General features: G+C 52.4%; 95 protein-coding genes, 2 tRNA genes, 3 rRNA genes and 10 pseudogenes (2 of these 110 cut by a window edge). 67 read left to right on the top strand and 43 right to left on the bottom strand.

The annotated features are described in order from the left end of the window. Positions 1-526: the end of a TRAP transporter large permease gene (locus ACQ29O_RS22010; protein ID WP_020937221.1), read on the top strand. The gene continues 782 nt to the left of window position 1, outside the view; only the last 526 of its 1,308 coding nucleotides appear in the window; its start codon lies off the left edge, out of view; its stop codon occupies positions 524-526. Between the two features lie 157 nt (positions 527-683). Here the strand turns inward: ACQ29O_RS22010 and ACQ29O_RS22015 are convergent, their stop codons facing one another. Continuing rightward, positions 684-1,367 (bottom strand): oligogalacturonate-specific porin KdgM family protein, encoded by a 684-nt coding sequence (locus ACQ29O_RS22015; protein WP_000378721.1) that lies wholly within the window; start codon positions 1,365-1,367, stop codon positions 684-686. 618 nt (positions 1,368-1,985) lie between these two features. Between ACQ29O_RS22015 and rhaT the strand changes: the two genes are divergently transcribed. Next, on the top strand, positions 1,986-3,020 hold the full coding sequence (gene rhaT, locus ACQ29O_RS22020; protein WP_000063533.1) for an L-rhamnose/proton symporter RhaT: 1,035 nt from the start codon (positions 1,986-1,988) through the stop codon (positions 3,018-3,020). Here the strand turns inward: rhaT and rhaR are convergent. Together rhaR and rhaS are read right to left on the bottom strand one after the other, a co-directional pair. Next, positions 3,017-3,865 (bottom strand): HTH-type transcriptional activator RhaR, encoded by an 849-nt coding sequence (rhaR, locus tag ACQ29O_RS22025; protein WP_020937222.1) that lies wholly within the window; start codon positions 3,863-3,865, stop codon positions 3,017-3,019. The genes rhaT and rhaR overlap by 4 nt on opposite strands. Before the next feature lie 152 nt (positions 3,866-4,017). Beyond that, on the bottom strand, positions 4,018-4,854 hold the full coding sequence (gene rhaS / locus ACQ29O_RS22030; RefSeq protein WP_000217111.1) for an HTH-type transcriptional activator RhaS: 837 nt from the start codon (positions 4,852-4,854) through the stop codon (positions 4,018-4,020). Positions 4,855-5,141: 287 nt separating this feature from the next. Here rhaS and rhaB point away from each other — a divergent pair, with 287 nt between their 5' ends. From rhaB to rhaM, 5 genes and pseudogenes are all read left to right on the top strand, one after another. After that, complete coding sequence (gene rhaB, locus ACQ29O_RS22035; RefSeq protein WP_000143967.1) at positions 5,142-6,611, top strand: rhamnulokinase; 1,470 nt, start codon at positions 5,142-5,144, stop codon at positions 6,609-6,611. Then, positions 6,608-7,867 (top strand): annotated as a pseudogene (locus tag ACQ29O_RS22040) (L-rhamnose isomerase). The gene rhaB and the pseudogene ACQ29O_RS22040 overlap by 4 nt, the downstream one beginning before the upstream one ends. Before the next feature lie 142 nt (positions 7,868-8,009). Further along, positions 8,010-8,837 carry a rhamnulose-1-phosphate aldolase gene (gene rhaD, locus ACQ29O_RS22045; RefSeq protein ID WP_001179690.1) on the top strand — a complete coding sequence of 276 codons (828 nt, stop codon included), beginning with the start codon at positions 8,010-8,012 and terminating at the stop codon, positions 8,835-8,837. Positions 8,838-8,963: 126 nt separating this feature from the next. Next, on the top strand, positions 8,964-10,112 hold the full coding sequence (gene fucO / locus ACQ29O_RS22050) for a lactaldehyde reductase (RefSeq protein WP_001747147.1): 1,149 nt from the start codon (positions 8,964-8,966) through the stop codon (positions 10,110-10,112). Then, a complete protein-coding gene (gene rhaM, locus ACQ29O_RS22055) occupies positions 10,109-10,423 on the top strand; it encodes an L-rhamnose mutarotase (protein ID WP_000619470.1) in 315 nt (104 codons plus the stop codon). Before fucO ends, rhaM begins: the two co-directional genes overlap by 4 nt. Positions 10,424-10,511: 88 nt before the next feature. Here rhaM and ACQ29O_RS22060 read toward each other — a convergent pair whose 3' ends face one another. Continuing rightward, a complete protein-coding gene (locus tag ACQ29O_RS22060; RefSeq protein WP_001517951.1) occupies positions 10,512-11,060 on the bottom strand; it encodes a helix-turn-helix domain-containing protein in 549 nt (182 codons plus the stop codon). Positions 11,061-11,160: 100 nt separating this feature from the next. On the opposite strand from ACQ29O_RS22060, the gene ACQ29O_RS22065 reads away from it, so the two are divergent. Beyond that, positions 11,161-11,820 (top strand): AzlC family ABC transporter permease, encoded by a 660-nt coding sequence (locus ACQ29O_RS22065; RefSeq protein ID WP_000683586.1) that lies wholly within the window; start codon positions 11,161-11,163, stop codon positions 11,818-11,820. Continuing rightward, entirely contained in the window at positions 11,820-12,143 is a 324-nt protein-coding gene (locus ACQ29O_RS22070) for an AzlD domain-containing protein (protein WP_000527677.1), read from the top strand. The genes ACQ29O_RS22065 and ACQ29O_RS22070 overlap by 1 nt, the downstream gene beginning before the upstream one ends. A 355-nt stretch (positions 12,144-12,498) precedes the next feature. Here ACQ29O_RS22070 and ACQ29O_RS22075 read toward each other — a convergent pair whose 3' ends face one another. Next, complete coding sequence (locus ACQ29O_RS22075; RefSeq protein WP_000828038.1) at positions 12,499-13,599, bottom strand: YiiG family protein; 1,101 nt, start codon at positions 13,597-13,599, stop codon at positions 12,499-12,501. Positions 13,600-13,781: 182 nt separating this feature from the next. On the opposite strand from ACQ29O_RS22075, the pseudogene ACQ29O_RS22080 reads away from it, so the two are divergent. Next, positions 13,782-14,802, top strand: a pseudogene (locus ACQ29O_RS22080) (YiiG family protein). Positions 14,803-15,069: 267 nt separating this feature from the next. Here ACQ29O_RS22080 and fdhD read toward each other — a convergent pair. Continuing rightward, entirely contained in the window at positions 15,070-15,906 is an 837-nt protein-coding gene (fdhD, locus tag ACQ29O_RS22085; protein WP_001059743.1) for a formate dehydrogenase accessory sulfurtransferase FdhD, read from the bottom strand. Positions 15,907-16,100: 194 nt separating this feature from the next. Between fdhD and fdnG the strand changes: the two genes are divergently transcribed. From fdnG to fdhE, 4 genes are read left to right on the top strand one after another with little or no spacing between them, the layout of a single operon-like run. Next, positions 16,101-19,151 carry a formate dehydrogenase-N subunit alpha gene (gene fdnG / locus ACQ29O_RS22090; RefSeq protein WP_077950080.1) on the top strand — a complete coding sequence of 1,017 codons (3,051 nt, stop codon included), beginning with the start codon at positions 16,101-16,103 and terminating at the stop codon, positions 19,149-19,151. Positions 19,152-19,163: 12 nt separating this feature from the next. Then, the gene (gene fdxH, locus ACQ29O_RS22095) at positions 19,164-20,066 is read left to right on the top strand and encodes a formate dehydrogenase subunit beta (protein ID WP_020937225.1); all 903 of its coding nucleotides are present in this window, start codon (positions 19,164-19,166) and stop codon (positions 20,064-20,066) included. After that, entirely contained in the window at positions 20,063-20,695 is a 633-nt protein-coding gene (gene fdoI / locus ACQ29O_RS22100; protein ID WP_020937226.1) for a formate dehydrogenase cytochrome b556 subunit, read from the top strand. The genes fdxH and fdoI overlap by 4 nt, the downstream gene beginning before the upstream one ends. After that, positions 20,692-21,621, top strand: a complete 930-nt coding sequence (gene fdhE, locus ACQ29O_RS22105) for a formate dehydrogenase accessory protein FdhE (protein ID WP_000027739.1) — start codon at positions 20,692-20,694, stop codon at positions 21,619-21,621. Before fdoI ends, fdhE begins: the two co-directional genes overlap by 4 nt. Before the next feature lie 46 nt (positions 21,622-21,667). On the opposite strand, the gene ACQ29O_RS22110 is transcribed toward fdhE, so the two are convergent. Next, complete coding sequence (locus tag ACQ29O_RS22110; protein WP_000362050.1) at positions 21,668-21,958, bottom strand: helix-turn-helix domain-containing protein; 291 nt, start codon at positions 21,956-21,958, stop codon at positions 21,668-21,670. Then, positions 21,959-22,270 (bottom strand): annotated as a pseudogene (locus tag ACQ29O_RS22115) (type II toxin-antitoxin system RelE/ParE family toxin). It abuts the gene before it with no gap. Between the two features lie 217 nt (positions 22,271-22,487). Between ACQ29O_RS22115 and ACQ29O_RS22120 the strand changes: the two are divergent. The 3 genes from ACQ29O_RS22120 to ACQ29O_RS22130 all read left to right on the top strand — a co-directional run bounded on the left by ACQ29O_RS22120 (position 22,488) and on the right by ACQ29O_RS22130 (position 24,257). Beyond that, complete coding sequence (locus tag ACQ29O_RS22120) at positions 22,488-23,417, top strand: alpha/beta hydrolase (protein WP_000171444.1); 930 nt, start codon at positions 22,488-22,490, stop codon at positions 23,415-23,417. An 85-nt stretch (positions 23,418-23,502) separates the two neighbouring features. Further along, entirely contained in the window at positions 23,503-23,814 is a 312-nt protein-coding gene (locus ACQ29O_RS22125) for a type II toxin-antitoxin system HigB family toxin (protein ID WP_000558168.1), read from the top strand. Further along, a complete protein-coding gene (locus ACQ29O_RS22130; RefSeq protein WP_001259009.1) occupies positions 23,811-24,257 on the top strand; it encodes a helix-turn-helix domain-containing protein in 447 nt (148 codons plus the stop codon). Before ACQ29O_RS22125 ends, ACQ29O_RS22130 begins: the two co-directional genes overlap by 4 nt. Before the next feature lie 14 nt (positions 24,258-24,271). Here the strand turns inward: ACQ29O_RS22130 and fabY are convergent, their stop codons facing one another. From fabY to ACQ29O_RS22160, 6 genes are all read right to left on the bottom strand, one after another. After that, positions 24,272-25,213 carry a fatty acid biosynthesis protein FabY gene (gene fabY / locus ACQ29O_RS22135; protein ID WP_001518251.1) on the bottom strand — a complete coding sequence of 314 codons (942 nt, stop codon included), beginning with the start codon at positions 25,211-25,213 and terminating at the stop codon, positions 24,272-24,274. Between the two features lie 44 nt (positions 25,214-25,257). Next, positions 25,258-25,695 (bottom strand): D-aminoacyl-tRNA deacylase, encoded by a 438-nt coding sequence (gene dtd, locus ACQ29O_RS22140; protein ID WP_000560968.1) that lies wholly within the window; start codon positions 25,693-25,695, stop codon positions 25,258-25,260. Continuing rightward, entirely contained in the window at positions 25,692-26,564 is an 873-nt protein-coding gene (locus tag ACQ29O_RS22145) for a virulence factor BrkB family protein (RefSeq protein WP_000921423.1), read from the bottom strand. Before ACQ29O_RS22145 ends, dtd begins: the two co-directional genes overlap by 4 nt. Beyond that, on the bottom strand, positions 26,558-27,157 hold the full coding sequence (yihX, locus tag ACQ29O_RS22150) for a glucose-1-phosphatase (protein WP_000965695.1): 600 nt from the start codon (positions 27,155-27,157) through the stop codon (positions 26,558-26,560). Before yihX ends, ACQ29O_RS22145 begins: the two co-directional genes overlap by 7 nt. Positions 27,158-27,347: 190 nt before the next feature. Beyond that, positions 27,348-28,151 carry a DeoR/GlpR family DNA-binding transcription regulator gene (locus tag ACQ29O_RS22155; RefSeq protein ID WP_000059693.1) on the bottom strand — a complete coding sequence of 268 codons (804 nt, stop codon included), beginning with the start codon at positions 28,149-28,151 and terminating at the stop codon, positions 27,348-27,350. A gap of 33 nt (positions 28,152-28,184) precedes the next feature. After that, positions 28,185-29,081 (bottom strand): sugar kinase, encoded by an 897-nt coding sequence (locus ACQ29O_RS22160; protein WP_001520529.1) that lies wholly within the window; start codon positions 29,079-29,081, stop codon positions 28,185-28,187. Positions 29,082-29,245: 164 nt separating this feature from the next. Between ACQ29O_RS22160 and yihU the strand changes: the two genes are divergently transcribed. The 14 genes and pseudogenes from yihU to ACQ29O_RS22230 all read left to right on the top strand — a co-directional run bounded on the left by yihU (position 29,246) and on the right by ACQ29O_RS22230 (position 44,228). Continuing rightward, complete coding sequence (gene yihU / locus ACQ29O_RS22165; RefSeq protein ID WP_000268248.1) at positions 29,246-30,142, top strand: sulfolactaldehyde 3-reductase; 897 nt, start codon at positions 29,246-29,248, stop codon at positions 30,140-30,142. Positions 30,143-30,164: 22 nt separating this feature from the next. Further along, positions 30,165-30,581 (top strand): annotated as a pseudogene (yihT, locus tag ACQ29O_RS22170) (sulfofructosephosphate aldolase); the annotation flags it as partial. Positions 30,582-30,635: 54 nt separating this feature from the next. Continuing rightward, positions 30,636-31,877, top strand: coding sequence for a sulfoquinovose isomerase (gene yihS, locus ACQ29O_RS22175; protein ID WP_000870888.1), 1,242 nt, complete (start codon positions 30,636-30,638; stop codon positions 31,875-31,877). Positions 31,878-31,880: 3 nt separating this feature from the next. Next, positions 31,881-32,738 (top strand): annotated as a pseudogene (locus ACQ29O_RS22180) (aldose-1-epimerase). A gap of 43 nt (positions 32,739-32,781) precedes the next feature. After that, positions 32,782-34,818 (top strand): alpha-glucosidase, encoded by a 2,037-nt coding sequence (locus ACQ29O_RS22185; protein ID WP_001087039.1) that lies wholly within the window; start codon positions 32,782-32,784, stop codon positions 34,816-34,818. A gap of 45 nt (positions 34,819-34,863) precedes the next feature. Then, positions 34,864-36,253: pseudogene (locus tag ACQ29O_RS22190) on the top strand (MFS transporter). A gap of 45 nt (positions 36,254-36,298) precedes the next feature. Continuing rightward, entirely contained in the window at positions 36,299-37,720 is a 1,422-nt protein-coding gene (locus ACQ29O_RS22195) for an MFS transporter (protein ID WP_020937230.1), read from the top strand. A gap of 67 nt (positions 37,721-37,787) precedes the next feature. Continuing rightward, a complete protein-coding gene (ompL, locus tag ACQ29O_RS22200) occupies positions 37,788-38,480 on the top strand; it encodes a porin OmpL (protein ID WP_000838828.1) in 693 nt (230 codons plus the stop codon). A gap of 156 nt (positions 38,481-38,636) precedes the next feature. Next, complete coding sequence (locus tag ACQ29O_RS22205) at positions 38,637-39,485, top strand: STM4015 family protein (protein WP_001042089.1); 849 nt, start codon at positions 38,637-38,639, stop codon at positions 39,483-39,485. Positions 39,486-39,497: 12 nt separating this feature from the next. Next, a pseudogene (locus tag ACQ29O_RS22210) lies at positions 39,498-40,523 on the top strand (STM4014 family protein). Next, positions 40,516-41,391 (top strand): STM4013/SEN3800 family hydrolase, encoded by an 876-nt coding sequence (locus ACQ29O_RS22215; RefSeq protein ID WP_000282799.1) that lies wholly within the window; start codon positions 40,516-40,518, stop codon positions 41,389-41,391. Before ACQ29O_RS22210 ends, ACQ29O_RS22215 begins: the two are co-directional and overlap by 8 nt. 1 nt (position 41,392) lies before the next feature. After that, positions 41,393-42,634 carry an STM4012 family radical SAM protein gene (locus ACQ29O_RS22220; protein ID WP_001062069.1) on the top strand — a complete coding sequence of 414 codons (1,242 nt, stop codon included), beginning with the start codon at positions 41,393-41,395 and terminating at the stop codon, positions 42,632-42,634. Next, a complete protein-coding gene (locus tag ACQ29O_RS22225; protein ID WP_001576425.1) occupies positions 42,631-43,509 on the top strand; it encodes an STM4011 family radical SAM protein in 879 nt (292 codons plus the stop codon). The genes ACQ29O_RS22220 and ACQ29O_RS22225 overlap by 4 nt, the downstream gene beginning before the upstream one ends. After that, positions 43,494-44,228: a Cof-type HAD-IIB family hydrolase gene (locus tag ACQ29O_RS22230; protein WP_001270595.1), complete on the top strand. Its 735-nt coding sequence runs from the start codon at positions 43,494-43,496 to the stop codon at positions 44,226-44,228. Before ACQ29O_RS22225 ends, ACQ29O_RS22230 begins: the two co-directional genes overlap by 16 nt. A 54-nt stretch (positions 44,229-44,282) precedes the next feature. On the opposite strand, the gene typA is transcribed toward ACQ29O_RS22230, so the two are convergent. Then, complete coding sequence (gene typA, locus ACQ29O_RS22235) at positions 44,283-46,106, bottom strand: ribosome-dependent GTPase TypA (protein WP_000572064.1); 1,824 nt, start codon at positions 46,104-46,106, stop codon at positions 44,283-44,285. 375 nt (positions 46,107-46,481) lie between these two features. Between typA and glnA the strand changes: the two genes are divergently transcribed. The 4 genes from glnA to ACQ29O_RS22255 all read left to right on the top strand — a co-directional run bounded on the left by glnA (position 46,482) and on the right by ACQ29O_RS22255 (position 50,856). Beyond that, positions 46,482-47,891: a glutamate--ammonia ligase gene (glnA, locus tag ACQ29O_RS22240; RefSeq protein ID WP_001271699.1), complete on the top strand. Its 1,410-nt coding sequence runs from the start codon at positions 46,482-46,484 to the stop codon at positions 47,889-47,891. 274 nt (positions 47,892-48,165) lie between these two features. Beyond that, on the top strand, positions 48,166-49,215 hold the full coding sequence (gene glnL / locus ACQ29O_RS22245; protein WP_000146192.1) for a nitrogen regulation protein NR(II): 1,050 nt from the start codon (positions 48,166-48,168) through the stop codon (positions 49,213-49,215). Positions 49,216-49,223: 8 nt separating this feature from the next. Then, entirely contained in the window at positions 49,224-50,633 is a 1,410-nt protein-coding gene (gene glnG / locus ACQ29O_RS22250) for a nitrogen regulation protein NR(I) (protein ID WP_001188783.1), read from the top strand. 112 nt (positions 50,634-50,745) lie between these two features. Further along, positions 50,746-50,856 carry a YshB family small membrane protein gene (locus tag ACQ29O_RS22255; protein ID WP_001578131.1) on the top strand — a complete coding sequence of 37 codons (111 nt, stop codon included), beginning with the start codon at positions 50,746-50,748 and terminating at the stop codon, positions 50,854-50,856. A gap of 89 nt (positions 50,857-50,945) precedes the next feature. Here ACQ29O_RS22255 and hemN read toward each other — a convergent pair whose 3' ends face one another. The 3 genes and pseudogenes from hemN to ACQ29O_RS22270 form a co-directional block, all read right to left on the bottom strand. After that, a complete protein-coding gene (gene hemN / locus ACQ29O_RS22260) occupies positions 50,946-52,319 on the bottom strand; it encodes an oxygen-independent coproporphyrinogen III oxidase (RefSeq protein WP_000003529.1) in 1,374 nt (457 codons plus the stop codon). A gap of 188 nt (positions 52,320-52,507) precedes the next feature. Continuing rightward, positions 52,508-52,999: pseudogene (gene yihI / locus ACQ29O_RS22265) on the bottom strand (Der GTPase-activating protein YihI); the annotation flags it as partial. Between the two features lie 123 nt (positions 53,000-53,122). Beyond that, the gene (locus ACQ29O_RS22270) at positions 53,123-53,347 is read right to left on the bottom strand and encodes a hypothetical protein (protein ID WP_001541209.1); all 225 of its coding nucleotides are present in this window, start codon (positions 53,345-53,347) and stop codon (positions 53,123-53,125) included. Positions 53,348-53,586: 239 nt separating this feature from the next. Between ACQ29O_RS22270 and yihA the strand changes: the two genes are divergently transcribed. After that, positions 53,587-54,219 (top strand): ribosome biogenesis GTP-binding protein YihA/YsxC, encoded by a 633-nt coding sequence (yihA, locus tag ACQ29O_RS22275; protein ID WP_000183331.1) that lies wholly within the window; start codon positions 53,587-53,589, stop codon positions 54,217-54,219. A 333-nt stretch (positions 54,220-54,552) separates the two neighbouring features. Here the strand turns inward: yihA and polA are convergent, their stop codons facing one another. After that, positions 54,553-57,339 carry a DNA polymerase I gene (gene polA / locus ACQ29O_RS22280; protein ID WP_000249966.1) on the bottom strand — a complete coding sequence of 929 codons (2,787 nt, stop codon included), beginning with the start codon at positions 57,337-57,339 and terminating at the stop codon, positions 54,553-54,555. A 387-nt stretch (positions 57,340-57,726) separates the two neighbouring features. Here polA and ACQ29O_RS22285 point away from each other — a divergent pair, with 387 nt between their 5' ends. Then, positions 57,727-58,635, top strand: a complete 909-nt coding sequence (locus ACQ29O_RS22285; RefSeq protein ID WP_000196894.1) for an acyltransferase — start codon at positions 57,727-57,729, stop codon at positions 58,633-58,635. Positions 58,636-58,647: 12 nt separating this feature from the next. Here ACQ29O_RS22285 and dsbA read toward each other — a convergent pair whose 3' ends face one another. From dsbA to ACQ29O_RS22300, 3 genes are all read right to left on the bottom strand, one after another. Continuing rightward, positions 58,648-59,271: a thiol:disulfide interchange protein DsbA gene (gene dsbA / locus ACQ29O_RS22290; RefSeq protein ID WP_000725364.1), complete on the bottom strand. Its 624-nt coding sequence runs from the start codon at positions 59,269-59,271 to the stop codon at positions 58,648-58,650. A gap of 16 nt (positions 59,272-59,287) precedes the next feature. Continuing rightward, a complete protein-coding gene (locus tag ACQ29O_RS22295) occupies positions 59,288-60,274 on the bottom strand; it encodes a serine/threonine protein kinase (protein WP_000999264.1) in 987 nt (328 codons plus the stop codon). Positions 60,275-60,350: 76 nt separating this feature from the next. After that, positions 60,351-60,620 carry a YihD family protein gene (locus tag ACQ29O_RS22300; RefSeq protein WP_000649861.1) on the bottom strand — a complete coding sequence of 90 codons (270 nt, stop codon included), beginning with the start codon at positions 60,618-60,620 and terminating at the stop codon, positions 60,351-60,353. Between the two features lie 69 nt (positions 60,621-60,689). On the opposite strand from ACQ29O_RS22300, the gene mobA reads away from it, so the two are divergent. Next, complete coding sequence (mobA, locus tag ACQ29O_RS22305) at positions 60,690-61,274, top strand: molybdenum cofactor guanylyltransferase MobA (protein ID WP_001046894.1); 585 nt, start codon at positions 60,690-60,692, stop codon at positions 61,272-61,274. Continuing rightward, complete coding sequence (gene mobB, locus ACQ29O_RS22310; protein ID WP_012543414.1) at positions 61,271-61,786, top strand: molybdopterin-guanine dinucleotide biosynthesis protein MobB; 516 nt, start codon at positions 61,271-61,273, stop codon at positions 61,784-61,786. The genes mobA and mobB overlap by 4 nt, the downstream gene beginning before the upstream one ends. Positions 61,787-62,088: 302 nt before the next feature. On the opposite strand, the gene rrf is transcribed toward mobB, so the two are convergent. The 5 genes from rrf to ACQ29O_RS22335 form a co-directional block, all read right to left on the bottom strand. Further along, a 5S ribosomal RNA gene (gene rrf / locus ACQ29O_RS22315) occupies positions 62,089-62,204 on the bottom strand. 196 nt (positions 62,205-62,400) lie between these two features. Continuing rightward, positions 62,401-65,389: ribosomal RNA gene (locus ACQ29O_RS22320) — 23S ribosomal RNA — on the bottom strand. A gap of 182 nt (positions 65,390-65,571) precedes the next feature. Further along, positions 65,572-65,647 (bottom strand) — tRNA-Ala (locus ACQ29O_RS22325). Between the two features lie 111 nt (positions 65,648-65,758). Continuing rightward, positions 65,759-65,835 (bottom strand) — tRNA-Ile (locus ACQ29O_RS22330). A gap of 69 nt (positions 65,836-65,904) precedes the next feature. Next, positions 65,905-67,446, bottom strand: a 16S ribosomal RNA gene (locus tag ACQ29O_RS22335). Together the 16S, 23S and 5S rRNA genes with 2 tRNA genes alongside form the textbook arrangement of a ribosomal RNA operon. A gap of 483 nt (positions 67,447-67,929) precedes the next feature. On the opposite strand from ACQ29O_RS22335, the gene ACQ29O_RS22340 reads away from it, so the two are divergent. Together ACQ29O_RS22340 and mdtD are read left to right on the top strand one after the other, a co-directional pair. Then, positions 67,930-68,634, top strand: a complete 705-nt coding sequence (locus ACQ29O_RS22340; protein WP_001131148.1) for a FadR/GntR family transcriptional regulator — start codon at positions 67,930-67,932, stop codon at positions 68,632-68,634. Between the two features lie 11 nt (positions 68,635-68,645). Beyond that, positions 68,646-70,068 (top strand): annotated as a pseudogene (gene mdtD, locus ACQ29O_RS22345) (multidrug transporter subunit MdtD). On the opposite strand, the gene rbsR reads toward mdtD, so the two are convergent. From rbsR to kup, 7 genes are all read right to left on the bottom strand, one after another. Next, entirely contained in the window at positions 70,034-71,032 is a 999-nt protein-coding gene (gene rbsR, locus ACQ29O_RS22350) for a ribose operon transcriptional repressor RbsR (protein WP_000224486.1), read from the bottom strand. The pseudogene mdtD and the gene rbsR sit on opposite strands and share 35 nt — an antisense overlap. A 3-nt stretch (positions 71,033-71,035) precedes the next feature. Continuing rightward, positions 71,036-71,965: a ribokinase gene (gene rbsK / locus ACQ29O_RS22355; RefSeq protein WP_000844728.1), complete on the bottom strand. Its 930-nt coding sequence runs from the start codon at positions 71,963-71,965 to the stop codon at positions 71,036-71,038. A gap of 132 nt (positions 71,966-72,097) precedes the next feature. Next, positions 72,098-72,988, bottom strand: a complete 891-nt coding sequence (gene rbsB / locus ACQ29O_RS22360) for a ribose ABC transporter substrate-binding protein RbsB (protein ID WP_001056264.1) — start codon at positions 72,986-72,988, stop codon at positions 72,098-72,100. Positions 72,989-73,012: 24 nt separating this feature from the next. Beyond that, positions 73,013-73,978: a ribose ABC transporter permease gene (rbsC, locus tag ACQ29O_RS22365; RefSeq protein WP_000211345.1), complete on the bottom strand. Its 966-nt coding sequence runs from the start codon at positions 73,976-73,978 to the stop codon at positions 73,013-73,015. A gap of 5 nt (positions 73,979-73,983) precedes the next feature. Continuing rightward, positions 73,984-75,489, bottom strand: a complete 1,506-nt coding sequence (gene rbsA / locus ACQ29O_RS22370) for a ribose ABC transporter ATP-binding protein RbsA (RefSeq protein WP_024143628.1) — start codon at positions 75,487-75,489, stop codon at positions 73,984-73,986. A gap of 7 nt (positions 75,490-75,496) precedes the next feature. Next, on the bottom strand, positions 75,497-75,916 hold the full coding sequence (gene rbsD / locus ACQ29O_RS22375; protein WP_000715944.1) for a D-ribose pyranase: 420 nt from the start codon (positions 75,914-75,916) through the stop codon (positions 75,497-75,499). Positions 75,917-76,132: 216 nt separating this feature from the next. Then, positions 76,133-78,001 carry a low affinity potassium transporter Kup gene (gene kup / locus ACQ29O_RS22380; RefSeq protein ID WP_000102338.1) on the bottom strand — a complete coding sequence of 623 codons (1,869 nt, stop codon included), beginning with the start codon at positions 77,999-78,001 and terminating at the stop codon, positions 76,133-76,135. Between the two features lie 343 nt (positions 78,002-78,344). Between kup and ravA the strand changes: the two genes are divergently transcribed. Beyond that, positions 78,345-79,841, top strand: coding sequence for an ATPase RavA (gene ravA / locus ACQ29O_RS22385; protein WP_000940970.1), 1,497 nt, complete (start codon positions 78,345-78,347; stop codon positions 79,839-79,841). Then, a complete protein-coding gene (viaA, locus tag ACQ29O_RS22390; RefSeq protein ID WP_000956588.1) occupies positions 79,835-81,286 on the top strand; it encodes an ATPase RavA stimulator ViaA in 1,452 nt (483 codons plus the stop codon). The genes ravA and viaA overlap by 7 nt, the downstream gene beginning before the upstream one ends. 4 nt (positions 81,287-81,290) lie before the next feature. Here viaA and asnA read toward each other — a convergent pair whose 3' ends face one another. After that, positions 81,291-82,283, bottom strand: coding sequence for an aspartate--ammonia ligase (gene asnA, locus ACQ29O_RS22395; protein ID WP_000845123.1), 993 nt, complete (start codon positions 82,281-82,283; stop codon positions 81,291-81,293). Between the two features lie 150 nt (positions 82,284-82,433). Here asnA and asnC point away from each other — a divergent pair, with 150 nt between their 5' ends. The 16 genes and pseudogenes from asnC to glmS all read left to right on the top strand — a co-directional run bounded on the left by asnC (position 82,434) and on the right by glmS (position 98,557). Next, positions 82,434-82,892, top strand: a complete 459-nt coding sequence (gene asnC, locus ACQ29O_RS22400) for a transcriptional regulator AsnC (protein WP_000433016.1) — start codon at positions 82,434-82,436, stop codon at positions 82,890-82,892. A gap of 89 nt (positions 82,893-82,981) precedes the next feature. Next, entirely contained in the window at positions 82,982-83,425 is a 444-nt protein-coding gene (mioC, locus tag ACQ29O_RS22405; protein ID WP_001576449.1) for an FMN-binding protein MioC, read from the top strand. A 378-nt stretch (positions 83,426-83,803) separates the two neighbouring features. After that, a complete protein-coding gene (gene mnmG / locus ACQ29O_RS22410; protein ID WP_000499874.1) occupies positions 83,804-85,693 on the top strand; it encodes a tRNA uridine-5-carboxymethylaminomethyl(34) synthesis enzyme MnmG in 1,890 nt (629 codons plus the stop codon). A gap of 102 nt (positions 85,694-85,795) precedes the next feature. Next, positions 85,796-86,419, top strand: coding sequence for a 16S rRNA (guanine(527)-N(7))-methyltransferase RsmG (gene rsmG, locus ACQ29O_RS22415; RefSeq protein WP_001519938.1), 624 nt, complete (start codon positions 85,796-85,798; stop codon positions 86,417-86,419). Between the two features lie 615 nt (positions 86,420-87,034). Continuing rightward, positions 87,035-87,416 (top strand): annotated as a pseudogene (atpI, locus tag ACQ29O_RS22420) (F0F1 ATP synthase subunit I). Positions 87,417-87,424: 8 nt separating this feature from the next. Further along, positions 87,425-88,240 carry a F0F1 ATP synthase subunit A gene (gene atpB / locus ACQ29O_RS22425; protein ID WP_020937233.1) on the top strand — a complete coding sequence of 272 codons (816 nt, stop codon included), beginning with the start codon at positions 87,425-87,427 and terminating at the stop codon, positions 88,238-88,240. 46 nt (positions 88,241-88,286) lie between these two features. Beyond that, complete coding sequence (gene atpE, locus ACQ29O_RS22430; RefSeq protein ID WP_000429386.1) at positions 88,287-88,526, top strand: F0F1 ATP synthase subunit C; 240 nt, start codon at positions 88,287-88,289, stop codon at positions 88,524-88,526. Between the two features lie 59 nt (positions 88,527-88,585). Then, positions 88,586-89,056 (top strand): F0F1 ATP synthase subunit B, encoded by a 471-nt coding sequence (gene atpF / locus ACQ29O_RS22435; protein ID WP_001052213.1) that lies wholly within the window; start codon positions 88,586-88,588, stop codon positions 89,054-89,056. Between the two features lie 14 nt (positions 89,057-89,070). After that, a complete protein-coding gene (atpH, locus tag ACQ29O_RS22440; RefSeq protein ID WP_001288957.1) occupies positions 89,071-89,604 on the top strand; it encodes a F0F1 ATP synthase subunit delta in 534 nt (177 codons plus the stop codon). Positions 89,605-89,616: 12 nt separating this feature from the next. After that, the gene (atpA, locus tag ACQ29O_RS22445) at positions 89,617-91,158 is read left to right on the top strand and encodes a F0F1 ATP synthase subunit alpha (protein ID WP_020937234.1); all 1,542 of its coding nucleotides are present in this window, start codon (positions 89,617-89,619) and stop codon (positions 91,156-91,158) included. A 50-nt stretch (positions 91,159-91,208) separates the two neighbouring features. Further along, positions 91,209-92,072 (top strand): F0F1 ATP synthase subunit gamma, encoded by an 864-nt coding sequence (gene atpG, locus ACQ29O_RS22450; protein WP_000896505.1) that lies wholly within the window; start codon positions 91,209-91,211, stop codon positions 92,070-92,072. Positions 92,073-92,098: 26 nt separating this feature from the next. Then, positions 92,099-93,481 carry a F0F1 ATP synthase subunit beta gene (gene atpD / locus ACQ29O_RS22455; protein ID WP_000190499.1) on the top strand — a complete coding sequence of 461 codons (1,383 nt, stop codon included), beginning with the start codon at positions 92,099-92,101 and terminating at the stop codon, positions 93,479-93,481. Positions 93,482-93,501: 20 nt separating this feature from the next. Next, a complete protein-coding gene (locus ACQ29O_RS22460) occupies positions 93,502-93,921 on the top strand; it encodes a F0F1 ATP synthase subunit epsilon (RefSeq protein WP_001251971.1) in 420 nt (139 codons plus the stop codon). Positions 93,922-94,150: 229 nt separating this feature from the next. After that, the gene (locus ACQ29O_RS22465) at positions 94,151-94,849 is read left to right on the top strand and encodes a Bax inhibitor-1/YccA family protein (protein ID WP_000009908.1); all 699 of its coding nucleotides are present in this window, start codon (positions 94,151-94,153) and stop codon (positions 94,847-94,849) included. Positions 94,850-95,168: 319 nt separating this feature from the next. Continuing rightward, on the top strand, positions 95,169-96,539 hold the full coding sequence (glmU, locus tag ACQ29O_RS22470) for a bifunctional UDP-N-acetylglucosamine diphosphorylase/glucosamine-1-phosphate N-acetyltransferase GlmU (RefSeq protein WP_020937235.1): 1,371 nt from the start codon (positions 95,169-95,171) through the stop codon (positions 96,537-96,539). Positions 96,540-96,727: 188 nt separating this feature from the next. Continuing rightward, positions 96,728-98,557 (top strand): glutamine--fructose-6-phosphate transaminase (isomerizing), encoded by a 1,830-nt coding sequence (gene glmS, locus ACQ29O_RS22475; RefSeq protein ID WP_000334110.1) that lies wholly within the window; start codon positions 96,728-96,730, stop codon positions 98,555-98,557. Positions 98,558-98,707: 150 nt separating this feature from the next. On the opposite strand, the gene ACQ29O_RS22480 is transcribed toward glmS, so the two are convergent. Then, positions 98,708-100,465, bottom strand: coding sequence for an SgrR family transcriptional regulator (locus ACQ29O_RS22480; protein WP_000213167.1), 1,758 nt, complete (start codon positions 100,463-100,465; stop codon positions 98,708-98,710). Between the two features lie 94 nt (positions 100,466-100,559). Between ACQ29O_RS22480 and ACQ29O_RS22485 the strand changes: the two genes are divergently transcribed. From ACQ29O_RS22485 to phoU, 7 genes are all read left to right on the top strand, one after another. Next, a complete protein-coding gene (locus tag ACQ29O_RS22485; protein ID WP_000166715.1) occupies positions 100,560-101,378 on the top strand; it encodes a shikimate 5-dehydrogenase in 819 nt (272 codons plus the stop codon). 48 nt (positions 101,379-101,426) lie between these two features. After that, positions 101,427-102,800 (top strand): fructose-specific PTS transporter subunit EIIC, encoded by a 1,374-nt coding sequence (locus tag ACQ29O_RS22490; RefSeq protein WP_000162541.1) that lies wholly within the window; start codon positions 101,427-101,429, stop codon positions 102,798-102,800. 165 nt (positions 102,801-102,965) lie between these two features. Continuing rightward, complete coding sequence (gene pstS / locus ACQ29O_RS22495; protein WP_253336253.1) at positions 102,966-104,006, top strand: phosphate ABC transporter substrate-binding protein PstS; 1,041 nt, start codon at positions 102,966-102,968, stop codon at positions 104,004-104,006. 135 nt (positions 104,007-104,141) lie between these two features. Continuing rightward, positions 104,142-105,101 carry a phosphate ABC transporter permease PstC gene (gene pstC / locus ACQ29O_RS22500; protein ID WP_000741630.1) on the top strand — a complete coding sequence of 320 codons (960 nt, stop codon included), beginning with the start codon at positions 104,142-104,144 and terminating at the stop codon, positions 105,099-105,101. Next, positions 105,101-105,991, top strand: coding sequence for a phosphate ABC transporter permease PstA (gene pstA / locus ACQ29O_RS22505; RefSeq protein ID WP_000212197.1), 891 nt, complete (start codon positions 105,101-105,103; stop codon positions 105,989-105,991). The genes pstC and pstA overlap by 1 nt, the downstream gene beginning before the upstream one ends. 86 nt (positions 105,992-106,077) lie before the next feature. Next, positions 106,078-106,851: a phosphate ABC transporter ATP-binding protein PstB gene (gene pstB, locus ACQ29O_RS22510; protein WP_000063118.1), complete on the top strand. Its 774-nt coding sequence runs from the start codon at positions 106,078-106,080 to the stop codon at positions 106,849-106,851. A gap of 14 nt (positions 106,852-106,865) precedes the next feature. Next, positions 106,866-107,591 carry a phosphate signaling complex protein PhoU gene (gene phoU / locus ACQ29O_RS22515; RefSeq protein WP_000377800.1) on the top strand — a complete coding sequence of 242 codons (726 nt, stop codon included), beginning with the start codon at positions 106,866-106,868 and terminating at the stop codon, positions 107,589-107,591. A gap of 94 nt (positions 107,592-107,685) precedes the next feature. Here the strand turns inward: phoU and yieH are convergent, their stop codons facing one another. After that, complete coding sequence (gene yieH, locus ACQ29O_RS22520) at positions 107,686-108,351, bottom strand: 6-phosphogluconate phosphatase (protein ID WP_000078087.1); 666 nt, start codon at positions 108,349-108,351, stop codon at positions 107,686-107,688. Positions 108,352-108,519: 168 nt separating this feature from the next. Between yieH and adeP the strand changes: the two genes are divergently transcribed. Beyond that, complete coding sequence (adeP, locus tag ACQ29O_RS22525; RefSeq protein WP_001521829.1) at positions 108,520-109,857, top strand: adenine permease AdeP; 1,338 nt, start codon at positions 108,520-108,522, stop codon at positions 109,855-109,857. Between the two features lie 44 nt (positions 109,858-109,901). Here adeP and ACQ29O_RS22530 read toward each other — a convergent pair whose 3' ends face one another. The 6 genes from ACQ29O_RS22530 to yidC form a co-directional block, all read right to left on the bottom strand. After that, positions 109,902-110,486 carry an NADPH-dependent FMN reductase gene (locus tag ACQ29O_RS22530; protein ID WP_001576451.1) on the bottom strand — a complete coding sequence of 195 codons (585 nt, stop codon included), beginning with the start codon at positions 110,484-110,486 and terminating at the stop codon, positions 109,902-109,904. After that, on the bottom strand, positions 110,486-111,241 hold the full coding sequence (locus ACQ29O_RS22535; RefSeq protein ID WP_000190678.1) for a 4'-phosphopantetheinyl transferase family protein: 756 nt from the start codon (positions 111,239-111,241) through the stop codon (positions 110,486-110,488). Before ACQ29O_RS22535 ends, ACQ29O_RS22530 begins: the two co-directional genes overlap by 1 nt. Before the next feature lie 157 nt (positions 111,242-111,398). After that, positions 111,399-112,358 carry an HTH-type transcriptional regulator YidZ gene (yidZ, locus tag ACQ29O_RS22540; protein ID WP_000749365.1) on the bottom strand — a complete coding sequence of 320 codons (960 nt, stop codon included), beginning with the start codon at positions 112,356-112,358 and terminating at the stop codon, positions 111,399-111,401. Further along, positions 112,327-113,514 carry an MFS transporter gene (locus ACQ29O_RS22545; RefSeq protein WP_000819602.1) on the bottom strand — a complete coding sequence of 396 codons (1,188 nt, stop codon included), beginning with the start codon at positions 113,512-113,514 and terminating at the stop codon, positions 112,327-112,329. The genes yidZ and ACQ29O_RS22545 overlap by 32 nt, the downstream gene beginning before the upstream one ends. 182 nt (positions 113,515-113,696) lie before the next feature. Next, positions 113,697-115,061, bottom strand: coding sequence for a tRNA uridine-5-carboxymethylaminomethyl(34) synthesis GTPase MnmE (gene mnmE, locus ACQ29O_RS22550; protein ID WP_000019081.1), 1,365 nt, complete (start codon positions 115,059-115,061; stop codon positions 113,697-113,699). Between the two features lie 141 nt (positions 115,062-115,202). Next, on the bottom strand, positions 115,203-115,343 hold the 3' portion of the coding sequence (gene yidC, locus ACQ29O_RS22555) for a membrane protein insertase YidC (protein ID WP_000378277.1). The gene runs 1,506 nt beyond the window's last position; only the last 141 of its 1,647 coding nucleotides appear in the window; its start codon lies off the right edge, out of view; its stop codon occupies positions 115,203-115,205.

Below are 115,343 nucleotides of genomic sequence, written 5' to 3' on the forward strand. Positions count from 1 at the left end.
GGTGTTTTACCGCACGCTGAAAATTAAGGATTTGCCTTCGATTTTGCTCCAGACAGTGGTAATGACCGGGGTCATCATGTTCCTGCTGGCAACCTCTTCGGCGATGTCCTTCTCGATGTCGATCACCAATATTCCTGAGGCGCTGAGCGATATGATCCTCGGTATTTCCGCCAATAAACTGGTTATCCTGTTAGTCATTACCGTCTTTTTGTTGATTATCGGCGCATTTATGGATATCGGTCCGGCCATTCTGATTTTTACCCCGATTCTGCTGCCGATCATGGCTAAACTGGGCGTCGATCCGGTGCATTTTGGCATTATCATGATCTATAACCTGGCGATTGGCACCATTACGCCGCCAGTTGGCAGTGGTTTATATGTCGGGGCGAGCGTCGGTAAGGTCAAAGTTGAGGAAGTGATTAAACCGTTGCTGCCTTTTTACGGCGCGATTATCGGCGTTCTGTTATTAATTACCTACATTCCGGAAATCACACTGTTCTTACCCCGTCTACTGGGCATCATGTAAGCGCATAGTTTCCTGCACATCTCGTTGCCGGATGGCGATTCGCGTCTTATCCGGCCAACGCACGATAATAATTATCCGCAGGTCATCACCAGGTAAAAAAAACCGGCTACCTATAAAGTAGCCGGAAAAGGGAATAAATAATAAACAGGGATAATGATTAGAATGTGTAGCCTATACCCACGCGGAAACGGGTTTGTCTTTCATCGCTGTTGCTATTGACGGAAACATTACCTACCTCAACGAATGGCGACCATTGATCAATAATATAGGCAGTTCTGAAGTTATATTCATAGTTATCTTTGCCGCCATCGTAAAGATCATATTTATCAGCTTTCTTATAAATTCCTTCGATTGTCCAGTCAAAGTTGTTCCATTTATAACCCGCCCAGACATCCATACGATTGATGGTATCATCATCACGGATATCAGAAGAACGGCGTACATATTCAAAACGATAGCGCGCACCAACCCACCAGCTTTCATTTAATGTCCACGTCGCGCGGAAGTAAGGCTTATAGGTAGAGTAACCGTTGCCTGTTTCCAGCACGAAACCCGGTTGCCAGGCGACATCACCGGTTTTAAATTGGTAGCTTATCGTATATTCGTTGCCCTGTGTTTCCAGGTCATTAAACGCTTTATTGGTGTCATCCCCGCCTGATTTTGAGATAGCTTCTATCGCAAAACCAACACCATTCGCAAACCGATGAGAAATATACGCACGGTCATAGTTAGCTTTACTATCATCAAGATATTCATGACGAACATCGACATATACTGCATGCGCATTTGTTACAACAAGAGGTAATAGTAAGAAAAGAGATTTTCTCATAACAGAATCCATTTAATTTAAAATTAAAACGTTGTTTCATGTCAGACCATTACAACCATAATACGCAATGTGAATGGCGACAATATAGACAAAGATCTTTAATTTAAAATTGGGATAATGTTCAAAAAGCAAAATAAAATAAATGAAATTCATATTCGTCATATAAAATAAAAATCAAAACTCCATCAACAACGCCAATATAGGGATTTCCTTATATTTATATTTCATTGATTCCTAACGTTAATTTCAATATATTTAAATTGTAAATACAAATAAAACAACTAAATAATTACTGTATAACTACCCTTTTATCAAACGGTAAGTCAGACTATTCCCATTATGTGATCTCACGCAGCGTTTTCTTTGCATTACTGCCAGCTAAGTCGTTTCGTGTCGTTATGATGAAGGTATTTTAGAAAAAAAATATTATCCACTGATTTAAATAACATCCAGACGGTCACGATGCGCTCCGACTTTTTTAAAACGTGAAGTTAATCACTTCATTAACGTGCTGATTGCCAGAATACACCCAACGGCGGCAATCGTTATAAGGTTACCAGGCTGCGTAATTTTTAAACTCATGCAAACGGAAGGGGTATCCCGTCCATAAAAAATAATGAGGAACATGTCATGAGTAACGCGATTACGATGGGTATTTTCTGGCATTTGATAGGGGCGGCCAGTGCAGCCTGCTTCTATGCCCCGTTCAAGCAAGTGAAACAGTGGTCATGGGAAACCATGTGGTCAGTGGGCGGCATCGTCTCATGGCTTATTCTGCCGTGGGCAATTAGCGCTCTGTTACTGCCTGATTTCTGGGCCTATTATGGGCAGTTTAACCTCTCCACCCTTTTACCGGTTTTTCTGTTCGGCGCCATGTGGGGCATCGGCAATATTAATTACGGTCTGACCATGCGTTATCTCGGGATGTCCATGGGTATCGGCATCGCTATCGGCATTACGCTTATCGTCGGCACGCTGATGACGCCTATCATCAACGGTAACTTCGATGTATTAATCCATACCGAAGGGGGACGCATGACGCTACTTGGCGTTTTTGTCGCGCTGATCGGCGTCGGGATTGTGACGCGCGCCGGACAGTTAAAAGAACGCAAAATGGGCATTAAAGCGGAGGAGTTCAATCTGAAGAAAGGGCTTCTGCTGGCAGTGATGTGCGGTATTTTCTCGGCGGGGATGTCTTTTGCCATGAACGCCGCGAAACCGATGCATGAAGCTGCTGCCGCGCTTGGCGTTGACCCGCTCTATGTCGCGCTGCCGAGTTACGTGGTGATTATGGGCGGCGGCGCGCTGGTTAACCTCGGTTTCTGTTTTATCCGCCTGGCAAAAGTACAAAATCTGTCGATAAAAGCCGACTTCTCGCTGGCAAGACCGTTGATTATCAGCAATATTCTGCTGTCCGCGCTTGGCGGTCTGATGTGGTATTTGCAGTTCTTTTTCTATGCCTGGGGTCACGCGCGCATTCCAGCGCAATATGACTACATGAGCTGGATGCTGCACATGAGCTTCTATGTGCTGTGCGGGGGGCTTGTCGGTCTGGTGCTAAAAGAGTGGAAAAATGCTGGCCGCCGTCCCGTTGCCGTATTAAGCCTCGGCTGCGTGGTAATTATTATCGCGGCGAATATTGTCGGTTTAGGCATGGCCAGTTAATCTCTTTGATTACTGAGATGGCGCCATTGGCTCGGCGTCATCCCGGTTTCCCGCGTGAACACCACTGAAAAATAATTACTATCTTCAAAACCGCACTGCATCGAAATCTCGCTAATCATCAGCGGGCTATGCTGAAGCAGATACTGCGCGTGGCAAATACGGACCTGGCGTAAATATTGATTAATCGTCATCCCGGTTTGGGCGCGAAACTGCTGCCGCAGCACCCGTTCGCTGCATTGTTCCTGCTGGCAAAACGCATCCAGCGCAAAGGGACACTCAAGGCTATTAGCCAAAGCGGTAATTAATTTATCCAACAGGGTTTCTCGGGAGGTTGCCGGAAGATCGTCGGTCGCGTAGCGATGCCGTTTTAACGTCATCACCAGTTGACCAAACAGCAATTCCGCCATCTCATTCGCCAGCGGATCGCGTCCATTACTCTCATGTTCAAGCTGGTCAATGACCTGCCGCGCCTGATTCATTCCCATACTGCCCAGCCGCCAGTGAGGATGCCACTGCGCTCCCTGAAAGCCGGGAATCATCGCCTGCCAGTTTACATTGAGTTTCAAACGCTCCGGGCAGTAAATGATATTTTGCAGCACCAGATCGTTAACGGAGGTATAGGAGTGTTTGTCTTCAGCACGAATGTAAAACAGATCGCCGCGGGTAATTCTGTATGGGCGCTCATTAAGAACGTGTAGGCCATTGCCCCGCCAGACCATCACCAGTTCACAAAACTCATGCGTATGTTCCGCAAAAACATCCTGTGGATAGCGATCGGCAACCGTAACGGCCTGCTGCTCATCAGTAAAAAAATCTTTTTTCAAAAGGATTAACTGATTTGCCACCGCAGCACCTCATGTTGAATGCTTGCCGGATGGCGCTACGCTTATTCTGTCTACCGCTCGCCGCCGTAGGCCAGGTAAGGCGCAGCCGCCATCCGGTATTAAAGGGTATAATTATCAGCATATTGGCGACGAAAACGTTGATAGCGTTCGCGTTACTGGATTATCGCATCGCGTCCCTGACGGATATCCCGCGGCGACCAGTTAAATTCTCGGCGAAACAGAGTCGAAAAGTGGTTACTGTCGCCAAAACCGCAGCGGTACGCGATTTCTGTCACGCTATGAGCGCTATGGCGCAATAAATGCCGGGCTTTGATCAAACGCAGGCGATTAAGGTAACGTTGCGGCGTCAGCCCGGTATGCTGTTTAAGCTGACGATGCAGCGTGCGTAGCGACAGCGAAAACTGTTCAGCTACCGCCTCCCAGCAGACCTCCTCCGCAAAATGGTCTTCCAGCCATGCCATCAGTTGGTTGAGTTTGGCGTCGTTATTGGTCGCGCCTTCCATCAGGCTACTGCGGCGTAACAACACCAGTAGTTGCATAAACAAAATTTCGCGATTCGCCACGGCAGGCGCATCCATGCCGTCTCCGGCGCGCTCCATCAGACCGACCAACTGGCGCACCTGCTGCAACACACTCTGATTCACCCGCCAGTGAGAAGGATAGTAACCATCCTGCTCCTGCGGCAGCAATTGATCCAACCCCGCCAGAAACTGGAAGGCGTCCGGTGAACGCCACAGTACATTCGTCAGGCATAGGTTGTCGGTATGTTCATATAAATGCCGGTCGTGATCGCGAACAAAACACACGGTACCGCCGCTGATGGTATACGGCTGCCCGTTGAATACATGAATGCCCGTACCGTGTTCCACAATCACGATTTCATGAAAATCATGATGATGTTCAGGGAAAGCGGCTTGCGGCAGACGAGGTTCAATCGCCACGGGCGCTTTACCTGATGGAAAAAAATCCACGCTATGCAGTACGGTCATGGTTGCTTCCTCCTGAATTCAACATGTCCGAATAGTAATTAAGGGTTATCGGCCTCACCTTAAATTTTTGACGCTAAAGCGCGCAAACATGGTCTTTTTTTCAAGAAAAGGCGGGAAAAAGCGGGAAATGCGGACGACATCACACCGGCCTATTAGTAGAAACTGTGAACGCTATCACGTTCATCTTTGCCTTGTTGCCAGCGGCTCATTTTCCTGTCAGTAACGAGAAGGTAGGTCTTTGAGGGCTTTTTTAGACTGTGCGCAATGACTCTAAGAAGGACCTGATTATGACTTTTCGCCATTGTGTCGCGGTTGATCTCGGCGCATCCAGCGGGCGCGTGATGCTGGCGCGTTACGACAGCAAACACCGTACCCTGACGCTACGTGAAATTCACCGTTTTGTGAACTGCCTACAAAAAACAGACGGGTTTGACACCTGGGACATCGACAGTCTGGAAAAGGATATCCGTCTTGGTCTGAAGAAAGTCTGCAATGAAGGCATTCTTATCGACAGCATCGGCATCGACACCTGGGGCGTCGATTATGTCCTGCTGGATAAACAAGGTCAGCGTGTCGGCCTGCCGGTCTCCTACCGCGATAACCGTACCACGGGCATCATGCCGCAAGCGCTGGTCCAGATCGGCAAAAGCGAAATCTATCGCCGCAGCGGGATTCAGTTTCTGCCGTTTAACACCATCTATCAGCTACGCGCGCTGACGAAACAACAGCCTGAGTTAACGGCGCAGGTCGCTCATGCGCTGCTGATGCCCGATTATTTCAGCTACCGCCTGACCGGTGAAATGAACTGGGAATACACCAACGCCACGACCACCCAGTTGGTCAATATCAATACCGATGACTGGGACGATACCCTGCTGGCGTGGACCGGCGCGAAAAAGAGCTGGTTCGGCCGCCCCTCGCACCCTGGCAATGTTATCGGCGACTGGATTTGCCCGCAGGGCAACCGTATTCCGGTGGTAGCCGTCGCCAGCCACGATACCGCCAGCGCCGTTATTGCCTCTCCGCTGGCAAATAAACATAGCGCTTACCTGTCTTCAGGCACCTGGTCATTGATGGGTTTTGAAAGCAAAATGCCCTACACCACTGATGAGGCGCTGGCCGCCAATATCACCAACGAAGGCGGCGCGGAAGGGCGTTATCGGGTACTGAAAAACATTATGGGTTTGTGGCTGCTCCAGCGTGTGCTGAAAGAACGGCGCATTACCGATCTGCCTGCGCTTATCGCCCAAACAGAAGCGCTGCCGGCCTGCCGTTTCCTGATTAACCCGAATGACGATCGCTTTATCAATCCTGACGATATGCGCGCTGAAATCCAGGCCGCCTGTCGCGAGACCGACCAGCCCGTTCCCGTCAGCGATGCCGAACTGGCGCGCTGCATTTTCGACAGTCTGGCGCTTTTGTATGCCGACATTCTGCACGAACTGGCAAATCTGCGTGGTGAAAAATTTACCCAACTGCATATTGTCGGCGGCGGATGCCAAAACTCGCTACTCAACCAGTTGTGCGCCGATGCATGTGGCATTCGCGTGATGGCCGGGCCGGTTGAAGCCTCCACCCTTGGCAATATTGGTATTCAGCTTATGACCCTCGACGAATTAAACAACGTCGATGACTTCCGTCAGGTCGTCAGCGCTAACTACGACCTGACAACCTATATCCCTAATCCTGATAGTGAAATTGCCCGCCACGTTGCGCAGTTTCAACCCAAACGACAGACAAAGGAGCTTTGCGCATGACCACTCAACTGGAACAAGCCTGGGAACTGGCAAAACAACGTTTCGCCGCAGTAGGTATTGATGTCGAGGAGGCGCTGCGCCAGCTCGATCGCCTGCCGGTTTCCATGCACTGCTGGCAGGGCGACGATGTTGCCGGATTCGAGAACCCGGAAGGTTCGCTGACGGGCGGAATTCAATCGACCGGCAACTATCCGGGCAAAGCGCGTAACGCCACCGAACTGCGCGCCGATCTGGAACAGGCGCTGCGTCTGATCCCAGGCCCAAAACGGCTGAACCTACACGCCATTTACCTTGAGTCGGATACGCCGGTTGCTCGCGACCAGATCAAACCGGAGCATTTTAAAAACTGGGTGGAGTGGGCGAAAGCGAACCGGCTGGGGCTGGATTTCAACCCCACCTGTTTTTCTCATCCACTGAGCGCTGACGGTTTTACCCTCTCTCATCCCGACGCGAAAATTCGCCAGTTCTAGATCGATCACTGCAAAGCCAGCCGCCGCGTCTCGGCATACTTTGGTGAGCAGCTCGGTACGCCGTCGGTGATGAACATCTGGATTCCGGACGGCATGAAAGACATTACCGTCGACCGTTTAGCCCCGCGCCAGCGCCTGTTGGAAGCGCTGGATGAGGTCATTAGCGAGAAATTCGACCCGGCGCACCACATCGACGCCGTTGAGAGCAAACTGTTTGGCATCGGCGCGGAAAGCTACACCGTCGGCTCCAATGAGTTCTACATGGGCTACGCCACCAGCCGTCAGACCGCGCTGTGCCTTGATGCGGGCCACTTCCATCCCACCGAAGTGATTTCCGACAAAATTTCCGCCGCCATGCTCTACGTGCCACGGCTGCTGCTGCACGTCAGCCGCCCGGTACGCTGGGATAGCGACCACGTGGTGCTCCTGGACGATGAAACCCAAGCAATTGCCAGCGAGATCGTCCGTCATAACCTGTTCGACCGTGTGCATATCGGCCTGGATTTCTTCGACGCCTCTATCAACCGTGTCGCCGCGTGGGTTATCGGTACCCGCAACATGAAAAAAGCGCTGCTGCGCGCTCTGCTGGAACCCACAGATCAACTGCGTCAGCTTGAGGCCAGCGGCGATTACACCGTGCGTCTGGCGCTGCTGGAAGAGCAAAAATCCCTGCCGTGGCAGGCCGTCTGGGAAATGTATTGCCAGCGTCACGACACGCCGACTGGCAGCCAGTGGCTGGACAGCGTTCGCACCTACGAAAAAGAGATCCTGAGCAAACGTAGCTGACAGCGACACCTGATCTGTAGGCCGGATAAGACGCCCGCGTCGCCATCCGGCAATAAATGAAACACGATTGCCGGATGGCGCTGCGCTTATCCGGCCTACGTAAGACCCGAATAACCTTCGGGCAATAAATGGGAACACGAACATGCAAAATATTACCGATTCCTGGTTTGTCCAGGGCATGATTAAAGCCACGTCTGATGCGTGGCTGAAAGGGTGGGACGAACGTAATGGCGGTAACCTGACGCTGCGTCTGGATGAAGCCGATATCGCGCCTTTTGCGACTAATTTCCACGAAAAACCACGCTATATCGCGCTAAGTCAACCCATGCCGCTGCTGGCGAATACGCCGTTTATCGTTACCGGTTCCGGCAAATTCTTCCGCAACGTGCAGCTCGATCCGGCAGCCAATTTAGGCGTGGTCAAAATCGACAGCGACGGCGCAGGCTACCACATTCTGTGGGGCTTAACCCACGACGCGGTACCCACCTCTGAACTCCCGGCGCATTTCCTTTCCCACTGCGAACGCATCAAAGCCACCCACGGCAAAGACCGCGTCATTATGCATTGCCATGCGACTAACCTGATCGCCCTCACCTACGTACTGGAAAACAACACTGCGCTGATCACCCGCAAACTGTGGGAAGGCAGCACCGAATGTCTGGTGGTATTCCCGGACGGTGTCGGCATTCTGCCGTGGATGGTGCCAGGCACCGATGAAATCGGCCAGGCCACCGCGCAAGAAATGCAGAAACATTCGCTGGTGCTGTGGCCGTTCCACGGCGTGTTCGGAAGCGGACCTACGCTGGATGAAACCTTCGGTTTGATAGATACCGCAGAGAAATCCGCTGAGGTATTAGTCAAAATCTATTCGATGGGCGGTATGAAGCAGACCATCACGCGCGAAGAACTGGTCGCACTCGGCAAACGTTTTGGCGTGACACCGCTGGCCAGCGCCGTAGCGCTGTACTGATACCTCCCAACTCAACGCCGGATGCGGCTTTGCCTTATCCGGCCTACAGGTCGGTGCGCATTTTACCGTAGGCCCGATAAGCGTAGCGCCATCGGGCAACAGGGAATTTTTTTAAGGAGAATAGTGATGAGCTTTATGTTGGCACTGCCAAAAATTAGCCTGCATGGCGCTGGAGCGATTGCCGATATGGTGAACCTCGTGGCGAATAAGCAATGGGGCAAAGCGCTGATCGTTACCGATGGTCAACTGGTAAAGCAGGGCCTGCTGGATAGCCTGTTTAGCGCACTGGATGAACATCAAATGTCTTACCACCTGTTTGATGAGGTGTTCCCAAATCCGACAGAAGAGCTGGTGCAGAAAGGTTTTGCGGCGTATCAGAGCGCAGAATGTGACTACATTATCGCCTTCGGCGGCGGCAGCCCGATCGATACCGCAAAAGCGGTGAAAATCCTCACCGCCAACCCAGGCCCATCTACCGCCTACTCCGGCGTCGGCAAAGTGAAAAACGCCGGCGTACCGCTGGTAGCGATTAATACTACGGCAGGTACCGCGGCAGAGATGACCAGCAACGCGGTGATTATCGACTCTTCCCGTAAGGTCAAAGAGGTAATCATCGACCCGAACATCATCCCGGATATCGCCGTGGATGACGCCAGCGTCATGCTGGAAATCCCGGCGTCTGTGACCGCCGCAACCGGCATGGATGCCCTGACCCATGCGGTGGAAGCCTATGTCTCCGTTGGCGCGCATCCGCTTACCGACGCTAACGCGCTGGAAGCGATTCGCTTAATCAATTTGTGGCTACCGAAAGCGGTTGACGATGGCCATAACCTCGAAGCCCGTGAGCAAATGGCATTCGGCCAGTACCTGGCGGGTATGGCGTTCAACAGCGCCGGTTTGGGGCTGGTTCACGCGCTGGCGCACCAGCCGGGCGCAACTCACAACCTGCCGCACGGAGTCTGCAACGCTATCCTGCTGCCAATTGTCGAGAGCTTTAACCGTCCGAACGCCGTCGCGCGTTTTGCCCGTATCGCACAGGCGATGGGCGTAGAGACGCGCGGTATGTCTGACGAAGCCGCAAGTCAGGAAGCGATTAACGCTATCCGTACGCTGAGCAAACGCGTCGGCATTCCAGAAGGTTTCAGCAAGCTGGGCGTCACAAAAGAAGATATCGAAGGCTGGCTGGATAAAGCCCTCGCCGACCCGTGCGCGCCGTGTAACCCGCGCACCGCCAGCCGCGATGAAGTTCGCGGGCTGTACCTGGAGGCGTTATGATCCGCAAAGCCTTTGTGATACAGGTAAATGCCGACGCGCACGAGGAGTATCAGCGTCGTCATAACCCAATCTGGCCGGAGCTGGAAGCCGTATTAAAATCTCACGGCGCGCATCACTACGCGATTTATCTCGATCAGGAGCGCAATCTGCTGTTCGCCACCGTTGAGATTGAATCCGAGGAGCGCTGGAACGCCGTTGCCAGCACCGACGTTTGCCAGCGTTGGTGGAAACATATGCGTGACGTTATGCCCGCGAATCCGGATAACAGCCCGGTCAGCGCAGAGCTAAAAGAGGTGTTCTATCTGCAGTAAGTCGTGTGCCCGGTGGCGCAAGCTTACCGGGCCTACGGTTTTATTTTTTGTAGGCCGGATAAGGCGGTTACGCCGCCATCCGGCAATTTCAATTCTGCTCCGCTACCAGGATAGCCTGAGTATCCGGTTCCAGCGCTTTAAAGATATGCGCCTGATCGCCGGGATAACAAATGTAATCGCCCTCCGCCAGCTCTTCCGGCGCCTCGGTTAAGCCGACGAGGGCTTTTCCCTGCGTAACAATAATATGTTCCACCGACCCCGGCGGATGCGGGTGAGAGATCCGGTCGGCCCCCGGCTGCGTCAACAGCAGATAGATATCACGCCGCGCGCCGGGCGGACATGCCGCCAGTAATATCGCCTGATAATGCGCCTGCTCCGCCACCACTTTGGTGCCTTCTCCGCGGCGAATCACCTGCGTTTTTTGTACCTGCGGCTCCAGCAGCCTGGCAAAGGGAATGTCGAGCGCGACGCATAGCGACCATAACGTCTCCAGGCTGGGGTTGCCGTTCCCTGCTTCCAGTTGTGAAAGCGTAGATTTAGCGATGCCTGCGCGCCGCGCAATCTCCGCCAGCGACAGTCCGGTTCGCTGGCGTTCGCGTACCAGACTTCTGGCAATGACGCTAATAGGTTGTGTCATAAAGCATCCAACGTTCACTATAACGAACGAAATGTTCGTCTTGTAAAGCAAATCTGTTCCGTTCATTATAATGAAAATTCGTTCGATATGACTAAAGAAGATGAAACACTATTTTTCCTGTCTCAAGGGAGACACGATAAAAGCGATATTTTTAGTGTGCCTGGCCGTGGGCGTCGTCGGCATGTCCTATGGCTCACTGGCGATGGCCTACGGTTTCCCACTGTGGGTGCCGTTTGTCCTCTCTATTTTTGTGCTGGCGGGCGCGTCCGAATTTATGTTTATCGGCATTGTTGCCAGCGGCGGCAATCCGTTAGCGGCGGCGGCGGCAGGACTGCTGGTGAATGCGCGCCACGTGCCGTTTGGCGTAACGGTGCGCGATTTGGTTGGCACCCGCGCCGCCAGCTTTTTCGGCTGCCATATTATGAATGATGAGAGCGTGGTGTTCGGCCTGTCGCAAAAAACACCCGAACAACGTAAAGCCGCCTACTGGCTATGCGGTCTGGGCGTCGCCCTATTCTGGCCGATTGGCACACTGATTGGCGCTGGTGTCGGCAAACTGCTTCCGGCCCCAGAAACCATCGGTCTGGATGCCGTATTCCCGGCAATCTTACTGGCGCTGGTGATCCCGGCGTTTAAAAACCGCACCACATTGATTCGTGGTTGCAGCGGCGCCGCGCTGTCGCTTGCCGCCGTTCCCTTTGTAGCTGCCGGATTGCCGGTGTTGCTTTCGCTGCTTGGCCTACTGGCGAGGAAAAAATAATGGGCAATATGACGCTATTTATTATCGGTATTGCTCTTTTGTCTGCGGGAACCTATTTGATGCGCCTCGGCGGCGCTAAACTTGGCAGCCGTCTGGCGCTGTCTGAGCGTTCACAGGCGCTGCTCTCGGATGCGGCAACGGTGCTACTATTCTCCGTCGCGCTGGCGACCACCTTTTACGAAGGCGAACATTTTGCCGGAATGGCGCGCGTTCTTGGGGTTGGCTTCGCCGTATTTTTAGCCTGGCGTAAAATGCCGCTTATTGTGGTGATTATCGCCGCTGCGGTGGTGACCGCGTTATTACGAATGGCGGGTATTAATTAACGTCTTACCGAACAGTTGGACGTGACACCCTATAAGTGATGAAGGCTGGGCCGCCCTATGCTGAAGTGGCTCAGAATTTTCGCATCAGACGGGATAAATGCTTTCCATATAAATGCCGATCCTCAATGACACTACCAGTACCTTCCAGCGTGACGTCAACATCTTGTGATAGCTTCAGATTACTGGTTTTTCTAATAGCTCTCTTTAGTTAATGTTTACGTCAGCTATTTTTACGGATATTGCCTGATGAAGAATACATGAACGAAAAAAGCGCCTGATCGGCGCTTTTTATTGGCGTTATAGCGTAATTTTATAGGCACTTGCGCCAGCCTGTGCGCAGTTAATGTGCCGTCACTCAACGCAGGCGGTTATAATCATCCACCATCTCGTTATAACTTCTCAACGACGCCGGATAAGAATCCGCAACCATCCATCCTGTTGCAGGGTCCTGCACCCGTTTCTTTTCAAAATCAGAATACTCAACATTGTCTCTGATGCGACGAATATATTTTTTAGCTTGTAGCTGATAATCAGCCGCAGAGCTGATGAAAGAAGAATTACGGCCATCAGTATTCACTTCTTTCAATTGTGCAATCATTGTTTCCAGTTCCGCGACTTTTTTCATCATCGCTTCGGCATCAAAGGTATCGGCAGAAATAACCTTGTTGATCTGCTTTGCCGAAATCATGACAGCCAGAGAATAATAGTTAAATGTTTTACCTTCCGCTTCTTCTATTCTCTTCAACTGTGTCAATTGCCGCCTGTCATTTATTTCCTGAATAGCCTCATGATATTTTTCCGAGACGGGTTTAAAATCCTCGATATTCTTCAGTAATGTCTGATGCAGCGCCTTACCTTTAGCAAAGGCATCATCTTTATAGTTTTCCTGGGTATAATATTTTTCCATTTCGTTAATGGTATTACCCAGCGCGGCGGCGCTATCAATATAGCTAACGGCAACGCCATCAATAGGCTCAAGTAATGGCGTTAAGGCGGCCACCTGTTTCATCTCTTTCTGGCAATTCGTTATGTAAGACTCCGTAATACCATAAATGCCATAAACCAGGCTCTCTTTCCCTGTCGGACCTTTTTTAAAGTCTTTCACCCAATCCGCGTAACGCGCCAGACTGTGCTGAACGGGCAATTGAAGTTTATTAAAACAATCGATATAGACATCCATTTTTTCACTATAAACTTCTTCAGCGTCAACCTCCGGCTGAGCTGGCGTTTCTGGCTTCGCCGCCGGGGGCTGAGTTGCCGTTTCTGGCTTCGCTGCTGAGGGCTGCGCTGGACTTTCGTCAGATTGCGTTTCCGGCGTCTGAGAAGGCGCTGGCGTCGCAGGCTGACTGCTGGCGGCCGGCGTCGCCTCGGTTTTAACATTATTGTCATCACATCCTGTTGCGCCCAGGGTCATTAGCGCAATGATTATCGCTGAGGATAATAAATTCCTTTTCATTTAATTGCCTTTTGTATATTTACGTTGGGGTTCTCTTATTTTAACGAACACATTGATATTGATAATGTTAATTATAATGAAATATGGATTAAGTATTTTTTGTGTTGAATAAATCACATACCTGTTTTTTTTCATTAAAATGAATCTGTAAATTTCAATGATATTATTTATAGGTTATTCTAATGAAAAAGGATTTGTTATCATCAATTATTATCGCTATGCTGATGACTGCCGGGCTAAGCGCTTGTGATGAAAAAAAAGCGGACGAACAACCTGTAGCTCAGAGTGCGGACTCATCAGCGAGCAATACACAATCCACATCAGCGGAAAGCGCAGATGCGAACGATGTTCTTAACCAAAAGCTAAATGTTTACATTGATTGTTATAATAATCTCCAGGCAGGTATTTACCGCGCTGTAAATCGTTATGCTAACACATTCGACGATTTCCGCACCGGTCCTACCGGTAAGGAAGACGATCCCTCTCCGCTGGTTCCTGTGTATCCTGCACTTATCCAGGACTGCCGGAAAGACATCAAGGCGGCGGCTGAATTAAAGCCGGCGTTTGCCTCTCTGGATAGTGCTGCTCTGGCATTTATTAATGCGGCTGGACTACTAGCTGAAACAATCAATAGTATGAATAAATACTATGATCAAGATAACTTCAAGGATGATGCCTTTGCTGGCGCTAAAGCGTTCCATAAAACGTTTATAAAACAGTTCGATGAGTTTGATCCCATTGCGCGCCGAGATTACCATTATGAGTGGGCAGCATGCGGCTAATGAAATTAAGGCGACCGAGAAGAAAGAAGGTAAATCCATTAAGTACTATACGCTTTTGACGATGCAGGAAGCCGAGACGCTTAATGACGCTGTAGCTGATGATTCTTTTGATGTGGCGGCAGTAAGCAAACAGCTCGCTGATTTTGAAGAGCATACTCAGAAGCTAAACGAGAAGATCAACGTTGATATAGATAAACATCGTAGCTTCCCTGGTTTTATTTCTGAGCTGGAAAAATTCCAGGGCAAGGTGAAAAAACGCATTCGGCGCGTGCGCGATAACGTGGCGTATACCTCGCATGAGCAGGACTACCTCAATAGCGGCAGCGGTGATATGGTAGATGGTTCTTATGAGGCTGTGGTTAAAGCTTATAACGAGCTCATCGATACCTATAATGGCTATCATCTTGAGCGTGAGTTCTAAGCTTTTCACGCTGCAAATCGCGTGCATATGACCGCTAAACTGAACAAATAAGTCGTTAGCGACTGTCGAAAGAGCGCCCCAGGGGCGCTTTTTTCGTTCGAAGTATTACCGGGTAGCAAGCGCCTCGTGAATGGCTGGAATAAGCTGCGGCCCAGCATAAAAACGATTAAAACCTGTATGGCCTCGCCACTATACGTGATTCCGTTATCAAGAGAGGCTGTAAAATTGAGAAAATATATATTTTACGCAAATGTAGAGGGTACTATTTTAGTCTGCGATTAACCGCTGCGGATGGGTATAAATCGTCGCCCGACCCGGCTTACAGAACCCCACCAGCGTAAGATTACACCGTTCAGCGACGTCAACCGCGAGCGTGGTAGCAGCAGAAACCGCAAACAAAATTTCCACACCGCACATCGCCGACTTCTGCACCATTTCGTAACTCGCACGACTGGAAACCAGCGCCGCGCCTTGCCGCCATTCCTCACCTTCCGTAGCGCGGCGGCCGAGCAGTTTATCCAGCGCAACGTGGCGTCCGACATCTTCATGGCCCCCCGCCAGTTCACCCGACGGCATGACCCACGCCGCAGCGTGCGTACAACCCGTCAGCTTACCCGTCGGTTGAAAATCATTCAGATGTTTTAACGCGCGATCAAGGTTACCGAGATTAAACGTTTGGCTAAACGGCAGCGGTTGCACCGGCTTACCGATGTCATTGAGCTGTTCCACGCCACACACGCCGCAACCGGTTCGTCCGGCCAGCGCGCGACGACGCGCTTTCAGCCCCATAAATCGACGGCTGGAAAGATCAATCTGCACTTCAAGTCCGTTACAGGACGGTACAACGTCCATGCCATAGATTTCACGCGGGCTGTCAATGATCCCTTCCGACAGAGAAAACCCCATTGCGAAATGCGTCAGATCTTTCGGAGAGGCCATCATAACAACATGCGAAATGCCGTTATACACCAGTGCCACAGGCACTTCCTCGGCAACATCATCAAGTTGGGGGGACTGCAAATCCTCGCGTTTCCAGAGAGTCAACTGGCGTGAGGTTGTGAAATCAGTCACATTTAGGACTTCTTCAGACAGTATATTGTTCACTTTCTTTTAACCATATAAGAACACACACACCAACATTATGGTATTCTGTTACAACTCCTCCCGGATGGAGGAAAATTTATCCAATTCTGAACCTTTGCGGGCCCGTCCGCAAAGAAAAATAACAACCACTCCCTGAGCGTTTCAGATAGAGAAATGTGAAAGAGAAGTGACAATGTCGAAACAAGGAGCAAACCATGCAGGTCAGCAGAAGGCAGTTCTTTAAGATCTGCGCTGGCGGTATGGCAGGCACCACGGCGGCGGCACTGGGCTTCGCGCCCGGCGTAGCGCTAGCGGAAACACGGCAATATAAACTGCTGCGCACCCGCGAAACCCGTAACACCTGCACCTACTGTTCCGTTGGCTGCGGGCTGTTGATGTACAGCCTCGGCGACGGTGCGAAAAACGCCAAAGCATCTATTTTCCATATCGAAGGGGACCCGGATCATCCGGTAAGCCGTGGCGCGCTGTGCCCGAAAGGGGCCGGTCTGGTGGACTTTATCCACTCTGAAAGCCGCCTGAAATTCCCGCAATACCGCGCGCCGGGTTCAGATAAGTGGCAACAGATCAGTTGGGAAGAAGCGTTTGACCGCATCGCTAAACTGATGAAGGAAGATCGCGACGCCAACTATCAGGCGCAGAACGCCGAAGGCGTTACCGTTAACCGCTGGCTCACCATCGGGATGCTGTGCGCTTCCGCATCCAGTAACGAGACGGGTTATTTAACGCAAAAATTCTCCCGCGCGCTGGGTATGCTCGCGGTCGACAACCAGGCGCGTGTCTGACACGGACCAACGGTAGCAAGTCTTGCACCAACATTTGGTCGCGGTGCGATGACCAACCACTGGGTCGACATCAAGAACGCTAACCTCGTCGTGGTGATGGGCGGTAACGCCGCAGAAGCTCACCCGGTCGGGTTCCGCTGGGCGATGGAAGCCAAAATTCACAACGGCGCGAAGCTGATTGTGATCGATCCGCGCTTCACGCGTACCGCGTCGGTGGCCGATTTCTATGCGCCAATACGCTCTGGTACTGACATTGCCTTCTTGTCAGGCGTGATGCTGTATCTGCTGACCAACGAAAAATACAACCGTGAATACACCGAGGCCTATACCAATGCCAGCCTGATCGTGCGTGAAGATTTTGGCTTCGATGATGGTCTGTTCACCGGCTATGACGCAGACAAGCGGCAGTACGATAAAACCAGTTGGCACTATGAGCTGGACGAAAACGGTTTTGCCAAACGCGATACGACACTGCAACACCCGCGCTGTGTCTGGAATCTGTTGAAACAGCATGTCTCGCGCTATACGCCGGACGTGGTAGAAAATATCTGCGGTACGCCGAAAGCGGACTTCCTGAAAGTGTGCGAGTACATTGCAGAAACCAGCGCAAAAGATAAAACCGCGTCGTTCCTGTACGCGCTGGGCTGGACGCAGCATTCCATCGGCGCGCAGAACATCCGTACTATGGCAATGATCCAGCTTCTGCTCGGTAACATGGGGATGGCCGGCGGCGGCGTTAACGCCCTGCGCGGTCACTCCAATATTCAGGGACTGACCAACTTAGGACTGCTGTCGCAAAGTCTACCGGGCTACCTGACGCTGCCGAGCGAAAAACAGACCGACCTGCAAACCTATCTGGCTGCCAATACGCCGAAGCCATTGTTGAAGGATCAGGTCAACTACTGGGGCAACTATCCGAAATTCTTCGTCTCGATGATGAAGGCCTTCTTTGGTGATAAAGCGACAGCGGAAAATAGCTGGGGCTTTGACTGGCTACCGAAGTGGGACAAAGGGTACGATGTACTGCAGTACTTCGAGATGATGAAACAGGGCAAGGTCAACGGCTATATCTGCCAGGGCTTTAACCCGGTGGCCTCATTCCCGAACAAAAACAAAGTGGTCGCGTCGCTTTCCAAACTGAAGTACCTGGTGACTATCGATCCGCTCAACACCGAAACGTCCACCTTCTGGCAAAACCACGGTGAGTCGAACGACGTTGATCCCGCAAAAATCCAGACCGAAGTGTTCCGTCTGCCTTCCACCTGTTTTGCCGAGGAAAATGGTTCCATCGTTAACTCCGGTCGCTGGTTACAGTGGCACTGGAAGGGCGCGGACGCCCCGGGAATTGCCATGACCGACGGCGAAATCCTCGCCGGTATCTTCTTACGCCTGCGTAAGATGTACTCTGAACAGGGCGGCGCCAACCCGGAACAGGTGCTGAATATGACCTGGAACTACACCAAACCATACGAACCCGCCTCTGAAGAAGTGGCGATGGAAAGTAACGGTAAAGCGCTGGCCGATCTTATCGACCCGGCAACCGGCGCGGTGGTGGTGAAGAAAGGTCAACAGCTCAGTTCGTTCGCGCAACTGCGCGATGACGGTACGACGTCCAGCGGCTGCTGGATTTTCGCCGGTAGCTGGACGCCGGAAGGCAACATGATGGCGCGTCGTGATAATGCCGACCCGTCTGGTCTCGGCAACACGCTGGGCTGGGCATGGGCATGGCCGCTTAACCGCCGCATCCTCTATAACCGCGCCTCCGCCGATCCGCAGGGTAATCCCTGGGACCCGAAACGTCAGCTACTGAAATGGGAAGGCGGCAAATGGGCCGGATGGGATATTCCGGACTACAGCGCCGCCGCGCCCGGCAGTGACGTCGGACCGTTTATCATGCAGCCGGAAGGGATGGGTCGCCTGTTTGCTATCGATAAGATGGCGGAAGGGCCGTTCCCGGAACACTACGAGCCGTTTGAAACGCCGCTGGGCACTAACCCGCTGCACCCGAACGTTATCTCTAACCCTGCCGCCCGTATCTTTAAAGACGATGCCGACGCGCTGGGTAAAGCGGATAAGTTCCCGTATGTCGGAACCACTTACCGTCTGACCGAGCACTTCCACTACTGGACCAAGCACGCGTTGCTTAACGCTATCGCCCAGCCGGAACAGTTTGTGGAAATTGGCGAGAAGCTGGCGAATAAGCTCGGCATCGCGCATGGCGATACCGTGAAGGTCTCCTCGAACCGCGGCTATATCAAAGCCAAAGCAGTGGTGACCAAGCGTATTCGCACGCTGAAAGCGGACGGCAAGGATATCGATACCATCGGTATTCCTATTCACTGGGGCTACGAAGGCGTGGCAAAAAAAGGCTTTATCGCCAATACGTTAACGCCTTTCGTCGGCGATGCGAACACGCAAACGCCGGAGTTTAAATCCTTCCTTGTGAACGTGGAAAAGGTGTAACGGAGACGACCTATGGCTTATCAATCGCAAGACATCATTCGTCGTTCCGCCACTAACGGTTTCACCCCCGCGCCCCAGGCGCGGGACCACCAGGAAGAGGTGGCGAAACTCATCGACGTCACCACCTGTATCGGCTGTAAAGCGTGTCAGGTGGCGTGCTCCGAGTGGAACGACATCCGTGATGAAGTGGGCAATAACGTCGGGGTGTATGACAACCCGGCGGACTTAACTGCGAAATCCTGGACGGTGATGCGCTTCTCGGAAGTGGAACAGAACGACAAACTGGAGTGGCTGATCCGTAAGGATGGCTGTATGCACTGCGCCGATCCCGGCTGCCTGAAGGCCTGTCCGGCGGAAGGGGCGATCATTCAGTACGCTAACGGTATTGTCGACTTCCAGTCCGAGCAGTGTATCGGCTGCGGCTACTGTATCGCTAGCTGCCCGTTCAACGTGCCGCGCCTCAACCCGGAAGACAACCGCGTCTATAAATGTACGCTGTGCGTTGACCGTGTGGTGGTCGGCCAGGAACCGGCCTGCGTGAAGACCTGTCCAACCGGCGCCATTCATTTTGGCTCGAAAGAGGATATGAAAACGCTGGCGGGCGAGCGGGTGGCGGAACTAAAAACCCGTGGTTATGACAACGCGGGTCTGTACGATCCGGCGGGCGTAGGCGGTACGCATGTCATGTACGTGCTGCATCATGCCGACAAGCCGAATCTGTATCACGGTCTGCCGGAGAACCCGGAAATCAGCGAAACCGTTAAGTTCTGGAAAGGCGTCTGGAAACCGCTCGCCGCGTTCGGTTTTGCCGCGACCTTTGCCGCCAGCGTCTTCCACTATGTCGGCGTCGGCCCGAACCGTGCGGAAGAGGAAGATGACAACCTGCATGAAGAGAAAGACGAGGTGCGCAAATGAAACGACGTGACACCATCGTGCGCTATACGGCGCCGGAACGCATCAACCACTGGATCGTCGCCTTCTGCTTCGTGCTGGCGGCGGTGAGCGGGCTGGGCTTTTTATTCCCATCCTTCAACTGGTTGATGCATATCCTGGGCACCCCACAACTGGCGCGAATTCTGCACCCGTTTGTGGGCGTGGTTATGTTTGCCTCGTTCATCATCATGTTTTTCCGTTATTGGCACCACAATCTAATCAATCGGGATGATATCTTTTGGGCGAAGAATATTCGTAAGATCGTCGTCAACGAGGAAGTGGGTGACACCGGGCGTTATAACTTCGGCCAGAAATGCGTATTCTGGGCGGCGATTATCTTCCTAGTGCTGCTGGTGAGCGGGGTAATTATCTGGCGTCCGTACTTTGCGCCTGCTTTCTCAATCCCGGTGATCCGATTCGCGTTAATGTTGCATTCTTTTGCCGCAGTAGCGTTAATTGTGGTTATCATGGTGCATATCTACGCCGCCCTTTGGGTGAAAGGCACCATTACCGCGATGGTGGAAGGCTGGGTAACCCGGTCGTGGGCGAAGAAACATCACCCACGCTGGTACCGAGAAGTCCGCAAGACAACGGAAAAAGAAACTGAATGAGTATTCGCATAATCCCGCAAGATGAGCTGGGGTCGAGCGAGAAACGTACGGCGGATATGATTCCGCCGTTATTGTTCCCCCGACTCAAAAACGTCTACAACCGCCGCGCCGAACGTCTGCGCGAGCTGGCTGAAAATAACCCGCTGGGCGATTACCTGCGCTTTGTCGCGCTTATCGCGCACGCACAGGAAGTGGTGCTGTACGATCATCCGCTGCGGATGGACCTCACCGCGCGCATTAAAGACGCGAACGATCAGGGCAAACCGCCGCTGGATATTCACGTTCTGCCGCGCGACAAGCACTGGCATACGCTGCTGCACTCGATGATTGCTGAACTGAAGCCGGAAATGAGCGGCCCGGCGCTGGCGGTTATCGAAAACCTGGAGAAAGCCTCCGAGCAGGAGCTGGAGCAGATGGCCAGCGCGCTGTTTGCCTCGGATTTTGCCTCCGTCAGCAGCGATAAAGCCCCGTTTATCTGGGCCGCGCTCTCCCTTTACTGGGCGCAAATGGCCAGCTTGATTCCAGGCAAAGCCCGCGCGGAATACGGTGAAGCGCGCCAGTATTGCCCGGTGTGCGGTTCGATGCCGGTCTCCAGCATGGTGCAGATCGGCACCACGCAGGGGCTGCGTTATCTGCACTGTAACCTGTGCGAAACCGAATGGCATGTCGTGCGCGTAAAATGCAGTAACTGCGAACAGAGCCGCGACTTACACTACTGGTCGCTGGAAAATGAGCAGGCTGCGGTGAAAGCCGAAAGCTGCGGCGATTGCGGGACTTACCTGAAGATTCTCTATCAGGAAAAAGACCCGAAAGTGGAAGCCGTGGCCGACGACCTCGCCTCGCTGGTGCTGGACGCGCGCATGGAGCAGGAAGGGTTCGCCCGCAGTTCCATCAACCCGTTCCTGTTCCCGGGGGAAGGGGAATAAGTTCTCTGGTATACCAGCTAGCAATCTACGTTAGCCGGATCATTGCTCAATAACGCAATGCTTGTATAACGTTTCTCGGGTCGTTGGCAATGGCGCGAAGTAACGCTTTGGCTGGCCCTGTCGGTGAACGTCTTCCTTGCTCCCAGTTGCGCAGCGTATCCACGTTGACCGAAATCAGTTCTGCAAACTTAGATTGCGACAACCCAGATGCCTGCCGTATTTCTTTAATCTTCATTGCATCAATATGAAAGGTACGAGAAGGCTCACGGGTCCCTTCAATGATTTCATTCATTTGAGACATACTTTGAGTTAATCGCTCAAATAACACTTTATCCATCTACCACCTCTCATTCAGCATACGAAGCACCGCTTTTTCCTGCGGCGTGAGATCATCTTTAATGCCTTTTTGATAAATCAGAAGCAAGCGAATCTCATACCGTTGACTACGGTGAAAATAGATAATTCGCACGCCACTACGCTTTCCTTTGCCTCGCGCTCCCCAGCGCATTTTTCTCAGGCCGCCCGTTTACTGAATGACATCACCACAATCTGGATGCTGAGCCATAAAAACCTGAAGCTTATGGTATTCATCCTCATCGAGCAGTTTTTTAACATCTTCAGTAAAGAGTTCCGTTTCTATAAATTGCATATTCCATACGCCATTGGCTTATAGTAGTGAAAATAATCTATACGTCAATGGCGTATAGCATCATCATTTCACAGTACAAAAATTAAAAACCCAGCGCCAACCGCATTCCATTTTTTGCGAACCTCTATCCAGAATCATCATCCCCTCGTTTCACCACTTTCCATCCCCAACGAACCAGGTTATAAACTGTACATACATACAGTCAAAGGAGCGTTATATGACACTGGAAAAAGGAATTGCCGAACTGGTCGCTGGGTTTATCGCCGCGGGACGCCCCTCTTCTCGCGAACAGAATATTGATGACCGGAGGGCGGGCTACATCGCCAGCACGACGCTGGCAGGAGAAACAGAAACCCGCGTCCAGGTTGAAGATATTGAACTCGATGCCATGACGTTTCGCGTGGTTTCGCCGCTCAATGCCACAGGGAAATTACCCTGCATCATTTATTATCATGGTGGCTGCTTTGTCAGCGGCGGTTTTGCCACTCACGATAACCAGTTAAGGCAGTTAGCTTTTTACAGCCGTTGTCGCGTGATTGCGGCACAGTACCGACTTGCACCAGAGCACACCTTCCCGGCCGCACATAACGATGCCGAAACCGGAGCTAATACTATCTGGAAATATGCCCAGAAACTGGGGATAGATCGCGAGAACATTACGCTTGCCGGTGACAGCGCGGGTGGGCATCTGGCGCTGGTCACCGCGCTACGCCTGAAAGCCGCCCGTCAATGGCAACCTGCACAGCTGATTCTGATCTACCCCATGCTGGACGCAACCGCCAGGTTTGCGAGCTACACCTGTAATGGGCTGGATTACATTATCACGCGTGACACGCTGCTTTCAGGCTACGAGATGTATATGCCGCGAACCGATCCACTGCATCCTGAAGCCAGTCCGCTCTGGCGTGAGGACTTCGCCGGACTGCCATCCACGCACATCATTACTGCCGAATTCGACCCACTGCGCGATGAGGGCGAGGCCCTGTATCAACGGTTCCAGGAACAGGGTGTGGAATGCACTTGCCAGCGCTATCTCGGTGTCATCCATGGCTTTTTCCAGCTAGGAGGCGTGAGCCAGGCGGCACGAAGCGCCATGCGAGATGTGGCCTGGCGTGTTGTAAGTCCATCAACAGGCAAAATGACCTAAAATTCAATTTTGTTTTCAACTTGAAAACTGGATAACGTTGCGCTAAATTGTTTTCAGGTTGAAAACTTTGTAATGGAACTACATTGTGCATGTTATCAGCCGAAAACCGTTCAATGAAGCGATGCTCATGTATCCAAACCATGAGCTTGCTCTCACTGAGTTGCTGAATGTTCTGGAGAAAAAAACACTCACTCAGCCTGAAGAGATGAAGCGGTATATTCCTTCACTGGATAATTTTAAGCACAGAGATAAATGGTGGGTGATTGATGTTTCTGGTAACAGCCTGAGACTCATTTCCTACATAGATTTCAGGTTACATAAGATATTTGTGAAACATATCGTTTCCCATGCCGAATATGACAAACTGACCGCATATGATCGGGGTAATAAAGAATGAGAACTCATCGTCAGATGGATGCAACCAGCGCAAAAAAGATCGTTGATACCTTCAGCGATGCGGTAAAAAGCGTCCCACTGATGGGGGAAGACCGAAATGACAATGAGTATCGCAGGGCACTAGCGCTAGTGGAGTTTCTGGTCGACCACGACGATCTTGAAAATCCACTATTTGAATTGCTCTGTGCCCGAATCAGTGAATACGAAAAACATGCGCCGGAATTCAAAGCACTCAACCAACACCTGGAGAAAACGCCCCCTGGCGTTTCAGTATTGCGAACGCTCATGGATCAATACGGTCTCAAAGCAGCAGATCTTGCCAACGAACTTGGTTCTAAATCGAACGTCAGCAACATCTTAAATGGCCGCAGAGCACTAACGGTTAATCATATTAAAGCGCTTACACAACGCTTCAAACTACCAGCAGATGCCTTCATCGAGTAGTTGGAGATGTCCAGCTACTCCTCCTCATTCCCGCCCTCTTCATACGGGCCGAACGGTTTCGCAGGTAGTACGATATAAATGCCTTCGAAAATTGCCCCAGCGGTCTCGCCGCCCAACAGTTCAACCTGCAACTGGACACGCGCTTTTTTACCCCGCGCCAGCCTGTCCAAATCACCGCTTAGCGACCCCAAATCAGCCACGGCGTTTGGCTTTCCGCTAATGGGTTTACTGTAGCGAATATGGGCGTCAGCAAGAATAATCGTCCCGCCCAGGTGGCGTTCACGGAGCATCAGCCAGATAAGTCCCCATCCGGTCAGCGTCGCCAGGGAGAACAAGCTGCCGGCAAACACCGTGTGATGCGGATTTTGATTACCGGTTTCCGGCATCGTGGTGATAAATTTTTGCCCGGTGTACTGCTGAATGCGCACCCCCATCTTTTCACTCAATGGAATGTGCTCATACCAGGCCTGCTGAAGCTGCCCGCACCAGTCGCCGCGATGCAGGATATCATCCAGCGATGCTACCGGTTTAATCATCAGAAAATGGCGGATTGGCGTGGTTGTGGGCGTAGTAATCTCCCCCTGATTGACAAACCCGAGTTTGGCAAAGAACTCAACCGCATCTTCGCGCGCACTGCAGGTGACGCGCTTAACGCCCTCCTGGCGGGCAACAGACTCCAGGGTCATCGCCATTAATGTCCCCAGCCCTTTATCCTGTACCGAGGGATGTACAGCCATAAAACGGATAGACGCCTCGTTATCTGCATTGATATACAGGCGGCCCACTGCAACTAAATTTCCTTCTTCGTCCACCACCATTTGATGGTGCGCCAACGCATCCCAGCCATCCCGCTCCGACCCTTTCGGCTGGTGCAGCGGTTTACGCAGCATCTCCCAGCGAAACTGGTAGTAACGTTCTAATTCTTCTTCTGTTTGCGGAACTCGAAGGTGATACATAGCCGTACTCTCTCTTGTTATCCGCGGCCACGCCGGAAGCTGACTCATACCTGGAGCCAGAATGTCACGGGGCCGTCATTAACCAGCTCAACCTGCATATCGGCAGCGAAGCGTCCGGTTTGCGTGTCTATCGCCTGCTGGCGGCAGCGTTCGACAAAATATTCATAAAGCGCCTGAGCGCGATCCGGCGCAGCCCCGCCGGAAAAGCTTGGTCGCATACCACGCTCGGTATCTGCCGCCAGCGTAAACTGCGACACCACCAGCACGCTGCCGCCAGCCTGTTGTACATTCAGATTCATCTTGCCGTCAGCATCGCTGAAGATACGGTATCCCAGCACGCGCTCGCACAGACGATTCGCTTTTTGTTCGTCATCTTCTTTTTCGACACCCAATAACACCAAAAGTCCCGGGCCGATTTCACCCGTCACCTCGTCCTCCACGGTGACGCTGGCACGGGTTACGCGTTGAATTAATGCAATCATGGTTGGTCAGCTTCTTCTTGTTCTGCGGCTTGTTTGAGTTTTCGGTATTCCCCGAGAGTGACAGTTATTTCTGCGCCAAGCAAGACTATACACCAGGTCCAGTATACCCAGACAAACAGGATAGGGATCACTGCCAGTACGCCATAAATGAGCTGATATGACGGGAACATGGTGATATAAAGCGCGAAACCTTTCTTTCCGGCCTCGAACAGCAACGCTGCGACAAACGCGCCGACAAGGGCGTCACGGTTCGGTACGCGAGTTGTTGGGACAATACTGTAAAGTAACCAGAATGAGATCCACGAGAGCAGCAGCGGAAGGATGCGCAATACATTGTCGATGACCGTATTCAGATCGCTGGCCCAGCGTAAAGAAAGCAGGTAGGAGCTGATCGCCAGGCTGGCACCGGCGAGAAGCGGGCCGAGCGTGAGGATCATCCAGTATACCGCAAAAGAGTACACTTTTGGCCGTGTGCGTTTGCTGCGCCAGATAGTGTTTAAGGCGCTATCAATGGCGTACATCAACAGCAATGCCGTCACAATCAGTCCACAGGCGCCCACCGCCGTCATTTTGTTGGAGTTAGCGACAAACTGCTCAATATAGCGCTGAATCACGTCTCCGGTGGCTGGCATAAAGTTAGCAAAAATAAAATGGCGTAACTGAATGCTGACATCAGAAAACATCGGAAAAGCAGCGAAAAGGGCAAAAACGACGGCAATGAGCGGTACTAAGGAGAGTAATGAGACATAAGCGAGATTTCCCGCCAGAGTCGTCATATTATCCTCATCGATACGCTGCCATAATAGCTTGAGCCAGGCCCGAACAGGGCGCGTATGGCGTCCAGCTTTTTGGTGAACGGTTTTTAGCATAACAGCTTCGCGAAATAGTCAGGGATGGTGGCTTTATCCTTCACCAGAATGCTGGTGATCCCCAACTGGTTGGCCCCTTCTATATTATCGGCATTGTCGTCGAAAAAGACCGCATCGGCAGCAGAAAAACCTTCTTTCTGCAGGACGTGCTGATAAATACGCGCTTCCGGCTTACGCATTCCCAAATCCTGGGATAAATAAATATGGTCGGCGGCAGCGCGCACCTCCGGATATTCTTCCGGCCAGAAGTGGGTATGCAGTCGGTTAGTATTGGATAGCACCACCACGCGATGCCCCTGCTCGCGCAGTTTATGCATGATAGCAATCACTTCGGGCCGTAATCCGACAAATACCGCCTGCCAGCCGTGCGCAAATTGTTCATAACTGAGCGATAACGCCATTTCATGACAGAAAGCTTCAGCAAACGCTTCGTCCGTTATCTCACCGCGTTCATGTTGGTGAAAAGTCTCGCCCATCGTAAATTTTTGCTTCAGCGAAGCCAGCGGTACTCGACTCAGGTCGCTCCACACACCTAATACGCGGTTAAAGTCGATGTCGACAATCACATTACCTAAATCAAAGATGTAGAGCATGTCATTCTCCTTGCTAACCGGGGATGAATAACTGTAGCGGGAAAGGAGAAGTTTGACTATGTATCCCTTTATAAATCAATTAACAAAAAGACAATAGAAACGCAGACGATGTTCAATATCGCCTGCATCACAGCGCCGTTTTATTGGCTGGATAAAGCGCTGACGCGACCATCCGGCACAAGGGCGCTTGTCACGCTGAAACGGCGTCGTCCAGCGAAGGACTCACCTGAACCACTTCGATTTGCTGGGATTGAAGTAAATTCTGTAATGCCGGACCGGGATACTCGTCCGTAAACAGAGCGGTAATCTGTGACACATTGCCGATCTCAACCGCCGCAGAAGCATGGTATTTCGTATGATCGGCGGCCAGCAGAATATGTCGCGAGTGGGCCATCATGGTTTTCACTACGCTGGCTTCGTTGACATCAAACTCCAGTAACGCGCCATCGCTCTCTATCGCGCCTACGCTGGTGACGAGATAGTCCGCCCGGAACCCCGCCACAAACGCCGCCGCGGATGGCCCGATAATGCCGCTATTATGCGGGCGCAGCGTGCCGCCAGGCACCATCACTTCAAAGCGAGGGTTATTATAAAGAATGTGCGCGACGCGCAGGCTATTGGTGATAATGCGCAGATGATTATGGTTGAGCAGCGCGCGCGCCACCTGCTCAACCGTCGTTCCAATCGTGATAAATATCGTGGAGCCATCCGGAATATAGTCAGCCACGGCTTCCGCAATGGCTTTTTTCTCTTGCGTCCAGGAGACCTCTCGCTGCTCAAAGGCGGTATTGACCACACTGGACGCTCTGCCAGCGCCGCCGTGATGACGCGTAATCAGCCCCTGCTCGCTTAATTTACGAATATCGCGGCGAACCGTCTGGGTAGAGACCTCCAACAAACTGGCTAACTCATCGATATTCATATAGCCGCGCTCATCAATTAGCATTAACAGCCGATCGTGTCGCGGATTACCGGTCAGTTCGGTAAGACTCATGAGCATTCCTCTAAAAGCTTCCTACTGCTCATATTATACAAAAAGTGACAAGAAAGATCGGGTTTGCTCACAATCAGGGATACCCGCCCGGCCACCCGGGCGCGTACACTTCAGCGCGGCAACGCCGCTGGCGAATCTGACAGCCTCTTCGATGGCGTATCCGCTTGCCAGGCCAAATGCCAGTGCGCCATGAAAAACATCGCCCGCGCCAGTAGTATCCACCACCTCCACGGTAAAACCCGGTTGGTGGCGTACCGCCGCTTTTTCCAACCAGTTGCAGCCTTCGCTGCCTCGCGTGACATAGACATGTCCATTTGTGAGCATTTGTGCTTTTTTTAGCGCATCAATGGCTTCGCTCATCCCCGTCAGGCGTGCCAGCCCTGGCTCGGAGAAGGCGGCGTGGTCGCTTAACGCCACCAGCTCGCTAATATCCTGCGGCGTAATATCGCCATCAAGAACAGTCATGACGCCAGCCTGACGCGCCAGCGTAAACGCCTGTTTTGCGCCGTCATGCCAGCGCACATCCGCCAACACCACATCCCACTGCGAAAAATCGATGTCGTTAAGCCAGTCGGCGTCAGGTAATAAATCCGGGCTGGGATAATTAACGATAATCCGCTCTCCTTTGGCATCCACCATAATCGCTGACTGCGAGGACATGGCCTGCGTGTAGCGGCGGGTATAGCGGGTATTTACCCCCAGGGATTCCAGTTCCGCCAGCAGGCTGTTTCCGGTGTCGTCATCGCCCACACGGCCAATAAAGTCCACCTGCGCGCCCAATTTCGCCGCAGCCACGGCAGCGGTCGCCGCAGGCCCGCCGCCCACTTCCGTATAGCGCTTCGCCACATATTTACCCCCTTCTGTCGGTAATCCTTCCACGTAATAGATGCGATCCATCACGGTAATACCTACACAAGCAATACGAACCATGGTCATTCCTCAAGCATTTTCGATGTGATCATTTTAATTTCACGAAATGTTTAAAAAGTGACGGCTGTCAATTTTTTGACTATAAATTACAAATACGATCACAAACAGACAGAAAAAGGCTCATTAATGACAAAAAATGACACCACCGTGTTCAGGAGAACGATATGGCAGTTATAGCATTTATCGGGTTGGGACAGATGGGCTCCCCTATGGCGAGCAATCTGCTAAAGCAGGGCCATCAACTCAGCGTCTTCGATGTTAATCCCGACGCCGTACAGCGTCTGGTAGACAAAGGCGCGCAACCTGCAAGCAGCCCGGCTCAGGCAACCATCGGCGCTGAATTTGTTATCACCATGCTCCCGAACGGCGATCTGGTTCGTTCCGTTTTGTTTGGCGAGCAAGGCGTTTGTGAAACTCTTTCCCGTGAAGCGCTGGTCATTGATATGTCCACTATTCATCCGTTGCAAACCGATAAGCTGATTGCCGACATGCAGAGCAAAGGGTTCAGCATGATGGATGTGCCGGTAGGCCGGACATCCGACAACGCGATTACCGGCACATTGTTGCTGCTGGCAGGCGGTACGGCGGAGCAAGTAGAGCGTGCTACCCCTGTTCTGATGGCGATGGGTAATGAGCTGGTCAACACCGGCGGCCCGGGAATGGGTATTCGCGTAAAACTGATCAACAACTACATGAGTATTGCGCTAAATGCGCTCTCCGCCGAAGCCGCCGTGCTGTGTGAAGCGCTGGGGCTTTCCTTCGACGTGGCTTTAAAAGTGATGAGCGGCACTGCCGCAGGCAAAGGGCATTTCACCACCACCTGGCCGAATAAAGTGATGAAAGGAGATCTGTCTCCCGCCTTCATGATCGATCTGGCGCACAAAGATCTTGGCATCGCGTTGGATGTCGCCAATCAACTGCACGTACCGATGCCGCTCGGCGCCGCCTCCCGTGAAGTTTATAACCTGGCGCGGGCCGCAGGCCGCGGTCGGGAAGACTGGAGCGCCATCCTGGAACAGGTGCGCATCAGCGCCGGGCTGACCGCCAACGTAAAAAAGTAACGACTGTATAAAGGAAAATTGAATGAACAACTACACCATCAAAGACATTACGCGAGCGTCCGGCGGGTTTGCCATGCTGGCTGTCGATCAGCGCGAGGCGATGCGTTTAATGTTTGCTGCTGCTGGTGCGAAAACACCCGTTGCCGATAGCGTGCTGACGGATTTCAAAGTGAATGCGGCGAAAATTCTTTCCCCGTATGCCTCTGCCGTTCTGCTGGATCAGCAGTTCTGTTATCACCAGGCCGTAGAACAAAACGCGGTCGCTAAAAGCTGCGCCATGATCGTCGCGGCGGATGATTTCATCCCGGGCAACGGTATTCCCGTTGATAACGTGGTCATTGATAAAAAAATTAATGCGCAGGCGGTAAAACGGGATGGCGCGAAAGCCTTAAAACTGTTGGTGCTGTGGCGCAGCGATGAAGACGCGCAGCAGCGTCTGGGCGAGATCGTCGATGAAATGATGGCGAAACGTCGTTAATACGAGGATGAAAGAATGAAATGGTTTAACACGTTGAGCCACAACCACTGGCTGGAGCAGGAAACCGACCGCATCTTTAATTTCGGTAAAAACGCCGTGGTGCCGACAGGCTTCGGCTGGCTGGGAAATAAAGGGCAAATTAAAGAAGAGATGGGCACCCATCTTTGGATCACGGCGCGTATGTTGCACGTTTATTCCGTGGCGGCGTCGATGGGCCGACCGGGCGCTTATGATCTGGTCGATCATGGCATCAAAGCCATGAACGGCGCGCTGCGCGATAAAAAATACGGCGGCTGGTATGCCTGCGTTAACGATCAGGGCGTGGTGGATGCCTCTAAACAGGGCTATCAACACTTCTTCGCCTTGCTGGGCGCGGCCAGCGCCGTCACGACCGGGCATCCTGAAGCCAGGAAATTGCTGGATTACACCATAGAAGTGATTGAGAAATACTTCTGGAGTGAAGAAGAGCAGATGTGCCTGGAGTCCTGGGACGAAGCCTTCAGCCAGACGGAAGATTACCGTGGCGGTAACGCCAATATGCACGCCGTCGAAGCGTTCCTGATTGTTTATGACGTTACCCATGACAAAAAATGGCTGGATCGCGCGCTGCGTATCGCGTCGGTAATTATTCATGATGTGGCGCGCAACGGTGATTACCGCGTCAATGAGCACTTCGATTCACAGTGGAACCCTATCCGCGACTACAACAAAGATAATCCTGCCCACCGTTTCCGCGCCTACGGCGGTACGCCAGGTCACTGGATTGAATGGGGCCGTCTGATGCTCCATCTCCATGCTGCGCTGGAGGCCCGCTTCGAAACGCCACCCGCCTGGCTGCTGGAAGACGCGAAAGGTCTGTTCCATGCCACTATCCGCGACGCCTGGGCGCCAGATGGCGCAGACGGTTTTGTCTACTCAGTCGACTGGGACGGTAAACCTATCGTACGTGAACGCGTGCGCTGGCCGATTGTGGAAGCGATGGGTACGGCCTACGCCCTCCACACCCTGACGGGCGATAGCCAGTATGAAGAGTGGTATCAGAAATGGTGGGACTACTGCATTAAGTACCTGATGGACTATGAAAATGGTTCCTGGTGGCAAGAGCTGGACGCCGATAACAAAGTGACCACCAAAGTGTGGGACGGCAAGCAAGATATTTACCATCTGCTGCACTGTCTGGTCATTCCTCGTCTGCCACTGGCGCCGGGCCTGGCTCCGGCGGTCGCGGCGGGTCTCCTGGATATCAACGCGAAATAGGTCATGAGGATGGCAGCCATGCATAGCGGTGGAAAAACTATTCAGCTTAATGCGGGCCATTACCAGGCGAAAATCGTCACGGTTGGCGCAGGTCTGGCGGAACTGACTCATCATGGACGTCATGTGGTCATCCCGCATAAACCGGAAGAAATACCCATGGCGCATCTGGGGAAAGTATTGATTCTCTGGCCAAATCGCGTGACAAATGGCTGCTACTCCTATAACGGCAAAGTTTTCCAGCTTGCCGTTAACGACCCGGTTTCGCAGACCGCCATTCACGGTCTGTTAGCCTGGCGAGACTGGCAGATTAATTATCAGTCGACGACGGAAGCGTCGCTAACGATTTTTCTGCCGCCCTCTTACGGCTATCCCTTTGCGTTGATATCGGAAGTGATTTATCGGTTAGATGCCGCCAGTGGGCTGCACGTATTGATTCGTACGCAAAACATTGGCGATGAATAAGCCCCTTATGGCGCGGGCGCACATCCTTATTTGACTTGTAACCTGCAAAGCATCGATAGCTGTGTATTAACACTGCCGGCAAGCGAAGAATTGCCCGCAGGCAGAGATTTTTCCGCATCATGCCTGCTCGGCGAAACGCGCCTTGATCATGCGGTTAAGACCGCGACTACCCCGGCTGAGTGGGAGGTCAGACTTACCAGCCCAACGCAGAACATGTCCACATTTTTACGCAGCACCCAGCCCTGGTTGCAGATCTATACCGGCGAAAAACTCAGCCGAAAAGGTCTCGCGGTAGAGCCTATGAGCTGCCCGCCCGATGCATTTAATTCCGGGATCGCACTGATTCATCTTGCCCCAAAAGCGATCCATCAACTGCATTTTTCCATCGGCTGCGACTAGCCCAAATGGATTACCGAATTACCCTACATTCACGGAGATTACAATGAATTCTCTACCACAACGGTCAACCGATTTTGAACTGACAACATCACAGGATGGTTTTGCGCTTAGCTGGCAACAGCGCCTGATTTTACGCCACAGCACCGAAAATCCCTGTCTGTGGATTGGCGCGGGCGTTGCCGACATTGACATGTTTCGCGGCAACTTCAGCATCAAAGACAAACTTAACGAAAAGATTGCATTAACGGAGGCCACCGTCAGCGAGCTACCCGACGGCTGGCTGGTACAATTCAGCCGTGGCGCAACAATTAGCGCCACCCTTCGCATCTCCGCCGATGAGGCGGGACGCCTGAAGCTGGATCTGCAAAACGACGACCTGCACCATAACCGTATCTGGTTACGCCTCGCAGCTAATCCAGACGACCATATCTACGGCTGCGGCGAACAGTTCTCTTATTTCGATTTGCGCGGCAAGCCGTTCCCGCTGTGGACCAGCGAACAGGGCGTTGGCCGTAATAAAACCAGCTATGTCACCTGGCAGGCAGACTGTAAAGAGAACGCCGGCGGCGACTATTACTGGACCTTCTTCCCGCAACCGACCTTTGTCAGCACGCAGAAGTATTACTGCCACGTCGATAATAGCTGCTATATGAATTTCGACTTCAGCGCGCCGGAGTATCACGAACTGGCGCTGTGGGAAGATAAAACTACGCTACGTTTTGAGTGTGCCGACACCTACATCGCCCTGCTGGAAAAACTGACTGCGCTGTTAGGTCGCCAGCCGGAGCTGCCGGACTGGGTTTACGACGGCGTCACGCTAGGCATTCAGGGCGGTACGGAAGTTTGCCAGCAAAAACTGGATACCATGCGCAACGCAGGCGTAAAAGTGAACGGTATTTGGGCGCAGGACTGGTCCGGCATTCGCATGACCTCCTTTGGCAAACGCGTGATGTGGAACTGGAAGTGGAATAGCGACAACTATCCACAGCTGGATAGCCGTATCAAACAGTGGAAAGAAGAAGGCGTCCAGTTCCTCTCTTATATCAACCCATACGTCGCCAGTGATAAAGACCTCTGCGCCGAGGCGGCGAAACACGGCTACCTGGCGAAAGACGCCACGGGCGGCGACTATCTGGTCGAGTTTGGCGAATTCTATGGCGGCGTGGTCGATCTGACCAATCCTGAAGCTTACGACTGGTTCAAAGACGTCATCAAAAAGAACATGATCGCGCTCGGCTGCAGCGGCTGGATGGCGGATTTCGGCGAATACCTGCCAACCGACACTTACCTGCACAACGGCGTCAGTGCCGAAATTATGCATAACGCGTGGCCCGCACTGTGGGCGAAATGTAACTACGAAGCGCTACAGGAGACCGGCAAGCTCGGCGAGATCCTGTTCTTTATGCGTGCGGGCTACACCGGCAGTCAGAAGTACTCCACCATGATGTGGGCAGGCGATCAAAACGTTGACTGGAGCCTTGATGATGGACTGGCCTCGGTCGTTCCTGCCGCACTGTCGCTGGCAATGACCGGTCACGGTCTGCACCACAGCGATATCGGCGGTTACACCACGTTGTTTGACATGAAACGCAGCAAAGAGCTGTTGCTGCGCTGGTGTGATTTCAGCGCCTTCACCCCAATGATGCGCACCCATGAAGGCAACCGCCCTGGCGATAACTGGCAGTTTGATGGCGATGAGGAAACCATTGCCCACTTTGCCCGTATGACCACCGTCTTTACCACGCTGAAACCGTATCTCAAGCAGGCGGTGGCGCAAAACGCGGATACCGGTCTGCCGGTCATGCGTCCGCTATTCCTGCACTACGAGAACGATGCCGCAACCTACACCCTGAAATATCAATATCTGCTCGGTCAGGATCTGCTGGTCGCGCCGGTTCACGAGCAGGGGCGTTGCGACTGGACGCTGTACCTGCCGGAAGATCACTGGGTGAATATCTGGACCGGTGAAGTTCACCACGGCGGTGAAATTACCGTGGATGCGCCCATTGGCAAACCGCCGGTCTTCTATCGCGCGAAGAGCGAGTGGGCTTCACTTTTTGCTTCTTTACGGAATATCTAATACGGCTCGCCCGCAGGGAAACCTGCGGGCAGATGGAGAAGAATAATGAGTCAAACATCATCGAATCCGGCAACCCTACGCTTGCCGTTTAAAGAAAAACTTGCCTATGGACTGGGGGATTTAGGTTCCAATATCCTGTTAGATATCGGGACCCTCTATTTACTCAAGTTTTATACCGATGTCCTTGGTTTACCGGGAACTTATGGCGGTATCATTTTCCTGATCGCCAAATTTTTTACCGCATTTACCGATATGGGTACCGGCATTATGCTCGACTCGCGGCGTAAAATTGGTCCGAAGGGCAAATTCCGCCCGTTCGTGCTTTACGCGGCATTTCCGGTAACGCTACTGGCGATTGCTAACTTTGTCGGCACACCGTTTGAGGTGACGGGAAAAACCGTCGTCGCAACGATGCTGTTTATGCTGTACGGGCTGGTTTTCAGCATGATGAACTGCTCGTATGGCGCGATGGTACCCGCGATTACCAAGAACCCGGATGAACGCGCCTCGCTTGCCGCCTGGCGTCAGGGCGGCGCCACTCTCGGCCTGCTGCTGTGTACCGTTGGCTTTGTGCCGGTCATGAACCTGATCGAAGGCAATGCCCAACTCAGCTATATTTTCGCCGCCACGCTATTTTCATTGTTTGGCCTGCTATTTATGTGGCTGTGCTACGCCGGCGTTAAAGAGCGCTACGTCGAAGTGAAACCTGTCGATAGCGCGCAAAAGCCTGGATTATTGCAGTCGTTCCGCGCCATCGCCGGTAACCGTCCGCTGTTTATTCTGTGTATCGCCAACCTTTGTACTCTTGGCGCCTTCAACGTCAAACTGGCGATTCAGGTTTATTACACCCAGTACGTTCTTAACGACCCGATCCTCCTCTCCTGGATGGGCTTCTTTAGCATGGGCTGTATTTTTATCGGCGTTTTTTTGATGCCCGGCGCTGTAAGGCGTTTTGGCAAGAAGAAAGTCTATATCGGCGGGCTGTTAATATGGGTGGCAGGCGATCTGCTCAACTACTTCTTTGGCGGCGGCTCGGTCAGTTTTGTCGCCTTCTCCTGCCTGGCGTTCTTCGGTTCCGCCTTCGTCAACAGCCTGAACTGGGCGCTGGTTTCCGACACGGTGGAGTACGGTGAATGGCGCACCGGCGTCCGCTCGGAAGGGACGGTTTACACCGGCTTCACGTTCTTCCGTAAGGTCTCCCATCTCCCAGGCGCTGGCAGGGTTCTTCCCCGGCTGGATGCTAACGCAAATCGGTTATATCCCGAATGTGGTGCAATCGGCAGGCACCGTCGAAGGCCTACGCCAGTTGATCTTTATTTATCCTTGCGTGCTGGCGGTCATCACCATTATTGCGATGGGCTGTTTCTACAACCTCAACGAGAAGATGTACGTGCGAATTGTGGAAGAGATTGAGGCCCGGAAACATACGGTTTAACAACAATAAAATATAACGCCCTGCGGGGCGTTTTGAGAGGCGATTATGTCTAATCATGATCCGCTAACGCTAAAGTTGAGCCTGCGGGAAAAATGCGCCTATGGCGTGGGCGATTTCGGCTCAAATCTGATGCTGTGTATCGGTACGCTGTATCTACTGAAGTTTTATACCGATGAACTCGGGATGCCTGCATATTACGGTGGAATTATCTTTCTGGTGGCGAAATTCTTCACCGCTTTTACCGATATGCTCACCGGCGTATTGCTGGACTCACGCCGTAATATTGGCACAAAAGGAAAGTTTCGGCCTTTTATTCTGTATGCGTCATTTCCAGTCGCTCTGGTTGCTACTGCGCAATTCTTTGCCACTCACTTTACTTTACCCGTTAAAACAGCCTTCGCGACGGTGCTGTTTATGTTGTTCGGTCTGTTCTACAGCCTGATGAACTGCTCATACGGCGCGATGGTACCCGCTATTACCAAAAATCCGCATGAGCGGGCCCAGCTCGCCGCATGGCGACAAGGCGGCGCTACCATTGGCCTTCTTCTTTGTACCGTAGGTTTTATGCCCATTCAGGCGCTGTTTACCCGTTCCCCTTCGCTGGGTTATCTGATTGCAGCAGTCATTTTTTCGGTCTGCGGGCTGTTCAGCATGTGGTGGTGCTTTAGCGGGGTGAAAGAACGGTATATCGAAACCGTACCTGACACGCATAAACCCAGCATATTGAAGTCCTTCTGCGCGATTTTTCGTAATCCGCCGCTGCTGGTGCTCTGCGTTGCCAATTTGTGCACGCTGGCCGCCTTTAATATCAAGCTGGCCATTCAGGTTTATTACACTCAGTACGTGCTGAACGATATTCATTTGTTGTCATGGATGGTTTTTTTCAGCATGGGCTGTATCCTGATTGGTGTTTTATTAGTACCTGCTGCGGTAAAACGCTTCGGGAAAAAACAGGTTTATCTTGGTGGTCTGATATTGTGGGCCGTTGGCGATATCCTGAATTTTATCTGGGGTGGAACGTCATTCCTGTTTGTTATTTTCTCTTGTATCGCCTTCTTCGGTACCGCTTTCGTCAACAGCCTGAACTGGGCACTGGTTCCGGATACGGTTGACTACGGTGAATGGAAAACGGGTATTCGCGCTGAAGGCTCGGTGTATACGGGTTATACCTTTTCCCGCAAAATTTCCGCTGCGCTTGCTGGCTTTTTGCCAGGTATTATGCTGACGCAAATCGGTTATATCCCCAACATAGCTCAAAGTGACACCACGTTGCTTGGTTTGCGTCAGCTCATTTTTTTATGGCCTTGCGGTCTTGCCATTATCGCAGCACTAACGATGGGCTTTTTTTATAAGCTCAATGAACAACGTTTCGCTTTTATTATCGAGGAAATTGCCCAACGAAAGAAAACAGGTAATCAAATTGTCGCGACTAATAATAAACAAAGTATTTCTACTGTAAATAATTAAACGACGCTTGCCGCTTTATCCATCCCGATGGATGGCGGCTTCCCTATATTTGAAAAATGGATTTATTATGAAATCTCTGAATACTCTAGTGATATTAACTTCAGTAATATCCACCTCTGTTTTTGCTGGCGCTTATGTAGAAAACCGTGAGGCCTATAACCTGGCGTCTGACCAAATGGAGTTTATGCTGCGCGTCGGCTATAACTCCGATATGGGGGCCGGAATTATGTTGACCAATACCTATACGCTACAGCGTGATGATGAATTAAAGCACGGTTATAATGAGATTGAGGGCTGGTATCCATTATTTAAACCTACAGATAAATTAACCATCCAGCCTGGGGGGTTAATAAACGACAAAAGCATTGGTTCCGGCGGCGCCGTCTATCTGGATGTTAACTATAAATTTACCCCGTGGTTTAATCTTACGGTACGTAACCGATATAATCACAATAATTATAGTTCAACCGATTTGAATGGCGAACTGGATAATAATGACAGCTATGAAATCGGTAACTATTGGAATTTTATCATTACCGATAAATTTTCTTATACCTTTGAACCACACTATTTTTATAACGTTAATGATTTTAATAGTAGTAATGGTACGAAGCATCATTGGGAAATCACTAATACCTTCCGTTATCGTATCAATGAACACTGGTTGCCCTACTTTGAATTACGCTGGTTAGATCGTAACGTGGGTCCCTACCATAGAGAGCAAAACCAGATTCGTATCGGGGCGAAGTATTTCTTCTGATATTATCGCCTCTATTTTTCGAATCTGCATCACAGCGGGTAGTTGTTCTGCCCGCTCATTCATCCTGAATCAGACTCCCGATATCCCGTCTCTAAGCGCCATGATAATATTCGCAAAACGTTTTACCATATTCATGCTTATAGAGAAGGGAAACAAATGAATAAGCGATTTAATATTGATTGGGACAATGAATTAACCCAGGAACAGCTCATTAATTTGATTTTAACCGATGAAGATCTGCCAAAGCTTCGCTCACTGACCATTGGTAACTGGGGTGATTGTTGGGAAGACGAAACCTGCCAGCCTATTATTGATATGATTGTGGAGAACGCCTCCCGCTTTACTCACCTGGAATCACTGTTTATCGGTGATATGGAGAGCGAAGACTGCGAGATCTCCTGGATTAAACAAGGTGACTATTCCAGGCTCTATGCGGCGTTACCCAATCTGAAAGAACTGATTATTAAAGGCGCGTCGGATCTGCGACTGGGCGCTATACATCATGAGAAACTGGAGCACCTGGAAATCATTTCCGGCGGCATCCCTTCTAACGTACTTGCCGAACTACAAAATGCGCAGCTCCCTGCATTAAAAACGCTGAAGCTCTTCCTGGGCGTAGAGGAATACGGTTTTGACGGTTCGCTGGATGACGTGATGGCACTGGCATCGAAAGACCTTTTCCCTCAGCTCACCCATCTGGGGTTGATGAACAGCGAAGAGCAGGATGATATCGCCCGCCGGGTGCTGGAAAGTAATATCCTGCCGCAGCTTAACGTGCTGGAACTCTCATGCGGTACCTTAACGGACAACGGCGCAGAGGCGCTGCTGGAGCATAAAGACCGAATTGCGCATCTGGAAACACTCGATCTCCACCACCACTATTTGACGCCGGAGATGCAGGAAAAGCTAAAAGCCACACTGCCGATAAACCTGAATCTTTCAGAAGCTCTGGAGCCTGATGATTACGATGGCGATATTTATATGAATGCGATGTACACCGAGTGATTGTGTAGGGGAATGTGCACATTCCCCTACACAACGATAAAGGGATTTATTGTGATTACGCTCATTGGCCCCCGTCAGAGCAAGCGCACGCATTATTTTATGCAGGCTGCCGCCGTACTTGGGGAACCCGTCACGGCGCTGACTCATCCGCAAGCGCTGGACGCTTCGCTGACCTCTGGCATCGTTAAAATCGACCCGCCAGTACACAGTGAAACAGACATCCGCAAAATAAACGCGATCGGTCTGGACTATATCCATTTTTTGCAGAACATGGCGGCGCGTCCTGGCGTCACCTGGCTTAACCATCCGGCGGGCCTCATTCACCTGTTGGATAAAAAACTCTGCAAGCGGCGCTTACTGTAACACGGCATCCCCACGCCGCCGTTGGTAGCGGAAGACGTAAAAAGTTTTGTACAGCTCACCGCCATCATGGAGGAAAAAAGGGTCGCCAGCGTGTTCATTAAGCCCTCGCTGGGTTCTGGCGCGGCGGGCGTTATCGCTTTGCGCCGCCACCCTGATGGCATAAAGCAGGTGCTTTACAGCGCGATTGCCATATCAGGACAACAGCTATTTAACAGCAAAAAAATCCAACAGTATCGTCAGAAAGAAGATATCCAGCTCATTATTGATGGCGTTCTTCAGCAGGAAAACCTCGTCGAACAGTGGCTGCCCAAAGCCAACGTAAAGCATAAAACCTATGATTTACGCATCGTCTGCCTGGATGGCGAAATTATCTGGCGAGTGGTCAGAACCTCCTCGCAGCCCATTACTAACTTACATCTGCAAAACCAGGCTTACTGCTTCGAAAGTCTGGAGTTATCTGCCGCAAAAGTGACTGAGATCGATACGCTCTGTCAAAATGCCATGCGGCTTTTCCCTGGCATTCGCTTAGCGGGTATTGATGTTTTACTTACTACCAGCCTGACGCCGTATGTTATTGAAATTAATGGCCAGGGTGATTTGATTTATCAGGATGCGCAGCAGAATAATCTAATTTATCAGGCGCAAATCCGGGCCATGAGGAAGCAAAATGTATAATTCAATGGATGAAGTCCCCGTCTCGCTGCACGCGTCGATTGACACAGGCGATGGCGAATTCGATATGAATACGCTAATTAGTAATAACGCTCATATTCTTTTTATTGTGCTGGACTCGTTACGCTACGATATTGCGCTTCAGGAACAAACCGCCGGAAATACGCCCAACCTTAATCATTATGGACAATGGACGAAATGCGAGGCGGCCGGTAATTTTACCTGGCCTTCGCATCACGCCATGTTTTCAGGTTTTATGCCAAAACCTATTGATGATACCGTTAATCAGACCATGCTGTTTTTCCCAAAAGATATCGGACTTGGTCGTAAAGGGCCGAAAAATGCATTTGCCTTTGATGACGCAACATGGATAAAAAGTCTGGAAAATAAAGGCTACCAGACCATCTGTATTGGCGGCGTCTCTTTCTTTAATAACCGCTCCGGCATGGGAAAAGTGTTCCCGTCGATGTTTAAAGAGAGTTACTGGCATCCACGATTTGCCTGTACGGTTAAAGAAAGTATGGATAACCAGATCCATTATATCCAGAAAATCATGGCCGAGCGTGCTGGCAGCCAACCGGTCATGATGTATATCAATATCGACACGATTCATTACCCTAACCATTTTTACGTTGAGGGCGCGGCCCCTGGCGATACCGTTGAGACCCATGCCGCCGCGCTACGCTATATCGACGCCCGCATCGACGGATTACTAAACATTTTCCGCCAAACCGGCGGCGAAACGTTCGTTATTGTCTGCTCCGATCACGGTACCTGCTATGGCGAAGACGGGAAATATTTCCATAGTTTTAATCATCCGATCGTTAATACCGTTCCCTATATGCATTTCTTGCTGAGCTGTAATCATTAATATGAATAACAATGATATTTATCGTCAGTATATGTACAGTTATCCGCATAAGACGGCTTATCGGGAGGTGGAGAACGTCAGCTTTAGCGAAGTAAAACCGCGGATTTACGAGCACGACACACATCTGTATGTTCATATGCCCTTTTGTCAAAGTCGCTGCGGGTTCTGTAATTTATTTACCTGCACTGGCGCAGATAATACGTTCATTGATAGCTATATCGACGCGATTATTACCCAGGGCCGACAAATGGCGCTGGCGCCCGCCCACTGGGCAAGCTTTACCGTAGGCGGCGGCACACCTCTGCTATTAAATATTGCGCAATTAGAGAAGTTATTTTTTTCCGTCTTTGATGTGCTCAATGTTGACTGGAATATTTATAAAACGATTGAAACTTCCCCTACGGATACCACGGCAGAAAAAGTAGCGCTATTAAACGCCTTTTCCGTTAATCGCGTCAGTATTGGCGTACAAAGTTTTCATGATAGCGAGTTACATACGCTGCACCGCCGCCACAATGCCGCCAGCGCGCACCAGGCGCTGGAATGGCTAAAGGCGGGTCATTTTCCATCACTCAATATTGATATTATTTATGGCATTCCCGGCCAGACTCACGCAAGCCTGACGGAATCGTTACATCAGGCGCTCGTTTATCAACCGGAAGAGCTGTTCCTTTATCCGCTTTATAATATGCCTCGCCAGGAAAATATGCATAGCTACTACGTTTTAGCCCGCGATCTTTTACGCAACGCGGGCTACACCCAAACGTCCATGCGCCGTTTCGTCCTTAATCCAGCGCCATCCGCCGCGGCGGAAAGCTGCGGATTTGAAAACTCACTGGCGCTCGGCGCGGGCGGCAGAAGTTATCTTGGCAATCTGCATTACTGTTCACCGTGGTCGTCGAACCTGCAAACATCACGAAAAATCATTCAGGCGTTTATCGACAGCCCGGATAAAACCGTCATTAATCACGGTTATCTGCTTCCCCCTGATGAAATGAAACGCCGCTTTATCATTAAAAATCTATTTTTCTGGCAGGGACTTTCTCTTAGCGATTATCAGCAATATTTTGCCAGCGATGCGCTAAGGGATTTCCCCGACCTTGAACTCTTCATACGGCAGGGTTACTGCTATCAGAATGGCAGTCGCCTCCGGCTAACGGAGACCGGTATGGCATTATCCGATTGCCTTGCTCCTGTGTTCGTTTCGCCTGAGGTGATGCTACGGGAGAATCGGCAGAGATGAGCGCCCCCGCCCTGCGCGATATTCACACGCTGTTTTATCGCGGCTATCTTAAATCGTGTAATTATCATTGCGGCTATTGCCCGTTCCATAAACACGCCCGCAACGATAAAAAACGCGACGAAGCCGCGCTATGGCGCATGGTTGACCATTTGCCTCTTTTAGGTACGCCGTTGAATGTGATGATTACGCCTTATGGCGAGGCGCTACGCTTGCGTTATTACATGGCGGCGTTGGCAGAAATTAGCCGCTATCCTCATGTTCAGGCGGTCGGCATACAAACTAACGCCTCTTTTTCGTTAATGTCATTGCTGGAATCATTTCGTGCCGGCGGCGGAGATATCTCAAAGCTTCGGTTATGGTGTTCTTTTCATCCCTCACAAATTACCGCTGAGCGCTTTCTCCAGCAGTGTTTAGCGCTCTCTGCCGCCGGAATAACCTGGTGCGCGGGGGCTGTCGCCAGTATGAAAGATATCGCCCAGTTTCGTTGGCTACGCCAGCAGTTGCCTGACCAGAATTATTTTTGGTTTAACGCCAACGAGTGTGCCAATACCCGGCATACCGTTGAGGAAACCATCGCCTTCAGCGAACTCGATCCGCTGTATGTGGTTGAAACGCAGCAGTGGCCAGCGCAGCTGGATATCTGTACCGCAGGAAGAAAAAGTATTTTTATGAATGCAGAAGGCGATCTTTTTGCTTGTCATATCAGCAAAATTAAAATGGGTAATTTATATCAGCAACGGCTTAATTCTCCCGCCTGCCAGGCAAAACAATGCCACTGTTTTCTCGCTTATCAGCACCGTCTCGATATTCCATTGCTGAATCACCTGGATACCTCACGCTGTTTTAGGATCGGGCGCTCATGCGATATCGTTTAATCGCTTTTGATCTTGATGGAACGCTGCTAAACCGTAATAAACAAATTCTGCCAGAGTCGCTAACCGCCATCCGTCAGATGCAAGACATGGGCTGCCGAATAATGCTTGTCACCGGCCGCTCTCATCGTGAAGCCTATGCGTATTATCAAACGCTGGCGCTCACCGAACCGATGATCTGTTGTAACGGAAGTTATATTTATCAACCGGCTCAACAGCAGATCCTTCATCCACTGCCGCTGACGCACTTACAAACGGAAAAAATACTGGCGCGGGTATATCCGCTTAAACCGACAATTCGTGCTGATGATAAAATAATCTTTCAGGCTGATGAGCTAAGCAGTAGGGAGAATATTTGGCAAATCAGCGTCGTTCATCGGCACATAAAACAACTACAAAATATTGCTGAGTTTATACAGCATGAATTACAGCTAAGCTGTACCTGGTCCTGGCATCATCAACTGGATATTCTCCAGAAGGGGTGTAGCAAAGGGCAAAGCCTCGCCAGATATGCACAGCAACAGCATATCGCAATGCGCGAAGTGATGGCGTTTGGCGATAATGATAACGATGCGGAAATGCTACGTTTAGCCGGATTGGGCGTAGCGATGGGGAATGCCAGCGCCCGGGCAAAGGTTTATGCGGACAGCGTCATTGGTCGGCATAATACGCCAGCGATTGCTGATTTTTTGGCAACCTTATCCCTTTCTCAACGTGAATAAAAAAACCCCGCCGAGCTTTCATTTCGGCAGGGTTTTTATCCGTAAGAACGTTAATTACTCTTCTTTCTGACCACGGTTCGCACGGCGGCGATCGTTTTCCGTCAGGTGACGTTTACGGATACGGATAGAGGTCGGGGTGACTTCTACCAGTTCGTCGTCATCAATGAACTCCAGCGCTTGCTCAAGGCTCATTTTAATTGGCGGAACCAGAATCACCGCTTCATCCGTACCAGACGCACGCATGTTGGTCAGCTTCTTACCGGTCAGGCAGTTTACCGTCAGGTCGTTGGAGCGACTGTGAATACCAATAATCTGGCCTTCATAAACTTCCGCGCCGTGACCCAGGAACAGCTTACCGCGATCCTGCAAACCGAACAGCGCAAACGCCACCGCTTTACCCTGACCGTTAGAGATCAGTACGCCGTTCTGACGCTGACCCACTTCACCCGGACGAATATCGTCGTAATGGCTGAAGGTGGAGTACAGCAGACCCGTACCGGAAGTCATGGTCATGAATTCTGAACGGAAACCAATCAGCCCACGGCTTGGGATCACGTAGTCGAGACGTACGCGGCCTTTACCGTCCGGATTCATGTTTTTCAGGTCGCCTTTACGCTCGCCCAGCGCCTGCATGACAGACCCCTGGTGCTGCTCTTCGACGTCCAGCGTCACGTTTTCGTACGGCTCTTGTTTACGACCGTCGATTTCACGGAAGATAACTTTCGGACGGGAAACCGCCAGTTCGAAACCTTCACGACGCATATTTTCAATCAGCACGGACAGGTGCAGTTCGCCACGACCGGATACACGGAACGCATCCGCATCTTCGGTTTCTTCAACGCGCAGCGCCACGTTATGCACCAGCTCTTTGTTCAGACGGTCAAGAATCTGACGAGAAGTCACAAACTTACCTTCTTTACCGCAGAACGGCGAGGTGTTAACGCAGAAGAACATAGACACGGTCGGCTCATCAACGGACAACGCCGGCAGCGCTTCAACGTTCTGCGGGTCGCAGATGGTGTCGGAAATGTTCAGCTCGCCCAGACCGGTGATCGCAATGATATCGCCCGCTTCGGCGATATCGCTGTCGATACGCTCCAGACCCAGATGCGTCAGCACTTTACCTACTTTCGCGTTACGGGTTTTCCCTTCACTATCGATGATAGTGACCTGCTGGTTCGGCTTCACTTTGCCGCGTTTGATACGGCCAATGCCGATAACGCCAACATAGTTGTTGTAGTCCAGCTGGGAGATCTGCATCTGCAACGGACCATCGAGGTCAACGTCCGGCGCCGGAACATGATCAACGATCGCCTGATACAGCGGGGTCATGTCTTCCGCCATATCTTCGTGGTCCAGACCCGCGATACCGTTCAGCGCCGAAGCGTAGATGATCGGGAAGTCCAGCTGTTCGTCGGTCGCGTCGAGGTTAACAAACAGGTCGAATACCTGGTCAACAACCCAGTCAGGGCGCGCGCCAGGACGGTCAACCTTGTTGATAACCACAATAGGTTTCAGGCCATGAGCAAAGGCTTTTTTGGTCACGAAGCGCGTTTGCGGCATCGGGCCGTCAAATGCGTCAACCACCAGCAGCACAGAGTCAACCATGGACATGACGCGCTCTACTTCACCACCGAAGTCAGCGTGCCCGGGAGTATCAACGATGTTGATACGGTAATCATTCCATTTAATAGCGGTGTTTTTAGCGAGGATAGTAATACCACGCTCTTTCTCCAAATCGTTGGAGTCCATCACTCGCTCTTGAGTTTCGGCACGCGCGTCGAACGTACCGGATTGCTGGAGCAGCTTATCAACCAGGGTAGTTTTACCATGGTCAACGTGCGCGATGATGGCGATGTTACGCAAATTTTCGATCACAACTTTGCCTCAGGCATTAGAAATAGCGCGTTATTGTACACGGATTAATCGCACTACAAAACAGGATCACAAACATCCTCCGCAAACAAGTATTGCAGAGTCTCTTTGTGATCGCTTTCACGGAGCGTTAAAAGGGTGGCTTGCGTTCTATTGCACCAATGTGGTGCTCAATGTTCACATTAAAGCACTATTTTGGTGCAACATAGTCACCGTGGTGCAGCCCTTTTGCACGATGGTACGCATGATAACGCCTTTTGGGGGCAATGTGAAAGTTGGCACAGATTTCGCTTTATATTTTTACGGCGACACGGCCAGCAGAATTGAAGATCTCGTTACCACGACGACCGACCATGACCAATCCGGGAGAGTACAAGTATGTCCGCTGAACACGTTTTGACGATGCTGAACGAGCACGAAGTGAAGTTTGTCGATCTGCGCTTCACCGATACCAAAGGCAAAGAACAGCACGTCACGATTCCTGCTCATCAGGTAAATGCCGAATTCTTTGAAGAAGGCAAAATGTTTGACGGCTCCTCTATCGGCGGCTGGAAAGGCATTAACGAATCTGACATGGTGCTGATGCCAGACGCATCCACCGCAGTGATTGACCCGTTCTTCGCGGACTCTACCCTGATTATCCGTTGCGACATCCTGGAGCCTGGCACTCTGCAAGGTTATGACCGTGACCCACGTTCCATCGCAAAACGTGCGGAAGACTACCTGCGCGCGACCGGTATCGCCGATACCGTCCTGTTTGGGCCGGAACCTGAATTCTTCCTGTTCGATGACATCCGCTTCGGCGCATCTATCTCCGGCTCACATGTGGCGATTGACGATATTGAAGGCGCCTGGAACTCCTCTACCAAATATGAAGGCGGCAACAAAGGCCATCGTCCGGGCGTGAAAGGCGGTTATTTCCCGGTTCCGCCAGTTGACTCCGCGCAGGATATCCGTTCTGAAATGTGTCTGGTCATGGAGCAGATGGGCCTGGTCGTTGAAGCGCACCACCACGAAGTAGCGACCGCAGGTCAGAACGAAGTGGCGACCCGCTTTAACACCATGACCAAAAAAGCCGACGAAATTCAGATTTACAAATATGTCGTACATAACGTGGCTCACCGCTTCGGTAAGACCGCGACCTTTATGCCAAAACCGATGTTCGGCGATAACGGTTCTGGTATGCACTGCCACATGTCGCTGGCGAAGAACGGCACCAACCTGTTCTCTGGCGACAAATATGCCGGTCTGTCTGAGCAGGCGCTGTACTACATCGGCGGCGTCATCAAACACGCCAAAGCCATCAACGCCCTGGCGAACCCGACCACCAACTCCTACAAGCGTCTGGTCCCGGGTTACGAAGCGCCGGTGATGCTGGCCTACTCCGCCCGTAACCGTTCCGCCTCCATCCGTATTCCGGTGGTGGCGTCTCCGAAAGCGCGCCGTATCGAAGTGCGTTTCCCGGACCCGGCGGCTAACCCGTATCTGTGCTTTGCCGCCCTGCTGATGGCCGGTCTGGACGGGATTAAGAATAAGATTCACCCGGGCGAAGCCATGGACAAAAACCTGTATGATCTGCCGCCGGAAGAAGCGAAAGAGATCCCACAGGTAGCGGGTTCTCTGGAAGAAGCGCTGAACGCGCTGGATCTGGACCGCGAGTTCCTGAAAGCAGGCGGCGTGTTCACGGATGAAGCGATCGATGCGTATATTGCGCTGCGTCGCGAAGAAGATGACCGCGTGCGTATGACCCCGCACCCGGTAGAGTTTGAGCTGTACTACAGCGTTTAATCGTATATTAAAAATCCGACGAATTTCGCGTTGCTGCAAGGCGGCAACTGAGCACATCCCCAGGAGCATAGATAGCGATGTGACCGGGGTAAGCGAAGGCAGCCAACGCAGCAGCAGCGTGAAAGGCGTCAGGAGTTTTTGAGTTGCCGTGGAAACTTTCAGCCCATCCCAGGATGGGCTTTTTTCTCCACCAACAATCTGATCTCACGCGCTTTTTAGTGGTAAAAAGCTATAATGCACTAAAATGGTGCAACCTTTTCCAGGAGACTGCTGAATGGCAAGCGGCATACAGCCCGATGCTGGGCAGATCCTCAATTCGTTAATCAACAGCGTGCTGGTGGTCGACGACGCGCTGGCAATCCATTACGCCAACCCTGCCGCGCAGCAGTTGCTCGCGCAAAGCTCACGCAAACTGTTCGGGACGCCGTTACCTGAACTGTTGAGCTATTTTTCGTTAAACATTGACCTGATGCGCGAAAGTTTAGCGGCAGGGCAAGGCTTTACCGATAACGAAGTGACGCTGGTGATTGATAGTCGCTCGCATATTCTCTCTTTGACCGCCCAACGTCTGCCCGACGATTTTATACTGCTCGAAATGGCGCCGATGGATAACCAGCGTCGTCTGAGTCAGGAGCAGTTGCAGCACGCGCAGCAAATCGCCGCCCGCGATCTGGTGCGCGGTCTGGCACACGAAATCAAAAATCCGCTCGGCGGCCTGCGCGGCGCGGCGCAGCTACTCAGCAAGGCGCTGCCCGACCCGGCGCTAACGGAATATACCAAAGTCATCATTGAACAGGCCGACAGGCTACGCAACCTTGTCGATCGTTTGCTGGGGCCGCAGCACCCGGGAATGCACATTACCGAGAGCATACATAAAGTCGCGGAGCGCGTGGTGGCGCTGGTGTCGATGGAACTGCCGGATAATGTCCGGCTTATCCGCGATTACGACCCCAGTCTGCCAGAACTGCCGCATGACCCGGAACAAATTGAGCAAGTACTGCTGAATATTGTCCGCAATGCCTTGCAGGCGCTGGGGCCGGATGGCGGCGAAATTACGCTGCGTACCCGTACCGCCTTCCAGTTAACGCTGCATGGCGAACGCTATCGCCTGGCGGCGCGTATAGACGTTGAAGACAATGGGCCGGGCATTCCTCCCCATTTACAGGATACGCTGTTCTACCCGATGGTCAGCGGTCGCGAAGGCGGCACCGGGCTTGGGTTATCTATCGCCCGCAATCTTATCGATCAACACGCCGGCAAAATTGAATTTACCAGTTGGCCGGGGCATACCGAGTTTTCGGTTTACCTGCCGATTCGGAAATAGAGGTGTTTATGCAACGAGGAATAGTCTGGGTCGTCGATGATGATAGTTCCATCCGTTGGGTGCTTGAACGTGCTCTCGCCGGGGCAGGGTTGACCTGTACCACCTTTGAGAATGGTAATGAAGTACTGGCTGCGCTGGCCAGTAAAACGCCGGACGTCTTGCTGTCGGATATCCGAATGCCGGGAATGGACGGGCTGGCGCTATTAAAGCAGATTAAACAGCGTCACCCGATGCTTCCGGTCATCATTATGACCGCGCATTCCGATTTAGATGCCGCCGTGAGCGCCTATCAGCAGGGGGCGTTTGATTATCTGCCTAAACCGTTTGATATTGATGAAGCCGTCGCTCTGGTCGAGCGCGCGATTAGCCACTATCAGGAGCAGCAGCAGCCGCGTAATATCGAGGTTAACGGCCCGACAACAGACATGATAGGCGAAGCGCCCGCCATGCAGGATGTGTTTCGCATTATTGGTCGGCTGTCGCGTTCTTCGATTAGCGTGCTGATTAACGGCGAATCAGGGACCGGTAAAGAACTGGTCGCCCATGCGCTTCACCGCCATAGCCCACGCGCCAAAGCGCCGTTTATCGCGCTCAATATGGCGGCCATCCCGAAAGATTTGATTGAATCCGAACTGTTTGGCCATGAGAAAGGCGCTTTTACCGGGGCGAATACCATCCGGCAGGGCCGTTTCGAGCAGGCTGACGGCGGCACGCTGTTTCTGGACGAAATTGGCGATATGCCGCTGGATGTCCAGACTCGTCTGTTACGCGTGCTGGCTGACGGACAGTTCTACCGCGTGGGCGGGTACGCGCCGGTAAAAGTGGATGTGCGCATTATCGCCGCCACCCACCAGAACCTCGAACGACGCGTTCAGGAAGGGAAATTCCGCGAAGACCTGTTCCACCGCCTGAACGTGATTCGTATCCATCTTCCGCCGTTGCGCGAGCGCCGTGAGGATATTCCGCGCCTGGCGCGCCATTTTTTGCAGGTCGCCGCCCGTGAATTAGGTGTGGAAGCCAAATTATTACATCCGGAAACCGAAACGGCGTTAACGCGCCTGGCATGGCCTGGTAACGTGCGTCAGTTAGAAAATACCTGCCGCTGGCTCACCGTCATGGCCGCCGGACAGGAGGTATTGATCCAGGATTTACCGGGCGAACTGTTTGAAGCCTCGACGCCGGATAGCCCGTCCCACCTGCCGCCGGATAGCTGGGCTACATTACTGGCACAATGGGCGGACCGCGCCTTGCGATCCGGTCATCAAAACCTGCTTTCTGAAGCGCAGCCAGAACTGGAGAGAACGCTACTGACCACGGCATTACGCCATACGCAGGGTCATAAACAGGAAGCCGCCAGGCTGCTCGGTTGGGGACGAAACACCCTAACGCGGAAGTTGAAAGAGCTGGGAATGGAGTAAACATTACCCGCGAGTGTAAAGATTAATAATTGAGCGCAAAACGCTGCTATTTTGCGCTTTACTGTTCCGATGAGTTCAGTATGATCATGCCCGGCAAACGGGGGGATTCATTATGTTAGAATCTATTATTAATCTGGTATCGAGTGGAGCGGTCGACAGCCACACGCCACAAACTGCGCTAGCCGCCGTGTTGTGTGCCGCGCTGGTGGGACTGTTCAGCTGACAATGTGCCGGATGGCGCTAATGCTTATCCGGCCTACAGGTTGTCGCAACGTGTAGGCCTGGTAAGCGCAGCGCCACCGGGCAACCCGGCTAAATGACGCGCGAGAACTGCTGCATCCGCGCTTTCTGGCGCAGATACGCGTCAAAGCACATGCAGATATTGCGGATCAGCAAACGACCTTTCGCCGTCACCTGAATTCCCTTCTCGCTAATATCCACCAGCCCATCTTTCGCCAGCGGCGACAGTAACTGCAAATCTTCGGCAAAATACTCAGCGAAATGCAAACCCCACTGCTGTTCGACAGCGTTAAAATCCAGGCGGAAGTTACAAATCAGCGCCTTGATAACATCGCGACGAATGCAATCATCACGGGTCAGCGTAATACCACGCCATAGCGCATTGCCCCGCTCATCCACTTGCTGGTAATAACGCTTCAGCTCTTTCTGGTTCTGCATGTAGCCATCGCCAATCATGCTGATAGCAGAAACCCCCATCCCCAGCAGATCGGTATCGCCCTGGGTCGTATAGCCCTGAAAATTACGGTGCAACACGCCTTCGCGCTGCGCGACGGCCAGTTCGTCGTCCGGACGGGCAAAATGGTCCATCCCGATAAACTGATAACCAGCCTGGGTAAGCGATACGATCGTCTCCTGCAAAATATCCAGTTTCTGCTGCGCGCTGGGTAAATCAGCATCTTTAATTTTACGCTGGGCGGCAAAAAGCGTTGGCAGATGCGCATAGTTAAAGACGCTCAAACGATCGGGGTTCAGTTCCGTCACACGCTTCAGCGTGAAAGCGAAGCTTTCCGGCGTCTGTTTCGGTAGACCGTAGATCAAATCGATATTGGTCGAGGTAAAGCCGATATCGCGGGCGTGATTAAGCAGCGCAAAGATGAATTCTTCATCCTGCTCGCGGTTAACCAGGCGCTGCACCTCTTTATTAAAGTCCTGCACGCCCATACTCAGGCGGTTAAAACCTTCCGCACGTAAATGATCGAGCACATCCAGCTCAATTTCACGAGGATCGACTTCGATCGAGATTTCCGCATCGGTATTAAAGTGGAAATTTTCACGCAACAGCGTCATTAAGCGGCTGATTTGCGTTTTATTCAGGTAAGTAGGCGTACCGCCGCCCCAGTGAAGCTGGCTGACATGACGGTCTGCAAACAGCGGCGTGCGATGACGAATTTCCTGCTCAAGCGCGTCAAGATACTGGTCAGCTTTATGCTGTTGGCGGGTGACAATCTTGTTGCAGCCGCAGAAATAACACAACTTGTGACAAAACGGGATATGCACATACAGCGAGAGCGGACGCTCAGGATAACGCGCCACAGCCTGCAAGAATGCGGCGTCCTCGAAGTCTTCAGAAAACTCCAGCGCGGTTGGGTACGAGGTATATCGTGGCCCGGAATAGTTATATTTCTGGATCAGGGCCAGATCCCAGTCTATTTGCTGTTCAGACATGCTCACTCCTTCCGATGGCGTCTCTGGCGGGTACGGCGTACCGGCTTCACGCCATGACGGGCGGCAAGCCGGCTGCGCAGCCATTTCTGTCGCCGCGACAATCGCTGTAGTTTAACGAATAACCACACCAGATAACATATAACCGGAAGGGTTATAAGCAGGACGGGCAAGCCCACGGTGTAAACCCGTTAGTTGCCGCCTCTTAGCAGGCGCATCATATCTTCCTGCTTCTCGTCCTCTTCGTCGTCTTCTTCGTCGTCATCGTAAGACAGACCAAGCTTCTGCATCAGTTCATCAATACGATCCAGTTTGGCATCTACCCAGGCTTGATCTTCCGCACTCAGGGTTTCGCCCGCTTCCAGACGTTCTAACAGCGCATCCAGGCGCTCATCCGTTTCCAGTAAATCCAACTCCGCCTGCGGTGAAAGCATAGGTTTCTCACTTTTCGGTTTATGCTGTTGGGTCACTTTTTCAGTCACGCCCAATGGAACAGGTGTTTTACTGCCAATACGTGGATCTTTTTGTTGATTCTGATTGCCGCCGCCCGCCGCGCGACTTCCCGGCGCATGACCGCGATGTTTTTTCAGGCGTTTACGGTCGCGCGCCTCCTGGTTTAACTCTTCACGCGTTTTACGACGCTGTTTGCCAAAGGCTTTACTGCGCGGTGCAGAGGTTGGTTTTTCATGATGTCAGATCTTTAAGCCGTTTTATTCAGTATAGAATTGAGGCGGAATCTAGCAGAAAGCAAGCAAAGAAAAAAGGCGACAGAGTAATCTGCCGCCTTTTTTCTTGACTCACGACCCTTAACGGGTTCCACCATCCCTGTTGGCTATCAACACGCCCTGTTTTTCCCTTAGCCTGGAACATTCCATGTTGTTTCCATTTCCTTTTACTAACGTCTCCGGACGTTTGTCTTCCTGACAATCCTGTGTCTTCGCCTCCTGGCGCTCCTGACCCTCATCCTGAGTCGTTGATCCTGTTAGCGTCCTCGCTATGTGCATTACTTTACTCTTTTGGGGTAAACTCACAGGATACCGACACGGCAAATCCCTTTTTTTCAGACAATTACCTTTCTATAAATTCATAATTTAACTATATTAACTGGCTTTGAGCCTGACAACGACTCTGCCATGTCGCATAAGTGCAATGGTCAATGTCTCACAAAGCGTATGGCTTTTACTTACAGCACCGCCGCGCCGAAAAATCCGTCTTTTGCTGGCGTTCAGGTATAATCGCCACAATGCTTTGACTGACGGAGACGACCGCTTTGACTAACCTGAATTATCAACAGACGCATTTTGTGATGAGTGCGCCTGATATTCGCCATTTACCTTCCGATTGCGGAATTGAAGTGGCTTTTGCTGGCCGTTCCAATGCAGGCAAATCCAGCGCCCTGAACACGTTGACCAACCAAAAAAGCCTGGCGCGCACCTCTAAAACGCCGGGCCGTACCCAATTGATTAACCTGTTTGAAGTCGTAGAGGGCAAACGGTTGGTCGACCTGCCGGGCTATGGCTATGCGGAAGTCCCGGAAGAGATGAAACGCAAGTGGCAACGCGCGCTGGGGGAATATCTGGAGAAACGTCAAAGCCTACAGGGCTTAGTCGTTTTAATGGATATCCGCCATCCGTTGAAAGACCTCGACCAACAGATGATCCAGTGGGCTGTAGAGAGCAATATCCAGGTTCTGGTTCTGCTGACCAAAGCGGACAAACTGGCCAGCGGCGCGCGCAAGGCGCAGTTGAATATGGTACGTGAAGCCGTGCTGGCTTTTAATGGCGATGTGCAGGTAGAAGCGTTTTCCTCGCTGAAAAAGCAGGGCGTGGATAAGTTACGTCAGAAGCTGGATAGCTGGTTTAGTGAACTGGCACCGGTCGAAGAGATTCAGGACGGGGAATAATCACCCGCTATGCCGGATGGCGCCGCTGCGCGTCTTATCCGGCCTACGGTGTGAGCGAAACTTTTCTTGCGCACAATAAAAAACGCCCCAGTCATAAACTGACTGGGGCGGCTAAAATATTCAGCCAAATCCGATTACGTGAAGTAAAAGGTCTGAAAGATAGAACATCTTACCTCTGTACCCTACGTGAATAACTTTACTCTTTTTTGAGCAACACAGAAAGACCTTTTCGTAATTTTTTTCATTCTTTACATAGGGAATTCTAATACCCATCACAAAACCCCCGTGCTTATGTTGCTTAATTACGAAAAAAGCGCGTTATTCCTTAAATGCTTAGTGCGCTTGATCCCAATTTTCTCCGCTACCGACTTCCACCAGCAACGGCACATCAATACGCGTGCAGTTTTCCATCAACTGATGGATACGTTTTGCTACCGCATCTAAGTCGTCTTTATGCACCTCGAACACTAATTCATCGTGTACCTGCATAATCATCCGCACGCGTGGCTGCTCGGCCTGTAGCCAGGCATCGACGGCAATCATGGCGCGCTTGATGATATCGGCAGCCGTTCCTTGCATGGGAGCATTGATCGCCGCGCGTTCCGCCCCCGCGCGCCGCGCCGCGTTGCTGGATTTAATATCCGGCAGGTAAAGGCGGCGTCCCTCCAGCGTTTCCACATAGCCTTGTTCTTTTGCCTGAGCGCGGGTGCGCTCCATATATTCCAGCACGCCAGGGTAGCGTTCGAAGTAGAGATCCATATACTTCTGCGCCTCTTTACGCGGAATATTAAGCTGGCGAGAAAGACCGAAGGCGCTCATCCCGTAAATCAGGCCAAAGTTAATGGCTTTCGCACTTCGGCGCTGTTCCCCGGTCACGCTATCCAGCGGCAAGCCAAAGACTTCCGCCGCCGTTGCGCGGTGAATATCCTTCCCTTCGGCGAACGCCGTGAGCAGTCCTTTATCACGGGAAAGATGCGCCATAATACGCAGCTCAATCTGTGAATAGTCCGCAGACACGATGAGATAATCCTCAGGCGCAATAAATGCCTGACGAATGCGGCGGCCTTCTTCATTGCGCACCGGAATATTTTGCAGGTTCGGATCGGTGGACGATAAACGTCCCGTCGCCGTTACCGCCTGATGATAGGACGTATGGACGCGCCCGGTTTTCGGGTTAATCATCAGCGGCAGCTTATCGGTATAGGTGGATTTTAGCTTCGCCAGACCACGATACTCCAGAATCACTTTCGGCAGCGGATAGTCCAGCGCCAGCTCTTCCAGCACCTCTTCCGACGTTGACGGCGCGCCGCCAGGCGTTTTCTTCAGCGGCTTAATACCCTGCTTTTCAAACAGGATGGTCTGCAACTGCTTCGTCGAGGACAGGTTGAACGCCTCGCCCGCAATGTCATGCGCTTTCTTTTCCAGTTCCGCCAGACGTAGCGTGATTTCTTCCGAATGTTTGTGCAGGACGGCAGGATCGATTTTTACGCCATTGCGCTCAACGCGTGACAGTACAGGCACCAACGGCATTTCGATGTTTTCGAAAACATTCAGCGGGCCTTTGTGCTGCTGGAGCTCAGGCCACATTTTGAGATGCAACTGTAACGTGACATCCGCATCTTCTGCCGCATAGCGCCCCGCTTCCTCCAGTGCGATCTGGTTAAAGGTGAGCTGGTTTTTACCTTTACCGGCAATGTCTTCAAAGGTGATAGTTTTGTGCTTCAGCCAACGATCGGACAAACTGTCCATATCATGGCGTCCGGCGACGCTGTTCAGAATGTAAGACTCAAGCATGGTATCGAAGGCGATACCGCGCAGCTCAATACCGTAATTTTGCAAGACGCCGCGATCGTACTTGAGGTTTTGCCCCACTTTGCGCACTTTTTCATCTTCCAGCAGCGGCTTCAGCAGCTCCAGAGCACGCTGGCGGGAGATTTGATCCGGAGCGTCCAGATAATCATGCGCGACAGGTACATACGCGGCAACGCCAGGTTCGATAGCAAACGAGAGGCCCACCAGGTTGGCGGCGATATTATCCAGACTGTCGGTCTCCGTGTCGAAAGCAAAAACTGGCGCTTTTTTCAGCTTTTCAATCCAGCTTTCCAGCGTAACGTCGTCCAGAATCGTGACATAATTTTCATAAGAGAGCGCCGCTGCCGGTTCGCTGGGCGATTCATCAATAACGACCGTTTCCTGCGGTTTGGCCGCCGGTTTCGCGCCCTTTGCCTGTAGCCACTTGCCTGCCTCGACGTCCGCCGTCCAGCGCTTGAACTCATATTTTTTAAACAGGCCCAGCAGTTCATCCGCAATCGGCTGCTGCACTTCAAGCTGTTCGCAGGTCAGCTCCAGCTCAACATCCGTTTTAATGGTGGCGAGTTTATAAGACAGGTACGCTACGTCTTTATTCTGCGCTAATTTACCGGCCATCGTTTTGGCGCCGCGGAAAGTGAGACCGGCAATTTTTTCCGGCTCGGCGTACAGCGTATCCAGGCCGCCCAATCCCTGAAGCAAGGCTTGCGCCGTCTTCTCACCCACGCCTGGTACGCCTGGAATATTATCCGAGGAGTCCCCCATCAGCGCCAGAAAGTCGATAATCAGCTCAGGCGGCACGCCGTACTTATTAACGACTTCATCCGGGCCGAGGATGGTGTTAGTCATGGTGTTGATCAGCGTAATATTCGGCGTCACCAACTGTGCCATATCTTTATCGCCGGTGCTGATTAATACCGGACGCCCCACCTTCTCCGCTTCTCGCGCCAGTGTACCGATAACGTCATCCGCTTCTACGCCAGAGACTGCCAGCAGAGGTAACCCCATGGCTTTAACCATGGCATGTAACGGCTCTATTTGCGCTCGCAGATCATCCGGCATCGGAGGACGATGCGATTTGTAGTGTTCAAAGAGCTCATCACGGAAGGTTTTTCCTTTGGCGTCAAACACCACCGCAGCATGCGTCGGCTGATACTGCATGATCAGGCTGCGCAACATGTTGAGGACACCATACATTGCGCCCGTAGGTTCTCCCGCGCTGTTGGTTAACGGCGGAAACGCATGATAGGCGCGATAGAGATAGGATGAGCCATCTACGAGAATAAGTGGGTTTTCTGGGATCTGAACCATAATGTCCGTGCCTGTTTAACAGATTATGGTTAAAGGATGCCACATACAGGAGGAAAACTTGAGTTTTTCGCCGCATTTGCGGAAAAGTTTTGTCGATCTTCAGGATCGCTCGCAAAACAACCTGTGGATAACTTTGTGTGTAAATTCTTACCATTACTTTAAAATCAGCGCGATAGCCTTCTCATCTTAATAATTAACCATTATTTTCAATGAGTTGTTAACATCACGTTTTTCTGATTATCTGATTCATGCCGTTATCATAATGTGGATAGTTGTTACGAGTGTTTCTATTTCACTCAGCGCCATCATTAGCATCGTTTTCTGATAGAATCAGCCTCTTGCGCCCTTTTCGCGCACCGTTTATGGCTAACTTTTGAATAATTTATTATGACGAGAATACTCGCGGCTATCACGCTCCCATTGAGTATCGTATTGACCATCCTGGTCACTATTGTTTGCTCAGTACCGATCATCGTTGCCGGTATGGTAAAGCTCCTTTTGCCTGTTCCCTGTATCTGGCGCAAGGTCTCCATTTTCTGCAATTTCATGATGTATTGCTGGTGTGCTGGTCTTGCAGCGCTGTTACGCCTTAATCCGCACTTGCAATGGGATGTAGAAGGGTTAGAAGGGCTGAGCAAGAAAAATTGGTATTTACTGATTTGTAATCATCGCAGCTGGGCCGATATCGTTGTGCTTTGCGTTCTGTTCCGCAAGCATATCCCAATGAATAAGTACTTTCTTAAACAGCAATTGGCCTGGGTACCGTTCATTGGCTTGGCGTGCTGGGCATTAGATATGCCGTTTATGAAGCGCTACTCCCGTAGCTACCTGCTCCGCCACCCCGATCGACGCGGCAAAGATGTTGAAACAACTCGTCGCTCTTGCGAAAAGTTTCGTCGGTATCCCACCACTATCGTTAACTTTGTTGAAGGCTCGCGATTTACGCATGAGAAACGTCAGCAAACGCATTCACCTTATCAACATCTGTTGCCGCCAAAAGCAGCCGGTATTGCAATGGCGATTAACGTTTTAGGCTCACAGTTCGATAAGCTGCTTAATATTACGTTGTGTTACCCAAACAACGATCGCCACCCTTTCTACGATATGCTAAGCGGTAGGCTGACGCGTATTGTTGTTCGGGTGCAACTGGAACCCATAAATGAAGAACTGCACGGCGATTACGTGAACGACAAAACATTCAAACGCCGTTTTCAACGTTGGCTTAATACGCTGTGGGATAAGAAAGATATACAGATAGAAGAGATTAAAACATCTTATAAAAACGCCGGTCAGTGACCGGCGTTCTTTTTATTTTTTATCAACCAAATATTTCACGGTATCAGCATACTGCTGAACAAAAACATCCATGCTGCTGGTATCCATGCCTTGTGGGTTAATCTGGTATTTGCCATTGACGAACATCGCCGGAACGCCCTGCAGTTGCAAGTCAGCCGCGGCTTTCTCCTGTTGCGCAACCAGTGATTTCACCACGAAGCTGTTCCATGCCGCATCGTAATCTTCGCCTTTGACGCCCGCATCAACGAACACTTTACGGATATCCGCGGCAGATTGTACTGTCTGGGTTTTCTGTACGGCTTCAAACAGCGGGACCGTGACTTTATCTTCTACACCCAACGCCATCGCCACCGCCCATGCCTGGGTGAGCTCCTTGCCCAACGGCCCCAGGAACTCAACGTGGTACTTGGTCATTTTGGTGCCTTCCGGCAGCTTTTTCTTCACATTGTCAGACACATGAAGCACTTCTTCAAACTGATAACAATGTGGGCAGTAGAAGGAGAAAAACTCCAGTACCTGGGGTTCGCCAGCGACCGGTTTATCCAGCGTGATATACTGTTTACCGTCGCTGATCTGTGCTGCCGAGGCGCTAAAAGCTAAAACCATACCAGCCAGCGCCAGCCAAATCTTTTTCATGATCAACTCTCTCCGATTAATACATTGGCGTTAATTGTAAAGGGGGTTCGTGCAAAATTTTAGTCTGCTCAATAAAAGTCGTTGTCTGTCGCTGCCAGTAATCTTCCCCTGTTAACCAGGGAAAGTTTTTTGGAAACGCAGGATCGCCCCAACGACGAATCAACCAGGCAAGATAATAAACTAAACGCATGGCGCGTAAAGGTTCAATGAGACCAATTTCAGCCGTATCGAACTCACTAACTTCTTCATAAGCTTCAATAATGGTTTCAAGCTGCATTCGCTGTTCTGCTTTGTCGCCGTTCAGCAGCATCCATAAATCCTGTATCGCCGGACCGTTACGGGCATCATCTAAATCGACAAACAGCGGTCCATCACGCCATAGAATGTTGCCGGCATGACAATCGCCGTGCAATCGCAGCGTGGCGAAATCGGTGCGCCAGCATTCGGTAACTGCAGACAGTAGAGTATCAGTGGCTTTCAGGAAAGCCGCTTTTTGCCCGGAGGGAATCAGTGCGGCATCTTCGAATACCTGGCGAGGTTCAAAAAGATACTCTGCAAGCCCAATGTCAGGCCGGAAAGTGAAAGGACGTTTTCGCCCCGTCTGATGCAATCGACCAAGATAACGCCCTACCGCCTCCATCTGATCGATATTATCTGCTTCAAACTGACGACCGCCTACGCTGGGGAAAATGGCATAATGATAGCCCTGATGCGCTAACAGTGTCTGGCCATTAAACGCGAGCGGAGCAGCAACCGGAACCTCATCCTTCACCAGTTCAAGCGCGAATTGGTGTTCTTCCCGAATTTGATCAACAGACCAGCGTTCAGGACGATAAAACTTAACGACAAAACGTCGACGGTCTTCATCCTGAAACTGATAGACGCGGTTTTCATAACTGTTTAGTGGAGTCAGCCCGGAATCCACCCTGATCCCCTGTTCAAACAGCGCATCCATGATGGTTTCCGGGTGTAGCGTCTGGAAAGTAAAAGCGTTGTCGTTCATCCCATCATCCGGAAAATACTACGAATGATTCAGGATATCATTTCGTGGCGATTTCGGTGGCGCCGCTTACAAGGTTTTACTCTTTAATAACGCCGCGGGCGCGTAAAAGCGCCGTTTTAAAGTCCTCTTCATAGTCTTTTTGAATCCCTGGAATGGCGGCGTCTTTGGCGGAATCGCGCATTTTCAGATGGTAGATCAGGATATCATCAGTTAAATCTTCCAGTTTGCCGTCAAAACCTGACTCTTTCGCCAGTTTCTGCAAAAATTGCGTCAGATTAAGATCAGGCTCTTTCTGCCAGACTGGCTGGAGGAGTTCAATGACTTCATTCAGGCGTTTACATTTCATAGCTGTGCTCCTTATTCTTGATACAGACACGGTAGCAGGGTCAATCCCACAATAAAAGAGGCGATATCGGTGAATCTGGATGAAGTAATAACCGGCGTGGTGCTGGCAGGCGGTAAAGCCCGGCGGATGGGAGGTGCGGATAAAGGTCTGCTTGAACTGAACGGGAAACCGCTCTGGCGACACGTTGCCGACGCGCTCGCGCCACAACTTGCAACGGTCGTCATTAGTGCTAATCGCCATCTGGATATCTACCAGGCCAGCGGCCTGAAAGTCATTCCGGATTCAATCGCTGACTTTCCCGGTCCGCTGGCGGGTATGCTTTCCGTTTTTCAGCAGGTAGCAAGCGACTGGTTTCTGTTTTGTCCCTGTGACAATCCCTGTATCCCCCACAACCTGGTCGATCGTTTAGCAGCGCAGCGTCATGGCGCACCCGTGGTTTGGGTTCATGATGGAGAGCGCGATCATCCAACGATCGCGTTGATTAATCGTGCCGTTGAGCCCCAGTTGACAGCTTATTTGCAAGCAGGCGAGCGGCGGGTAATGATTTTTATGCGCCAGGTAGGCGGACACGCCGTTGATTTCAGCGATTGTAAGGAGGCATTTGTGAACGTCAACACGCCGGAGGAACTCGCGCAATGGCAAAAGAGACCATGATACCGCTACTCGCCATTGCCGCATGGAGCGGCACGGGAAAAACAACACTGCTGAAAAAACTGATCCCAGCACTTTGTGAGCATGGAATTCGGCCAGGGCTGATTAAGCATACCCATCATGATATGGATGTCGATAAACCGGGTAAAGATAGCTACGAGCTGCGTAAAGCCGGGGCGGCACAGACGCTGGTTGCCAGTCAGCAGCGCTGGGCGTTAATGACTGAAACGCCGGGGCAAGAAGAGTTGGATCTGGCATGGCTGGTGAGCCGGATGGATGCATCAAAGCTGGATATGGTGCTGGTAGAAGGGTTTAAACACGAGGCAGTTGCGAAGATCTTACTTTTTCGTCAGGGATGTGGGCACAGCGAGGAAGAATTAATTCTTGATGAGCATGTTATTGCAGTTGCCAGTGATATTCCACTTGCCGTAGCGGTACCCGTTTTGGATCTTAATGATGTATCGCAGATTTCTGCCTTCATTTTGCGGTGGTTAGAGAAAGCACGTTCCTTGTAGGCCGAATAAGGCGGAGCCGCCATCCGGCGGTGCCGGTTGCCTGATGGCGCTGCGCTTATCAGGCCTACATTTTTACAGTTACCGCACACGCAAAAAAGCCCATCCTGACGGATGGGCTTCTTCACTAAATTGATGCCTGGCAGTTTATGGCGGGCGTCCTGCCCGCCACCCTACGGGCCGTTGCTGCGCAACGTTCAAATCCGCTCCCGGCGGATTTCTCCTCCTCAGGAGAGTGCTCACCGACAGACTACAGATAAAACAAAAGGCCCTGTCTTCCGACAGGGCCCTTCGTTTTATTTGATGCCTGGCAGTTCCCTACTCTCGCATGGGGAGACCCCACACTACCATCGGCGCTACGGCGTTTCACTTCTGAGTTCGGCATGGGGTCAGGTGGGACCACCGCGCTACTGCCGCCAGGCAAATTCTTTGTGCTCTGTACGCAATTCTTTATCGCATCAGCGGCGTTGCCTGCGCTCGTAAACTCAGTCACATACTTCTGTATGCTCCTTCCTTTCCTTCGCTTGCCGCCTTGCTGCTGCGCAAATTATTGCGTACTCAACTCTGAATCACTGCTGAAAATCGTCTCTCATCCGCCAAAACATCTTCGGCGTTGTAAGGTTAAGCCTCACGGTTCATTAGTACCGGTTAGCTCAACGCATCGCTGCGCTTACACACCCGGCCTATCAACGTCGTCGTCTTCAACGTTCCTTCAGGAGACTCTAAGTCTCAGGGAGAACTCATCTCGGGGCAAGTTTCGTGCTTAGATGCTTTCAGCACTTATCTCTTCCGCATTTAGCTACCGGGCAGTGCCATTGGCATGACAACCCGAACACCAGTGATGCGTCCACTCCGGTCCTCTCGTACTAGGAGCAGCCCCCCTCAGTTCTCCAGCGCCCACGGCAGATAGGGACCGAACTGTCTCACGACGTTCTAAACCCAGCTCGCGTACCACTTTAAATGGCGAACAGCCATACCCTTGGGACCTGCTTCAGCCCCAGGATGTGATGAGCCGACATCGAGGTGCCAAACACCGCCGTCGATATGAACTCTTGGGCGGTATCAGCCTGTTATCCCCGGAGTACCTTTTATCCGTTGAGCGATGGCCCTTCCATTCAGAACCACCGGATCACTATGACCTGCTTTCGCACCTGCTCGCGCCGTCACGCTCGCAGTCAAGCTGGCTTATGCCATTGCACTAACCTCCTGATGTCCGACCAGGATTAGCCAACCTTCGTGCTCCTCCGTTACTCTTTAGGAGGAGACCGCCCCAGTCAAACTACCCACCAGACACTGTCCGTAACCCGGGTAACGGGTCCACGTTAGAACATCAAACATTAAAGGGTGGTATTTCAAGGTCGGCTCCATGCAGACTGGCGTCCACACTTCAAAGCCTCCCACCTATCCTACACATCAAGGCTCAATGTTCAGTGTCAAGCTATAGTAAAGGTTCACGGGGTCTTTCCGTCTTGCCGCGGGTACACTGCATCTTCACAGCGAGTTCAATTTCACTGAGTCTCGGGTGGAGACAGCCTGGCCATCATTACGCCATTCGTGCAGGTCGGAACTTACCCGACAAGGAATTTCGCTACCTTAGGACCGTTATAGTTACGGCCGCCGTTTACCGGGGCTTCGATCAGGAGCTTCGCTTGCGCTGACCCCATCAATTAACCTTCCGGCACCGGGCAGGCGTCACACCGTATACGTCCACTTTCGTGTTTGCACAGTGCTGTGTTTTTAATAAACAGTTGCAGCCAGCTGGTATCTTCGACTGACTTCAGCTCCGTGAGTAAATCACTTCACCTACGTGTCAGCGTGCCTTCTCCCGAAGTTACGGCACCATTTTGCCTAGTTCCTTCACCCGAGTTCTCTCAAGCGCCTTGGTATTCTCTACCTGACCACCTGTGTCGGTTTGGGGTACGATTTGATGTTACCTGATGCTTAGAGGCTTTTCCTGGAAGCAGGGCATTTGTTACTTCAGCACCGTAGTGCCTCGTCATCACGCCTCAGTGTTAAAGTGAACCGGATTTACCTGGAACACACACCTACACGCTTAAACCGGGACAACCGTCGCCCGGCCAACATAGCCTTCTCCGTCCCCCCTTCGCAGTAACACCAAGTACGGGAATATTAACCCGTTTCCCATCGACTACGCCTTTCGGCCTCGCCTTAGGGGTCGACTCACCCTGCCCCGATTAACGTTGGACAGGAACCCTTGGTCTTCCGGCGAGCGGGCTTTTCACCCGCTTTATCGTTACTTATGTCAGCATTCGCACTTCTGATACCTCCAGCAACCCTCACAGGCCACCTTCGCAGGCTTACAGAACGCTCCCCTACCCAACGAACGTATCCTTAAACCGACTCGACTTTGTATACGCTTTGACGTCGCTTCGCTCCGTCAATCGTAACCCGCTGAATCGCTTTAAGTGATACGTTCGCTGCCGCAGCTTCGGTGCATGGTTTAGCCCCGTTACATCTTCCGCGCAGGCCGACTCGACCAGTGAGCTATTACGCTTTCTTTAAATGATGGCTGCTTCTAAGCCAACATCCTGGCTGTCTGGGCCTTCCCACATCGTTTCCCACTTAACCATGACTTTGGGACCTTAGCTGGCGGTCTGGGTTGTTTCCCTCTTCACGACGGACGTTAGCACCCGCCGTGTGTCTCCCGTGATAACATTCTCCGGTATTCGCAGTTTGCATCGGGTTGGTAAGCCGGGATGGCCCCCTAGCCGAAACAGTGCTCTACCCCCGGAGATGAATTCACGAGGCGCTACCTAAATAGCTTTCGGGGAGAACCAGCTATCTCCCGGTTTGATTGGCCTTTCACCCCCAGCCACAGGTCATCCGCTAATTTTTCAACATTAGTCGGTTCGGTCCTCCAGTTAGTGTTACCCAACCTTCAACCTGCCCATGGCTAGATCACCGGGTTTCGGGTCTATACCCTGCAACTTAACGCCCGGTTAAGACTCGGTTTCCCTCCGGCTCCCCTATTCGGTTAACCTTGCTACAGAATATAAGTCGCTGACCCATTATACAAAAGGTACGCAGTCACACAGGTAAACCTGTGCTCCCACTGCTTGTACGTACACGGTTTCAGGTTCTTTTTCACTCCCCTCGCCGGGGTTCTTTTCGCCTTTCCCTCACGGTACTGGTTCACTATCGGTCAGTCAGGAGTATTTAGCCTTGGAGGATGGTCCCCCCATATTCAGACAGGATACCACGTGTCCCGCCCTACTCATCGAGCTCACAGCACATGCGCTTTTGTGTACGGGGCTGTCACCCTGTATCGCGCGCCTTTCCAGACGCTTCCACTAACACACATGCTGATTCAGGCTCTGGGCTCCTCCCCGTTCGCTCGCCGCTACTGGGGGAATCTCGGTTGATTTCTTTTCCTCGGGGTACTTAGATGTTTCAGTTCCCCCGGTTCGCCTCATTAACCTATGGATTCAGTTAATGATAGTGTGACGAATCACACTGGGTTTCCCCATTCGGGTATCGCCGGTTATAACGGTTCATATCACCTTACCGGCGCTTATCGCAGATTAGCACGCCCTTCATCGCCTCTGACTGCCAGGGCATCCACCGTGTACGCTTAGTCGCTTAACCTCACAACCCGAAGATGTTTCTTACGATTCATCATCGTGTTGCGAAAATTTGAGAGACTCACGAACAACTTTCGTTGTTCTGTGTTTCAATTTTCAGCTTGATCCAGATTTTTAAAGAGCAAAACTTCGCAGTGAACCCTTTCAGGTACACTCTGAAGTATTTTTTCGTAAACACTCACGAGATGGTGGAGCTATGCGGGATCGAACCGCAGACCTCCTGCGTGCAAAGCAGGCGCTCTCCCAGCTGAGCTATAGCCCCATCGTGTAGTCAGAACCTCTTTACCGATAATTTTTCCTGAGACAAGGCGTGGAATAACGAAGCATACATCAGTATGTGAGTTATTTCACAACGCAGTATTCAGGGAAAATTTGGTAGGCCTGAGTGGACTTGAACCACCGACCTCACCCTTATCAGGGGTGCGCTCTAACCACCTGAGCTACAAGCCTGTAGAGGTTTTACTGCTCGTTTTTCATCAGACAATCTGTGTGAGCACTGCAAAGTACGCTTCTTTCAGGTAAGGAGGTGATCCAACCGCAGGTTCCCCTACGGTTACCTTGTTACGACTTCACCCCAGTCATGAATCACAAAGTGGTAAGCGCCCTCCCGAAGGTTAAGCTACCTACTTCTTTTGCAACCCACTCCCATGGTGTGACGGGCGGTGTGTACAAGGCCCGGGAACGTATTCACCGTGGCATTCTGATCCACGATTACTAGCGATTCCGACTTCATGGAGTCGAGTTGCAGACTCCAATCCGGACTACGACGCACTTTATGAGGTCCGCTTGCTCTCGCGAGGTCGCTTCTCTTTGTATGCGCCATTGTAGCACGTGTGTAGCCCTGGTCGTAAGGGCCATGATGACTTGACGTCATCCCCACCTTCCTCCAGTTTATCACTGGCAGTCTCCTTTGAGTTCCCGACCTAATCGCTGGCAACAAAGGATAAGGGTTGCGCTCGTTGCGGGACTTAACCCAACATTTCACAACACGAGCTGACGACAGCCATGCAGCACCTGTCTCACAGTTCCCGAAGGCACAAATCCATCTCTGGATTCTTCTGTGGATGTCAAGACCAGGTAAGGTTCTTCGCGTTGCATCGAATTAAACCACATGCTCCACCGCTTGTGCGGGCCCCCGTCAATTCATTTGAGTTTTAACCTTGCGGCCGTACTCCCCAGGCGGTCTACTTAACGCGTTAGCTCCGGAAGCCACGCCTCAAGGGCACAACCTCCAAGTAGACATCGTTTACGGCGTGGACTACCAGGGTATCTAATCCTGTTTGCTCCCCACGCTTTCGCACCTGAGCGTCAGTCTTTGTCCAGGGGGCCGCCTTCGCCACCGGTATTCCTCCAGATCTCTACGCATTTCACCGCTACACCTGGAATTCTACCCCCCTCTACAAGACTCAAGCCTGCCAGTTTCGAATGCAGTTCCCAGGTTGAGCCCGGGGATTTCACATCCGACTTGACAGACCGCCTGCGTGCGCTTTACGCCCAGTAATTCCGATTAACGCTTGCACCCTCCGTATTACCGCGGCTGCTGGCACGGAGTTAGCCGGTGCTTCTTCTGCGGGTAACGTCAATTGCTGCGGTTATTAACCACAACACCTTCCTCCCCGCTGAAAGTACTTTACAACCCGAAGGCCTTCTTCATACACGCGGCATGGCTGCATCAGGCTTGCGCCCATTGTGCAATATTCCCCACTGCTGCCTCCCGTAGGAGTCTGGACCGTGTCTCAGTTCCAGTGTGGCTGGTCATCCTCTCAGACCAGCTAGGGATCGTCGCCTTGGTGAGCCGTTACCTCACCAACAAGCTAATCCCATCTGGGCACATCTGATGGCAAGAGGCCCGAAGGTCCCCCTCTTTGGTCTTGCGACGTTATGCGGTATTAGCCACCGTTTCCAGTAGTTATCCCCCTCCATCAGGCAGTTTCCCAGACATTACTCACCCGTCCGCCACTCGTCAGCAAAGCAGCAAGCTGCTTCCTGTTACCGTTCGACTTGCATGTGTTAGGCCTGCCGCCAGCGTTCAATCTGAGCCATGATCAAACTCTTCAATTTAAAAGTTTGATGCTCAATGAATTAAACTTCGTAATGAATTACGTGTTCACTCTTGAGACTTGGTATTCATTTTTCGTCCGAGGACGTCAAGAATCCGTATCTTCGAGTGCCCACACAGATTGTCTGATAAATTGTTAAAGAGCAGGTGCGACGCGGCTTTCAGCTCACCGTCGCGAGGTGGCGTATATTACGCTTTCCCGCTTCAGAGTCAAGCGTTTATTTTCGCTTTTCTCCGTGAGGTTCTGGTCTGAACCCCGCTGACCCGGCGGCCTGTGTGCCGTTGTTCCGTGTCAGTGGTGGCGCATTATAGGGAGTTATTTCTGCCTGACAAGAGGAAATTTAAAATAATTTTCTGAGTGTCTCTTTTTTCATCAATAGCGTGCTTAACGTGCCATAAAATAAGCAAATTGCCGTTATTGCAACTGCAATCACACTTCCAGGTGGCATACTAATAACCAAACGAAAGAGAAAGGAAGAACATTCATGCCTTTAAGCGCACAACAATTAGCCGCACAGAAAAATCTATCCTATGTTCTGGCTGAAAAGCTGGCGCAGCGGATATTAAAGGGTGACTACGCCCCCGGTACTATTCTTCCCGGCGAAATAGAACTGGGCGAGCAGTACGGCGTAAGTCGAACGGCAGTTCGCGAAGCGGTGAAAACGTTGACGGCTAAAGGTATGGTGCTACCTCGTCCGCGCATTGGTACGCGGGTGATGCCGCAGGGAAACTGGAACTTTCTGGATCAAGAGCTGCTGACCTGGTGGATGACGGAAGAAAATTTTCATCAGGTGGTAGAGCATTTTCTGGTGATGCGTATTAGCCTGGAGCCGCAAGCCTGCCTGCTGGCGGCGACTCTTGGCACACCGGAGCAGAAAGCGCGGCTTAATGCCTTAATGGAAGAGATGGTCGCGCTGAAAAAGCATTTTAAGCGTGAACGCTGGATTGAAGTGGATATGGCGTGGCACGAGCATATCTACGAAATGAGCGCCAATCCCTTTCTAATCTCTTTTGCGACGCTATTTCATTCGGTTTATCACACTTACTTTACCTCAATCACCTATAACGAGGTGGTAAAGCTGGATTTGCACCAGGCCATTGTTGATGCCATCGCTGATGGCGACGGCGAACGCGCTTTCCAGGCCTGCCAGGCGTTGTTAATAGCGCCCAATGAGAGACCAGATAATTAACAGGATATTGAATGACCAGCAAAAAAGCGCGCAGTATGGCTGGCCTGCCGTGGATCGCGGCGATGGCCTTCTTTATGCAGGCGCTAGACGCCACCATTTTGAATACCGCTTTACCGGCTATTGTGCATAGTCTTAACCGTTCACCACTCGCCATGCAGTCCGCTATTATCAGTTATACCCTGACAGTAGCTATGTTAATTCCGGTAAGCGGCTGGCTGACCGCTTTGGTACGCGTCGCGTTTTTATGGTTGCCGTAAGTCTGTTTACGTTAGGCTCGCTGGCCTGCGCGCTCTCCAGTTCACTATCTGAATTGGTTATTTTTCGCGTCGTACAAGGCGTCGGCGGAGCGATGATGATGCCAGTGGCGCGGCTGGCGTTATTGCGAGCCTATCCGCGTAGTGAGCTGCTGCCCGTTCTTAACTTTGTCACTATGCCGGGGCTGGTAGGCCGATTCTGGGGCCGATATTAGGCGGCGTACTGGTGACCTGGGCAAGCTGGCACTGGATCTTCCTGATTAATATTCCCATTGGTGTTGCAGGCATTCTGTATGCCCGCAAATATATGCCCAACTTCACCACGCCGCGTCGCAAGTTTGACATGACCGGCTTCTTTCTTTTTGGGTTAAGTCTGGTTTTATTTTCCAGCGGAATGGAACTGTTTGGCGAAAAGATTGTGGCGACATGGATCGCATCCGCCATTATTTTTTGCAGTATCGTTCTACTATTGGCCTATATCCGCCACGCCCGCCGTCATCCGACACCGTTAATATCACTATCGCTGTTTAAGACACGCACATTTTCCGTCGGTATTGCCGGCAACCTCGCCACGCGTCTGGGGACAGGCTGCGTACCTTTTTTGATGCCGTTAATGCTACAGGTTGGTTTTGGCTACCCGGCTCTGATCGCCGGCTGCATGATGGCGCCGACGGCTTTGGGTTCTATTATCGCGAAATCGACCGTAACGCAGGTTTTACGACGTTTGGGATACCGGAAGACTCTGGTCGGCATTACGGTATTTATCGGTCTGATGATTGCCCAGTTTTCGTTTCAATCTCCCGCCATGCCGATCTGGATGCTCGTACTGCCGCTATTCATTCTTGGAATGGCGATGTCCACTCAATTTACGGCAATGAATACGATTACTCTTGCGGATCTGACAGACGATAACGCCAGCAGCGGCAACAGCGTTCTGGCGGTTACGCAGCAATTGTCTATCAGTTTAGGCGTGGCGATCAGCGCGGCGGTGTTACGTATTTATGAAGGTTTTGCGGGCACCAGTACCGTGGAACAGTTCCACTATACCTTTATCACGATGGGGGCGATCACTATCGTGTCCGCGCTGATGTTTATGCTGCTAAGAGCCAAAGACGGCAACAATCTGATTAAAGAACGGCATAAATCTAAACCGACCCACGCACCGTCAAAACCGGAGTAAGCTGAAGTCGCTGTTGTTGCAAGGCGGGCTGCGCCATCCGATGAATCAACACATCAATAGCCAGCTCGCCCAATTCATCTTTCGGCTGATGGATAGTCGTCAGCGGCGGCGTCATATAGCGCGCCAGCTCAATATCATCATAGCCAATGACTGCCATATCCTGCGGGATACGAAGCCCCGCCTGATATAGCGCCTGATAGGCGCCGACAGCCATCGCATCGTTTCCGGTAAAAACCGCTTGCGGTCGCTGTTGATGGGCGAGTAACGCCTGCATGGCGTCAAAGCCGCCGCCAAATTCAAAATCGCCGGTGATCTCATAGCCTTGCGGAATAGCCAGCCCTGCGCGTTTCATCGCCGCCCGATACCCTTCCAGCCGCAAACGCGCTGGCGTTTTGTCCAGCGGGCCGGTAATACAGGCTATTCGGGTAAATCCTTTATCGATAAGGTGTTGGGTGGCAAGATCACCGCCTAACAACGAATTATCCTGAATGAGATCGCTATCGCCCTCACCATCAAACGGCGACCAGTCCATCATGACGGTAGGAATAGACGGATAACGCTCCATGATTTCACGAGAAGGCTGATGCGTTTCGGTACACAGCAGCAGTAAACCGTCTACCCGTTTTTGCATCAGCGTCTCCAGGTTGCGGTTCATCCGTTGCTCGTCGCCTTCGGTATTGCACAGCACCAGACTATAACCGCGCTCAAAACAGCTTCGCTCAACGCCGAGCACCAGTTCGGAATAAAAAGGGTTGGTACTGGCGGTAATTAGCATACCAATCGTGCGGGTCTGGTTTAACTTGAGGCTTCGCGCCAGCGCGGAAGGCGCATAGTTAAGTGATTTAATCGCCGCTTCAACTTTTTCAGTAATCGTCTCACTCACAAAGCGATCTTTGTTAATAACGTGAGAGACCGTCGATGTAGAGACTCCCGCCAGGCGGGCAACATCTTTCATAGTAGCCAAGCGTTACCCCTGCTGATGTAAAAACGCTTCTATCTCTTCGCGCCACGGAACGGAAGGTTGCGCGCCTTTACGCGTTACGGCAATCGCGGCGGCGGCATGGGCAAAGCGAATCGCTTCCGGCAACGGCGTCTCCTCCAGTATCGCGGTGATAAAGGCGCCGTTAAACGTATCTCCGGCGGCAATGGTATCGACAGCCTCAACGCTAAATCCAGGAACGCGGCGGCCCTCGCCGTCTACGCTGGCCCAGACGCCACGGCTTCCTAAGGTAATTAATACGGTTCGAATGCCTTTATCATGCAAAACCTGCGCAGCTTTCGCGGCATCGTCGTCATTTTCCACACGCACGCCCGTCAGCTTTTCAGCTTCCGTTTCATTTGGCGTGATGATGTCCACCAGCGCCAGCAGTTCATCCGGTAGCTCACGGGCAGGCGCCGGGTTCAGCGCAACAGTAGTATGATGTTGATGGGCGATTTTCGCCGCCGCCAGTACGCTTTCCAGCGGCGATTCCAGCTGCATCAGTAACGCATCCGCCTGCGCGATACGTTCACGTTGCGCATCAACCAACGCCGGCGATAACGCGGCATTCGCTCCGGCATGAATACCGATGACGTTCTCGCCTTCGCCGTTAACGAAAATCAGCGCCACCCCGGTAGACTCGCCTTTAATAACGCTAACTGGCGCGATATCAATACGATCGCTGACTAATTGTTTACGAATACTGTCGCCAATATCGTCATCGCCCGTGCAGGCGATAAACGCAATATTTGCCCCGCTACGTCCCGCAGCAACCGCCTGATTCGCGCCTTTCCCGCCAAACGCGACCTGATAATGGCTACCGGTTACCGTTTCACCCGGGGTAGGGAAGGACTCAAGATTAAGGATATGATCGGCATTAATGCTGCCAAGGACGATGAGATTACCTGCGGTTTTCATATTCGGGGTTCCACGTCAAAGTGCGCCACCGGTTAGGGTGGCGCGTGCCCTGCTTTTCTTTTTTTACGTTCACCTCAGCGGAGGCTCGCGTATTTCTGTCGCCATCAGGCCATAGTTGACCCGTGTCGTTTATTACTGCTTGATGACCAGTTTCAGGTCAACCGGATATTTGGCCTGAACTTTTTCGCCTTTCAGCACCTTATCCGCCACTTCAACGCCTTTGGCGCCGATTTGATCCGGTAACTGAGCGATAGTCGCTGCCAGTTTGCCATCTTTTACGGCCTTTTCGCCATCCGGCGTACCGTCAAATCCAACCACCATCACATCTGCTTTACCGGCAGTTTGCAGCGCGCGCAGTGCGCCCAGCGCCATTTCATCGTTCTGGGCGAAGACAGCCTGAACATCCGGATGCGCGGTCAGCAGGTTCTGCATGACGTTCAGACCCTTAGTACGGTCGAAATCGGCAGGCTGGCTGGCCAGGACATTAAATTTGTGGGCGGCTACCGCCTGCTGGAAACCTTCGCCACGCTCACGCGCCGCAGATGTTCCGGCAATGCCTTGCAACTCAATCACTCTGGCGCCTTCGCCAGCTTTTTTCGCGATATAGTCGCCAGCGATCTTACCGCCCAGCACGTTATCAGACGCGATATGGCTGACGACATCGCCTTTGGTTGCCTGGCGGTCAAGCGTGATAACCGGAATCTTCGCCTGGTTAGCCATCTTCACCGCGTTACCCACCGCATCGGAGTCAGTCGGGTTGATCAGCAAAATTTTGGTCCCGCGAACGGTTAAATCCTGCACGTTCGCCAGCTCTTTGGCAGGGTTGTTCTGGGAGTCCAGCACCACCAGGTTATAACCCAGTTTATCCGCCTCTTTTTGCGCCCCGTCTTTTAACGACACGAAGAAGGGATTATTGAGGGTAGAGATCACCAGCGCAATGGTGTCCTTCGCCATTGCATTCGCGCTCACGGTGGCGCTCAGCGCAACAGCAGATACCAGGGTAGCCAGTTTTTTCATGTTCATATTTCAGATGTCCTGTAGTCGTTGTTACTGCTTTTTGTTGTCTACCAGTACCGCCAGCAAAATCACCACCGCTTTGACGATCATCTGGTAATAGGAGGAAACACCTAACAAATTCAAACCATTATTAAGGAAGCCGAGAATCAATGCGCCGATCAATGTCCCAACAATGCGTCCTTTACCGCCTGCAAGGCTGGTGCCGCCCAGCACCACGGCGGCAATAGCATCCAGCTCATAGCCGGTACCCGCCGTCGGCTGCGCGGAAGAGAGGCGCGCCACTTCAATGATGCCCGCCAGCGACGCTGTCAGGCCGCAAAGTGAATAGACGATAATTTTCACTTTGCTCACGCTAATGCCAGACAGGCGCGTCGCCGCTTCGTTACCGCCCAGCGCGTAGATATAGCGTCCTAGACGGGTGTGATGCAGCATATACCAGGCGGCGATAAAGACGATAGCCATGATCCAGACCGGCGTAGGAACGCCCAGCGGACGGCCGATACCGAACCAGCCAAACAGATCGGCGTTATCGGTAAAGCCGGTGTTGACCGGGCTACCGTCGGTGTAAACCATCGTTACACCGCGCAGTAGCAGCATCATCACCAGCGTAGCGATAAACGCCTGTACGCGGCCTTTCGCGACGATAACGCCAGTGACGGCGCCAATCGCAGCGCCCAGCGCCAGCGCGGCGGCAACCGCGACCAGCGCATTCACTTCAACGCCGACGATTGAAGCGGCAACCGCGCCGGTGAGCGCCAGCAGGGAACCGACGGACAGATCGATCCCCGATGTCAGAATCACCAACGTCATCCCCACCGCCATAATGGCGTTGACGGAGGTCTGTTGAAGAATATTGAACAGATTATTAACGGTAAAAAAGTTGGGGCTCAACGTCGAAACAATCGCGATCAACACCAGCAGGGCAATGAGCGACTTCTGCTCAAGAAGCCACGCTTTAGTGAAATAACGGCGACCAGAAACAGCCTGGGTTGTCATCTTTTTTACTCCTGATTCACGCGATTAAGCTTGCCCACTGCGGCAGCCATTAACACTTCCTGGGTGGCCTGCTCGCGAGTAAATTCACCGCTGAGATGCCCTTCATGCATGACGATGATGCGATCGCTCATGCCTAATACTTCTGGCATCTCAGATGAGACCAGAATGATGCTCAGGCCGTCGGCCTTAAACTGGTTGATAAGCTGATAAATCTCTTTCTTGGCGCCGACGTCCACGCCGCGGGTCGGCTCGTCGAGAATGAGCACTTTCGGGCGCGTCATCAACCCGCGGGCAATCGCCACTTTTTGCTGATTACCGCCAGAAAGCAGGCCTATCGCCTGTTCCATTGACGGCGTCTTGACATTGAACAGACGGATAAAATCCCCCACCGCCTGCTGCTCATCTTTGTGTTTCAGGCATCCGCCAGCGCGGCTGAAATAGTCCAGCGCCGTCAGCGACATATTCTCTTTAACTGACATGCCGAGCACCAGTCCATCGCGCTTACGGTCTTCAGAGATATAAACGATGCCATTGGCCAGTCCGTCCTGCGGAGAACGCGTCACCACTTCGTGTCCATCAAGCGTCACGTAACCGCTGGTTCGCGGCATCGCGCCGTACAATACTTTCATCAGCTCGGTGCGACCGGCGCCCATCAGGCCGGAGATGCCAAGGATCTCGCCTTTTCGCAGCACAAAAGAGACATCATTCACGCCCGGTCCGCACAGATTATCGACCTTCAGGCGAATCTCACCCGGCGCGTTATCCAGATGCGGGTACTGATCTTCCAACTTACGTCCCACCATCATTTCGATAAGAGAATCTTCGGTCAACGTGGCCACTTCACGCTCGGCGATAAATTGCCCATCGCGGAAGACCGTCACGTCATCGCAAATTTCGAAGATCTCTTTCATACGGTGGGAGATATAGACAATGCCGCGCCCCTGCGATTTTAATTCGCGGATAACGCGGAACAGAGAGTCGGTTTCAGTGTCGGTCAGCGCATCGGCCGGTTCATCCATAATGATGACTTTGGATTCGAAGCTCAGCACTTTGGCGATTTCCACCATTTTCTGATCGCCGATAGAGAGTTCGCCCACCAGCTTATCGCTCTTAAAACGCAGATTGAGTTTGGCTAAGAGGTGGTCGGCTTCGGCATACATCTTTTTCCAGTCGATTTTGCCAAAGCGATTCACAAACTCACGGCCCAGGAAGATGTTTTCCGCAATGGTCAACTGCGGAATCAGGTTCAGTTCCTGATGAATAATGCCGATCCCGGCTTCCTGAGACGATTTAGGCCCATTAAAGGTGGTCTCTTTACCCAGCCATAACAACGATCCCGCATCTCGCGTATAGATGCCGGTTAATACTTTCATCATGGTGGATTTTCCGGCGCCGTTTTCCCCCACCAGCGCCATAACGCGGCCAGGATAAACGTTTAACGCGGCGCCGGAGAGAGCCTTCACGCCGGGGAACGCTTTATCGATCCCTTTGAGTTGCAGTAATGCGTCCATAGCGGCCTCAGAACGTAACGCCAGCGCAAAGAATGACGTTCGCATACGGGGAACACTCCCCGCTGCGAATCACCGCCTGACTGTCTGCAGTCAATTTTTTGAATTGTTCGTGTGTCGTATAACTAATTTTTATGGTGTTTCCCTGGTGTTGCTGCAGTTGCTCAAGGTGAGTGAGCAACGTTTCGTGGAGCTGCGGATTCTGTTGTTTGATTTCCGTTGCAAGAATCGCCGCCTCAACCTGCATTTCCCGGGTCACGACATCCACCACCTGCATAAAAGAAGGTACGCCCTGGGTTAGTGCCATATCGATACGCGCGGTGCTATTCGGGATGGGTAAACCCGCATCACAGACCACCAGAGTATCAGTATGCCCCAGACGGGAAATGACCGACGAGATTTCAGAGTTGAGTACGGTGCCTTTCTTCATTTTTCTGCTCCACTAGCGAAACGTTTCTCTGGCCGCAGTGTAACCCTGGATGTGTTCATAAAACCATCATGACGTAACAGAATTGTGATCGCCGTCGAAACGTTTCGCTAGCGGAAATCAGGTGAAGATAATCGCCATCAGGCGATTATCTTGTGGGAATCTACGGATTGGTCAGGCCGGGTAAGCCAACGCGGCCCCCGGCATGTTGATGGGAGGTTAAATCTCGACCTGCGTACCTAACTCAATCACGCGGTTAGGCGGGATCTCGAACTGATCCGGCGCGCGCAGGGCGTTGCGTTGCAACAACAAATACAGCTTGCCACGCAGACGCAAATACCACGGGCGTTTGCCGACAATCAACGACTCGTGCGACATAAAGAACGACGTTTCCATCATCCGACAGCTAAGCCCTTCCAGACCGCAGCGGTGGAACACCTCTTCAACGTTTGGCGTTTCGCGCCAGCCGTAGCTAGCCACCACGCGCCAGAATGTCGGAGACAACTGCTCAATCTGCACCCGGCGAACGTTATGCACATATGGCGCATCTTCTGTACGCAACGTCAGTAAGATTACGCGCTCATGCAACACTTTGTTGTGCTTCAGGTTATGCAATAAAGCAAAAGGGATCACACTGAGCGCGCGCGACATGTATACGGCAGTACCCGGCACCCGAACCGGCGGTGACTTCTCCAGCGAAGCAATCATCGCTTCCAGCGAATTACCGTGTTCATGCATACGACGCAACAGACGGAAACGCTCGCTCTTCCAGGTGGTCATGATCGTGAACATGATCAGACCCAGGCTCAGCGGCAGCCAACCGCCGGACAACAATTTATCGAGGTTAGCCGAGAACAGCGGGATATCCACGCACAGGAATGCGATGAGGATCAGCGCGACAAAATATTTGTTCCAGTGCCAGTTCTTACGCGCCACGGTCGTAGAAAGAATAGACGTCAGCACCATCGTGCCGGTCACGGCGATACCATAGGCCGCCGCCAGGTTGCTGGAGTGCTCAAAGCTAACAATAACAACCACGACCGCGAAATAAAGCAGCCAGTTAACGAAAGGGATATAGATCTGACCGGACTCCATCTCGGAGGTATGGATAATGCGCATTGGCGACAAATAGCCAAGACGCACGGCCTGACGCGTCAGCGAAAAGACGCCGGAAATGACCGCCTGGGAGGCGATCACCGTCGCCAGCGCGGCCAGAATCAGCAGCGGAATTAACGCCCAGTCCGGCGCCAACAGGAAGAAGGGGTTTTTAATCGCTTCCGGATGCTTAAGTAGCAATGCGCCCTGACCAAAGTAGTTCAGTACTAACGACGGCAATACCACGGTAAACCACGCCAGGCGAATCGGGAACTTACCGAAGTGTCCCATATCGGCGTACAACGCCTCTACGCCGGTAATCGACAGCACCACCGCGCCCAACGCAATAAATGATACGGTTTTATATTCAAGGAAAAAACGTACCGCCCAGACAGGATTCAGCGCATGTAACACTTCGGGATTGGCGATAATACTGCGCAGGCCAAGTACCGCCAGGATTAAAAACCAGGTCAGCATGATCGGCGCAAAGAGTTTCCCTACCATTCCCGTACCGTGCTTCTGAATCATAAACAACAGAGTCAGCACAATAATGGAGAGCGGGACAATCCAGGTGTCCAGCTGCGGCGCGACAATCTCCAGGCCTTCAATCGCCGACATCACCGAAATCGCCGGCGTAATGACCACTTCGCCATAGAAAAAGCTGCCGCCTATCAGTCCCATGATAACTAACATGGATGTGGTGCGCGCCGAGGTATTACGCCCGGCAAGCGACATCAGCGTCAAAATTCCACCTTCACCCGCGTTATCGGCGCGCATCACGAAGGTGAGATATTTGATGGAAACCACAAAGATGAGTAGCCAGAAGATCAGCGACAGAAAACCAAACACGGCATCTCGTTCAACGCCAAAACCAAACTGACCGGACAAACATTCACGAAGCGTATAAAGCGGGCTGGTACCAATATCACCGTAGACAACCCCAATAGCTGCGAGGGTAATCGCAGGCAACGATTGCTTATTATCAGTGCTCATAGACTCATCTTTCGTTTATACACGTCACCCTTCACGCTACCTCCTTGTCGGCTGCATTCGCTTACCCCAGTCACACGTTTAAGTCAGTGCCAGGGGATTCACTCCTTTGCCGCCTTGATGTAGTTTGAATGAGTGTATAGATATGAAATGTGTGCTTAGTCCCTTGGCCCACAAAAAAGCGCACAGTATGCACGATTAATCATAAAATCGTACCCCTAAATGAAGCCAGATTAACCTGGCTCAAAGAAAAATAAACAGCGCGTCAGACGATTATAGCCCCGGTGGTGAAACGTCTATACTCGCAATTAGCATGATCCATTTGTCGAAAGGACACCTCTTTATTATGGCTCACCCACATTTATTAGCGGAAAGAATTTCCCGTCTGAGCTGCGCCCTTGAGAAGGGACTGTATGAACGTAGTCATGCCATACGCCTTTGCCTACTGGCGGCGTTAAGCGGTGAGAGCGTCTTTTTGTTGGGCCCGCCCGGTATCGCCAAGAGTCTGATTGCCCGCCGCCTGAAGTTTGCTTTCCAGCGCGCCCGCGCTTTTGAATATCTGATGACACGCTTTTCCACGCCGGAAGAGGTTTTTGGCCCGCTCTCTATTCAGGCGCTGAAAGATGAAGGTCGCTATGAACGCTTAACGACCGGCTACCTTCCCGAAGCCGAAATCGTTTTTCTGGATGAAATCTGGAAAGCCGGGCCCGCTATCCTGAACACATTGCTGACCGCCATTAACGAACGCCATTTCCGCAACGGCGCATTTGAGGAAAAAATTCCGATGCGGCTGCTGGTGGCGGCCTCTAACGAACTGCCCGAAGCGGACAGCAGCCTGGAAGCCTTGTACGACCGAATGTTGATTCGTCTGTGGCTGGATAAAGTTCAGGATAAAGCCAATTTCCGCTCCATGCTGGTTAGTCAGCAGGATGAGAGTGATAACCCGGTCCCCGCCTCGTTACAGGTAAGCGACGAAGAATATCAACAGTGGCAAAAAGATATCGGCGCGATTTCACTGCCTGATCCGGTCTTTGAGCTGATATTTACTCTGCGCCAACAGCTGGATAATTTGCCGAATGCGCCTTATGTCTCCGACCGTCGCTGGAAGAAAGCCATCCGCCTGTTACAGGCCAGCGCCTTCTTTAGCGGACGTGACGCGGTTGCGCCGATTGACCTTATCCTGCTAAAAGATTGCTTGTGGTATGACGCGCAGAGTCTGAATCTCATGCAACAGCAACTGGAAATATTGATGACCGGACACGCCTGGCAGCAGCAGGCCATGCTGACTCGCCTCGGCGGTATTGTCCAGCGCCGCCTCCAGTTGCAGCAACAGCAAAGCGATAAAACCGCCTTCACCGTCATTAAAGAAGGCGGTATGTTCAGCCGCCGCCCGCATTACACTTTACCGCCGGAAGCCAGTGCGTCAACGTTGACGTTATTGCTACAAAAACCGCTAAAACTGCATGATATGGAAGTGATCCATATTACCTTTGACCGCAGCGCGCTGGAACTTTGGCTGACCAAAGGCGGCGAGATCCGCGGCAAACTGAACGGGATCGGCTTTGCCCAAACGCTGAATATGGAAGTCGATAACGCTCAACATCTGGTGGTGCGCGACATCAGTCTACAAGGTACCCGTCTGGCGTTACCGGGAGCGGCTGAAGACAGTATGCCTGCGGAGATCAAACAGCAGCTGGAAACGTTAGAAAACGACTGGCGCCAGCAGCATACTCGCTTCAGCGAGCAGCAACATTGCCTGTTTATTCACAGCGACTGGTTAGGGCGCATTGAGGCCAGCCTGCAGGATGTAGGAGAACAGATCCGCCAGGCGCAACAATGCTGACGCTGGATACGCTAAATACCATGCTGGCCGTCAGCGAAGAGGGAATGGTCGAAGAGATGATCCTCGCGCTACTGGCTTCCCCACAACTGGTCATTTTCTTTGAAAAGTTTCCGCGTTTAAAAAACGCCGTGACCGCCGATCTCCCGCGCTGGCGGGAAGCGCTACGCAGCCGTCTTAAAGACGCACGCGTTCCGCCGGAACTCACGGAAGAGGTCATGTGTTATCAGCAAAGCCAACTTCTCTCTACCCCACAGTTCATCGTGCAACTGCCGCAAATACTGGCGTTGCTTCACCGCCTGCATTCACCGTATGCCGCGCAGGCGAAGCAGTTGACGGAGAGCAACAGTACCTTTACCCCTGCGCTACACACGCTTTTTTTGCAACGCTGGCGGTTAAGTCTGGTCGTGCAGGCCACCACGTTAAATCAGCAACTACTGGAAGAAGAGCGCGAGCAGTTGCTGAGTGACGTTCAGGAACGGATGACGCTGAGCGGGCAACTGGAACCGACGCTGGCGGAAAATGATAATGCCGCAGGCCGCCTGTGGGATATGAGCGCGGGCCAGCTTAAACGTGGTGATTATCAACTGATCGTAAAATACGGCGAATTTCTCGCCGCCCAGCCGGAGCTAATGCAACTGGCGGAACAACTGGGACGTTCGCGGGAAGCCAAATCGGTACCGAAAAAAGACGCGCCGATGGAAACCTTTCGTACACTGGTACGCGAACCCGCAACGGTGCCGGAGCAGGTTGACGGTATACAGCAAGGCGATGATATTCTGCGCCTGTTGCCGCCAGAGCTGGCGACGCTCGGCATCACCGAGCTGGAATATGAATTTTACCGCCGGTTAGTGGAAAAACAGCTCCTCACCTATCGCCTGCATGGCGAAGCGTGGCGTGAGAAAGTGACCGAACGGCCGGTAGTACACCAGGATGTCGACGAGCAGCCGCGCGGACCGTTTATTGTCTGCGTCGATACTTCAGGCTCGATGGGAGGATTTAACGAGCAGTGCGCAAAAGCGTTCTGCCTGGCGTTGATGCGCGTTGCGCTGGCGGATAACCGCCGCTGCTTTATTATGCTGTTTTCCACTGACGTTGTGCGTTATGAACTCTCCGGCCCGGAAGGTATCGAGCAGGCTATCCGCTTTTTAAGTCAACGTTTTCGCGGCGGCACGGATATCGCCAGCTGTTTTCGCGCCATTATTGAAAGAATGCAGGGACGGGAATGGTTTGATGCCGATGCGGTGGTCATTTCGGATTTTATCGCCCAGCGCTTGCCGGATGACGTGGTGAGCAAAGTGGGAGAGTTGCAGCGTCTTCACCAGCATCGATTCCATGCGGTGGCGATGTCGGCGCACGGCAAACCCGGCATCATGCGCATTTTCGATCATATCTGGCGCTTTGACACCGGGATGCGAAGCCGCCTGCTGAGACGCTGGCGGCGCTAACGGCTTATAAAATAGCAGGAATGCTTTCGCGAACCTGCGCGGGCCATACGCCGCACTGTACCTGACCAATATGCGGCAATTGCAGCAGCAACATCGTCAGACGCGACTGCCCAATCCCGCCGCCGATGGTCTGCGGCATTTCGCCGCGCAGCAGCGCCTGATGCCACTCCAGTTGCAGACGATCTTCATCACCGGTCAACGCCAGCTGGCGCATCAGCGTATCGGCATCTACGCGAATACCCATAGAGGAAAGCTCAAACGCATCTTCCAGCACCGGGTTCCACACCAGGATATCGCCGTTCAGACCGGCGTAGCCCAGCTCAGATGCGGAGCTCCAGTCATCATAATCCGGCGCGCGTACATCATGGCGGTGGCCATCGCTCAGTTTACCGCCGATCCCCACCAGAAAAACGGCGCCAAGTTCTTTGGCGATCGCGCGTTCGCGCCCTTTCGCATCCAGATCCGGATAGCGAGACAACAGCTCCTGGCTGTGAACAAACTGAATTTGCTCTGGCAGGAACGGCGCCAGACCAAACTGTTTATGCACTTCTGCTTCCGTCGCCTTAATTCCAGCCCATATAGCCTCTACTGTGCTTTTCAGGGTGGAAAATTGGCGCTCGCCATCGCCCATGACACGCTCCCAGTCCCACTGATCCACATAGACCGAGTGGAGCGGAGAGAGTCGGTCTTCATCGGGGCGAAGGGCTTTCATGTGCGTGTACAGCCCTTCGCCCGCGCTGAAGTCATGTTGCCCCAGGGTTTGACGTTTCCACTTCGCCAGTGAATGCACCACTTCGAACTGGGCGTCAGGCAACGCTTTCACTTTTACCTGCACCGCTTTTTCACAGCCGGACAAATTATCCTGCGTACCATCTCCTACGCGACTCAGGATCGGCGCCTGGACCTCAATCAGACCCAGACGCTCCTCAAGCTGGCGAGAGAAATGTGATTTCACGAAGCTAATTTGACGTTGTTTGGCAATGTAAGCGGTTTTCATTTTTTTACTCCTGCGTCCTGTTGCCTATGATTAAGCAACAAAACGAGAGCACTATTCAATAATCAACAGATAAAAAGCCAACTTCGATTTCGATTCGTTAAAAATAATGGCTAAAATAGAGATAATCATTAATCAGCATAAGAAAAAGCGATGGAAAATTATCAGATCGACAATCTGGACCGCGGCATACTTGACGCCTTAATGGAAAATGCCCGCACCGCCTACGCCGAACTGGCCAAACAATTTGGCGTTAGCCCTGGAACCATTCACGTTCGCGTCGAGAAAATGAAGCAGGCCGGGATCATTACGGGCGCACGGATTGACGTCAGCCCTAAACAGCTGGGCTACGATGTGGGCTGCTTTATTGGCATCATTCTCAAAAGCGCCAAAGACTATCCCTCCGCACTGGCCCGGCTGGAAAGCCTAGATGAGGTGACGGAAGCGTATTACACCACCGGTCACTACAGCATCTTTATAAAAGTGATGTGCAAATCAATCGACGCGCTTCAGCACGTACTTATCAACAAGATCCAAACAATTGATGAAATTCAGTCCACTGAGACACTGATCGTCTTGCAGAACCCGATCATGCGCACCATCAAGCCATGATCGGCTTTTTTAATCCCACATTTTTCCACAGGTAGATCCCAGCTCGTTCACAGAGTACAATGCAGCCTCTTTACCTGAGCGAGCGATCAATGGCAGACATTACTCTTATCAGCGGCAGCACCCTGGGCGGCGCCGAATACGTCGCGGAACATCTGGCGGAAAAGCTGGAAGCTGCCGGTTTTTCAACCGAAACGGTGCACGGTCCGTTATTAGAGGATCTGTCAGCTTCCGGGATCTGGCTGATAATCAGCTCAACGCACGGCGCCGGAGACATTCCGGACAACCTGGCCCCTTTCTATGAAGACCTTCAGACGCAGAAACCCGATCTTTCCGCGGTACGTTTCGGCGCAATTGGCATTGGTAGTCGAGAATACGACACGTTTTGCGGCGCGATTGAGAAAATAGAAGCGGAACTGAAAGACGCTGGCGCAAAACAGGTTGGGGAAACACTGAAGATCAACATCCTTGAACATGAGATTCCGGAAGATCCAGCGGAGATTTGGCTCGGATCCTGGATTAATTTACTCAAATAAGTGTAAAGATCGTGCGATCCATTGTGGATAAATCTGGTGGAAAGCTTGGATCAACCGGTAGTTATCCAAAGAATAACCGTTGTTCACTTTTTGAGTTGTGTATAAGTACCCGTTTTGATCCCAGCTTATACGGGCCACGATCACCGATCATTCACAGCTAGTGATCCTTTCCAACGCATTGATCTTTATTACAGGATCCGGGTTATCCACAGCCTGGCGCGATCCTAATAAGAGATCACAATAGAACAGATCTCTAAATAAAAAGATCTTCTTTTTAATAGCCCGGATCCCGGGGCTTTCTCCATCGGCTAAAGTTGAGTAGAATCCACCGCCCGGGCTTCAATCCATTTTCACACCGCGTTATGCGAGGCAATTACCATGTTTTATCAGGATCCTTTTGACGTCATTATTATTGGCGGGGGTCATGCAGGCACTGAGGCCGCGATGGCCGCAGCGCGTATGGGTCAACAGACTCTGCTTTTGACACATAATATTGACACGTTGGGACAGATGAGCTGCAACCCGGCGATCGGCGGTATTGGAAAGGGACATCTGGTAAAAGAGGTGGATGCGCTCGGCGGTCTGATGGCGAAAGCGATCGATCAGGCAGGTATTCAGTTTAGGATACTAAACGCCAGCAAAGGTCCGGCCGTTCGCGCTACCCGGGCTCAGGCGGATCGAGTCTTATACCGCCAGGCGGTGCGTACCGCGCTGGAGAATCAGCCGAATCTGATGATCTTCCAGCAAGCGGTTGAAGATCTGATTGTCGAAAACGATCGCGTTGTCGGCGCCGTGACCCAAATGGGGCTCAAATTCCGCGCGAAAGCGGTGGTACTGACCGTCGGAACCTTCCTGGATGGCAAAATTCATATTGGTCTGGATAACTACAGCGGCGGTCGTGCTGGCGATCCGCCATCCATCCCGCTGTCTCGCCGTCTGCGTGAGCTTCCGCTACGCGTCAGCCGCCTGAAAACCGGCACACCGCCGCGTATTGATGCGCGTACTATCGATTTCAGCGTGTTGGCTCAACAGCATGGCGATAACCCGATGCCGGTTTTCTCGTTTATGGGGAATGCTTCTCAGCATCCGCAACAGGTGCCGTGTTACATCACGCATACCAATGAGAAAACCCATGACGTGATTCGTAATAACCTCGATCGTAGCCCAATGTACGCTGGCGTGATCGAAGGGATCGGCCCGCGCTACTGTCCTTCGATCGAAGACAAGGTGATGCGTTTTGCCGATCGTAACCAGCATCAGATCTTCCTTGAGCCGGAAGGACTGACCTCTAACGAGATTTACCCTAACGGTATCTCCACCAGCCTGCCGTTTGACGTGCAGATGCAGATTGTCCGTTCCATGCAGGGCATGGAGAACGCGAAGATCGTTCGTCCTGGTTATGCGATTGAGTACGATTTCTTCGACCCGCGCGATCTGAAACCGACTCTGGAAAGTAAATTTATTCACGGCCTGTTCTTTGCTGGTCAAATCAACGGTACTACCGGCTATGAAGAGGCTGCGGCGCAGGGCTTGCTCGCTGGTCTGAATGCCGCGCGTCTTTCCGCCGACAAAGAGGGCTGGGCGCCTGCGCGTTCTCAGGCTTATCTCGGCGTGCTGGTGGACGATCTCTGTACACTGGGCACCAAAGAGCCGTATCGCATGTTTACCTCCCGCGCCGAATATCGCCTGATGCTGCGTGAGGACAACGCCGATCTGCGTCTGACCGAAATGGGCCGCGAGCTGGGTCTGGTGGATGATGAACGCTGGGCGCGCTTCAACGAGAAGCTGGAAAGTATCGAACGCGAACGTCAGCGGCTGAAATCGACATGGGTAACGCCGTCTGCGGAATCCGCCGATGAAGTGAATGCGCATTTGACCACGCCTCTCTCCCGTGAGGCCAGCGGCGAAGATCTGTTGCGTCGTCCGGAAATGACCTACGCGCAGCTCACTTCGCTTGCCGCATTCGCGCCTGCGCTTGAAGATGAGCAAGCCGCTGAGCAAGTGGAAATCCAGGTCAAATACGAAGGCTATATCGCTCGCCAGCAGGATGAGATTGAAAAACAACTACGTAACGAGAATACGTTTCTGCCTGCCACGCTGGATTATCGTCAGGTTTCCGGTCTGTCGAACGAAGTTATCGCCAAGCTGAACGATCATAAACCGGCGTCTATCGGCCAGGCATCGCGTATCTCCGGCGTTACGCCAGCGGCAATCTCCATTCTGCTGGTATGGCTGAAAAAACAAGGTATGCTGCGTCGTAGCGCTTGATAACACTAATTTGGCGGGGGCGCTTCGCTTGCCCGCCCTACAAATTTGTAGGCCCGATAAGCGAAAGCGCATCGGGCATTTGATTATTAACAGGTAATGACCGTGCTCAACAAACTCTCTCGTCTGCTGGCTGATGCCGGTATTTCTCTTACCGATCACCAGAAAACGCTGCTGGTCGCCTACGTTGATATGCTGCACAAATGGAACAAAGCATACAACCTGACGTCAGTGCGGGATCCCAACGAAATGTTGGTACGCCATATTCTCGACAGCATAGTCGTTGCGCCGTATCTTCAGGGACAGCGTTTTATCGACGTAGGAACAGGACCGGGGCTGCCGGGCATCCCGCTGGCTATTGTTCTCCCTGACGCGCATTTCACCTTACTCGACAGCCTGGGCAAGCGGGTACGTTTTCTGCGTCAGGTCCAGCACGAACTGAAACTGGAAAACATCACGCCGGTTCAAAGCCGCGTTGAAGCCTATCCCTCCGAACCGCCGTTTGATGGCGTTATCAGCCGCGCTTTCGCATCGTTGAATGATATGGTGAGCTGGTGTCACCATCTGCCGGGAGAGAAAGGGCGTTTTTATGCCTTAAAAGGGCAATTGCCAGGGGATGAAATTGCCTCACTACCTGACAATTTTAGCGTCGAATCTGTTGAAAAATTACGCGTTCCGCAACTGGAAGGCGAGCGGCATCTGGTGATTATTAAGTCAAACAAAGTTTAATTTTTATCAAAAAAAATAGAAAAAAAACGACGCGGCTTGTGTTAAAAATCGACAGGTATAACGCATTTCAGCGTTGTTACATTTAACTCTGGATTTACGGTTTCGTTTCAACATGACAACGTCGCTTATTTTGTTAAAACAGAGAGTAATCAACTTTGTAAATATCAGTCTGCTAAAAATCGAATCGAAAAATCACTTTTGCTTGTTAAATTTTTATTATAAATGTCAATGGGGCGTTTTTAAGGTGTAAGCTGGTATTTTTAAAACAGTACCTGGTTTTACGCTTAAATATCAAAAAGATGAAAAGGCATGAATTGACACGTAAATGAATTGCGTAAGCATGAATATGTTTAATGTGTGATCTGGTGCACGCTTTATCGCCAGTGTTTTCGCGCTATTTGCAGTTTTGTACGATCGTTCACACTTTGGCTAAAAGTTAAAAATGCGGGCCAGAGAAAAATATTTAAACATTTATTCACCTTTTGGCTACTTATTGTTTGAAATCACGGGGGCGCACCGTATAATTTGACCGCTTTTTGATGCTTGACTCTAAGTCTTAAAGAACGTTTTATACGACACGCGGCATACCTCGAAGTGAGCAGGAGTAAAAACGTGATGTCTGTGTCGCTCGTGAGTCGAAACGTTGCTCGTAAGCTTCTGTTCATTCAGTTTCTGGCGGTAATAGCAAGTGGATTGCTGTTTTGCCTCAAAGACCCCTTCTGGGGCATCTCCGCAGTATGTGGGGGATTGGCAGTGGCACTGCCTAATTATGTTGTTTATGATATTTGCCTGGCGTCACCAGGCGCATACACCTGCTAAGGGCCGCGTGTCCTGGACTTTCGCCTTCGGTGAAGCCTTCAAGGTGTTAGCGATGCTGGTTTTACTGGTGGTGGCGTTGGCGGTTTTAAAGGCGGTGTTTTTGCCGCTGATCGTTACGTGGGTTTTGGTGCTGGTGGTTCAGATACTGGCGCCGGCTGTAATTAACAACAAAGGGTAAAAGGCATCATGGCTTCAGAAAATATGACGCCGCAGGAATACATAGGACACCATCTGAATAACCTTCAGTTGGACCTGCGTACTTTCTCGCTGGTGGATCCGCAGAACCCCCCAGCCACCTTCTGGACGCTCAATATTGACTCCATGCTCTTCTCGGTGGTGCTGGGTCTGTTGTTTCTGGTGATGTTCCGTAGCGTTGCTAAAAAAGCGACCAGCGGCGTGCCAGGCAAGTTTCAGACCGCGATTGAGCTGATAGTCGGCTTTGTGCATGGCAGCGTGAAAGACATGTACCATGGCAAAAGCAAGCTGATTGCGCCGCTGGCCCTGACGATTTTCGTCTGGGTATTCCTTATGAACCTGATGGACTTACTGCCTATCGACCTGCTGCCGTATATCGCTGAGCATTGGCTGGGTCTGCCGGCAACGCGCGTGGTGCCGTCTGCTGACGTGAACATCACCCTGTCGATGGCGCTGGGCGTATTCATCCTTATTCTGTTCTACAGCATCAAAATGAAAGGCATCGGCGGCTTCGCAAAAGAGTTGACGCTGCAGCCGTTCAATCACTGGGCGTTCATTCCTGTCAACTTAATCCTTGAAGGGGTAAGTCTGCTGTCCAAACCGGTTTCTCTGGGTCTGCGACTGTTCGGCAACATGTATGCCGGTGAGCTGATTTTCATTCTGATTGCTGGTCTGTTGCCGTGGTGGTCACAGTGGATTCTGAATGTGCCGTGGGCCATTTTCCACATCCTGATTATTACGCTGCAAGCCTTCATTTTCATGGTTCTGACAATTGTCTATCTGTCGATGGCGTCCGAAGAGCATTAATTTACCAACACTACTACGTTTTAACTGAAACAAACTGGAGACTGTCATGGAAAACCTGAATATGGATCTGCTGTACATGGCTGCCGCTGTGATGATGGGTCTGGCGGCAATCGGTGCTGCGATCGGTATCGGCATCCTCGGGGGTAAATTCCTGGAAGGCGCGGCGCGTCAACCTGATCTGATTCCTCTGCTGCGTACTCAGTTCTTTATCGTTATGGGTCTGGTGGATGCTATCCCGATGATCGCTGTAGGTCTGGGTCTGTACGTGATGTTCGCTGTCGCGTAGTAAGCGTTGCTTGAATTAAGAGCAATATCAGAAGGTTAACTAGATAGAGGCATTGTGCTGTGAATCTTAACGCAACAATCCTCGGCCAGGCCATCGCGTTTATTCTCTTTGTCTGGTTTTGCATGAAGTACGTATGGCCGCCGTTAATGGCAGCCATCGAGAAACGTCAGAAAGAAATTGCTGACGGTCTCGCTTCTGCTGAACGAGCACATAAGGATCTTGACCTTGCAAAGGCCAGCGCGACCGACCAGCTGAAAAAAGCGAAAGCGGAAGTTCAGGTAATCATCGAGCAGGCAAACAAACGCCGCGCTCAGATCCTGGACGAAGCCAAAACTGAAGCAGAGCAGGAACGTACTAAAATCGTGGCGCAGGCGCAGGCGGAAATTGAAGCCGAGCGTAAACGCGCCCGTGAAGAGCTGCGTAAGCAAGTTGCTATCCTGGCTGTTGCTGGCGCCGAGAAGATCATCGAACGTTCCGTGGATGAAGCTGCTAACAGCGACATCGTGGATAAACTTGTCGCTGAACTGTAAGGAGGGAGGGGCTGATGTCTGAATTTGTTACGGTAGCTCGCCCCTACGCCAAAGCAGCTTTTGACTTTGCCGTTGAACACCAAAGTGTAGAGCGCTGGCAGGATATGCTGGCGTTTGCCGCCGAGGTAACCAAGAACGAACAAATGGCAGAGCTTCTCTCTGGCGCGCTGGCGCCGGAAACGCTCGCTGAGTCGTTTATCGCAGTCTGCGGTGAGCAGTTAGACGAAAACGGTCAGAACCTGATTCGGGTGATGGCTGAAAATAATCGTCTGAACGCGCTCCCGGATGTTCTGGAGCAGTTTATTCATCTGCGTGCCGCCAGTGAAGCTACCTCCGAGGTAGAAGTTACGTCGGCAACCGCATTGAGTGAAGAGCAGCTTTCGAAAATCAGCGCCGCGATGGAAAAACGTCTGTCACGCAAAGTGAAGCTGAATTGCAAAATCGATAAGTCTGTAATGGCAGGCGTTATCATCCGGGCGGGTGATATGGTCATTGATGGCAGCGTACGCGGCCGTCTTGAGCGCCTTGCAGACGTCTTGCAGTCTTAAGGGGACTGGAGCATGCAACTGAATTCCACCGAAATCAGCGAACTGATCAAGCAGCGCATTGCTCAGTTCAATGTGGTGAGCGAAGCTCACAACGAAGGTACTATTGTTTCTGTCAGTGACGGTGTTATCCGCATTCACGGCCTGGCCGATTGTATGCAGGGTGAAATGATCTCCCTGCCGGGTAACCGTTACGCTATCGCACTGAACCTGGAGCGCGACTCCGTGGGTGCGGTAGTCATGGGTCCATACGCTGACCTTGCCGAAGGCATGAAGGTTAAATGTACGGGTCGTATCCTGGAAGTTCCGGTTGGCCGCGGTCTGCTGGGACGTGTGGTGAACACCCTGGGTGCGCCAATTGACGGTAAAGGTCCGGTTGATAATGACGGCTTCTCTGTCGTTGAAGCGATTGCGCCGGGCGTTATCGATCGTCAGTCTGTCGATCAGCCGGTGCAGACCGGCTATAAAGCCGTTGACTCCATGATCCCAATCGGTCGTGGTCAGCGTGAACTGATCATCGGTGACCGTCAGACCGGTAAAACCGCGCTGGCTATCGACGCCATCATCAACCAGCGCGATTCCGGTATCAAATGTATCTATGTCGCTATCGGCCAGAAAGCGTCCACCATCTCTAACGTGGTGCGTAAACTGGAAGAACACGGCGCGCTGGCTAACACCATCGTTGTGGTGGCGACCGCGTCCGAATCCGCTGCTCTGCAATATCTGGCGCCGTATGCCGGTTGCGCAATGGGCGAATACTTCCGTGACCGCGGTGAAGATGCGCTGATCATTTACGATGACCTGTCTAAACAGGCTGTTGCTTACCGTCAGATCTCCCTGCTGCTCCGTCGTCCGCCAGGACGTGAAGCATTCCCGGGCGACGTATTCTACCTCCACTCTCGTCTGCTGGAGCGTGCTGCGCGTGTTAACGCCGACTACGTCGAAGCCTTCACCAAAGGTGAAGTGAAAGGGAAAACCGGCTCTCTGACCGCGCTGCCGATTATCGAAACGCAGGCAGGTGACGTTTCCGCGTTCGTTCCGACCAACGTAATTTCCATTACCGATGGTCAGATCTTCCTGGAATCTAACCTGTTTAACGCCGGTATTCGTCCTGCGGTTAACCCGGGTATCTCGGTATCCCGTGTAGGTGGCGCAGCCCAGACCAAGATCATGAAAAAACTGTCCGGTGGTATTCGTACCGCGCTGGCGCAGTATCGTGAACTGGCGGCGTTCTCTCAGTTTGCATCCGACCTTGACGATGCCACCCGTAAACAGCTTGACCACGGTCAGAAAGTGACCGAACTGCTGAAACAGAAACAGTATGCGCCGATGTCCGTCGCGCAGCAGTCTCTGGTTCTGTTCGCAGCAGAACGTGGTTATCTGGCGGATGTCGAACTGGCGAAAATCGGTAGCTTCGAAGCCGCACTGCTGGCTTACGTCGACCGTGATCACGCTCCGCTGATGCAAGAGATCAACCAGTCCGGTGGCTATAACGACGAAATCGAAGGCAAGCTGAAAGGCATCCTCGATTCCTTCAAAGCAACCCAGTCCTGGTAACGTCTGGCGGCTTGCCTTAGGGCAGGCCGTAAGGCATTGAGGAGAAGCTCATGGCCGGCGCAAAAGAGATACGTAGTAAGATCGCAAGCGTCCAGAACACGCAAAAGATCACTAAAGCGATGGAGATGGTCGCCGCTTCCAAAATGCGTAAATCGCAGGATCGCATGGCGGCCAGCCGTCCTTATGCAGAGACCATGCGCAAAGTGATTGGTCACCTTGCGAACGGTAATCTGGAATATAAGCACCCCTACCTGGAAGAGCGCGACGTTAAACGCGTGGGCTACCTGGTAGTGTCGACCGACCGTGGTTTGTGCGGTGGCTTGAACATTAACCTGTTCAAAAAGCTGCTGGCGGATATGAAGGCATGGTCCGATAAAGGCGTTCAGTGCGAACTCGCAATGATCGGCTCTAAGGGCGTGTTATTCTTTAATTCCGTAGGCGGCAACGTTGTCGCTCAGGTGACAGGTATGGGGGATAACCCTTCTCTGTCCGAACTGATCGGTCCGGTTAAAGTGATGTTGCAGGCCTACGACGAAGGCCGTCTGGACAAGCTTTACATTGTCAGCAACAAATTTATTAACACCATGTCTCAGGTGCCGACGATCACTCAACTGCTGCCGCTGCCGGCGTCAGAAGATGATGATCTGAAGCGTAAAGCCTGGGATTACCTGTATGAACCAGACCCGAAAGCGCTGCTGGATACTCTCCTGCGTCGTTATGTAGAGTCTCAGGTTTATCAGGGCGTGGTAGAAAACCTGGCCAGCGAGCAGGCCGCACGAATGGTGGCGATGAAAGCCGCAACCGATAATGGCGGCAGCCTGATTAAAGAGCTGCAGTTGGTATACAACAAAGCTCGTCAGGCCAGCATTACTCAGGAACTCACCGAGATCGTCTCGGGGGCCGCCGCGGTTTAACCAGGTTATTTCGTAGAGGATTTAAGATGGCTACTGGAAAGATTGTCCAGGTAATCGGCGCCGTGGTCGACGTCGAGTTCCCTCAGGATGCCGTACCACGCGTGTACGATGCCCTTGAGGTGCAGAATGGTAATGAGAAGCTGGTGCTGGAAGTTCAGCAGCAGCTTGGCGGCGGTATCGTGCGTACCATCGCGATGGGGTCTTCTGACGGTCTGCGTCGCGGTCTGGATGTAAAAGATCTCGAACACCCGATCGAAGTCCCGGTAGGTAAAGCCACGCTGGGTCGTATCATGAACGTCCTGGGCGAACCGGTCGACATGAAAGGCGAGATCGGCGAAGAAGAGCGTTGGGCGATTCACCGCGCAGCACCTTCCTACGAAGAGTTGTCAAACTCTCAGGAACTGCTGGAAACCGGTATCAAAGTTATCGACCTGATGTGTCCGTTCGCGAAGGGCGGTAAAGTCGGTCTGTTCGGTGGTGCGGGTGTAGGTAAAACCGTAAACATGATGGAGCTTATTCGTAACATCGCGATCGAGCACTCCGGTTACTCAGTGTTTGCGGGCGTAGGGGAACGTACTCGTGAGGGTAACGACTTCTACCACGAAATGACCGACTCCAACGTTATCGATAAAGTATCCCTGGTGTATGGCCAGATGAACGAGCCGCCGGGAAACCGTCTGCGCGTTGCACTGACCGGCCTGACCATGGCGGAGAAATTCCGTGACGAAGGTCGTGACGTACTGCTGTTCGTCGATAACATCTATCGTTACACCCTGGCCGGTACGGAAGTATCCGCACTGCTGGGCCGTATGCCTTCCGCAGTAGGTTACCAGCCGACTCTGGCGGAAGAGATGGGCGTTCTGCAGGAACGTATCACCTCCACCAAAACCGGTTCTATCACCTCCGTACAGGCGGTATACGTACCGGCGGATGACTTGACTGACCCGTCTCCAGCCACCACCTTTGCGCACTTAGATGCAACCGTGGTACTGAGCCGTCAGATCGCATCCCTGGGTATCTACCCGGCCGTTGACCCGCTGGACTCCACCAGCCGTCAGCTGGATCCGCTGGTTGTTGGTCAGGAACACTACGACACCGCGCGTGGCGTTCAGTCCATCCTGCAGCGTTATCAGGAACTGAAAGACATCATCGCCATCCTCGGTATGGATGAACTGTCTGAAGAAGATAAACTGGTGGTAGCTCGCGCGCGTAAAATTCAGCGCTTCCTGTCCCAGCCGTTCTTCGTGGCGGAAGTATTTACCGGTTCTCCGGGCAAATACGTCTCCCTGAAAGACACCATCCGTGGCTTTAAAGGCATCATGGAAGGCGAATACGATCACCTGCCGGAGCAGGCGTTCTACATGGTCGGTTCCATCGACGAAGCCGTGGAAAAAGCCAAAAAACTTTAACGCCTTAATCGGAGGGTGATATGGCAATGACTTACCACCTGGATGTCGTCAGCGCGGAGCAACAAATGTTCTCCGGTCTGGTCGAGAAAATCCAGGTTACGGGTAGCGAAGGCGAACTGGGGATTTACCCGGGGCACGCGCCGCTACTCACCGCCATTAAGCCTGGTATGATTCGCATCGTTAAGCAGCACGGTCATGAAGAGTTTATCTATCTGTCCGGCGGCATTCTGGAAGTGCAGCCTGGCAGCGTGACCGTTCTGGCGGATACCGCGATTCGCGGTCAGGATCTCGACGAAGCGCGAGCCCTGGAAGCGAAGCGTAAAGCCGAAGAGCACATTAAGAGCTCGCACGGTGACGTGGATTACGCTCAGGCGTCTGCGGAACTGGCCAAAGCGATCGCTAAACTGCGCGTTATCGAGTTGACCAAAAAAGCGATGTAACACCGGCTTGAAAGCATAAAACCAGTCTGATTGCGGACTGGTTTTTTTTTATCCTCTCAATTTTTATTCGATAAACTAGCAACGACAAAAACAAGCGGCTGAAGGCGACGCGTTTTCAGCGACAGCGCTGTTTTCATTAAATCTTTCTTTCTGTCATTGGCATCTGCACATTGTGCGAAGAAGGAAGGAATGGATGCGTTTTTATTGCATAAAATGAGGGATTATTACTATGTCATTTCAGCCATCCTTTGCGGGTCCACAACCCGACTCAAGGATTGATCGTACTACCTTTATTCGTCGCGCTTATCTTCATCTCGCCGTCGCCATCGTCGGTTTTATCGTATTGAGCGCGGCGTGGAGTTTTATAGGGGTCGGGGAGTATGCGCTTGATGTGCTGCTGGCTGGTGGAAGATATAGCTGGTTGGTTGTTCTCGGCGCTTTTATGCTGGTGGGAATGCTGGCAACCCGTCTGGCGGATAATGCGGGGACTAATCAAACGCAACTTATCGGGCTGGGGATTTATGTGTTGGCAGAATCCCTGATTTTTGCCCCCCTGTTAACGGTGGCGGCGTATATTAACCCGTCGAGCATTGGCGCGGCGGCAATAACGACTCTGTTGCTGGTTGGCGGTCTGACGTTTACCGCTTTTTCCATAAAAAAAGACTTTTCTTTTCTGCGCTCGTTTCTGACTATGGCTGGGTTCATTGCTTTTGGCGCGATTATTGCCAGCGTCATCTGCGGCTTCTCGCTGGGCGTCTGGTTTTCTGCGCTAATGGTACTGCTGTGCGCCGGGTTTATACTTTACGATACTTCTAACATTATTCACCATTACCCTACCGATCGCCCAGCTGGCGCGGCATTACATCTGTTTGCTTCTATCGCGACCATGTTCTGGTATATTTTGCGGATTTTTATGTCGCGTAATTAAGTAAAAAATATGCGCAACGGAAAACCAGCGTCCTCTGTCGCTGGTTTTTGCTTTTCTGACTCCCCTGCGCTTTATTACGTTATCTTCTTTATTTATGGAGTAAAAAAACAGCAAAAACATCGGACTACGTTGCCAATACGCGGGTGTTTTTACTTTTCAGGAGACAAGAGGCGCGGTAATGAACGAAAATGATTCATTAGCAGGCGGGGATTTTATCCCGGTGAGCGTTTTATCCTTCTTCCATTTTACGATGAAAAAAATGTAGTATTTTCAACGTGAAACAGTATAAATTCGTTCTCAAATTACAGTCAGGACGCGTATGTTAAATAGTGCTATGAGCGTAGTGATCCTTGCCGCAGGTAAAGGCACACGCATGTATTCCGATATTCCTAAAGTGCTGCACACGCTGGCGGGTAAACCCATGGTGCAGCATGTCATTGATGCAGCTACTAAATTAGGGGCCGCACAGGTTCATCTGGTCTATGGCCACGGTGGCGAGTTGTTAAAACAGACCCTGAAAGATGACAAGCTGAACTGGGTGCTTCAGGCGGAACAGTTGGGAACAGGTCACGCAATGCAGCAGGCCGCGCCCTTTTTTAGCGACGATGAAGATATTTTAATGCTTTACGGCGACGTGCCGCTGATTTCGGTTGAAACCTTACAGCGCCTGCGCGATGCCAAACCGCAGGGTGGTATTGGGTTATTAACCGTGAAGCTGGACGATCCGAGCGGCTATGGCCGTATTACGCGTGAAAACGGTAAAGTGACCGGCATCGTTGAACATAAAGACGCCACTGATGAACAGCGTCAGATCCAGGAAATTAACACTGGTATTCTGATCTCCAACGGCGCGGACCTGAAACGCTGGTTGTCTAAGCTGACTAACAATAATGCGCAGGGTGAATATTACATCACAGATATCATCGCGCTGGCTTATCAGGAAGGACGGGAGATCGCCGCGGTGCATCCGGCTCGCATCAGCGAAACGGACGGCGTGAATAACCGTCTACAGCTTTCTCGTCTGGAGCGTATTTACCAGGCCGAACAGGCGGAGAAACTGCTGTTATCCGGTGTTATGTTGCGCGATCCGGCACGTTTTGATCTCCGCGGCACCCTTCATTGTGGAATGGATGTCGAAATTGACGCTAACGTTATCATCGAAGGTTATGTAACGCTCGGTCACCGCGTGAAGATCGGCGCGGGCTGCATTATTAAAAACAGCGTTATTGGCGATGACTGCGAAATTAGCCCATACAGCGTGGTGGAAGATGCGCATCTGGAAGCGGCCTGCACCATCGGCCCGTTTGCTCGCCTGCGTCCCGGCGCGGAGCTGTTAGCGGGCGCTCACGTCGGCAATTTCGTTGAAATGAAAAAAGCGCGTCTCGGTAAAGGTTCTAAAGCCGGCCATCTGACCTACCTGGGAGATGCGGAAATTGGCGACAACGTGAATATCGGCGCGGGGACCATCACCTGTAACTATGATGGCGCGAACAAATTCAAAACGGTTATTGGCGACGATGTGTTTGTCGGCTCCGATACCCAACTGGTGGCGCCGGTTACTGTTGGTAAAGGGGCCACCATCGCCGCAGGGACTACCGTCACCCGTAATGTAGCCGACAATGAACTGGTATTAAGCCGCGTGCCGCAGGTGCATAAGCAAGGCTGGCAGCGTCCGGTGAAGAAAAAGTGATTTTGTAGGTCGGATAAGCGTCAGCGCCATCCGGCAGACCGGAGATGAGAGGATAAAATAATCCTCCGCTCCATGAGCAGTACTTATAAAAATAACCCCACTCTCTACAAGGCTCGGGGCGCCCGCAACGACGGGCATACAGGTCAGCGACAACGCATGGCGTAATGCCATAATCAGGAAATAAAACTATGTGTGGAATTGTTGGCGCTATCGCGCAGCGTGATGTAGCTGAAATCCTTCTCGAAGGTTTACGTCGTCTGGAATACCGCGGATATGACTCTGCCGGTCTGGCCGTGGTGGATGCAGAAGGTCATATGACCCGCCTGCGTCGCCTCGGTAAAGTCCAGATGCTGACTCAGGCAGCGGAAGAACATCCTCTGCATGGCGGCACTGGTATTGCTCACACTCGCTGGGCGACGCACGGTGAACCTTCAGAAGCTAACGCGCATCCGCATGTTTCTGAACACATTGTGGTGGTGCATAACGGCATCATCGAAAACCATGAACCGCTGCGTGAAGCGTTAAAAGCGCGTGGCTATACCTTCGTTTCTGAAACCGACACCGAAGTGATTGCACACCTGGTAAACTGGGAACTGAAACAGGGCGGTACTCTGCGTGAGGCTGTTCTGCGTGCTATCCCGCAACTGCGTGGTGCGTACGGTACAGTGATCATGGATACCCGTCACCCGGATACCCTACTGGCGGCACGTTCTGGTAGCCCGCTGGTGATTGGCCTGGGTATGGGCGAAAACTTTATCGCTTCTGACCAGCTGGCGCTGTTGCCAGTGACTCGTCGCTTTATCTTCCTTGAAGAGGGCGATATCGCTGAAATCACTCGCCGTTCGGTAAATATCTTCGATAACACCGGCGCGGAAGTAAAACGTCAGGATATCGAATCTAATCTGCAATATGACGCGGGCGATAAAGGTATTTACCGCCACTACATGCAGAAAGAGATCTACGAACAGCCGAACGCGATCAAAAACACCCTTACCGGGCGCATCAGCCACGGTGAGGTGGATTTAAGCGAGCTGGGACCGAACGCCGATGATCTGTTGTCGAAGGTTGAGCATATTCAGATCCTCGCCTGCGGTACGTCTTACAACTCTGGTATGGTTTCCCGTTACTGGTTTGAATCGCTGGCAGGTATTCCGTGCGACGTTGAAATCGCCTCTGAATTCCGCTATCGCAAATCTGCCGTGCGCCGTAACAGCCTGATGATCACGCTCTCCCAGTCTGGCGAAACGGCAGATACCCTGGCTGGCCTGCGTCTGTCGAAAGAGCTGGGATATTTGGGCTCTCTGGCCATTTGTAACGTGCCGGGATCTTCGCTGGTGCGTGAATCCGATCTGGCGCTGATGACCAACGCGGGTACGGAAATTGGCGTAGCATCTACCAAAGCCTTCACCACCCAGTTAACCGTGCTGTTGATGCTGGTGGCGAAACTGGCGCGTCTGAAAGGTCTGGATACGTCCATTGAGCATGATATCGTTCATGGCCTACAGGCGCTGCCGAGCCGTATTGAGCAGATGCTGTCGCAGGACAAACGTATCGAAGCCCTGGCGGAAGATTTCTCTGACAAACACCATGCGCTGTTCCTGGGGCGTGGCGATCAATATCCGATTGCGCTCGAAGGCGCGCTGAAGCTGAAAGAGATCTCTTACATTCACGCGGAAGCCTATGCTGCAGGCGAGCTGAAACACGGGCCGTTGGCGCTGATTGACGCCGATATGCCGGTGATTGTGGTGGCGCCGAACAACGAACTGCTGGAGAAACTGAAATCCAACATCGAAGAAGTTCGCGCACGTGGCGGTCAGTTGTACGTCTTCGCCGATCAGGATGCGGGTTTCGTCAGCAACGACAACATGCACATCATCGAGATGCCGCATGTGGAAGAGGTCATTGCGCCTATCTTCTACACCGTTCCGCTGCAACTGCTGGCGTATCACGTGGCGCTGATTAAAGGCACCGACGTTGACCAGCCGCGTAACCTGGCGAAATCGGTTACCGTAGAGTAAGTACAAATGTAGTACCAGGCAGAAGGCCGTCGATAGACGGCCTTTTTTTGTGCGCCGTGACAGGCGCTGTTCTTTCTCTATGGTGGCTGAAGAGCGACTAAGAGGTGCTACGCCTACCTGCGCTACGGGTACCCGGTCACATTCTCTTCTTTAAGGCCCTGGCTCAATCCAGGTGGATCGGAAATCAAACCATCCCAGGTTATTCAGGTGGATCCCCCTGGCCCGGTCGGGGCCTTTGAGTCGCATCCAGTGGTGAAAAAGCGGCTGTAGCCAGCCTGAACGGGTGGTTTCCCTGACCAGTTGTTCCGCGCTGATGGTTTCGGCATGCCACTGGGTTTCCCATTGGGCCAGCAGCGCATCATCCCCACCGCTGATGGCGTGGCGCAGTAAAGGGGAGCCCAGCAGCCATGTACCGACGTTCCACTCTTCGGGAATGGGGAAATTGACCGTCCCCAGCCAGAGATCCACATTGGCTTTGCCATTCGCCCAGTCATCATAATTCAGCTCCACGCCCTCAAGTAAAATGCCCTGCTGGCGCATGATCTCTTGCATGATATCCAGGAGCATCGGAAATTCAGGGTGCTGATCGTGATAGGCCAGACGCAGTTTTGCGTAGGGCGACGACGAGATAAAAGGTGAACAGGCTGGGCCCGCCTCAATAGTATGAAACCAGGAGGACAGTAGGCTGCCGCCCGGTACCCAGAAGGGGCGAATTGCCTCACTCAGATGCTGGAGTAAGGCGTAAGGGCTGAGTGTTTCCCGCAGCCAGCGGCGATGTTCGGCGGTATGCCAGTGCGGAGAGCGACTGTCGCATAATAAAAAATAGCCTCCACGCTCAAGAAACATCTCGCGCAGGTTGTCAGAAGGTTTGCCTGATACCTGGCTAAGCCGTCCGGAAACGTAATCCTCATCGCTCAGGCTGGAACTGAGCCAGGCTGCCGTGTCGTTATCCGACAGCGATTCCGCCAGGTTATCTGTCTCCGTTAAATTCGGCCAGATAAAGACCTCCACTTCATCCAGCAGCCCGCGCAGACCGAAATAGTGGTCAAAGGCCTTCATTTGCAGATGAAAGCCATTGTTTTCCACCACCTCATAAGGGCCAGTTCCCACGGGATGTGCCGGGAAATCAGCGCGTTGTGTATGGTCAGGCGGTAGGATCATGGCATCAATATGACTGAGCAGCAGCGGCTGTCGGTTATCCGGGTGCGCCAGCGTAATTTCAAGGCTCAGCGGCCCGGTGGCCTGAATGGTCTGCAAGTGCGAGAACAACGGCAGCTTAGCGCTGCGGGTCAGTGAAGCGATAACCGCGTCGATCGTCAGCTCCTGACCATCATGCCAGAGGACGGCGGGGCGCAGATAAAAACGCCAGCGCAGTGGATCAATCTGCCGCCAGTGGTGGGCAAGATCGGCTTCGACTTCACCTTTTTCCTCATTTATGCGCGTCAGGCCGCTAAAAATCTGCCTGACCAGATGCTGCTCAGAGCGACGCAACGGTATGCCGGGGCACAGCGACGGCATTGTCCGATAATAGGGAATGCACAGCCGCTGATAGTCTGCCCGCACGCTATAGCCCAGCTTTGAACGCAGCAGTTGCGCCACCTGGTGCTTATTTTTACCCAGCAGCTGAATGGCCTGATCAATATGACCAGACTCCAGTAACTGCTCCGCCTTTTCGCTTAACAGCTGTTCTGGTTTATAGCGCAGGTGAAGCCGGGCGCGATGCCCACGTCCGGCCTGTGATTGCCAGATGAGCCACTTTGCCTCCTGCATCTGAAGCAACAGATTACGCATATGCCGTCGGGTGCAGAACAACACATCCGCCAGCTCCTGTAATGTCACGCTAACAGGCTTGTCGCCATAGTGCTGGAGTAGCTTTAAGTATTTTTGTTCAGTGTGCCGGGTTGTCATAAAAGGTGAAATTTCCCGAACGGGAATGAGCAATTTTTAATATCCCCTTTTTAGCCGATGATTTTCCCTATCGCAACTTCTATGAGGATTCATCATGACAAAGCGCATTAATAAAGACACGCAGGTCTGCATGTCCCTGGCGGCACGCCCAAGTAACTTCGGTACACGCTTTCACAACTATCTGTACGAAGCGCTGGATCTCAATTATCTCTACAAAGCTTTCTCGCCGACCGATCTTACGCAGGCCATTAGCGGCGTGCGCGGGCTGGGGATACGTGGGTGCGCGATCTCTATGCCGTTTAAAGAAGCCTGCATTCCGCTGGTGGATGAACTGGATGCTTCTGCTCAGGCCATTCACTCAGTTAATACCATTGTGAATACCAATGGCCATCTGAAGGCGTACAACACCGATTACATTGCAATAGCTCGCTTGCTGGCGAGTTACAAGGTCTCTCCCGACCTGGTGTTTGCTTTGCGTGGCAGCGGTGGTATGGCAAAGGCGGTGGCCTGCGCGCTGAAGGATGCGGGGTTTACCCGTGGTTATATTGTCGCGATTGATGAAGCGTCAGGTAAACAACTGGCCGAACTCTATGGCTATGAATGGCGCCCGGATACCGACGGTATTGAAGCCGATTTGTTAATTAACGCCACGCCTATCGGAATGGCTGGCGGTAATGATGCCGACAAACTCTCTTATTCCGAACAGGAAGTGGATAAGGCGAGCGTTATCTTTGATGTGGTGGCGCTACCGCCCGTCACGCCGCTGATCCGCTACGCCCGTGAACGCGGTAAAACCGTGATTACCGGTTCCGAAGTGTTTGCTATTCAGGCCGTGGAACAATTTGTCCTTTATACCGAGATTCGCCCGGACGACGCGCTGTTCCAGAAAGCCGCGGCCTGGTCACGTCTGTAACATTTTTTCCCGCTTTTTCTTTAAATTAAAAGAACAGGGTACCCTACTATGACTAAAAAAATTGTTGCTGTGACGGCCTGTCCGACGGGCGTCGCCCATACCTTTATGGCGGCAGAAGCGTTGGAAATTGAAGCCCGCAAGCGTGGTGACTGGATCAAGGTTGAAACCCGCGGTTCCGTCGGGGCGAAGAACACGCTGACCGCGGAAGAGATAGCGCAAGCGGATGTGGTGATTATCGCGGCGGATATTGAGCTGGATCTGTCAGGCTTTGTTGGCAAAAGACTCTATCGCACCAGTACCGGCGCGGCGCTAAAAAAGAGTGCGCAGGAAATGGATAATGCTTTCAATAGCGCCGAGGTCTATCAGGGGAGTGCCGGGCGCTCTTCTTCAGCTGGTAAAACAGATCTACCCGGCGTTTATAAGCATTTAATGACCGGCGTATCCCATATGCTTCCTTTGGTGGTGGCGGGAGGATTGTGTATCGCGCTCTCTTTTGTCTTCGGTATCCAGGCCTTCAATGAGCCGGGCACGCTGGCGGCTGCGTTATTTCAAATCGGTGGTAAGGCGGCCTTTGCGCTGATGGTGCCGGTACTGGCTGGGTTTATTGCCTTCTCAATTGCCGATCGTCCGGGTCTGGCCCCGGGGCTTATTGGCGGGATGTTGGCCAGCCTGTGCGGTGCTGGTTTCCTGGGAGGGATTGTGGCCGGTTTTCTGGCCGGTTACAGCGTACGGTTTCTGGCGCAAAATATTAAGCTACCAGCGTCAATGGAAGCGCTTAAGCCTGTGCTGGTTCTGCCGCTACTGTCTACGCTGATTACCGGCCTAATCATGATTTACGTGGTGGGTGGCCCGGTGTCTGCGGTGATGGAAGGGCTGACGACGTTCCTGGGGAATATGACCTCTACGAATGCTATCTTGCTGGGAATGTTGCTGGGCGCAATGCAAGGTTTTGACCTTGGTGGGCCGGTGAATAAAGCTGCGTATACCTTCGGCGTCGGTTTACTGGCTTCTCATTCCTATATGCCGATGGCGGCCATTATGGCGGCAGGGATGGTACCGGCATTAGGGATGGGCGTCGCAACCTGGGCGGCCAGAGCGAAATTCACTGCTTCTGAGCATGAAGCGGGTAACGCATCCTTTATCCTGGGGCTGTGCTTTATCTCTGAAGGGGCGATTCCCTTCGCTGCGCGTGACCCGATGCGCGTCATCCCTTCCACGATGGTCGGTGGCGCAATCGCCGGGGGACTGTCCATGTATTTCGGTTGTACACTGATGGCGCCACACGGTGGTCTCTTTGTCCTGGCGATCCCGCATGCGGTAGAACATGTGATGCAATATCTGCTCTCGATTGCCCTGGGCACGATTGTTTGCGGCCTGATGTACGCGCTGTTGAAACCGTCTGCGGTTGCGCAAACAGTTTAATTCATCTCCCCCTGCAGGCTGGTCTGGTGTCTCCCCGGGCCAGCTTTTTTATTTCCATTGTCATCAAACCGTCATAATCAAGACATATAACTGTCATCAATTTGTCCTATTTTGCTCATCGTAGCAACTCAAACAACGATTTACCGAAACCGTGCAGGAGACATTATGAAAGTTATGCGTACCACTGTCGCAACTGTTGTCGCCGCGACCTTATCGATGAGCGCGTTCTCTGCCTTTGCAGCAGCAAGCCTGACAGGTGCCGGTGCAACGTTTCCTGCGCCGGTGTATGCCAAATGGGCGGATACCTACCAGAAAGAAACCGGTAACAAAGTCAATTACCAGGGGATAGGCTCTTCCGGCGGCGTGAAACAAATCACCGCGAATACCGTTGATTTTGGCGCTTCCGATGCGCCGCTGTCTGACGAAAAACTGAATCAGGAAGGCCTGTTCCAGTTTCCGACGGTGATCGGCGGCGTGGTGCTGGCGGTGAATATTCCAGGCCTCAAATCCGGTGAACTGGTGCTGGATGGTAAAACGCTGGGTGACATCTACCTCGGTAAAATCAAGAAGTGGGATGATGAAGGCATCACCAAACTGAACCCAGGCGTGAAGCTGCCCTCACAGAATATCGCTGTGGTGCGTCGCGCTGACGGTTCCGGTACCTCCTTCGTGTTCACCAGTTACCTGGCGAAAGTCAACGACGAGTGGAAATCGAAAGTGGGCGCGGGTTCTACCGTGAACTGGCCAACCGGTCTGGGCGGTAAAGGTAACGACGGCATCGCAGCATTTGTACAGCGTCTGCCAGGCGCTATTGGCTACGTTGAATACGCTTACGCCAAGCAGAACAACCTGGCCTACACCAAATTGGTTTCTGCCGACGGCAAACCGGTAAGCCCGACGGAAGAGAGCTTCTCTAATGCGGCGAAAGGCGCAGACTGGAGCAAAACCTTCGCGCAGGATCTGACCAACCAGAAAGGTGACGATGTGTGGCCAATCACTTCCACCACGTTTATCCTGGTCCACAAAGCGCAGAAGAAACCTGAGCAGGGTGCTGAAGTGTTGAAGTTCTTCGACTGGGCCTACAAAAATGGCGCTAAGCAGGCGAATGATCTGGACTACGCCAGCCTGCCGGATAACGTTGTTGAGCAGGTTCGTGCTGCATGGAAGACCAGTATAAAAGACAGCAACGGTAAGGCGCTGTATTAATTAACGAATTGGCGGATGGCGCTACGCTTATCCGCCCTACGGTTTCGACCGCAGGCCCACGTTGTAGGCCGGATAAGCGTAGCGCCATCCGGCAGGGGCAACGTCGTAAAATGCGTTTAATGGAAAGAGTAATTTATGGCTGCAACCAAGCCTGCTTTTAACCCGCCGGGTAAAAAAGGCGACATGATTTTCAGCGCGCTGGTAAAACTGGCTGCGCTGATTGTGCTATTGATGTTGGGCGGTATTATCGTCTCATTGATCATCTCCTCCTGGCCAAGTATTCAGAAATTTGGTTTCTCATTTCTTTGGACTAAGGAATGGGACGCGCCAAACGATATCTACGGCGCTCTGGTGCCCATTTATGGCACGCTGGTGACCTCCTTTATCGCACTGCTGATCGCCGTTCCGGTCAGTTTCGGCATTGCCCTGTTTTTAACCGAGCTGGCGCCAGGCTGGCTAAAGCGTCCGCTCGGCATCGCCATTGAACTGCTGGCGGCAATTCCCAGTATCGTGTACGGCATGTGGGGGCTGTTTATCTTCGCGCCGCTGTTTGCGACGTACTTCCAGGAGCCGGTCGGCAATATTCTTTCCAACATTCCGTTTGTCGGCGCGCTGTTCTCCGGCCCGGCCTTTGGTATCGGCATTCTGGCGGCGGGCGTCATCCTCGCCATCATGATCATCCCCTACATTGCGGCGGTTATGCGCGACGTCTTCGAGCAAACACCGGTAATGATGAAAGAGTCCGCTTACGGTATCGGCTGTACTACCTGGGAAGTTATCTGGCGCATCGTGCTACCGTTCACCAAAAATGGCGTGATCGGCGGCATTATGCTGGGGCTGGGCCGTGCTCTGGGTGAAACGATGGCGGTCACTTTTATCATCGGCAACACTTACCAGCTCGACAGCGCGTCGCTGTATATGCCGGGCAACAGCATCACTTCCGCGCTGGCGAACGAATTCGCTGAGGCGGAATCGGGCCTGCACGTGGCAGCGTTGATGGAGCTGGGGCTGATCCTGTTTGTGATCACCTTTATCGTCCTGGCGGCGTCTAAGTTCATGATTATGCGTCTGGCGAAGAACGAGGGAGCACGTTAATGGCTACGCTTGATATGCAGAACACCGCGCAGCTCGCGGAATCCCGTCGCAAGATGCAGGCGCGTCGCCGCATGAAGAACCGTATCGCACTAACGCTCTCAATGGCGACGATGGCATTTGGCCTGTTCTGGCTGATCTGGATTTTGATGTCCACCATCACGCGCGGCATTGATGGTATGTCGCTGGCGCTGTTTACCGAAATGACGCCACCGCCGAACACGGCGGGCGGCGGGCTGGCGAACGCCCTGGCGGGGAGTGGATTGTTGATTCTCTGGGCTACCGTATTGGGTACGCCGCTGGGGATTATGGCCGGGATCTATCTGGCGGAGTATGGCCGTAAATCCTGGCTGGCGGAAATCATTCGCTTTATTAACGACATTCTGCTTTCCGCGCCGTCAATTGTTGTGGGGCTGTTTGTTTACACCATCGTGGTGGCGCAGATGCAGCACTTCTCCGGCTGGGCAGGGGTGATTGCGCTGGCGCTGTTGCAGGTACCGATCGTTATCCGTACCACTGAAAACATGCTCAAATTGGTGCCGGATAGCCTGCGTGAAGCCGCTTATGCGCTGGGTACGCCGAAGTGGAAGATGATTTCCGCGATTACGCTGAAAGCCTCTATCTCCGGCATTATGACCGGTATCCTGCTGGCTATTGCGCGTATTGCCGGCGAAACGGCGCCATTGTTGTTTACCGCGCTCTCCAACCAGTTCTGGAGCACCGACATGATGCAGCCGATCGCCAACCTGCCGGTGACCATTTTTAAATTCGCGATGAGCCCGTTTGCCGAATGGCAACAATTAGCCTGGGCGGGCGTGCTGATTATTACCCTGTGCGTACTGCTGCTGAATATTCTGGCGCGTGTTGTTTTCGCGAAGAAAAAACACGGTTAAAGACATTGTAGGCCTGATAAGCGTAGCGCCATCAGGCATTATTTTACGGCGTGGCGGATGCGGCGCTGGATGAGGAAAAGAGTGAAATGAGTATGGTTGAAACTGCCCCGAGTAAGATTCAGGTTCGTGATTTGAACTTCTACTACGGCAAATTCCATGCCCTGAAGAACATTAATCTGGATATCGCGAAGAATCAGGTAACGGCATTTATCGGGCCATCCGGCTGTGGTAAATCAACGCTACTGCGTACCTTCAATAAAATGTATTCGCTTTATCCGGAGCAGCGCGCGGAAGGTGAAATTCTGCTGGATGGCGACAATATTCTCACCAACACCCAGGATATCGCGCTGCTGCGCGCAAAAGTGGGGATGGTATTCCAGAAGCCGACGCCGTTCCCGATGTCCATCTATGACAATATCGCCTTTGGCGTGCGTCTGTTTGAGAAGCTGTCTCGCGCCGATATGGACGAGCGCGTGCAGTGGGCGTTGACCAAAGCCGCATTATGGAACGAAACCAAAGATAAATTGCACCAGAGCGGGTACTCTCTCTCCGGTGGTCAGCAGCAGCGTCTGTGCATTGCGCGCGGTATCGCCATTCGCCCGGAAGTGTTGCTGTTGGATGAGCCATGTTCAGCTCTGGACCCGATCTCTACCGGGCGTATTGAAGAGCTGATCACCGAGCTGAAACAGGATTACACCGTGGTGATCGTGACCCACAACATGCAGCAGGCGGCACGTTGCTCCGATCATACGGCGTTTATGTACCTGGGCGAGTTGATTGAGTTCAGCAACACGGACGATCTGTTCACCAAGCCCGCGAAGAAACAAACAGAAGACTATATCACCGGTCGTTACGGTTAATTCAGGAGTGCGTAATGGACAGTCTGAACCTTAATAAACATATTTCCGGCCAGTTCAACGCCGAACTGGAAAGTATCCGCACTCAGGTAATGACCATGGGCGGCATGGTGGAGCAGCAGCTTTCTGACGCTATCACCGCCATGCACAACCAGGACAGCGAGCTGGCGAAGCGCGTGGTAGAAGGCGACCATCAGGTTAATATGATGGAAGTCGCCATCGATGAAGCCTGCGTGCGTATTATCGCCAAGCGCCAGCCGACGGCGAGCGATCTGCGTCTGGTGATGGCGATTATCAAAACCATCGCCGAACTGGAGCGCATTGGCGACGTGGCGGATAAAATCTGCCGTACCGCGCTGGAGAAATTCTCCCAGCAGCACCAGCCGCTGTTGGTGAGTCTGGAGTCACTGGGCCGCCACACCGTACAGATGCTGCACGACGTGCTGGATGCGTTCGCGCGCATGGATCTCGATGAAGCGGTGCGTATCTATCGTGAAGATAAGAAAGTTGACCAGGAATATGAAGGCATCGTGCGTCAGCTGATGACCTACATGATGGAAGACTCGCGCACCATTCCCAGCGTGCTGACCGCGTTATTCTGCGCTCGTTCTATCGAGCGTATCGGCGACCGCTGCCAGAATATCTGCGAATACATCTTCTACTTCGTGAAGGGGCAGGATTTCCGTCACGTCGGCGGCGATGAGCTGGATAAACTGTTGGCGGGGAAAGATCCGAAAGAGTAAATCTCATTCTTTTGCCCGGTGGCGCTGCGCTTACCGGGCCTACAGGTACAGATGCTGTAGGCCGGATAAGCGTCAGCGCCATCCGGCATTTCAGTTAACGCGTAATCTCCCACCCGCGCGCTTTCCACAATCCCGGCAACTGCGCCAAATCGGTAAAAGTCGTCACGTTAGGGTGATCGATCGGCTTGTTATGCGGATCGGCGCAGAAATAAAACACTTCCATTCCCGCCGCAATTCCTGACTGCGCGCCTGCGCTGGAATCATCCACCAGAATACACTTCTCAACATTGACCTTCATGGCGTTCGCCGCGTGGAGCATCAGCGCCGGATCGGGCTTCCAGCGTTGAATATCGTAACCGCTAAACAGCAAATCGGGAAAATAATGCAACATGCCCAGTTTACCCAGCGAATGCTGCATCTTACTGACCGGTCCGTTGGATACCACGCACATAGGCGTCTTAATGCTCTCCAGCAGGGTATTTGCGCCCGCGATCGCTTCCAGTTCGGTATCGAACAGACGCGCCACTTCCGCGCGGTACACCGGCTCCAGCTCCGCCTTTGCCAGCGCAACGCCATGCTCTTTACTGATGGTATCGATAATTTCGTAGAGCTTTACGCCTTTAAAGCGTCTGAATACTTCCGTGAGCTTAAGCGTAATGCCGAACTGCCGGAACATAGTGACATAGGCGCGCGAGCAAATTACTTCACTGTCGACCAGCGTGCCGTCACAGTCAAAAAACACCGCTTCGATTTGGGACATGTCATTTCCATTTTAACAAGTTTAACGTTTACGTAATGCTGAATGAGGGGACGCAATCGTTGCCGTACTAACAAATTGAGTGAAAAAAATTACCACACAACTGCGCCAGGTGTCGCATTTTGGTATAGGATAACGGCGAATTTTCCCTCCTTTCTCCGGAAATTGATAATGAGTCAACAACACACCACCCAGGCTTCTGGTCAGGGTATGCTGGAACGCGTGTTTAAACTGCGCGAACATGGCACGACGGCACGAACCGAAGTGATCGCCGGTTTTACCACTTTCCTGACGATGGTTTATATCGTTTTTGTTAACCCGCAAATTCTGGGCGTAGCTGGCATGGACACCAGCGCCGTCTTTGTGACCACCTGTCTGATTGCGGCCTTTGGCAGTATTCTGATGGGCCTGTTCGCTAACTTGCCGGTGGCGCTGGCGCCCGCGATGGGGCTGAATGCGTTCTTTGCCTTCGTGGTTGTGCAGGCAATGGGACTGCCGTGGCAGGTAGGCATGGGCGCCATTTTCTGGGGCGCTGTTGGTCTTTTATTGCTGACTATCTTCCGCGTGCGTTACTGGATGATCGCCAACATTCCGGTCAGCCTGCGCGTGGGCATCACCAGCGGCATCGGCCTGTTTATCGGCATGATGGGGCTGAAAAACGCCGGCGTGATCGTCGCTAACCCGGAAACGCTGGTCAGCATCGGCAACCTGACCTCGCACAGCGTGCTGCTGGGGGTTCTCGGATTCTTTATTATTGCGATTCTCGCTTCGCGCAACATTCATGCGGCGGTGCTGGTGTCCATCATCGTCACGACGCTGCTTGGCTGGATGATGGGTGATGTACACTACAACGGCATTGTCTCCGCGCCGCCAAGCGTCACCAGCGTGGTAGGGCATGTCGATTTGGCAGGCTCGTTCAATCTTGGCCTGGCGGGGGTTATTTTCTCCTTCATGCTGGTTAACCTGTTCGACTCCTCCGGTACCCTGATCGGCGTGACCGATAAAGCGGGCCTGGCGGATGCGAAAGGTAAGTTCCCGCGCATGAAGCAGGCGCTGTTTGTTGATAGTATCTCTTCTGTCACTGGCGCATTTGTCGGAACGTCTTCTGTGACCGCTTATATTGAATCGTCTTCCGGCGTTTCGGTGGGCGGTCGCACCGGTTTAACGGCGGTGGTGGTCGGTATTTTGTTCCTGCTGGTTATCTTCCTGTCGCCGCTGGCGGGCATGGTGCCGCCTTACGCGGCGGCGGGCGCGTTGATTTACGTCGGCGTGCTGATGACCTCCAGCCTGGCGCGGGTAAACTGGCAGGATTTAACCGAATCGGTCCCGGCGTTTATTACGGCGGTAATGATGCCGTTTAGCTTCTCGATCACCGAAGGTATCGCGCTGGGCTTTATCTCTTACTGCGTGATGAAAATCGGTACCGGTCGCCTGCGCGACCTTAGCCCGTGCGTAGTGATTGTCGCGCTGTTATTCGTGCTGAAGATTGTGTTTATTGACGCACACTGATGAAATGAACCCTCGCCCCATCGGGGTGAGGGTTTTTAACGAACTTACGCTTTAACGCGCTGAATATACTCGCCAAATGCGGTCAACTGACCGGTCAAATGATCTAACGTTCCCTGATCCACCACTTCTCCAGTTTGCGGATCGACTTTATTCTGAATCACGCCGCCCATAAATTCCGGTTTATTCATCACCATCGCATCAAGGAACACCAGAATCTGGCGCAGATGATACTGGCAGCGCGCGCCGCCAATCGCCCCCATTGAACTGGTCTGGATAAGAACGGGCTTACCCGCCAGCGGCTGCTCAGGCAGACGGGATAGCCAGTCGATGGCATTCTTCAGGCCGCCGGGAACGGAATAGTTATATTCCGGCGTCACAATGACGACGCCGTCGGCGTTGCGAATCTGCTCCGCCAGCGCCTCTACGCTGGCTGGAAATCCCTCGTCCTGCTGGATATCGGCGTCATACAGCGGAATATCCCCGATCGAAGGCAGCGGCGATACCGTCATTCCTGCCGGCGCGACTTTAGGCAGCGTACGCGCCACCATCCCGTTAAAGGAACCTTTGCGTAAACTTCCCAGCAGTGTAACCACATTCAGCGTTTCAGACATACGTGCCCCTTTTTTCATTATGAACGATTAAGCGTATACGATTTGGCGGCGGGGAGTTGGGCGAATCGCATCAGACGACCGGTTGGCTCATTGGCGCGCGTCTGGATATCGGGCAGGCTTTTCCAGCCCAGTTTGCCATCGAACTCCCACACTTTTAATTTTTCTATCGCTGGCGTAACGGTTACGGACCATACCAGTACATCTTCCGCATCGCATACGGCTTCAAGCTGCGTGACATGCGCGCACTTCAGGCGTCCGGCAACGGGTAAAAGTTGCAGCTCCCGCGGATCGTCATTCATGACATCGCCGGTGAGTTTTAACACGCTCTGGCGCAATGTAATGAGTTGCGCTCGCGCTTCGTTGGGATCGTTTTGATTGGCTACCCATAAGTTTTCATTACGGGAGAAAGGGTGGCGTTCGAGCGAATGCGGATGGTGAAAGCCGCGGGAGGTGCGCTGTAATTCCATATCCAGCCCGCACTCTCCTTCGGTGGTCAACGCCACGCCAACCATATTTCCGGCGTAGGAGATAGAAAAGCCTGGCAGATTTTTGTCACGAAACGCGGGTTTACCTTTCGCCTGAATAATGATTTCCGGCAGCTCGCTAATTCCGTACAGCATAAACATCAGTTCGGCAAGAAGGCCTCTGGAGGCGAGAAAACGCGTTCGTCGGTGAGCAGGCAGGTTTCTGGCTTCAATATGGCAAGACGAAGAGAGACGAATTGAAACCAACTGTCCCTCCGTAAGTATCCCTCTGGCAAAGTGAGTCGCCATTTTTCGCTCCGTGATTAATGGGCCGTGATAATGACGAGAGTAACATTAACGTAAATTATGGACAGGTTTTACGCGCTAAAAATTCAATTTCAGAAGGTTCTTTAATCAGACGGTGACATTTCTGGTAAGAGGAAGGTTAATTTATCAACGCAGGTGGTCAGATAAGGCGACGGCAGAGCGTGTTGATAGCCTGTCGTAGCCACACAATCTTGGGATTATGACTATTACGTTTGTGCCATAATAGGGTAAACGGCACCATCAGCTTTTCCCGCTGTTGCGCATCAAAAGGCAGGGGGCGCGCCACTAACGGTAGCTGGTGGAGCTGATTGTAGTGCTGGCAATAGCGCGGCGCGGTTGCTATCAGGGTGTGATCCGGCTGGGCGGCCATAAAGAGTGACTGCTCGAACCCCGGCAGGCTCAACGCGATATGGCGTTTGCGTCCCATTTCTTGCAGGACATCATCCAGCGCCCAGGTATCGCTTTGCTCCCAGCAAATACTGATATGCGGGTAGCGCAGAAAAGTGTCCAGATCCCACGCTTCACGCAGTGCCGGATGATCTTCCCGCAGCCAGACCCACGGCAAATCGCTAAACAACACCTCAAAATCAATCGCGAGCGGCAACAGACTGAGCAATTCTCGCGAGCGGGGATGGCTTTCGCGTCCGGTAAATCCGATATCGACTTCCCCGCGCGTAATCGCCTCCAGCGAGTCATAATCCCAGTTGCGAACCTTAATGGTAGCCTGCGGATAGCGCTGATAAATCTGCTGCGACAGTGAATTAAACATAATCATCATCAGCGGCGACTCTGCTGCCAACTCAAATTTTAAACCGCGCGGCGTTTGATGATGCGGTTTATCAAGCAGTTGATTCCCCATCTGCATCCAGTCCGCCAGACTTTGCTCCATACTGACCATCAGCGGCGTCGGCGCCAGGCCCAGCGGCGTATTGACGAACAGCGGATCGTCAAACCATGCCCGGAGTTTCGCCAGCGATTTGCTGACCGCCGAGGGCGTTACGTTCATCCGTTTTGCAGCTTTAGTGACGCTGCGCTCCTGCATGAGTAACTGTAGGCATAACAGCAAATTAAGGTCGAGATTGGTAAGGGATTTCTTCATGCTCGGCTACGGACCTGTTGGGCGTGACGGAGAAGATCAGCAGAATACTCACTATGCTACAACCAATCAGAATCCCGATCAGCATATTCATCGCGCTGATACCGAGTATTGCCGCCAGCCAAATCCACAGTGATGAACCGCAAACCTGCGCGATACCGAGCGTGGAACTGGCCACTCCGGCGCGCAGCGAAAACGGCCCCAGCGCCTGGCTCATCGCGACGCCAAAACCAACCGAGAATCCGGCGCAGATAAGCGTCAGGCCAAAGAGTGTGACGGTATTGGTATGAGCAAGGCTTAACGTCACGCCAGCCGTCAAAAACAGCCCCTGTGAGACGAGCATTAAGGTTCGCGGCTTAAATAACCCAAGCGCAAAAGGGGTGGAAAAAGAGACGACCATACTGACGCCTGCGGTGAGCGCCATGGTAATGGCATAGTCGCCACGGCTAAATCCCATCACCTCCATCAGCAGCACTGGAGAGGCATTGACAAAGGTCAGGATCACCGACACGCTAAGGGTGGTGATCGCCAGTCGACTAACGAAAAAACGGTTAATCAGCGACTCGGCGGCGGGCGACGATCGTGATAAATCGCGTGGAGCCAGCCTTACCGGGCGCGTCTCGCGCAGGATAAACAGTGATAACAGGCCCACAATAATGCCCATCGCGGACATCGTATAGAACAGACTTTGCCAGGGGAAACGAAGCATAATCAAATGCCCCACCACCGGGGCGAGTACCGGCACAATACAGGTAATCCCATTCAATAATGACAGCACTTTCGCCCGGCGATGCTCGTCGAGCGTGTCGCGCAGAATGGCGAACGCCACCACATAGCAGCCGCCTGCACCTATTCCCTGAAGAAAACGCCCACTCAGAAATAGCGAGCCTTCCGACGCCCGTGAACAAAGCAGTGAGGCCATCATAAAGACGATCGCGCCGACGATCGCGACCGGTTTGCGGCCTGACTGATCGGCTATCTTCCCGGCAAACAGCATGGCCGTCGCCATTCCGGCCAGGTAAACGGAGAAGGCGATATGCAACTGCGCCTCGCTGGCGTTCAGATCGGCGGCTATACGCGGTAAACCGACCAGATACATATCAATACCGGCAGGATAGAGTAAAACTAGGGCAAAACTACACAGTAGAAAACGTTTCATAGCGGCCTCACGAAAAGTGTGGCGCTAAGAATACGGGGCGATGTTGCGCGAGACGAGTTGCCATTTGGACAACAGTGATTTCCGCATGGGAAATCATTGCTGCCGGATGGCGGCATAAACGCCTTATCCGGCTTACGGGTTTTGTAGGCCCGGTAAGCATCGCGCCACCGGGCAACACAACGTTATTTGCCGATACAGAAGCTGGAGAAAATCCGTCCCAGCAGGTCGTCGGAGGTAAACTCGCCGGTAATCTCGCTTAAGCTTTGCTGCGCCAGGCGCAACTCTTCCGCCAGCAGTTCCCCCGCCCATGCGCCTAATAGCTGCGCTTTGCCCTGCTCAAGGTGTTCAGCGGCTTCCGCCAGCGCCTGTAGGTGACGGCGGCGGGCCAGGAAGCCGCCTTCCATATTGGTATCAAACCCCATGCTCTGCTTGAGGTGGTTACGCAACACGTCGACGCCTTCGCCGGTACGCGCCGAGAGGCGAACCAGTGAGTGACCGTTTACTTCACTAATACCCAACGTTTCGCCGGTGATATCCGCCTTGTTACGTACCACGGTAATCGGTAGATTTTTGGGCAGACGGGCGATAAAGTCCGGCCAGATGTCGGCAGGGTCAACGGCGTCCGTCGTGGTGCCATCCACCATAAACAGCACGCGATCGGCCTGTTCAATCTCCTGCCAGGCGCGTTCGATGCCGATACGCTCAACTTCGTCGCTGGCGTCGCGCAGTCCGGCGGTATCGATGATATGCAGCGGCATCCCGTCGATGTGAATATGCTCGCGCAACACGTCGCGCGTGGTGCCGGCGATATCGGTAACAATGGCCGCTTCACGGCCTGCCAGCGCATTCAGCAGGCTGGATTTCCCGGCATTCGGGCGTCCGGCAATCACTACCTTCATCCCTTCGCGCAGCAGGCTGCCCTGGCGCGCTTCGGTGCGCACGGCGTCAAGATCGGCGATGACACCATTGAGCTGCGCTTCGATTTTGCCGTCAGAGAGAAAGTCGATCTCCTCATCCGGAAAATCGATAGCCGCTTCGACGTAGATTCGCAGGTGAGTAAGTGCTTCCACAAGGTGGTTAACGCGGGCGGAAAATGCCCCCTGTAACGAGTTTAGCGCCGAACGCGCCGCCTGTTCGGAACTGGCATCGATCAGGTCGGCAATGGCTTCCGCCTGGGCTAAATCGAGCTTATCGTTGAGGAACGCTCGCTCGGAGAACTCGCCCGGTCGGGCAATGCGCACGCCTGGAAGCGTCAGGATACGTTTTAACAGCAGGTCCAGAATCACCGGACCGCCGTGCCCTTGTAGCTCCAGCACATCTTCACCGGTGAAGGAGTTCGGGCCGGGGAACCACAGCGCAATACCCTGATCCAGCGCGCTGCCGTCAACATCTTTAAACGGCAGGTAGTCGGCATAGCGCGGCTTCGGCAGCTTGCCCAGCACCTCTTGCGCAACGTCGCGCGCCTTCAGACCGGAAATACGCAGGATACCCACGCCACCGCGTCCCGGTGGGGTTGCCTGGGCGACGATAGTGTCGTTATGGCTCATGGTTAGTCTCAACTTTGTTGCAATAAAAAAAGGCGGTCATATGACCGCCTTTTGATTGTAGGCCTGATAAGCGTTAGCGCCATCAGGCTGACCGGCGCGCCTTGCCGGATGGCGGCTTCGCCTTATCCGGCCTACACCGAATCAGGATTTTTTCTTCTCGCGGCTATGCAGGCCACGCTTCTCCAGACCACGGTAGATCAGCTGCTGCTGAATGATGGTGACCAGGTTGCTGACGATATAGTACAGCACCAGACCTGACGGGAACCACAGGAAGAACACCGT

Source organism: Salmonella sp. GDC200615, from assembly GCF_050574145.1.
Lineage (GTDB): Bacteria > Pseudomonadota > Gammaproteobacteria > Enterobacterales > Enterobacteriaceae > Salmonella > Salmonella enterica.

Coding starts and splice junctions, on each gene's coding strand:
- glnG (WP_001188783.1), top strand. CDS start 49,224: ATGCAACGAGGAATAGTCTGGGTCGTCGATGATGATAGTTCCATCCGT.
- ACQ29O_RS22340 (WP_001131148.1), top strand. CDS start 67,930: ATGCCTTTAAGCGCACAACAATTAGCCGCACAGAAAAATCTATCCTAT.
- asnA (WP_000845123.1), bottom strand. CDS start 82,283: ATGAAAACCGCTTACATTGCCAAACAACGTCAAATTAGCTTCGTGAAA.
- ACQ29O_RS22110 (WP_000362050.1), bottom strand. CDS start 21,958: ATGGATAAAGTGTTATTTGAGCGATTAACTCAAAGTATGTCTCAAATG.
- ACQ29O_RS22490 (WP_000162541.1), top strand. CDS start 101,427: ATGACTAAAAAAATTGTTGCTGTGACGGCCTGTCCGACGGGCGTCGCC.
- ACQ29O_RS22145 (WP_000921423.1), bottom strand. CDS start 26,564: ATGCTAAAAACCGTTCACCAAAAAGCTGGACGCCATACGCGCCCTGTT.
- atpH (WP_001288957.1), top strand. CDS start 89,071: ATGTCTGAATTTGTTACGGTAGCTCGCCCCTACGCCAAAGCAGCTTTT.
- rhaB (WP_000143967.1), top strand. CDS start 5,142: ATGACTTTTCGCCATTGTGTCGCGGTTGATCTCGGCGCATCCAGCGGG.
- rhaM (WP_000619470.1), top strand. CDS start 10,109: ATGATCCGCAAAGCCTTTGTGATACAGGTAAATGCCGACGCGCACGAG.
- phoU (WP_000377800.1), top strand. CDS start 106,866: ATGGACAGTCTGAACCTTAATAAACATATTTCCGGCCAGTTCAACGCC.
- ACQ29O_RS22160 (WP_001520529.1), bottom strand. CDS start 29,081: ATGGTTCGTATTGCTTGTGTAGGTATTACCGTGATGGATCGCATCTAT.
- ACQ29O_RS22255 (WP_001578131.1), top strand. CDS start 50,746: ATGTTAGAATCTATTATTAATCTGGTATCGAGTGGAGCGGTCGACAGC.
- rhaT (WP_000063533.1), top strand. CDS start 1,986: ATGAGTAACGCGATTACGATGGGTATTTTCTGGCATTTGATAGGGGCG.
- ACQ29O_RS22295 (WP_000999264.1), bottom strand. CDS start 60,274: ATGAACGACAACGCTTTTACTTTCCAGACGCTACACCCGGAAACCATC.
- asnC (WP_000433016.1), top strand. CDS start 82,434: ATGGAAAATTATCAGATCGACAATCTGGACCGCGGCATACTTGACGCC.
- rbsB (WP_001056264.1), bottom strand. CDS start 72,988: ATGAACATGAAAAAACTGGCTACCCTGGTATCTGCTGTTGCGCTGAGC.
- ACQ29O_RS22065 (WP_000683586.1), top strand. CDS start 11,161: ATGAAACACTATTTTTCCTGTCTCAAGGGAGACACGATAAAAGCGATA.
- ACQ29O_RS22195 (WP_020937230.1), top strand. CDS start 36,299: ATGTCTAATCATGATCCGCTAACGCTAAAGTTGAGCCTGCGGGAAAAA.
- pstA (WP_000212197.1), top strand. CDS start 105,101: ATGGCTACGCTTGATATGCAGAACACCGCGCAGCTCGCGGAATCCCGT.
- ACQ29O_RS22155 (WP_000059693.1), bottom strand. CDS start 28,151: ATGAGTCTTACCGAACTGACCGGTAATCCGCGACACGATCGGCTGTTA.
- yieH (WP_000078087.1), bottom strand. CDS start 108,351: ATGTCCCAAATCGAAGCGGTGTTTTTTGACTGTGACGGCACGCTGGTC.
- atpE (WP_000429386.1), top strand. CDS start 88,287: ATGGAAAACCTGAATATGGATCTGCTGTACATGGCTGCCGCTGTGATG.
- ACQ29O_RS22535 (WP_000190678.1), bottom strand. CDS start 111,241: ATGGCGACTCACTTTGCCAGAGGGATACTTACGGAGGGACAGTTGGTT.
- ACQ29O_RS22480 (WP_000213167.1), bottom strand. CDS start 100,465: ATGACAACCCGGCACACTGAACAAAAATACTTAAAGCTACTCCAGCAC.
- ACQ29O_RS22230 (WP_001270595.1), top strand. CDS start 43,494: ATGCGATATCGTTTAATCGCTTTTGATCTTGATGGAACGCTGCTAAAC.
- atpA (WP_020937234.1), top strand. CDS start 89,617: ATGCAACTGAATTCCACCGAAATCAGCGAACTGATCAAGCAGCGCATT.
- ACQ29O_RS22205 (WP_001042089.1), top strand. CDS start 38,637: ATGAATAAGCGATTTAATATTGATTGGGACAATGAATTAACCCAGGAA.
- ACQ29O_RS22285 (WP_000196894.1), top strand. CDS start 57,727: ATGACGAGAATACTCGCGGCTATCACGCTCCCATTGAGTATCGTATTG.
- pstC (WP_000741630.1), top strand. CDS start 104,142: ATGGCTGCAACCAAGCCTGCTTTTAACCCGCCGGGTAAAAAAGGCGAC.
- pstB (WP_000063118.1), top strand. CDS start 106,078: ATGAGTATGGTTGAAACTGCCCCGAGTAAGATTCAGGTTCGTGATTTG.
- ACQ29O_RS22465 (WP_000009908.1), top strand. CDS start 94,151: ATGTCATTTCAGCCATCCTTTGCGGGTCCACAACCCGACTCAAGGATT.
- ACQ29O_RS22060 (WP_001517951.1), bottom strand. CDS start 11,060: ATGACACAACCTATTAGCGTCATTGCCAGAAGTCTGGTACGCGAACGC.
- ACQ29O_RS22485 (WP_000166715.1), top strand. CDS start 100,560: ATGACAAAGCGCATTAATAAAGACACGCAGGTCTGCATGTCCCTGGCG.
- mioC (WP_001576449.1), top strand. CDS start 82,982: ATGGCAGACATTACTCTTATCAGCGGCAGCACCCTGGGCGGCGCCGAA.
- mnmE (WP_000019081.1), bottom strand. CDS start 115,061: ATGAGCCATAACGACACTATCGTCGCCCAGGCAACCCCACCGGGACGC.
- viaA (WP_000956588.1), top strand. CDS start 79,835: ATGCTGACGCTGGATACGCTAAATACCATGCTGGCCGTCAGCGAAGAG.
- ACQ29O_RS22215 (WP_000282799.1), top strand. CDS start 40,516: ATGTATAATTCAATGGATGAAGTCCCCGTCTCGCTGCACGCGTCGATT.
- ACQ29O_RS22130 (WP_001259009.1), top strand. CDS start 23,811: ATGAGAACTCATCGTCAGATGGATGCAACCAGCGCAAAAAAGATCGTT.
- glmS (WP_000334110.1), top strand. CDS start 96,728: ATGTGTGGAATTGTTGGCGCTATCGCGCAGCGTGATGTAGCTGAAATC.
- kup (WP_000102338.1), bottom strand. CDS start 78,001: ATGAGCACTGATAATAAGCAATCGTTGCCTGCGATTACCCTCGCAGCT.
- mnmG (WP_000499874.1), top strand. CDS start 83,804: ATGTTTTATCAGGATCCTTTTGACGTCATTATTATTGGCGGGGGTCAT.
- rbsA (WP_024143628.1), bottom strand. CDS start 75,489: ATGGACGCATTACTGCAACTCAAAGGGATCGATAAAGCGTTCCCCGGC.
- ACQ29O_RS22075 (WP_000828038.1), bottom strand. CDS start 13,599: ATGAAAAGGAATTTATTATCCTCAGCGATAATCATTGCGCTAATGACC.
- ACQ29O_RS22120 (WP_000171444.1), top strand. CDS start 22,488: ATGACACTGGAAAAAGGAATTGCCGAACTGGTCGCTGGGTTTATCGCC.
- ACQ29O_RS22220 (WP_001062069.1), top strand. CDS start 41,393: ATGAATAACAATGATATTTATCGTCAGTATATGTACAGTTATCCGCAT.
- ravA (WP_000940970.1), top strand. CDS start 78,345: ATGGCTCACCCACATTTATTAGCGGAAAGAATTTCCCGTCTGAGCTGC.
- atpG (WP_000896505.1), top strand. CDS start 91,209: ATGGCCGGCGCAAAAGAGATACGTAGTAAGATCGCAAGCGTCCAGAAC.
- dtd (WP_000560968.1), bottom strand. CDS start 25,695: ATGATTGCATTAATTCAACGCGTAACCCGTGCCAGCGTCACCGTGGAG.
- mobB (WP_012543414.1), top strand. CDS start 61,271: ATGATACCGCTACTCGCCATTGCCGCATGGAGCGGCACGGGAAAAACA.
- hemN (WP_000003529.1), bottom strand. CDS start 52,319: ATGTCTGAACAGCAAATAGACTGGGATCTGGCCCTGATCCAGAAATAT.
- glnL (WP_000146192.1), top strand. CDS start 48,166: ATGGCAAGCGGCATACAGCCCGATGCTGGGCAGATCCTCAATTCGTTA.
- ACQ29O_RS22300 (WP_000649861.1), bottom strand. CDS start 60,620: ATGAAATGTAAACGCCTGAATGAAGTCATTGAACTCCTCCAGCCAGTC.
- yidZ (WP_000749365.1), bottom strand. CDS start 112,358: ATGAAGAAATCCCTTACCAATCTCGACCTTAATTTGCTGTTATGCCTA.
- yihX (WP_000965695.1), bottom strand. CDS start 27,157: ATGCTCTACATCTTTGATTTAGGTAATGTGATTGTCGACATCGACTTT.
- rhaD (WP_001179690.1), top strand. CDS start 8,010: ATGCAAAATATTACCGATTCCTGGTTTGTCCAGGGCATGATTAAAGCC.
- rbsK (WP_000844728.1), bottom strand. CDS start 71,965: ATGAAAACCGCAGGTAATCTCATCGTCCTTGGCAGCATTAATGCCGAT.
- adeP (WP_001521829.1), top strand. CDS start 108,520: ATGAGTCAACAACACACCACCCAGGCTTCTGGTCAGGGTATGCTGGAA.
- yihU (WP_000268248.1), top strand. CDS start 29,246: ATGGCAGTTATAGCATTTATCGGGTTGGGACAGATGGGCTCCCCTATG.
- atpD (WP_000190499.1), top strand. CDS start 92,099: ATGGCTACTGGAAAGATTGTCCAGGTAATCGGCGCCGTGGTCGACGTC.
- rbsD (WP_000715944.1), bottom strand. CDS start 75,916: ATGAAGAAAGGCACCGTACTCAACTCTGAAATCTCGTCGGTCATTTCC.
- rhaS (WP_000217111.1), bottom strand. CDS start 4,854: ATGACCGTACTGCATAGCGTGGATTTTTTTCCATCAGGTAAAGCGCCC.
- dsbA (WP_000725364.1), bottom strand. CDS start 59,271: ATGAAAAAGATTTGGCTGGCGCTGGCTGGTATGGTTTTAGCTTTTAGC.
- pstS (WP_253336253.1), top strand. CDS start 102,966: ATGAAAGTTATGCGTACCACTGTCGCAACTGTTGTCGCCGCGACCTTA.
- ACQ29O_RS22545 (WP_000819602.1), bottom strand. CDS start 113,514: ATGAAACGTTTTCTACTGTGTAGTTTTGCCCTAGTTTTACTCTATCCT.
- ACQ29O_RS22015 (WP_000378721.1), bottom strand. CDS start 1,367: ATGGATTCTGTTATGAGAAAATCTCTTTTCTTACTATTACCTCTTGTT.
- ACQ29O_RS22185 (WP_001087039.1), top strand. CDS start 32,782: ATGAATTCTCTACCACAACGGTCAACCGATTTTGAACTGACAACATCA.
- rbsC (WP_000211345.1), bottom strand. CDS start 73,978: ATGACAACCCAGGCTGTTTCTGGTCGCCGTTATTTCACTAAAGCGTGG.
- fdhE (WP_000027739.1), top strand. CDS start 20,692: ATGAGTATTCGCATAATCCCGCAAGATGAGCTGGGGTCGAGCGAGAAA.
- fucO (WP_001747147.1), top strand. CDS start 8,964: ATGAGCTTTATGTTGGCACTGCCAAAAATTAGCCTGCATGGCGCTGGA.
- ACQ29O_RS22460 (WP_001251971.1), top strand. CDS start 93,502: ATGGCAATGACTTACCACCTGGATGTCGTCAGCGCGGAGCAACAAATG.
- ACQ29O_RS22530 (WP_001576451.1), bottom strand. CDS start 110,486: ATGAAAAAAGGGGCACGTATGTCTGAAACGCTGAATGTGGTTACACTG.
- atpB (WP_020937233.1), top strand. CDS start 87,425: ATGGCTTCAGAAAATATGACGCCGCAGGAATACATAGGACACCATCTG.
- ACQ29O_RS22070 (WP_000527677.1), top strand. CDS start 11,820: ATGGGCAATATGACGCTATTTATTATCGGTATTGCTCTTTTGTCTGCG.
- yihS (WP_000870888.1), top strand. CDS start 30,636: ATGAAATGGTTTAACACGTTGAGCCACAACCACTGGCTGGAGCAGGAA.
- polA (WP_000249966.1), bottom strand. CDS start 57,339: ATGGTTCAGATCCCAGAAAACCCACTTATTCTCGTAGATGGCTCATCC.
- fdxH (WP_020937225.1), top strand. CDS start 19,164: ATGGCTTATCAATCGCAAGACATCATTCGTCGTTCCGCCACTAACGGT.
- fabY (WP_001518251.1), bottom strand. CDS start 25,213: ATGTATCACCTTCGAGTTCCGCAAACAGAAGAAGAATTAGAACGTTAC.
- glmU (WP_020937235.1), top strand. CDS start 95,169: ATGTTAAATAGTGCTATGAGCGTAGTGATCCTTGCCGCAGGTAAAGGC.
- fdoI (WP_020937226.1), top strand. CDS start 20,063: ATGAAACGACGTGACACCATCGTGCGCTATACGGCGCCGGAACGCATC.
- ompL (WP_000838828.1), top strand. CDS start 37,788: ATGAAATCTCTGAATACTCTAGTGATATTAACTTCAGTAATATCCACC.
- ACQ29O_RS22225 (WP_001576425.1), top strand. CDS start 42,631: ATGAGCGCCCCCGCCCTGCGCGATATTCACACGCTGTTTTATCGCGGC.
- glnA (WP_001271699.1), top strand. CDS start 46,482: ATGTCCGCTGAACACGTTTTGACGATGCTGAACGAGCACGAAGTGAAG.